Genomic DNA, 115,343 nt, shown 5'->3' with positions numbered 1-115,343 from the left:
TTCAGCCCCCCGACCGGGGGGCTGAAGCGTGGGCCGATCATGTGGAATGCTTGGCGTTTGCGTCGACGGCAGCCCGAATCGCTCCATCCGCGGCCGCCGTCACCAGCACGATCTTGCCGATATGTCGCCCCGAATCCATCAGCTCGTGCGCCGCGCGCGCGTCGCGCAGATCGAACAGCCGGTAGACCTGAGGCTTGACCGTGCCTTGCCGGATCAGCGGCCACACGGCCTCCTCGAGCTCGCGAATGATCTGCGCCTTTTCCGCGTAAGTGCGCGAGCGCAGCGTCGAGCCGATGTGCGTGAGCCGCTTCGTCAGCATCGGAAACAGGTCGAGCGCCTTCGCGGGCCCGTTGATCACGCCGATCTGCACGATGCGGCCGTTCATCGCGGCCGCCGCGAAATTGCGCGCGACGTAGTCGCCCGCGATGATGTCGACGATCACGTCGACGCCCTTGCCGCCCGTGAAGCGCGCGACCGCGTCGACGAAATCCTCGCTGCGATAGTCGATCGCGAGATCCGCGCCGAGCCGCATGCTCGCGTCGCGCTGCACATCCGACCCGACGGTCGTGATGATCGTCGACGCGCCGAACGCCTTCGCCAGCATCGTCGCCGTCGTGCCGATCCCCGACGCGCCGCCGTGGATCAGCACGCTTTCGCCGGCCGAAAACCGGCCGCGCTGGAACAGATTGAGCCAGACGGTCATGAAGGTTTCCGGCAGCGCCGCCGCCTCGGCCATGCCGAGGCCATCGGGAATCGCGAGCGTGTTGCTCTCGTTCGCGACCGCGTATTCCGCGTAGCCGCCGCCGGGAATCAGCGCGCAGACGCGATCGCCGACGGCGAACCGCGTGACGTCGTGCCCCACCGCGACGACTTCGCCGGCAATTTCGAGGCCGGGAATGTCGGACGCGCCGGGCGGCGGATCGTACAGCCCCTTGCGCTGGAACACGTCCGGTCCGTTGACGCCGGCCGCGTGAATCCGGATCAGCACGTCGCCGGCGCCCGGCACCGGTACGGCGCGCGTCGCCGGTACGAGCACGTCGGGGCCGCCGGGCCGCACGATTTCGATCGCGGTCATGTGGGTGGGAAGGGGGTTCGCGTCATCCATCACGATATGATCCTCAACGTTCGTCGATGCGCGGCCGATTCGCGGGCCATCCCCGAATCGCGGCATCGCCATGTATGTGAAGCCAGTCTATGGGCGATGCCGCGTGCGGGCACGCAGCGAATTACCGGTCGGGGAATGCAAAAATGCATCAGTCGGGACACACGATGAACTGGGACGACGCGCGCGTCTTTCTGGCGATCCATCGCGAGCGCACGCTGCGCCGCGCGGCGCAGACGCTCGGCGTCGATCAGGCGACGGTCGGGCGGCGGCTCGCGACGCTCGAGCACATGCTCGGCGCGACGCTGTTCCTGCGTTCGTCGACAGGCTATCTGCCCACGCCGGTCGGCGAACTGGCGCTACGCGCGGCCGAGGCGATGGAGCAGCACGCGCACGAGCTGGTGCGACTGACGCAGGGCGTCGACCGGCGGCTCGCCGGCGAGGTGAAGATCACGACGACCGACGCGCTCGCGATCGAGTTCGTGATGCCGTCGATCGCGCGGCTGCACGCGAAGCATCCCGACGTCTCCGTCGCGCTGAACACGTCGACCCACATCCTGAATCTCGCGAAACGCGAAGCCGATATCGCGATCCGCACCGTGCGGCCCGAGAACCCCGATCTGGTCGCGCGCCGGCTGGCATGCTGGGACATGGGCCTGTTCGCGTCGCCCGATTATCTGCATCGGCACCGCGAGCCCGAGCGCGGCCGCGCGTTCGCGGGCCACGACCTCGTCGTCTACCAGCCGTACATCGACGCCAGCCGCGAGCCGACCCTCGCCGGCGAACCGATCGACGGCGGGCGCATCGTCACGCGCACGAACTCGAACCTGATGATGCGTGCGGCGCTGCGGGCGGGCCTCGGCGTCGGCGAGATTCCCGTTCACATGGGTGAGCGCGACGGGCTCACGCGCATCTGGCCGGACCGCGTCCGGCAGTCGCCGTACGAGGTCTGGCTCGTCACGCACCGCGACCTGCGCCACACCGCGCGCATCCGCGCGGCGATCGACGAGATCGTGGCCGCGTTCGCCGCACACCACTGACGCGGGTCGGCGCCGTCCCAGCCGGTCATTCGTCGTCGCGCCGCACTCGCGACGGATCGAGCGACAGCCCGCTACGCACCGCCTGGATGCGCGACGTCACGTTGAGCTTCTCGAAGATATTCTTCAGGTGCCACTTGATCGTCTCCGGCGCGACACGCAGCGCGCGGGCGATTTCCTTGTTCGACAGGCCACGCGCGACGTAGTCGAGGATCTCGACTTCCCGCGCGCTGAGGTTGCCCGGCCCACCCTGCCGCGTGGCCGGCGTGGCGTTCGATGCCCGCTGCGCGTCGAACGCACGGGCCAGATCGCGCAGATACCATGCGCCGACTGCCGGAAAGCGGTCGGCGCGCTTTTGTACGCGCGCCAGCAGGCGCTCGGCCGCGGCCCCTTCGTCGACGAAGGTGCGGACGAGTCCGTTGCCCTGGCCGTATTCGAGCGCACGCGCGAACGCCGCGAGCGCCGCGCTGTCGTCGCCCGCCTGGTCGAGCGCGATCGCATGCAACACGGCGGCCTGCGCCGCGAACCAGTCGAACCCGCGCGCGGCCAGCACCGCGTGCACGATCGCCATGCGCTGCGCGGCTTCGTTCGCCCGCGCATCGGCGAGCAGCAGCCTTGCCTGCGCGGATTGCGCCATCTGCCACGTCTCGACGTGGCTCGACGCTTCGTCCGGCGGCACGGGCGATACCAGCGACGCGAGCGCGCGCCCCACGCGATGGGCCTGCGTCGGCTTGCCGGCGGCGAGATGCAGCCGGATACCGGTCGCCATGCACCCGACGCGCAGCCGCAGCCATTGCCGGCTGCACGCGACGCGATCGGCTTCGTCGAGCATGTCGTGCGCGCGCGCGTCGTTTCCCGACTGGAATTGCAGCAGTGCGGCGGTCTGCATGAACCTCAGCAGCGGCCCGAGCGAACAGGCCTGCATCGCGATGTCGAAACGGTCGGCCTGCGCGTCGCGCACCTTCGCCCAGTCGTTCCATTCGTAGTAGATCGCCGACAGGTAGCCGGCCGACAGCGCCGTCGCCGCCGACAGCCGCCCCGCCGATCGCTCCGCGGCACGCAACGCCGTCTCGAACGTCTTCGACGCGTCGTGCAGGCGCCCCGCGACGAACTCGGCCAGGCCCGACATGTTCCGTCGGTACACGTTCGCGTAAAGCGGCTCGTGCCCCGACGCCGCATGTTCCGCGCGCGCGCCGAGATCCCGCACGTCGCCGAGGCGACCCGCATAGCCGAGCCCGAAGATCAGCGTCGTCTGCCCGATCTGCTCGACCCACGAACCGGCCGGCGGGGCGGCCGCGAGCACGCGCTCGCCGAGCTGCAGCGATTCGATGCTGCGATCCGACAGCCCGGCGATCAGCGAGCGCACGGCCAGCAGTTCGGTCGCCGTGACGGCATCGGTATCGAGCCGCCCGGCCGCGATGTCGGCTTCCAGCGCTTCCAGCGCGCGGCGCGCCTCGACCATCTGCATCGACAGCGCGAGCGCCCACGTATGCGCGATCCTCAACCGCAGGCGGCCCGTCAGCGCCGGCGCGGGCAGGCGCGACACCCAGTCGAGCACGGTACGCACGTCGCTCGACGCGATGAGCTTCATCGCGCATGCCTCGACCCAGCCGGCCGCCGCATCGAAATCGCCCGCCGCGAGCGCGTGCCTGACGGCGTCCGGCCAATGCCGCTCGGCCGCGTACCAGGCGCTCGCGCGGCGATGCAGCGTGGCCACCGCGCCGGGCTCGCGCAGCGCCAGCTCCTCACGCAGGTATTGCAGGAACAGCGCGTGATAGCGGTAGCGCCGGCGGTCGCCGTCGATCGACCGGATGAACAGATTGTGCGCGCCCAGCCATTCGAGGCAGTCGAGCGCGTCGTCGCGGCCGGTCAGCGCATCGCACAGCGCCGGCGTCATCCGGTCGAGCACGGCCGTATGCAGCAGGAAGTGGCGGATCGCGTCCGGCACCCGCGTCATCACGTTCTCGTTCAGGTAGGTGGCGATGCCGGCGCGTGCGTGGCTGACCTGTTCGGCGACGCGTACCGCGTCGCTGTCGTCGTGCAGCGCCAGCGCCGCCAGTTGCAGGCCCGACACCCAGCCTTCCGTCGCCGCGCGCAGACGCTCGACGTTTTCCGCTTTGAGCGGCTTGCCGGCCACCCGCTCGAAGAACGCGCGCGTCTCCGCGTCGTCGAAGCGCAGGTCGTTCTCGTCCACCCGCACGAGTTCGTCGCGCGATTCGAAATAGCTGAGCGGCAACGCGGGTACCGAGCGGCACGCCAGCACGACGTGCAGGTTCGACGGCGCATAGCGCAGCAGGTCGAACATCGCGTCGTGAATGACCGGCGACGCGAGGCGATCGAAGTCGTCGAGCATCAGGAACAGGTCGACGCCCGCGCTGTCCAGTTCGTTGAGCAGTTCGTCGAATACGGTCTTCAGCGGAATCAGCGCGCGATCGCGCAGCAACTGCTGCGCGCGGGCGCCGACTCCGCCGGTGGCGTCGACGATCGCGGCGACCACGTAGGACGCGAAGATCGACGGGTTGTCGTCGTCCTGATCGAGACTCACCCACGCGACTTTCACGCCCGACGCCACCAGCGCATGGCGCCATTCCGCCAGCAGCGTGGTCTTGCCATATCCGGCCGGCGCGCACACGAGCGTCAGCCGACGGTCGAGGCCGCGCCTGAGCCGGCCGAGCCGCGCGATGCGCGCCACGATTCCGCGGGTCGACGCCGGCGCCAGCTTGGTGCGCACCAGCACTTCGATCGCATCGGTGTCCGGCGCGCGGGCCGGTTGTCTGCTGTCCGTCGGCGCCATGCTGTTCCTGTTCTCCTCGCGCTGATTGCGTGTCCGCCGGCATGGCAGGCGAAGCCGGCGCCCCGACCGGAGGGCCGGCCGGGTCTCGCCGCGCATCGAAAACAGCATAGCGATTCCGCGCCGGCCCTCAAAACTAGGTGATGTCCGTACCGGCGGAGGCGCATGCCGCGCGTACCGGTCGACGACAAAGGACCCGCATTGTTGTCGAACCGGCGCGCGATGTTCAGCCCCCCATTCGGGGGGGACGTCTGGCGGAGAAGATGTCTTATCCCGACCGACCGGCGTCGCAGGCGGTCGAAGCGCCGCTCAGTCGGGCTGGTAGCGCTCGCGCAACGCGCGCTTGTTGATCTTCCCGACGCTCGTCTTCTCGATCGCGTCGACGATCAGCAGCCGCTCCGGCACCGCATAGCGCGAGATCAGCCCGCGGTCGGCGACCTGCTTCACATGCGCTTTCAATTCCTCCGGCTCGACGCGGCCGACGTGCTCCTCGGTCAGCACGACCAGCGCGAGCGGACGCTCGCCCCAGCGCGCATCCTTCACGCCGATCACGGCCGACTCCCGCACGGCCGGATGGCGCGACAGGATGTCCTCGAGTTCGAGCGACGAAACCCATTCGCCGCCCGTCTTGATCACGTCCTTGATCCGGTCGGTGATCTGCAGCCGGCCGTCGGGATCGATCACGCCGATGTCGTTCGTATGCAGATAGCCGCCGGCCCACAGCGCCGCCGACGCCGGCGCATCGCCGAGATAGCCTTGCGTCGCCCACGGCATCCGCACGACGACCTCGCCCGCCGAGCGGCCGTCGTGCGGCACGTCGCGAAACTGCGCGTCGACGATGCGCAGGTCGACGAGCGGCAGCGGCAGCCCGGCCTTCGTCCGGCGCGCGATGTCGTCGTCGGCCGATGCACCGCCGGCCGCGCGCGGGGGGTCGATCTGCGCGATCGTCATCAGCGGGCAGGTTTCCGACATCCCGTACCCCGTGTAGACCTCGATCCCGCGCGCGAGCGCCGCCCGAGCAAGCCCGTCGGACAGCGGCGAGCCACCGACGATCACCTTCCACGCCGACAGGTCGAGCGCCGCGGACGTCGGGCTGTCGAGCATCATCGCGAGCAGCGTCGGCACGCAATGCGAGAACGTCACCGCTTCGCGCGCGATCAGCGCCACCAATCCGTCCGGCGAATAACGGCCCGGATAGACCTGCTTGAGCCCGAGCGCGGTCGCGATGTACGGCATGCCCCATGCGTGCACATGAAACATCGGCGTGATCGGCATGTAGACGTCGTCACGATGCACGCGGCCGCGATCGCGCGCGCCCGACAACGCCGCCATTCCCGCGAGCGTATGCAGCACGAGCTGCCGATGGGTGAACGCCACCGCCTTCGGCAGGCCGGTGGTGCCGGTCGTATAGAACGTCGTCGCGCGGGTCTGCTCGTCGAAATCGGGGAACACGAAATCGGGCGAACCGGCCGCGACGAGCGCCTCGTATTCGTCGGTAAAACCATCCGGCAAACCGGCTTCGTCGCCGTCGGCGATCAGCACGACATGCCGCACCGTGTCGAGCCGGTCGCGCATGCCCGCCCACAACGGCAGGAAGTCGCGGTGCACCAGCGCGATGCGCGCGCCCGAATGGTTGAGCGTATACAGCAACTGATCGGGCGACAGCCGGACATTGGCCGTCATCAGCACCGCCCCCATCATCGGAATCGCGTGATAGCACTCCAGGTAGCGATGGCTGTCCCAGTCGAGCACGGCGACGACGTCGCCCGCGCCGACGCCGATCGACGCCAGGCCGCTCGCGAGTTGCCCGATGCGATGCCGGAACGTCCAGTAATCGTGCCGAACCCGGTCGCCGTACACGATCTCCTGCTCGGGCCGCGTCGCCAGCGGCGCATGAAGCAACTGCTTGATCAGCAGCGGATACGCGTGGGCGGCCGCGGCCGATTCGTCCTGCGGATACGGGTATGACGAATTCATGACTGTCTCCATGGGCGACCGGTCGGGTCGTCGAGCGTGCGGCCACGATACCGCGCCGGCCGGCTTTCGCGCCCCCCCTGTCCGGGGGGAGCGGGTCCGCTTGTCGGCGCCGGCGGCGGGCCGCCCGGATACGTATCACGGCGATTCGCGCGCGATACCCACCCGTTCGGGGAGGCCCTCGCCGCGACACGCCGTCGTAGGATGCATCGCAGCGCGTATCCCTCCTGTGAGATACCCGTCCGCACGGCCGGGACATGACCGGAAAGCCGCGCCGCCGCTGCGGAATCCCCGCACCGGCTCGCGCCTGCATCTCACCGGCCACGCCCGCCCCGCCCGAACCCATTCCCCCGAGCAAGGAGCAGCCATGACTTCCGACACGACGCAGGTGGACCGCACGCCCGCACCCGACCCGGCGGAGAACAATGCGTATTTCCCGTCGCCGTATTCGCTGTCGCAGTACACGTCGTCGAAGACCGACTTCGACGGCGCGGATTACCCGAGTCCGTACACCGGCGGCAAGTGGAAAGTGCTGATGATCGCGACCGACGAGCGCTACATCCTGATGACGAACGGCAAGATGTTCTCGACCGGCAACCATCCGGTCGAGATGCTGCTGCCGATGCACCACATGGACAAGGCCGGCTTCGAGATCGACATCGCGACGCTGTCGGGCAATCCGGCCAAGCTCGAACTCTGGGCGATGCCGAGCGATGACGAGGCCGTGCAGAGCACCTACCGGAAGTACCTGCCGAAGCTGAAGGCGCCGCTCAAGCTGTCCGACGTGCTCGACCAGCATCCCGGCGGCGATTCGCCGTATATCGCGGTGTTCATTCCCGGCGGCCACGGCGTGCTCGCCGGCATTCCGTACAGCAAGGACGTCAAGCGCACGCTGCGCTGGGCGCTCGACCACGACCGGCACATCGTCACGCTGTGTCACGGGCCCGCATGCCTGCTGTCGGCCGCCGTCGACGAAGATCCGCAGGACTACCCGTTCAAGGACTACGAGCTCTGCGTGTTTCCGGATGCGCTCGACACGGGGCCGAACCTCGACATCGGCTACATGCCGGGCCCGCTGCCGTGGCTCGTCGCGCAGAGCCTCGAAAAGCTCGGCGCGCGCGTGCTGAACAAGGACATGACCGGCCGCTGCCATCAGGACCGCAAACTGATCACGGGCGACAGCCCGCTCGCGTCGAACGGCATCGGCAAGCTCGCGGCCGCCGCGCTGCTGAAGGAAGTCGGGCACTGAGGGGCTGCGCCGCCCGGGGCGGCGTCTCGCCGGGGCGTGGCCGCCCGTCTCCATTCGACCGCCGGAACCGTACGGTAGTATGGCGATTCGATGGAACCCCGCTGAATCCGAACGAGTGGCCATGCCCGAATTTTCTTCTTCTCCCGGCGCCGGCCAAGGCGCGCAAGCGCTCGTCCTCATCGCCGAGGACGAACCCGAGATCGCCGAGATCCTGACCGCCTATTTCGCGCGCAGCGGCCTGCGCACCGTGCACGCCGCCGACGGCCGCCGTGCGCTCGAACTCCACCTGTCGCTGAAGCCCGACCTCGTGCTGCTCGACGTGCAGATGCCGCACGTCGACGGCTGGAAGGTGCTCGCCGAGATCCGCCACCGCGGCGACACGCCCGTCATCATGCTGACCGCGCTCGACCAGGACATCGACAAGCTGACCGGGCTGCGCATCGGCGCCGACGACTACGTGGTCAAGCCGTTCAACCCTGCCGAAGTCGTCGCGCGCGCGCAAGCGGTGCTGCGCCGGTCGATGGCAGGCTCGCGCCAGGAAGAGCAGCGCGTGCTGCGCGCCGCGCCGTTCGAGATCGATCTCGAGCATCACGAAGCGACGGTCGAAGTCGACGGCGCGCGCCACACGCTCGTGCTGACGCTCACCGAATTCAAGCTGCTCGCGCAGCTCGCGCGCGCACCGCGCCGCGTGTTCAGCCGCGCCGAGCTGATGGCGACCTGCCTGCCGGAAGGCGACGCGCTGGAGCGCACCGTCGACAGCCACGTCAGCAAGCTGCGCAAGAAACTCGACGATCTCGGCGTCGCGGGCGTGCCGGCCAGCGTGCGCGGCGTCGGCTACAAACTGTGGAGCGGCGAGTGAGACTCGATGGCCTGAGCCGCCAGATCGCGCTGACGATGGGCGCGATCGCGTTCGGCATCACGGTGCTGATCGTCGTGACGGCCTATGCGTTCTACTACCTGCTGTACCAGTACTCGCCGCAGTCGTTCCAACCGCAAAGCTGGCTCCCGAGCGGGCCGGAGTGGGTGTGGATCATCTCGACCACGCTGGTCGGCCTCTTGATCGCGGTCATCGTCGCGATCAACCTGTCGCGCCGCATCCTCGTGCCGCTGAATTCGGTGACGGACAGCATCCGCCGCGTGGCTCGCGGCGATCTCGGCGCGCGCGCCGTCGCCGGCGACCGTTCGTTGAAGGAAGCGGCGCTGCTCGCCGACAACTTCAACGCGCTCGCGAGCGAACTGCAGCGCGTGACCGACGAGCAAACCTTCTGGAACGCGGCGATCGCGCACGAGCTGCGCACGCCCGTGACCGTGCTGCGCGGCCGGTTGCAGGGGCTCGCCGAAGGCGTGTTCACGCCGAGCGACACGCTGTACCGCAGCCTGCTCGCGCAGGTCGAAGGGCTGACGCGGCTGATCGAGGATCTGCGCGTGGTCAGCCTCGCCGACAGCGGCCACCTGAGCATCGAGATCCGCGACACCGATCTCGCCGCGGACGTGCGCGCGGTGGTCGACGTGTTCGCGCACGCGCTGCTGGCCGCCGGCCAGCATCCGGTGCTCGATCTCGACCCGCGGCGCATGCGCTGCGACCCGGTCCGCATCCGCCAGGCGTTGCTCGCGCTGCTGGAAAATGCACGCCGCCACGCGGTGCCCGGCGCGATCCGGATCCAGACGCACATCGAAGACGGCATGTGCCGGCTGCGCGTCGAGGACGACGGCCCGGGCATCCCGGCCGAGTTCGCGCCGCACGTGTTCCAGGCGTTCCGGCGCGTCGACGAATCGCAACCTGGCGGCACCGGCCTCGGGCTCGCCGTCGTCGCGGCGATCGCGCATGCGCATCGCGGCGAAGCGCTGTGCGTGCCGACCGGCGCGGGCGGCACGCGGTTCGAGGTGCGGTGGCCCGACGATCTCGCGCCGGCGCCCGAAGGCGAGCGCTTCCCGGCGTAACGCGCGGGCCTCGCCGCTCACGCGCGCGGTTCGCGCCCGACCTGTTCGAGCGGCGGGCTGAACCCGGCATCTCTCCCGGATACACGGCACGGTGAGAAACAGCCCACCGCCGCCCGACCACCACATTTTGTGCATCGCACGACGAACCCTGAGCAAAAAGTATCGGTCCGCGAACTCTTTTGATGTGGTGATCGCATCGCCCGCGTCACACCATTGTTCCTGCCGTCATCGGCGGCATTCGAACAAGCAGAATCAAGGAGACACGGGTGAACAAGATGCGAATCGTCGCAGCCGGCCTGCTGCTCGGCGCCTGTCTGCCGGGCGTCGCGGCCGCGCAAACCTGCAAGGTACCAACCCTCCGCGTGCTCGCGCAGAAGAGCCTCGGCCTGTCGGTGATGGAGAAATCGCTGGCCGACTACGAGAAGAAAAGCGGCACGAAGGTCGAGATCAACTATTTCGGCGAGAACGACCGCCGCGCGAAATCGCGGCTCGACGCGTCGACCGGCGCGGGTTCCTACCAGATCTACTACGTCGACGAGGCAAACGTCGCCGAATTCGCGTCGGCCAACTGGATCGTGCCGCTCCTCAAGTACTACCCGAAGGAATACGACTACGACGACTTCCTGCCCGGCCGCCGCGCGGTCGCGAGCTACAACGGCGTCGCGTACTTCGCGCCGCTGATCGGCGGCGGCGACTTCCTGTTCTATCGCCGCGACCTGCTCGACGCCGCGCACATTCCGGTGCCGAAGACGCTTGACCAGCTCGTCGCCGCGATCAAGCAGCTCAACGCACCGCCGAAGCTGTACGGCTGGGTCGCACGCGGCCAGCGCGGCTCGGGGATGAACGTGTGGCGCTGGTCGCCGTTCATGCTCGGCATGGGCGGCACATGGACCGACAAGGGTGGCCGGCCCGCGTTCAATTCGCCGGGCGCGGTGAAGGCCACGCAGCTCTACAGCGACCTGTTCAAGTACGCGCCGCCGGGCTCGGCGACCTACGACTGGAGCAACGCGCTCGAAGCGTTCCGCTCGGGCAAGGTCGCGTTCATGATCGAATCGACGCCGTTCGCGGACTGGATGGAGGATACGAGCAAGTCGAGCGTGGCCGGCAAGGTGGGCTACACGCGCCCCCCCGCACCGCTGCCGTCGGCCGCGTACGGGCACGGCTTCGCGATCTCGGCGGTCGGCGCGAAAGACGACTGCACGCGGACGGCCGCCGGCCGCTTCATCGCATGGGCGACCAGCAAGGACCAGGAACAGGCGCGGCTGCGCAACGGCGTGTTCAGCGACTACAACCGCTCGAGTACGATCGGCAGCCCGTACTTCAAGCAGCACGTCGCGCCGCAGATCCAGGCCGGGCTGAACGACACCAACCCCGTCACGCAGGTGACGATCTGGCGCACGCCGCAGTGGCCGGATATCGGCGACAACCTCGGCATCGCGCTCGAACAGGTATTCACCGGCACGCAGACGGATATCCGCGGCACGCTCGACGACGCGGACCAGTACGCGAAGGACGCGCTCGAACATGGCGCTCGCAAATGACGGCGCCGGCGGACGCGCGCTCGGCGTCCGCCCGGCCCCTTCCACACCGTCGGCGCCGCACCGCCGCGCGCGCCGCGACCGCACGAGCCTGCCGTGGGTGTTCCTCGCGCCGACGCTCGCGCTGCTCGCGGTCCTGAGCCTCGTCCCGACGATCGCCGCGATCAACCTCGCGCTGCGCAACCGCGTGCTGCGCTACCCGGACAGCGAATACGTCGGCTTGCGCAACTTCGTGCGGCTCGCGTCGGACCGGCGCTTCCTGAACGCGATCGAGGTGTCGGTGCTGTGGGAAGTCGTGACGGTCGCGGGCGCGGTGCTCGTCGGGATCGCGCTCGCGGTGTTCCTGTTCGAGCGCGTGCACGGCCCCTGGCGCCGCCTCGCGTCGCTGGTGCTGATCATGCCGGTGCTGCTGCCGCGCGTGTCGGCCGCGTTCATCTGGAAGTTCATGTATGCGCCGCTCACCGGCATCCTGAGCTGGCTGCTCGGCACGCTCGGCGTCGAGCACACCGCGTTTCTCGCCGATCCGCATCTCGCGCTGTACGCGGTCGCGCTCGTCGACGTGTGGCAGTGGGGGCTGTTCTTCGCGGTCGTGATCCTGAAGCTGCTGGAGACGCTGCCGCCCGAGCCGCTCGAGGCCGCGCGGCTCGACTACGCGACGACGTGGCAGGTGCATGCGTACATCGCGCTGCCGATGCTGAAGGCGCCGCTCGTGAGCCTCGTATTCATCAAGATGGTCGAGTCGCTGCGCTCGTTCGACCTGATCTACGTGATGACCAAGGGCGGCCCCGGCATCGCGACCGAGACGCTCGATCTCTACGCGTACCAGCAGGGCATCGGCCTCGCCGGCAAGGTGTCGTATGCGTCGGGCATGGCCGTGCTGATGATGGTCGCGACCACGCTCGTGTTCACGCTCATCTGGAAGAGGGTCAACAAATGGGACGACTGATGGCCCGCCGAATGGCTCGCCGAACGGCTCGCCGCGGCCCCACCGCCGTTTCCACCGTCGCGATCGCCGGCGCGATCCTGCTCGTCGCCGCGTTTCCGCTGTTCTGGGCCGTGCTCAATTCGCTCAAGCACCTGCTCGACATCGTCACGCCGACGCCGCGCTTCTTCTTCACGCCGACGCTCGCGAACTACGAGCAGGTGCTGTCGAGCCCCGAGGTCCTGATCGGGCTCGGCAACAGCATCGCGATCGTCGGCGCGGCCGTGCTGATCGGCGCGGTGCTCGGCGTGCCGGCCGCGTATGCGATCGCGCGCTACCCGATACGCGGCAAGCGCGACATCCAGTTCTTCCTGCTGTCGCTGCGCTTCCTGCCGCCCGTCGCGGTCGCGCTGCCGCTGATCGCGATCTGGGTCGATCTCGGGCTGTACGACACGAAGCTGTCGATGATCGTCACGTACCTGCTCGTCACGCTGTCGACCATCACGTGGCTGTCGATTCCCGTGTTCCGCCGGCTGCCGCGCGAGATCGAGGAAGCCGCCGCGCTCGACGGCTACGGCCCGTACGCGGTGTTCTGGCACATCGCGCTGCCGGTGTGCGCGAGCACGCTGCTCGGCGGCATCGTGTTCAGTTTCGTGCTGGTGTGGAACGAGCTGATGATCGCGCTCGCGCTGACTTCGTCGCGCAGCGCGACGCTGCCGGTGGTCGCGTCCGCGTTCACGTCGCTCGGCCAGGAAGTGCCGTGGGGCGTGATCAACGCGTCGACGGTGCTGCTCGCGCTGCCGCCGCTCGTCTTCGTCGGCATGCTGAGCCGGCTGCTCAATTCGATCGTCAAGGGAAAATAAGGAGAACATGTTGAAAGCACTCGTCCTCGAACGCACGCGCGAACTCGCGCTGCGCGACATCGACCTGCCGCAGGCGGTCGGCCCCGGCGACGTCCGGATCAAGGTTCATACGGTCGGCGTCTGCGGCAGCGACGTGCATTACTACGTGCACGGCGGGATCGGCCCGTTCCGCGTCGACGCGCCGATGGTGCTCGGCCACGAAGCGTCCGGCACCGTCGTCGAGACCGGCGCCGGCGTCACGCACCTGCGCGTCGGCGATCGCGTGTGCATGGAGCCGGGCGTGCCGCGCCTCGATTCGCCCGCGACGTTGCGCGGGCTCTACAACCTCGACCCCGACGTGCGCTTCTGGGCGACGCCGCCCGTCCACGGCTGCCTGACGCCGTTCGTCGTGCATCCGGCCGCGTTCACATACCGGCTGCCCGACAACGTGTCGTTCGCCGAAGGCGCGATCGTCGAGCCGCTGTCGATCGGCCTGCAGGCCGCGAAGAAGGCGGCGATGAAGCCGGGCGACCTCGCGGTCGTGATCGGCGCGGGCACGATCGGCGCGATGACGGCGCTCGCCGCGCTCGCCGGCGGCGCCGCGCGCGTGATCCTCGCCGACGTCGTGCCGGACAAGCTCGCGCTGTTCGCCGGCAACCCGGCCGTCACGACCGTCGACGTGCGTACGCGGCCGCTGGCCGACGCGGTGGCCGAAGCCTCCGGCGGCTGGGGCGCGGACGTCGTGTTCGAGGCGAGCGGCAGCGCGAACGCGTATGCGGGCCTCGTCGACCTGATGTGCCCGGGCGGCTGCGCGGTGCTGATCGGGATGCCGGTCGCACCGGTACCGCTCGACGTGGTCGCGCTGCAGGCGAAGGAAGGCCGCATCGAATCGGTGTTCCGCTACGCGAACATCTTCCCGCGCGCGCTCGCGCTGATCGCATCCGGTGCGATCGACGTGAAGCCGTTCATCTCGCGCACGTTCCCGTTTTCCGAAGGCGTGCGCGCGTTCGAGGAAGCGGCGAGCGGGCACCCGCGCGACGTCAAGATTCAGATCGAAATGGATTGAGCCATGGCCCGAATCGTCTGCCACGCTTTGTCGAAGCACTACGACGGCGGCCCCGCCGTGCTGCATCCGCTCGACCTCGAGATCGCCGACGGCGAATTCATCGTGCTGCTCGGCCCGTCCGGCTGCGGCAAGTCGACGATGCTGCGGATGATCGCGGGCCTCGAGGCGATCACCGGCGGCGAGCTCGTGATCGGCGACGCGGTCGTCAACGACCTGCCGTCGCGCGAGCGCAATGTCGCGATGGTGTTCCAGAACTACGCGCTGTACCCGCACATGACGGTGTACGACAACATCGCGTTCGGCCTGCGGCGGCTGAAGGTGCCGGCCGACGAGATCGACCGCCGCGTGCGCGACGTCGCACGCATCCTGAGCCTCGACGCGCTGCTCGACCGCCGTCCGCGCGCGATGTCGGGCGGCCAGCAGCAGCGCGCGGCGATCGCGCGCGCGATGATCAAGACGCCGGCCGTGTTCCTGTTCGACGAGCCGCTGTCGAACCTCGACGCGAAGCTGCGCACGCAGTTGCGCGGCGACATCAAGCGGCTGCATCGGCAACTGAAGACGACCACGCTGTACGTCACGCACGATCAGCTCGAAGCGATGACGCTCGCCGATCGCGTCGTGCTGATGCGCGGCGGCCACATCGAGCAGATCGGCACGCCGGCCGAGCTGTACGGCCAGCCGCACACGGTATTCGCGGCCGGGTTCGTCGGCACGCCGGCAATGAACTTCGCGGACGGCACGATCGAGCGCATCGGCACGAACGTGCTGCTCGACTGCAACGGCGCGCGCTGGCCGCTCGCGTCTGCACGCTTCGCGCGGCTGCAGCACGGCCAGCAGGTCAAGGCAGCGATCCGCCCGAACCACCTGCAACTCGTCGCCGAAGGCGATCCGACCCCGGGCACGCTCACGCTGACCGGCACGGTCGAACTCGTCGAGCTGCTCGGCGCCGAGGCGCTCGTCACGCTGGACTGGCGCGGCCAGCCGTGCGCGGCCCTCGTGCCGGCCCCGATGGCCCCGGCGCCGGGCGCCGTGGTAGCGTTCCGCTTCGACGAAGAAGCCTTGCATCTGTTCGACGCCGGCACCGAGCGCAACGTCACGCTGCCGGACGCGAACGCGATCGCGCACGCGTCGCCGCCGGCGGCCGCGACGCGCGCCACGCCGCCTGCCGCGACGGGCTGGTCGATGTCCCGTCCGTAGCACGCCGGCACGCCCCGACGGAGCATACGATGAACCCGGATCTCGAGATCGTTCCCACCCACCGCGACGAATCGTTCCGCGCGTGGGTCCACGACTATCCGCATTCGGTCGCGAAGTGGCACTTCCATCCCGAGTACGAGATTCACCTGATCCAGGCGTCGCGCGGCAAGGTGTTCGTCGGCGACCATATCGGCGATTTCGGGCCCGGCAACCTGATCGTCACCGGGCCGAACCTGCCGCACAACTGGGTCAGCGAGCTCGCCGACGGCGAACGCGTGCCGTCGCGCGACGTCGTGCTGCAGTTCTCGCGCGATGCGATCGAGAAGATGGTCGACGCATTCAGCGAGCTGCAGCCGGTGATCGAGCTGATCGACGACGCGGCGCGCGGCGTGCAGTTTCCCGACCGCATCGGCCTCGAGGTCGCGCCGCTGATGCTCGAGCTCGCCAGCGCGCACGGCTGCCGGCGCGTCGAGATCCTGATGTCGCTGTTCGACCGGCTGTCGTCGTGCCGCGAGCGGCGCGTGCTCGCGGGGCCCGGCTATCGCAGCGACGCGCAGCACTACATGTCGTCGACCATCAACCAGGTGCTGTCGTACCTGCAGCAGAACCTGCCCGGCATGCTGCGCGAAACCGACGTCGCCGCGTTCGCCGGCATGAGCGTCAGCACCTTCACGCGGTTTTTCCGGCGCCACACCGGCTCGTCGTTCGTGCGCTACCTGAACCGGCTGCGCATCAACGAGGCGTGCGAGCTGCTGATGTTTTCCGACCTGACGGTGACCGACATCTGCTACCGGGTTGGCTTCAACAACCTGTCGAACTTCAACCGTCAGTTTCTCGCGATGAAGCAGGTGCCGCCGTCGAAATTCCGCGCGCTGCACCGGCTCAACGAACCGCACGGCCGCGACGACGCGCCGCCCCTGCGACGCATGCCGCCGCGCGCCCCAGACAGGACGCTTCATACGTGACATATCTCGGCATCGATCTCGGCACGTCCGAGGTCAAGGTTCTGCTCACCGATTCCCGATCGGTCCCCCTCGCGACCGGCGCTGCCACGCTGTCGATCAGCCGGCCGCATCCGCACTGGTCCGAACAAAGCCCGCAGGCATGGTGGCACGCGATGCTCGACGCGATCGCGTCGGTGCGCGCCGCGCATCCGGCCGGCTTCGCCGCGCTGCGCGGCATCGCGCTGTCCGGGCAGATGCACGGCGCGACGCTGATCGACCGCGCGGACCAGGTGCTGCGCCCCGCGATCCTGTGGAACGACACGCGCGCCGGCACCGAATGCGTCGAGCTCGAGGCGCTGGTGCCGGAATCGCGCGCGATCACCGGCAACATGGCGATGCCCGGCTTCACCGCGCCGAAGCTGCTGTGGCTCGCGAAATACGAGCCGGCCGTGTTTCGTGCGGTGCACAAGGTGCTGCTGCCGAAGGACTATCTGATCTGGCGCCTGTCCGGCGAGTTCGTGTCCGATATGTCCGACGCGTCGGGCACGCTGTGGCTCGACTGCGCGCGCCGCGACTGGTCCGACCGGATGCTCGCCGCGACCGAGCTGTCGCGCGCGCAGATGCCGCGCCTCGTCGAAGGCAACGCGGCCGCCGCGCAGTTGCGCGACGCGCTGCGGCGCGAATGGGGGATCGCCGGGCCCGTAACGATCGCCGGCGGCGCCGGCGACAATGCGGCGTCCGCGATCGGCATGGGCGTCACGGGCGCCGGCAGCGGCTTCCTGTCGCTCGGCACGTCGGGCGTGCTGTTCGCCGGCAACGACCGCTTCGCGCCGAACCCGGACGCCGCCGTGCACGCGTTCTGCCACTGCGTGGAAGGGCGCTGGCACCAGATGAGCGTGATCCTGTCGGCAGCCGCGAGCCTCGACTGGCTCGCGCGTGCGCACGGCGAGACGCCCGGCGCGCTGGCCGCGCGCGCCGAACACGCCGATCCGGCCCGCGCGCCGCTGTTCCTGCCGTATCTCGGCGGCGAGCGCACGCCGCACAACGATGCGCATGCGCGCGGCGTGTTCTTCGGACTGTCGAACGAACACGATGCGGACGACCTCGCGTATGCGGTGATGGAAGGCGTCGCGTTCGCGATGGCCGACGGCTACGACGCACTGCGCGCGGCCGACACGACGCTCGACGCGGTGTCGTTCATCGGCGGCGGCTCGAAGAGCGCGTTCTGGGCGCGGTTGTGCGCGAACGCGACCGGGCTCGCGATGCAGCGCCATGCGGATGGCGCGGTCGGCGCGGCACTCGGCGCCGCGCGGCTCGCACGGCTGGCTGCGACGAACGACAGCCTGGAGGAAGTCTGTGTCGCGCCGCCCGTCACGGAAACGGTCGCGCCCGATCCCGCGTCGATCGATCTGCTCGCGGGGCGGATCGCGCGCTATCGACGGTTGTATCGCGCGCTGCGCGACGAATTCGCGGCCGCCGATTGAGCGTTAGCGCGATCGCGCTTGACTCGGCCCTTGGGATCGCCTTTATGCTGGCCGCAACGAATCGACAGCAAAGAGGTGACGGATGGGTACGGACACACTCCGCTTGCACGCATCGGCCGCCGCCGCCCGACTCGGCATCTCGATCAAGGCGCTGCGGCTGTACGAGCGGCACGGCCTCGTCATGCCCGAACGCACGCCGGCCGGATACCGCGCGTACGGCCCGGACGATCTCGCCCGCGCCGCCGACATCGCGGCGCTGCGCAAGCTCGGCCTCGGTCTCGCGCAGGTGGCGAACGTGCTCGACGGCGACGCGCGCCGTCTCGATGCCGCGCTGGCGGCTCACGAAACGGCGCTCGATCGCGGGATTCGGGATCTCGTTGGCAAGCTCGACAGCGTGCGCGCGATGCGTGCCGGCCTGGCACGGGGGCGGATGCCGACAGACGGCGAACTGACGCGGCTGGTCGACCCTGGCAGCGCGGGTGTTGCGTTCGACCTGCCGTGGCCGTGGGGTGGCGAACGGTTCGAGTGTCGCGATATCCGGCCGTTGAACTACATCATCGGTTCGCTGGGAAGCGGCAAGACGCGGCTCGCGCTTCGGCTGGCCGATGCGTTGCCCGGCGCCGTGTTCGTCGGCCTCGATCGGCTGGACGACGACTGTGCCGCGGCATTCGATGCATTGCGCGCCGATCCGGAACTGAAGTCGCGCGTCGACCGCACCGCGGCGTTACTCGCCGGCAACGGCGCGACGCCGTCGGCGGTGCTGACCGCCCTGCTCGTCAGCCTCGAAGCGGAAGGCCCGCGCGTGCGGATCGTCGACATGATCGAGCAGGGCCTCGATCAGGCCACGCAACGGGCGCTGATTGCGCATCTGCGCACATGCGCGGCCGCCGGCATGCGTCCGCTGTTCCTGCTGACGCGCTCGTCGGCGATCCTCGATCTCGCTGCGGTCGGCCCCGACGAAACCATCCTGTTATGCCCGGCCAACCACAGCCCGCCTGCGCGCGTGGCGCCTTACCCCGGTGCGCCGGGGTATGAGGCCGTCGCCACGTGCCTGGCGGCGCCGGCGGTTCGGGAGCGGATTGCACGGCCGCCGGAAGCGCGCGCTATGATGCTCGGTACGGAGCGCGAAATGAATTGAATGTTTCGCGACTGTCCGTCGGAGAACAGGATGGCACGCGACACGCGGGTGGAAATCGAACTCGACGATATCGAATCGACCGAACAGTTGCACGTGCGGCTGATGAAGCAGTTGAGTTTCCCGGATTGGTATGGAAGAAACTGGGATGCGTTCCGGGACGCCATTACCGCGCTGGTCGATATGCCGCTCGTTCTTCGGCTGAAAGGCTGGTCGGAATTCGAACGCCGCTTTCCCCGCGACGCGAGGCTGATGCGCGACTGCCTGCAGGACATGGCGCGGCAATATCCGGCCTTCGCATCCCGGGTCGAGTACGATTGATCGAACTCGCCGCGCGCCGCAAGATTCGGCCGCTCACGATGAACGTGCGTAACGGCACGTGATTGCTGCCCCGCCAGCAAGCGATCGGATGATTCACCGTGTTCGATCCGCGCGCACAGCGCTTCCAGCTGATTCTTGGTTGCAGCAATCTGGCATCGATTCGCATCCAGATCCCGCCACGCCTCCTCCGCGCCATCGCCGGCCTCACCGCATGCCCGGGATCGGCAAAGTTCGTTGCTTGCCTGGCGCTATCGGGACATGTCGGAAAGCCGCCTTGCCCGGATGGCCAAAATCGCGCACAAACGGTCATTCGCGTTCAACATGAAGGACATCCGAAAGTCTTCGTTTCGGGTATCGTCCCCCTCTCCTGCCAGCACTCGACATGACCGAACGCAATGGAAACCGTACCGACCCGGCCGATATCGCCCCCTTCGACGCCATGAGCCGATTTCGCATCACGTACGACGGGCCCACGCTCGAATCGTCCGAGATGGACGTGCGCGAACTCGCGCCCGCGCTGCTCGCCTTCGGCGATTTGCTCGACGCGTCGACGCGCGCACTATGCGGCGATCGGGTCCGGCCGCAGGTCAACGTGCGCGGCAGCTTCAAGACCGGCAGCTTCGGCATCGACTTCACGCTTGCGACCTCGCTGCTCGGCCGCATGCGCGACATGCTGAGCGGCAGCGAAGGCACAGCGCTCGCCAATGCGGTGACGATCCTGACCGCGCTCGGCATCGCCGCGCCCAGGGCGAGGAAGGGGCTTTTCGCCGTCCTCAAATGGTTGCGTGGGCGCGAGATCACGCACGTGCGGATGCAGGACCACACCGCGGTGCTGCACGTCGACGGCGACACACTCGAAATCGATCTGTCCGTGCTCACGCTGCTACGCGACGTCCGCGTTCGCCGCGCAACCGCGCAAGTGCTTGCGCCGCTCGCGCGCGAAGGCATCGAGATTTTCGCGGCCGGCACCGATACCGAGGTGTATGAGACGGTCGCCCGCAACGAGATCGCATGGTTTCACGCGCCGGAGCCAACCGATGCGCTCCTGCTCGACGAGCATCGCAAGATGGCGTTCTCGATCGTGTCGCTCGCATTCAAGGACGATAACAAGTGGCGCCTGTACGACGGCACGTCGACGATTCACGCGACGATCACCGATGCCGGCTTCCTGTCGCGCGTGAACAACAGCCAGATCAGTTTCAGCAGGGGCGACGTGCTGTTGTGCAATGTCCGTATGCAGCAGTGGCAAACTTCGGACGGAGCAAAAACCGAATACGAGGTCACCAATGTCCTCGAACATCGTCCGGCCGGCCTGCAGATTCCGTTGTCGGGCCTGTGATCCATGCCGTGGCCTCGCGCCCGACGCAACCGCGCACCATTCATGAAACCGGCGATCCATCTGCGTGCTGCGTCTCGGGAAGACCTCCCGTTCCTGTTAACGCTCCGTCGACTCACGATGACCGAGCACCTGCAGCGCGTCGGCGCGCCGATCGACGATGAAGCGCACGACCGGCGCATCCGCGCGAATTTCGACGATGCGATGATCGTCTGCGAAGGCGCCGCCCCCATCGGCCTGCTGAAGGTGACGCGCGACGCCGGCGAATGGCACGTCCATCAGATCCAGATCCTCCCCGCGCGCCAGGGCCACGGAATCGGCGAGGCCGTGCTGCACACATTGCTGACCGACGCGGCACGCATGCACGTGCCGGTGTCGCTCAGCGTGCTGCACGGCAATCCGGCGCGGCGGCTCTACGAGCGGCTCGGCTTCCGCGTCGCATCCGAGACCGACACCAGCGCGAACATGATCTGGCGCGCGTGACGCGCGGCGATTCGACGCCTTCGCGTTACTGCGTGATCTTCGCGTCCTTCAGCAGATTGCCGATCATCTGCGCACTCGCCTTCTCGGCCGCGATCGCCTGCAACTGCTGCTGAAGCGTCGGCTTCGCGGTTTCGAAACCCGGCACCTGCGTCGGCCGCTTCGCATCCAGCTTCACGATCACCCGCGCGCCATCGACCGCAATCGAGTCCTTCGTCGCCGCGCCGACCGGCAGTTTCTCCAGCGCCTGCGCGACCGGCAGCGGCAACCCGGCTGTCTTGCCCTCCGCCGCCGGCGTATTGAAGCTCACCCACGGCAGCTCGCCGCCGGTATCGCGGCTCGGCGCCAGGCTGTACTGGCGCGCCAGCCCGTCGAACGATTTGCCCGCCTTCAGCTCGCTCAGCACGGTCGCCGCCGCCACCGCATCCTTGACGACGATCACGCGCGGCTTGTATTCGTTCTTGCCGAGCGCCGCGACGAGTTCGTCGTAGCGCGCCTTGACCTGCTCGTCCGTCACCGGCTCCGGCTTCACGTTGTCGCGCAGGTACAGCTGAACCTCGGCCGTCACCTTCGCCTGCTGCATCGCCGCCTTGACCTCGGGCTTGTCCGCGTAGTTCGCCTTCTCGGCCGCCTGCTGAACCAGCACGCGCGTGATCAGTTGATTCTTGATCGCCTGGCGAATCTGCGGCGAATCGGGCTGCCCGGACGCGCGCAGCAGCGTATCGACGTCGGCCTGCGTGATCGGCGTGCCGTTGACGGTCGCGACGGTCGCCGCCGTCTGCGCGTAGGCGGGGCCGCTCAGTGCGCCGGCCAGCGCGGCGATCGTCAACAGGCGGTTCGGTGTCGTTTTCATTTTCATCGTTGGGTCGCTTCGAGCATAAGAAACGCGGCAGGGGGCAGCCGCGCCGGTTCATCGTGCACGCCCGCACACCGTCTGCGGGAGCCGCCGCCATTGTGCACGGAACCGCATTTCCACGTCGGGAGGTTCGGGAACGCGGCCCGACACGGCGCGGCACGCAGGATGCGTGCGATTCATTGCACGCGCATTGCGCAACAATCCAGCGAAATGCGCACGATTGCTTTCACGACTTCGCGAGTACGGCCGCTGCCCGAAACGGCCGCACGTTCAAACCGTCAGGGCGTCCACCGGTACACGGTGATGCTGTTTCCCTTCACGTTGTTCTTCATCACCACGTACTCGCCGTTCGAGCGGCGATACGCGCGGATGCTGTACATCGCATCGATCGCGCTGCTGGTATCGACGGTCGCGGGGCTCGCGTTGACCAGCGTCGTGTCGAGATTGCCGGTGCTGAGGTTGAACGCGTCGACGTTCGGCCACAGCGGCCCGCTGCTGCTGAACCAGTAGCCGACGAACAGGTGGTTGCCCGCCGCATCGATCGATTTCGCGCCGCTGTGCGGCAGCGTGATCACCGGGTCCGGCTTCGTCGTGTTGCCCGCGCGCCAGCCGTGGTACACCTCGATGCGCGTGCCGATCGACGTCCAGTCGTTGCTGCCGACCGCGCCCTGCGCGAGCACCATCGTGTCGCTGTCCGCGAGATAGACGATGCGCGTCAGCGGCTGGATGCTGGCCGGAATGCGGGTCGCGACGCCGGGCCCCCACGACGGCTTGCCGTTCGCGTCGAAGCCGGTCAGCGGGTAATGCGTGATCGCGCCGGTCTTGTCGAGCCCGGCCCATACGCCGCCCTGGCTGTCGACGCTGAAGCCGCCGGTCACGCGCTGCGTCGTGTTGAACGCGGGGCCGGGAATCGAGCCGTCCGGAATCGCGATGTAGCCGTTCGCCGCGTTGAAGTGATAGAAGTAGAAGACCGGCGGATTCTGGCCGGCCGCGACGAGGATCCGGTTCGCGCCGACCGACGTGAGCAGCCCGAAGTGCTCGTCGCGCTGCGTGTCGCTCATGTCGATGCGCGGGTCGGATGGGTACGTGAACGGATCGACGGTGTTCGCGACGAACTTGCCGCCCGCGCTGCCGCTGTAGATGTGCGTACCGCCGTAGAACAGCGCGCCGTCCGTGACCGGATCCGGCGCGGCGATGCCTTCGAAGTTCAGCGACTGCAGCGTCCAGCGCAGGTTGCCGCTGCTGCCGTACGCATGAATGTCGGTCGCGCCGTTGCGCCCGAGATCCCAGCTGCCGCCCCACGGGTTGTTGAGCACGTAGAGGTTGCCGCCGGTGTCCTTGCCGATCCCGACGATTCGCGTGAAGCGCTGCGCGCCGACCTGCCCCTTGATGCCCGTCGTCGTGTCGAGATAGCCGCCGCGCACGCCGAACGTGCCGGCCAGCGCGGGCCGGCCCGAGATCGAATAGCGCTTGATGTTCTGGTCTGGGCCTTCGTCGCCCACCAGCAGTTGCCCGGCCGCCGCATCGACATACAGCGCCGACGGCTGCGAACCGGCCGGCATCCGGATCGTGTTCAGCAACGCGCCGGCGGGGCTGAAGGCGACGATCGAGCCGGCACGCTTCTGCGCGACCCACACGTTGCCCGCGCCGTCCACCGCGAGCGCGCCCGGCGCCGACACGGCGATGTCCCGCTGCCACACACCATCGGTCGTGAACACGCGCACGCGATTGCCGTAGAAGTCGCTCGCATAGAGCAGCGAGCCGGCCGTCGCGAGCCCGGTGACGACGTCGATGCGCGGCTGGTTGGTCGCCGCGCTGATCTGGATCACGAGGTCGCGATACTTGGTCGCGCGGTTGTAGCGCCCCACCGCACCGCTGCCGTATGTCTTGCCCGGCTGCAGCGCGACGAACAGCGACGTTGCATTGCCGGTGATCGCGCTGCCCTGGAATTCCGAATGCGCGCCGATCGAGCCGATGCTCTTGCCGTTCTGGTAGATCGCGACGCCGCCTTCATCCTCGTCCCACATCGACGCCGTGTAGATCACGCCTTCGGGCGCGACCCACATCGCGCGCGCGACGTTGCCGACGTGCGCCGCGAGCGTGCCGTACGTGTTCGCGATCCAGTCGGTGGTGTTGGCTGCGTGCGCGGCCGGCGCGAGCGCGGCGATCGCCGCGGCGACGACCGCAGCCTGGATGCGTTTTCTGGCGACCATGACGGATGCTCTCCTGAATCGGGTAGTCGTTCACACGAGGGATCGGCCGGCCAGATGGCTTGTAGTCCGCGAGATGTAAATTCTTCCCCGAATCATCCGGTGCGGTCGGTATGACATACGGCATGCATTCGATCATGCGCAGGGCGAGAATAGCGTTATATAAATCGAAAAAAATTGCGAATCGCCCGCGCTTGCGACGCGCTCGACCGTGCGTCAGTGAACGGTCACTTACGCGGCGAATCAGGAATCGGGAGAATCAGGCACTCGCCTGCCGGAATATCGCCGCCCATTCGACGTCGATCAATTGAAACGGCGAATGCCATTTCGGAAGTATCGGAAAAGCTACTGCGTCCGACGCAAATCGCCGGCCTGATCCGTATCGCGTCCAGGCCGGCGAATATCATTTGCCGCGGGTCGGGCAACGCGGCGTTGCACCGCCGCATTGCCACACGTCATGCCGACGTTTCGCGCACCTTCACCTCGGCCACGCGCGCGCCGTCCGAATCGTCGTCGTCGCGCGGCGCGCCGAGCTGCCCTTCCCACTTCGCGACCACGGCCGCCGCGATCGAATTGCCGACGGCGTTGGTCGCCGAGCGCCCCATGTCGAGGAACATGTCGACGCCCATGATCAGCAGCAACCCGGCTTCAGGCAGATTGAACTGGTTGAGCGTCGCCGCGATCACGACCAGCGATGCGCGCGGCACGCCGGCCATCCCCTTCGACGTCACCATCAGCATCAGCAGCATCGTGATCTGCGTGCCGAGCGGCAGATGGATCCCGTACACCTGCGCGATGAACAGCACCGCGAACGTGCAGTACATCATCGAGCCGTCGAGGTTGAACGAATAGCCGATCGGCAGCACGAAGCTCGAGATCTTGCGGTTCACGCCGAAGCGGTCGAGCGCGTCCAGCAGCTTCGGATACGCGGCCTCGGAGCTCGCCGTCGCGAACGACAGCAGGAAGGGCTCGCGGATCAGTCGAAGCAGCGTGAACGCGCGCTTGCCGAGGAACGTCACGCCGGCGAGCGTCAGCACGGCCCACAGCAGCGCGAGTGCGAGATAGAAGCTCGCCATGAACTTCGCGAACGTGAGCAGGATGCCGAGCCCTTCGGTCGTGATCGTCGACGCGAGCGCCGCGAACACCGCGACCGGCGCGAACCACATCACCGCGCCCGTCACCTTCAGCATCACCTGCGCGAGATCGTCGATCACGCCGGTCAGGCGCTTGCCCGCTTCGCCGAGCGCGGACAGCGCGGTGCCGAAGAAGATCGAGAACACGACGATCTGCAGGATCTCGTTGTTCGCCATCGCCTCGGCGATCGACTTCGGCACCAGGTGCACGACGAAATCCTTCAGCGTGAACGCGCCCGTCTTCAGGTTCAGCGCCGCATCGGACGGCGGCAGCGGCAGGCTCAGGTGGCTGCCCGGCTGCAGGATCGTCGCGGCCAGCAGACCGAGCAGCAGCGACGTGAACGACGCGATGAAGAACCAGCCGAATGCCTTGACGCCCACGCGGCCCACCGCGCCGCCGTCACCCATCTGCGCGATGCCGACGGTCAGCGTCGCGAACACCAGCGGCGCGATGATCATCTTGATCAAGCGCAGGAACACGTCGGACAGCAGCGACACGTAGCCGGCGACTTCCTTCGCCATCTTCGGGTCGGGAAACGCGCTATGGCAGGCGTAACCCACGGCGATACCAAGAATCATCGCGACAACGATGTACCCGGTAATGTTGTGTTTCTTCTTCATTAGTCGTCCAAATTACAAAGCGTATGTTGCTAACGGCGGGCCGATCATTCGCGTCCGGCGGCGAATCGAAACCTGTGTCGCCATCCGGGCGATCCGTCCGCTGCGGGCGGTCTCCGGCGGTCACCCGGGCGGACAGGGGGGGCATTCTAACGCAAATGGCGCACCAGCTTTCAATTCTGAAAGCGGCGCGGGTTGATTTGCGTCCTGATGTCGTCGGGAAAGGACGTGTCGGCGCGCACGACGCGACACGATGCAGCGATCGCGACACATTCTCACAAAGATGCGCAGACATCGACACTACGGCACGTAACCGATCTGTAATATTTGGAAATGATTCGCGTTGACGCCGGCGCTTGACGCCAACACGCAATCTCGAGCCGGAAACGCGGCACCGCGTTCACGTCATTGCTTCCATCAGGTCGAGTCATTCATTTCATCAGCAATCCTTTGAAATGAATGACCGGGAAAAAGCCGCATCGTGATGAACATTCTGTACACCAACTTCCACGGCGATTACGGCGGCGGCCAGGACACCTACGTCCGCGATCTCGCGGTCGCGATGAGCCGCCATCACCGCGTAACCGTGGCGTCGCCGGAAGGCAGCCGCCTGTCGCGGCTCCTGCGGGACAGTCCCGACGTGGCGATCTTCGACATGGAATTCAAGCCGCGCTGGAACCGGCTGTGCCGGGAGATTCTGCGGCTGCGCCGGCGGATCGCCGCCGAGCGCTTCGACGTGATCCACGTGAACGGGTCCGCCGATCACCGGCAGGTGATGCTCGCGCTGCTCGGCTGCCGGTATCGACCCGCGGTCGTGCTGACCAAGCACAACACCTATCGCGCCGACAGCTTCGGCAATCTGCTGCGCGCGCGGCTCGCCACCGACCACACGATCGCGGTCAGCGACTACGTCGCGAGCATGCTCGCGCTGCGCTCGCCGTACGGAAACGTCACCGTGGTCAAGCACGGCGTGCGCCGGCCGGCTGCCGAACGACTGGCGGCCGACGAGATCCGCCGCCGCAAGATCGCGCTGTTCGGGGCGGCCGGCGCGGACGCGATCGTGCTGGGCAGCAGCGCCGGCACCGCGCCCGAAAAAGGCTGGATGGACCTGATCGCGGCGCTCGGCCGCCTGCCCGAAGCCGAGCGCGAGCGGTTTCGCGTGCTGCTGGTCGGCGCGGAGCCGTCCCGCGAGCAGCGCGAGCAGCTCGCGCGGCACGGCATGGCGTCGCGCACCGCGTTCACCGGGCGCCTCGACGATGTGCGGGCGCCGTTCTCGATCATCGACGTGTCGTTCGTGCTGTCGTATCACGAGAGCCTGTCGTATGCGTGCCGCGAAGCGATGTCGCTCGGCTGCCCCGCGATCGTGACGCGCGTGGGCGGGCTGCCCGAAAACGTCGAACCGGGCGTGGACGGCTGGGTCGTCCCGCCGCGCGAGCCCGCGGCGATCGAAGCGATCCTGCGCGCGATCGTGCAGGCGCCCGGTTGCATCCGGGCGATGGGGCGCAGCGCGCGGCTGAAAGGCCGGCGCGAATTCTCGTTCGACGCGTTCATCGACGCGACCTTGTCCGTCTATCAGAAATCGGTTCGACGCAACCCGTCGCGCTGGGTGACCTCGTTGAGAAACACGAAATGGCAATGAATATCTGGAAGAAATACTGGGACCTGCGCACGCAGGAGTGCGACTTCAAGACCCTGCGGATTTTCCGCAAGGCCGCGTAATCCCGCTTTCCTGCGATCCACCCATGCTTGCGCGCATCTCCCGCTATCCGATCCTGATGTATCACCAGATCCGCCCGCTGCCGCCGCCGACCGACCGGCTGCGCGGCCTGAGCGTCGCGCCCGACGCGTTCCGCCGCCAGATGATGCTGTTCAGGCGGCTCGGCTATCGCGGCCTGAGCGTGCGCGAACTGCAGCCGTACCTGCGCGGGGAGCGGCAGGGCAAGGTCTTCGGCATTTCGTTCGACGACGGCTTTCTCAACGTGCTCACGCACGCGATGCCCGTGCTCGACGCACTCGGATTCACCGCGACGTGCTACTTCGTCGCCGGCCGGTTCGGGGGCGCGAACGACTGGGACGCGGGCGCGCCGACCGCGCGCTCGCCGCTGATGACGTGCGAGGACATGCTCGCGTGGCGCGATCACGGTCATGAAATCGGCTCGCATACGCTCGATCACGTCGCGCTGTCGTATGTGCCATCGACTGTCTCGGACTTTCAGCTGACCGAATCGAAGCGGAAACTCGAAAAGCTGAGCGGTCAATGCGTCGAATCGTTCTGCTACCCGTACGGCGATCTGGATGCGCGCGTGCGCGATCAGGTCATCGCTGCCGGTTACGGCAATGCGACGACGACCCGGCGCGGATGTGCCGGTGCGAACGACGATCCGTTTCTGTTGCCGCGAATTCCGGTCGCGGGCGGCGTCGGAGCCGTGAGGCTGGGGTTCAAGTGTCTGAAGGCACGGACGGCGGCGGGCTGGTAGCGCGCATCGTCGCCGGTGCATGCGCCGGAGCACGGCACATCCGCCGACATCTCGATACCCGTCCATGCCGTGCATGAGCACGAGCGGGCCCCGCGGTCGCGCCAGGCCGGCGAGCGGGAACGCGCCGACGGGTCGCGCATCGTCCCGCCGGCCGCGTGTTCGCCGCACGCATCGGTCCGACCGACCGTTACCGGTCGTACTCGAAGGACTCGGTGAAGACCGTGTCGATCGAATCGGACCAGTTCAGGCTCACGAACGAGAAGTCCGTGCTGCCGCCCCAGCCGGCCACCGACGGGAACGCGACGCCCTGATCGCCCGGCACGTTGAGCGTCACCGCCGCACCCGGCTGAACCGCCAGCGCCGATGCAATCCCGTTGACGAACGTCGCCACTGTCTGCCCGGTCGCGGTTGCGCGGATCTGCACGTTGCCGCGCTTGACGAACGGCAGCCCTGCTTTCGACTTCCAGCCCAGCGGGAAAGTCGCGCCGCCCGCGAACGTGGCGGCGGAGCCCGGCGTCAGCTTGTCGCGCGTGGACTGCGCGAGGTCGTGCCACGCGTACTGACGCAGCGCGTCGGGCGACGGTGACGGCGTACGCAAGCGCACCGTGTAGTGCCTGGCCGGCGTCGACGTATTGCCGTTCTGGTAGACGTCGATCGTATAGGCGCTGAACGGCTTGATGTCGGCCAGCTCGGCGGTGCTCAGTTGCGGCTTCGCCCACGCGGTATTGTTGCGCGGCGCGTCGCCCGGCCACGTGAACAGGCCCTGGTCCGCCGGATCCTGCGCGACGCCGGCCAGGCGGAAGTTGTTGCGGCACTGCGCACTCTTCGCCAGTACGGCGAGCTGCGCCGGCGTCTGCCCGCTGGCGATCTGCGCGCGGATGTTCAGCGTGTCGCAGGTGCCGCTCGACGGCTGGAGAAACACGCCGTTGCGCAAGCCGGGGCCGTTGACGATCGCGAAGTCCACCGCCGTGCCGGCCGCGTCGACGGCGCCCACCTGCAGGTTGAGCGAATCGACGAACGCGTTGGTCCCCGTCGACGGATTGGCCGGGTTCAACCAGTCCCACTTCTGCGCGTTCGCGTTGACCTTGCTCAATACCGCGCGCTGGTTGCCGATCACGCGCCAGCCGGTATCGCCATTCGCGAGACTGCCCGGCCGCACCGCGAGCTGCACATGTTGCTGCATGCCGTCGCGAATGCCGTCGCTGCGTGTCCACGCGAGCTTGATCCACATCGTGTCGCCGGCGACGACGCGGATGACTTCCGGCAGGCTGAAGCTGGCGTTGTTCATCGCATCGTCGGCCACGATGCCCGGCGCGCCGCCGGCCGGCGCACCGAACTCCTGGTCGACCGACATCCCGTTGTTCAGATATGCGGCGGGCACGCCTGCATTGAGCGCGCCGGACGCGACATCGTCGACGAAGATCTGGCCGCACGCCGATACGCTGCCGCCCGTGCGCGCAGCGCCGGTCGACCCGGCGAAACACTGGTTGAGCGCGCGCTGCAATGCCGCCAGATCGCTGGCGCTCGGCAGGTTCGACACCACCGCGCCATTGATCGTCGCGGCAGCCGGCAGGCTGGCCTTGTCACTCGCCTGCGGCGCGACGCCGGGCGCGAGCTGAAGCTGCACCGGCGTATCGCTGGACGCGCCCGCCACCGAGCTGATCTGGACACCGCCATCCGGCAGCACGTTGATCTTCAGCTGGTCGAGCAACCGGTCGAGCCCCGGCGCACCCGCGGTCAACGGGCCGGAAATCAGGTCGACGCCCGTATTGCCGGTGGCGGCCAGCAGGTCGGCCAGCGCCGTCGAATAAGCCTGCACCGTGCCGGCAACGGCCTGGGCCGTGACCTTGCTTTGCAGCAAACCGGTGTCGGCCAGCAGCTTCGTCGGGTCGCCGCCGACGATCGTGGCGGCGATCGCGTTCGTGATCGGCGTGATGTTGATCGTCTGCGTGCCCGCCGTGGCGCTGAGCGCGATCAGCGTGGCCTGCGAATCGGCGACGTTGCCGTATGCGGACAACGCAAAAGGCGCGGTCAAGCCGGTCACCGCGCAATGAAACGCGCCGGTTGACGCATCGGCCGGGCAGTCGACCGTCCTGCCGGTCGCATCGACCAGCTTCACGGTGGCGGCCTGCATCGCCGCGCCGGCCGCCGCGACGCCGCTGACTGTCTGAGCCGTCGGCTGCCCGGGCGGTGGCGAAGAACTATCGCTACCACCGCAAGCCGACAGGACGAGCGCTGCAATACCGGATACGACAGGCGTGAGTTTCATTGCGTTTCCCCCGACATCCTTCTGGTTGATGCGTGTCATATGCACCGCTCATGCACGCTGGATGGCGAGGATTCTCGCAAAGCCGATTTTGACGATCATCATTCACGTGGATGAAAATCGGGAAATAACATCGCATGAAACGCAAACAACCTGTGTTAGCCTGAAAACAGATCCTGAAAATTCGGTATTCGAAGCAATATCGTCAGACAAAAACCACATACGAAGATCGCGAAGCGACGGGGGAAGCATGCAACGGGACCAACTCATCGGGGACCTCTATGAGGCCGCGCTGCAGCCGGACGGTTTTCTCGAAGTTTTTCATCGGGTATCCGAATCGCTCGGCGCAAACGTTTTTCACATGTTCAGTTGGGACGCCGCGCGCAATGCCCCGCAATTCTCGATCTATTCGCCGCGCGCGGAATTCGACGAGATCATCGCCCTCTACGACCAGTATTACGGCGCGCTCGATCCACGCCGCGGCTTCGTCGAGAATGCACCGCTCGGCGAATTCGTTTGCTGTCAGGATCACCTCACCGACCGCGACGTCGAACGCAGCGAGTTCTTCCAGGACTTTCAGATTCCGTCCGGATTTCGCTACCTGATGGGGATTCGCTTCGCGCGCCCCGGCAGCGACAACATTCTGCTCGGGCTACTGCGAGCGCACGGCCGCACGCCGTATTCGCCGGAGGAACGCGCGACGCTGACCGGTATGGCCAAGCATCTGCAACGCTCGATCAACCTGTGGCGAGACGCGCGCGTGCTGCATCGCGACGCCACGCTCGGCGCCGAACTGATGGAGGAGCTGGGCCTCTCCGTCTTTGCGCTGGACAGGCACGCGCATGTCGTCTTCGTCAACCGGGCGGCAGAGTCGATGCTGCGCGCCACCACCTGCCTCAAGCTCGAGAACGGATACCTGAGCGCGACGAGCGCGCCGCAGAACGATGCACTCAAGGCGGCGTTGGCGCGTGTCGCGAAGACCCGCAAGAGCGAGAGCCTTGCACTTTCGGGCACGCTGGTGGCCGCGCATGAAGTTTTTCTCAGCATCGCGGCGCTGTCCGGACAGGCGCTCCATGCGACGTTCGGCGATGCGACGATGCTGGTCACGGTCAGGCGACGCGGCGCGGCCCCGCTCGTCGTCGCACAACAGTTGCGGCAGTCATTCGGTTTGTCGAGCGCCGAAGCCGCGGTGGCCGAGGCGCTGATCAACGGCAAGACGCCTGATGAATGTGCGGCGGGCGCGGGTGTGTCGCTGGCGACGGTGCGTACTCAATTGCGGGCGATCTATGAAAAGACCCATTCGCGGAATCAGGCCGAGGCGGTCGGACGGATGCTTTGGGTGCTGCCGCAGCATAAGTGCAAGGATTGAGGTGGCGAAGGGGCGAGTGGTCGTATTTTGTTCGTGATCAGTGGCGGCCCCTCTCAACGCATCAGTATGCGACGTAAGGCGCAGACCCGCCTTCCGCCGAACGATCCAGGCCAAAATAGATTGTCCGACCGTAAAAGTAGGGCAAGCCGAGATCGAGCCAGGAGGACGATCCGAAGTGACCAGCGACGTCATTGAATGCATATGTCGAACTTTTTGAGAACAACGTATCTGCATTTGCGACGGAGATGGAAACCATGCTCGCCGTGCCATCGAGACCAACCAGAGTCGCGGCATAAGTAGTAGTCGTCGACGGGCAATAAAATTGCGTGTTCCTGGTACACGTAATCTGCGACGAGTCATCGAAGAAATTCGCATTGGATCCCGTATCAAAGAACGCGGTGACCTTTCTGGAAAGAAACGCTCCCGGCACATCACCCGTCGTCGTCGACATCAGCTTCGTGGTGGCACGAAATGCATTGTTGCTTCGAGTGCCGATACCAAAAATCAACGAGCCCGTCGCGCTTTCCTGACCGTCTGCCGAAATCTGCGGCATTTGTACGATCACGCCATTGTTGTCTGCGGCAAACTGACTGACGGGGTTGCTGACCTGTTGCGCGAGCGGCACGGTGACTTGTGCGCAACTCGCGTTTCCGTCCATGCACGCGTAGTAGTTGCTCAACGACGCGACCTTCACACAGGTTGCGCCGCAATCATAGGGCGCCGGACCAATTCCAAGAATGCCGTTCGCACCAAGGTCGGTGGCCGAGTTCACAGCCTTGTTCCCGTTCGTACAGGAACTTGGCACGTTGTCCGCTCCGAGATCGCCGATGATCTGCACCGGCAAGGAACTCGCACGTTCCTCGCCAATCGACAGGTCAATCGTCCGAACCGTGCCCCACGTATAACTCGACACGAACATGCCGCATTCGGAAAGCGTCGATCCGTCGCTTGTGGTCGTTTTAGGCAGGCTGTCGATGACGCCTGGAATTGCATCGCGTACGATCCGCAAGCCATACGATGCCGTGTCGACGAGCACATTGGACACCACCTGGCAGCGTGACGTTCCGGGCGCACAAATCTTGATGTTGACGGTCGGAATGTTGACGACGCGTGCAACGCCTCGCGCGACCGTAACGATTGCGGTATTTCCGGTGTTGCCGTCCGACGCGCCTGAACTACTGACGCCCGTTTCGCCGGAACCTGAATCGCCGCCGCCGCACGCAACGAGGAAGGCTGTCGAGACGGTCATCAAGCTGAATAGGCTCGACCACCGAACGACAGCACGAAAAATGCTCATGATCATTCTCATCGGGGTTACAGGATATCGTTGCCGGTCAGGCCGGATGGAAGCGCAGGCGGCAACCAGGCTTGCCCGGAAAATGCCCCCATGTGCCCTCCTGTTTTAATCACGACATTGCTCGTCGATACAGATACCGGCGTACGCCAGCCACGAAGCGCATGCGCGGCTTCCACGCCTGCGCTGTAATCGCGAAGATAACCGCCGAACACCGACGCGAGATCGGGAACCGTCGGCCCTTGCCACGCTATGCCGAAGACGATTCCGTCGCCCGATGTGTATTCGCGAATCACGGTTCCCGATCCGAGCGTAGATTCACGGATGATGTAAGCGGCCGGGTTCGCCGTCAGGCCATCGGCCGCTCGATTCGCAGGCCGTATCACCCGCACTTTCGCGGCATGATCGGCGGCGGACAACGACATCGGTGCGCCACCCAATTCGGCATGCGCACATGGCATCGCCAATCCCGCGATGAGTGCAATGGCATAAGCACAGCTAATCGACTTCACATTTCCCTCCCGGGGGTAACACCAGTGCAAGAGATTCGAGACGCCTCTGCTGCAAGTGGGCTCCATTGGAATCAAGCAACCCTCGACGCCGAGACCGGTTATCACGAGCCCTCACGAAGGCCGGCCGCGGCATCATGTGACATTAAACTCAATACTGATATTTTCGTCACTTAGATTGATCGAGCGCATTCTCGAATATTTCTTAACGTCGATGTCACATTCGTCGTCCGTACGACCGCACACGGGCGCGGGTTGAAACACGCAAGCGCCGTATCCACGTCAATGCGGCTCAGAAGCGGTAGCCGACCGAAAGGAACGTCACGATCGGATTGACCCGGAATTTGCTGGTGCTCGTGACCGTGCCGACGGAGGACCGCGTAGTCAGCGTGGCGCGCGTCGATACCCACGAATACGCCACCGACGCGTTGATCGACCAGCGAGAATCGATGTTGTAGGTCAGGCCGCCGTTGACGACTGGCGCGAAGGATTTGCTGAGTGACACGGATGTCGGCCCCTCGAGCGCTGTCCCGACGGTCGGCGAGAAATAGATCTGGCCAGTGGAAACAGGGTTGCTGAGCTTGACGTTGCTGAACCACGTGTAGGTGACGCCGGCGCCCAGATAAGGCCTGAACCGCGCATTCGGTTGGCCGAAGTAGTAGTTGAAGATGATCGCCGGACTCCAGGCCCGCGCGGTCCCCAGCTCGCCGAAGCCGCTGAGCGTACCTGCGCCATTCAAGTGCCATGTCGGCGGAAAACCCATGACCGTCGTCGCCGCGATATGGTCGGTCACGAAGTACGTTGCGGTCAGTCCGAACGTATCGCCGCTTGCGATCTCGCCACCGCTGCCGGTCATCACTTGAGACCGACCGAGCGCATTGACGGTCAGCGGATCCGCCGACCCTTGCGGGGCAAAGTGGGACCAGCCGGCATTGACTACCCACTGACCGGCTGATTGCGCATGCGCGCCGGAGATGGCCGCGAGCAGTACGACGGTTCCTGCGCTGACTCGTTTCATGAATGTCTCCCTATTTTGGTGTTGGTGTTCAAGAATCGTGAAACCTGCCTTCATCCCCGAGCACCAGACGTGACTCGAGGGCTGTTCCTGCGCTGATGAAGCGCGACGCCAAAGGCATCGGATGCTTCGCCGTTAATCCAAGCCCCCTCTCAACAACTTCGCATTCCGAAGTTATTTACTTGCTTCAACGTCAAACGTTCCGATAATCGACGATCAGTGATGTTCGGGTTCGACCGAAGTTGAAAAGGCAAACGGGAAGCGGCCCATCACCGTATTGGTGTTTGCCAGCTGCGCACGGTCGCTCAGCGCCACGTGCAAGGCGAGCCCGCGCGACGGGTCGTCCACCATGCTGACTCGAGCGCCCTCGACGCCGGCATCCTTGAGCGCGGAGATCAGCGCGTCGAGCGTCTCCCGTCGTTTGAGTTCGGGCTTGAAGATCTTGCCGACCGCCGTGAGCGGCATCGCATCGACGATATGAATCCGCTTCGGTATCGCGGCACGCTCGCCGATCGAGCCGCGTATGAATGTGTCGAGTTCCGCCTCGGTTGCTGTCGCGCCGGCTTTCAACTGCACGTAGGCAACTGGCAGCTCGCCTGCATGCGCGTCGGGACGTCCGATTGCCGCCGCGATTTGCACTGCCGGGTGGCGGTGCAGCGGTTCTTCGATCGTCGCCGGATCGATGTTGTGACCGCCCCGGATGATGAGTTCCTTGCGGCGGCCCGTGAGCCAGAAGTAGCCCTGCGCATCGCGTCGCGCGAGGTCCCCTGTGTTGAGCCACTGCCGGCCGTCGCCGAGATCGAGCCACAGGCTCTTGTTCTGGTCTTCCTGAAGATAACCCGCGAAAACGTTCGGCCCGGAAATCGTCAGCACACCGACTTCGTCCTCGACGCAATCGCGCACGTAGCGGCCGGCGTCGTCGAGTATCACCGCCTTCATCATTTGGCCGGGGATGCGCAAACCGATCGAACCGAGACGCCGTTCGCCGCCCGGGGGATTGACGCTGCTTACGCATGCACCCTCGGTGAGCCCGTAACCTTCGAGGATCCGCACCCCGGTGCGATCCTGGAACGTGCGGAATACTTCCACGGGCATCGGCGCGGCACCGCAAAGCCCGTACTCGAGCGAGTCGATATTCCGGCCGCCGACGGGCACGTCGAGCAACGCCGAATACAAGGTCGGCACCGCGCTGAAAAAATTGATCCTGTGCTCTTCGACGATTTCCCAGAATCGTTTGACGACTCCGTCGCCGCGATAGCCCTGTGGCGTACCCAGCACCACATGTGCGCCGCGCGAGAACGGCACCAGGCCCGTTGCCAGCACGGCATTGACATGGAACAGCGGCAGTCCGCAGAAAACGGTCTTCCCCGGGCCCATCCCGGCACCGACGACCTGCCCGACGCTCCAGGCATTGGCTACCTCGTTGCCGTGCCGGCGAATCGCGATTTTCGGCAATCCCGTCGTGCCACCCGTGCAGAAGTAGGACGATATGTCGTCGGCTTCGAAACGCCGGCGAATCAGCAGCGAATCACCGGATTCACGCGACATCGCACAGTCGAAATCGTGGATCGCGACGTGGCGCGGAACGGCGCCGCGCACGCCCGCGCGCCCGTGCAGCCGTTTGCATTCGCGACGCTGCATCATGCGTGCCGCGATTCGGCGCCACCCCTGCACGCGCTCGGCCAGGTCGATCAGGACGAGGCTTTGCAGCGACGGCACCTGGCTCAGGATCGGTTGGATCTTCGACCAGATATCCGTTCCCGGAAAGGGCGCCAGCGTCACCAGTACTTTTGCGTTCGCGGCCTTGAGCAGCGACGCGATTGCCGGCCCCTCCAGCAACGGATTGATCGCGCATACGATCCCGGCCGCTTCGCCTCCCCAGATGACGAAATGCGTCTGCGGCAAGTTCGGCAGCACGTAGGCGACCACCGAGCGGCGATCGATGCCGAGGCGCGAAAACATGTTCGCGGTCCGGGTGATATCCCGCAGAAGCTCCGCATACGTCCAGCGCAATGGCTTGCGATGATCGTCGGTACGCAGGAAAAATGACAAGGCTGGCGCGGTCGGGTCGATCGCCGCACCACGGCCGATCATTTCGTAGGTGCTGGCCGGGAGGTCGGCGGGCGGCCCCTGATTTTCGATCCGAAGCACGTCCTCTTCGGTTGCGATGGCGTTCATGCGAGCTCGTCCACGATTCGGTTGCGCTGCACACCGAGGTCGATCGCCCCGTCCCTGCTCCGGATGCGCGACTCGACCAGATCCCCAGCCTTCAGGTACTGCGGGCGCGCGGCCTGAACCTTCGTGAACATCCGCCACTTCATGTGCTCGGGCAGTAACGCGGCAATCCGTTGCTTCGCCGGCGACGGAATGCTGAGCGCACATCCGGACGGCGTGCCCGTTGCCAGCAAGTCGCCGGCGTTCAGGTCCTGAACGCCCGAAAGCTCCGTGAGCGTTTCGGCTGGACCGTACACGAGGTTCCCGGTCGAATCGCTCTGCCGTACTTCCCCGTTCACGGTCAGTGTCAGGGTCAGCGCGCGCAGCCGCGCGATATCGCTTGTCTCCAGCAGGCACAGATAAGGCCCCACCGGTCCGAACGTTCGATAGCTTTTCCCCTTGTAAAACTGCATCTGGGGGATCTGGATATCGCGTGCGGAATAGTCGTTGACGATCACGAGGCCGGCCACGTACTCGTGCAGGTTCTTGTCCGTGATGGCTTGCCGGGACGTGATATCGCGGCGAAGCACGAGCCCCAGTTCGATCTCGTAGTCCAGGAACCGCACATGTTGCGGCCGGATGACGTCGGAATCGGCGGCGACGATGCAGCTGGTCGCCTTCGTGAAGATCATGTTGAACGACTTCGCGTCCGGATTCATGCCGGACTCGATCATGTGTTGGCGATAGTTGGCGCCCTGGCAAACGAACCGTTGATTGCGCGTGACCGGCGACAGCCACTCGACGTCCGACTCGGGAATCGTTTCTCCGCCGAGCGAGGCGAGTTCATCGATCCGATGTGCTCGCACGAATTCGCCGGTCGTCGGGTAGTCGCCCGGTATCGGTGTGATCCGGTGATTGCTCACCACGCCCCATTGGGCGCGCCCCTGATGCCGATAGTGCAAGACGTGCAATGCCATGAAGATGCCTCGAACAGGTCTGAGTGAAGATGAAGGTCACGCAAACAGTTTCGCGAGCGTGCGCAGCTTCGCGAACGTGACGTCCGGACTGCTCCGGAGGTTTCGGATCAGCGATGCGATGCTCGCGGCGGTGATCTTCGGTTTGGTGAAGCTGCGCGGCATCCGCGGGCCCCACTGCGACATCGCTTCACGGCTGACTTCGTGGATGCCCGTCGCCACGTCCGCGGTAAACATGTCCCCATCGCAATAGTGTTCGTGCTTGTCGCCCCAAGGGTCCTGCCAATAGTCGAAGACCTGGCTGCCGAGAATGTGCCGCCCCATCCCCCACGCGTGCGTCCATCCTTTTTCGCTCAGCACACGCTGCCCGACGCCTACCGCGTCCGCGTCGACCAACTCGAATGCCGAGTGGCTGTAGAGCGCTGCGAACCCCTGCGCCAACGCCAGGGTATGGTGATCCGTGGGCGTCGCCCCGCGATCGAGTCGCAGGAACGCGACGGCGGGCGATCCATCCGGCAGCACCTGAACGTCGCTCGGGATGAAGCCGAAGTGAGACGTGTACCACGCGCAGGTCGCCTGGAAATCGGCGAGTTCGAGCACGACATGACCGAGGCGAATCACTTCCGGCGCCTCCAGCGGCGGACGCTGGGTATCGTTCACGCGAACGACGGAATCGGGCGAGTTGAACGGTAACGCCGACCGGTGCGGCAGGGCGCCGGCCCGCGCTTGTCCCGCGACTGCGTCGACACGAAAACCCGACGGATCGACGAGCGTGACGCGATGCCCGCCGCCGGGCCACGGCGACGGCTCCACGTTCGACGCGCCCGGCACGTCGGCAAGCTTGCGCAGTGCGTCGATATCGTCAACTTCGAGCCCGAAGCCGACGAAGCGGCTTTTTTCCGCCCGCCGGACGACGTAGCAGAACGGTGTGGCGGCCGTGCCTCGGAGGAACAGATGTTCGCCGTCACGGGATACCGTCCGCAGGCCGAAATCGTTGAGAAATCGTTCGGCCCGTTCGAGATCGGGACGCTCGAACATCAAATAGGAAAGCGCCCGAGCCTTCGTCGTCGGCCGGGGACTCCGCGCGGGTTGTGCAGTAGTGAGCTTCATGGGGGCCTCAGGAAGTCGGCTGAACAATGTGGCCGGATAGCGACGGCAAGGAGGTACGCGCGCCAAGCAATTGCAGGGATTCGAGGACGAGGCGGGTCGACTCGGCCACCGGGCCTTCGTGCAGGACGGTTTTGTCCGGCCGAATCACGGCCGCCCAGCCAAACCGCACGACACCCGGCATGAACGTGCCGTCCAGGTCCTCCCATCCGTCGCTGTCGGTGCGGTGAAGGCGCTGTCCGCGGTGCACGACCTGCACCACGACACCACCCGCCGCAATCAATGCGGCTCGCGCGCCAGCGTCGAGTTCGACGCCCGGATCCCGTCCGAATCCGATCAACGCGAGACCGCTGCCGAACACGTCGTCGCTCAGGCGGATCGCCCCATCGTGCTTGCGCAGCCATCCCTGCGGAAGGACGGCTCCGCGCACGAGCCGCGTGGACGAATAGCCGGGGACGAACAGGCCTCTCCGGAACGCATTCTTCGGCTTGATCCCGAGCTCGTCGAAGTGATTCCGCAGCACTGGAACGAGCCGCGTCAATCGCATCAGACCGTGCGTAAACAACGCGACCCCGGCATTTCGCGGCATCACGAGCTTCCCCATGAATTTCGCGACGCCGATCATCGCCTTGGCGTGAGGTCGGCGTTCCTGATCGTAGGAGTCGAGAATTTGCGGGGTTGCGTGGCCTTTGACGACCCACGTGAGTTTCCAGCCGAGATTCGCGGCATCACGCAGGCCGGCGACGAGCCCCTGGCCGACGAAGGGCGGAGTGATATGGGCGGCGTCACCTGCAAGAAAAACGCGTCCTTTGCTGAATGTCGTGACGGTTCGGGCATGAAAACGGTACACGGCCTTGCGTTCGATCACCATGTCCTCGATGTCGCCCCACGGCGCGAGCAGCTCGCGGATGCGTTCGTCGGATTCCATCTCCTCTCGCGTCTCGCCGGGATGGAGCATGAACTCCCAACGCTCGCGGCCACCGGGCGCGGTCATATGAGGTGTCGGCCGCCGGTGGTCACAGATGAACTCGACATGGTCGATGGGCCGACGCACGTTTCGCGCGTCGACGATCAACCAGTCTTCCGCGAACGTCTTGCCCTTGAAATCCTGTCCGATCAACTGGCGCACAATCGAACTGGCACCGTCGGCACCGACGACGTAGCGAGCGCGCACGACGTGCCGCGCGCCCTGACCGCCGTCGAGCGTGGCGGCGACGTGATCGGCGTGCTCGTCGAGCGAGACGAGCGTCACACCGAGCGCCATTCGGGCGGTGCGATGCGCGGTCAGTCGGGCACGCAAGCATCGCTCCAGGTCCGGTTGATAGAACGTCACGAGCTTCGGATGGCCATCGATGCTCCCGAGCGTGTTGATGCGCCCGAACTCGCCGAACCAGGGAGAGCGCATCCGGACGTACGGGATCGCCACCGTATCGAGGTCGGCTTCGTTCACCCCGATGTACTGCAGGATGCGAAGCGCGTCGTTGTCGAGCGCGATCGCACGCGGCGCCATGAAGATCTGCGCCGCCCGGTCGACGACAAGCACACGCACGCCGTCCCGGCCAAGAAGCGCGCCGATCGCCGCGCCGACGGGACCGCAACCCACAACAAGCACGTCTACATCCGATGGCAAGTCGCGGCCGCCGGAAGAGCTCGCGTCGTCGTTGCCTTCACGGACGCCAGATTCGCGCGTCAGGTTTGTCTCCACCACCGTTCTGCCTCCAATTCTTCAGACTGGCCGCTGCGGGCCGCCTTGATGACATTAAAATCATAGCTGATGATTTTGTCAATTTTGATGTTCGAACGTATACTCAAACATCCAACCCATGTGCACGCCGATGCCCAACACTTCCTCCCGCCGCACCAGAACACCGTCGCCGGCCGCCTCGAACGGGCAAGCGCCGTCGAGCCCCGAGGTTCGCGAGCCGCGAGGCGCGCGCCGAAAGCGCGAGACGCGGGCACGCTTGCTGGATGCCGCCTTTGTACTCATGGCGCAAAAGGGGATGGAAGGCGTCGCGATCAATGAAATTACGGAAGCCGCGGACGTGGGGTTCGGATCGTTCTATAACCACTTCGAATCGAAAGAAGCGATTCATGCCGCGGTTCTGGAAATCGTGTTCGAGGAGTTCGCGGATACCCTGGACCGCATCGCAGGCAACCTCACCGACCCCGCCGAGATCATTTCCGTGTCGTTGCGCCATACTTTGCTGCGAGCCAGAAGTGAGCCGGTCTGGGGACAATTTCTCCTCCGCGAAGGGCTGTCCATGCGAGCACTCAGCCGCGGCCTCGGACCGCGGTTGTTGAGGGATATTCAGAAAGGCATCCTCGCCGGGAGATTCTCGGCAGGTGACCCGCTGATGAGCGTCATCACGGTCGGGGGCGCGGTACTGACCGCCATTGCAATCGAACTACGATTCGATGCGGACGAGAAGCCGGTTACCGACATGTTGGACATGATCGGGTACAGTCGGAACGGCTTTGCCGAGCGTGCAGCGTCATCCCTTTTGCAGACGCTGGGTTTGCCGCGGAGTGAAGCGATAGAGATTGCGAATCGCCCGTTGCCGCCAGCCGTGACGTCAGCGCCCAACGAATCGCCGGAAGATTAGCGATCTACCGTCCGCCGGTGATCGGAAGCCTCTTTCATCATTCAACGCTCATCGGCCCGTTGCGGGCTCTCGGAGAAGATGTCCTTGCCCGCCTGGACGGATCAGGGAAAACACCCGGAATCAGCCGATCTGCCGGACCGCTACCCCCCGCGCCAGCCGTCTTTTGACGCCCACGAACGCCAGGCCGGCCAGCGCGATGGATCCACCATAGAACAGCAGCGCCGTCACATCCGTTCCCAGCCGGGAGAACACGAACCCGACCGCCAGCATGCCCAATCCAAGGCCAGCGCGCTCCGCGACGTACGAGATACCGATCACGCGATCGCGTGAAGCGGCCGGTGTCGATTGCAGGAGCGAATAGTAGATTGTCTCCGTGGCGGCGTCGAAAACGCCTGCCAGCAAGACGAAGCCCAACATGCCCGGCATGCCGCGCACCTCGAACACGCCGAGGAAGCACGCGAAGGTCAGGATCAGCAACACGATGAAATACGGCTCGAGCGGCCGGTGACGCGATTCGAGACGCTCCAGCAAGCGCGGCGTCACAGCCGCGGAAGCGAGCCGTCCGACGCCCCACACCGCCATCAGCCAGCCGTACAGAAACGCGGGCTGATTCGCGTCGAACAGCTGCGACTTGATCGGGAAGCCGACATTGTGCGTACCGGAGCCGAACGCCTCGACGAAGCGCGCGCCGATCACCAGCATCACGACGGCCGACAGATAAGGCGCCGTGCCTGGCAGTGCGCCGGCCTCGGCGGCAACGTGTGCCGCCTCGGCTGGTCGATGTCGACGCGGCATGTTGCCCACCAGCATCAGAAATGCAATGGCGGAAACCGCAAACGTGATCGAATCGATCAGGAATACGCGCTTGTAGGCCAGGTCCCGGAACGCGAGTTCGTCCGGGTTGGCTTGCTGAACGGCATTGGCACTGTGGTACAGCATGGCGTCGCTTACGACCACGGTAGCGAGGAAATCCGTCGGCGGCCATGTAAACAGCGGAACGATGCCCTCACGTTTTTTACAATTACCAATCAGCGTCAATTCGATGATTAAAGATCACGAACCTCGCAGAAATGGCAGGTTTAATACATCCATCGAAGTTAGAACACCCAACCCTTCCCAAATTATTAAAACGCGCCTCGCCAAGATGGCTTTGGATTAACCCCAATATCGAATACGTCAGGGCATCACCCCTTACAACTTGATAGCAAAATCGTGCGCGCAGCCAGGCAATCCACAAAAATATGTAGATAAACTACATTGCGTCTATCCAGCTCGCCTCCAATACCTGGCGGGCAGAATTACATAACCACCGGAAATTCTCCTATATCCCGCCCTTGACCAGCCACGCCATCAACGGTTAATGTTGAAAAACTACATGATTTAGCCGGCCATTCCGTGACGGCACTGGCTTGTTTTTTCGTGGCTTCGCTTCCGCCGAGAGCAGGACAATAATTTCTTACACAAAAGAAAGGAGTGCGAACATGTTCGTCAGGAACCTGAGAGATGTCGAAAAAGATGGACTGCTTGTCGAATGGGGCCCCGGCACAAGCCATCGCTTGTTGACGGAAAAGGACGGCATGGGCTACGGCGTGTGCCATACGGTGGTGCGCGCGGGTACGGAATCGCTCCTGCAATACCGCAACCATCTCGAAGCCTGTTATTGCATTGCAGGCGAAGGCGAGGTCGAGGACATGAACGGTAACGTCTTTCCGATCCGCCCGGGCACCATCTACGTACTCGATCGACACGACCAGCATTACCTGCGCGGCGGCAAAGACGGGGATCTGGTGCTTGTCAGCGTCTTCAATCCTCCGCTCAAGGGACACGAACGGCATAACCTCGAGTCTGCGGAAGCGTCCGCTTACTGAGGCTCGATACGCTCATTCAGGGAGGCCCCGCGGTACCAGCCCTCCCGGCAACGTCGGCCGGAGCGCGCATGCATCGCGTGCTCCGCGCAAAAGAAAGGTGACTGTTCGTGCGTGCCCAGCATCAAGCCTTTTTTCATTCGCTTTTCCTCGCTCGCCTCGCCGACCAGATTCTGTTGTTCCTCGTGCCGCTGGTCATCTTTCAGATGACAGGGCGCGTGTCCTGGTCGGGCATCGCGTTTTCGCTCGAAACTCTGCCGAGATACCTGTGCTTCCCGTTTCTCGGCGCGCTTTGCGACCGGTATTCGCCCACGAAACTGATGCGCGTCAGTCAGGTTCTCCGCGCGGCAGTATGCGTCGCCGGCGTCGTCGCCTACGACCTCGTCGGCGGCATCGGATGGCTGATCGCGCTGTCCGCGTTGTGCGGCATGCTGACGAGTCAGGGCATCGTTGCGCGCGAGGTGATGCTGCCGCAGATATTCAGCAGCCATCGCTTCGAAAAAGTGCTGTCGTATTCGCAATTGGCCGACCAGCTTGGCCTGGTGCTCGGCCCCATGCTCGCGGCGATCCTGCTGTCCTGGTGGCGCTGGGAATTCGTCGTGGCGGCCGCCGCCGCGCTGTTCGTCACGGCCGACGTCGCGCTCGCCTATTGGCAAAAGGCCAGCGCGTTCGAATTCGCGATGCCGGAAGGCACGCACGGCACCTGGTTCAATCCGATCCGGACGGCCTTGTCTCATGTCGTCCACCTACCGGGCCTCAAGTCCATCATCATGCTGGCCGCCGCGGAGAACCTCGTGATCGGCGTCACGCTCGCGACGTCCGCCGCGATGGTCACCGGCTTTCATCACGAAAGCGGACGCTATTACGCAGGACTGCAAACGGCGGGTGCGTGCGTGACGATCGCGATTCTGCTGATGACGGCGAGGTTGCATGTCCCGACGCGCATCCTCGGCCTCGTCGGCTTCGGTTCGATCTGCGTCGGCGGCGTTATCGCGGCAGCCAGCCCAGGAATTGCGGGGTACGTGTTCGCCTTCCTGCTGATCGTGGGGTTCGACAAGATGTTCAACGTGTACATCCGGAGCACGCGGCAGAAGATCATCCCCGCGCGCGACTACGGCAAGACGACGGGCGTCGTCATCCTCCTCAACAACGTGACACAGCCGCTCGCGGGCATCGCGGTAGGCGTGTTCTCGACGCGTTTCGGACCCGACGCGGTGATCATGGTGCTGTCCGTGTGCATGGGTTGCCTCGGGTTGCTGGCGTTCCTGTCATTCTAGATTCGACACTACGCGACGAACCGGATGGCGCTGTTCTCGATGGCAGCCTGCTGGCCGTATTGCCAAGTGATGTTGCGGTGTTCATGTCCGATCGGCAGACCCGAGTAGATCGGCAGGCCTAAGCCGCCCAGCACGTCGACAAGCATCTGCTCGAGCGTGAAATCCGCGCCGTCCGGGACCGGGCAGCGCGTGAATTGCCCGAGCATCAACGCGCGGGCCCCGTCGAACGCGCCGCTCAGACGCAGCTGCGTCAGGCTGCGGTCGAGCCGGTAGCCGAATTCCGTCACGTCCTCCAGCAGTACGATCGCGTCGCGTGAGCGAAGCGGCCAGCGTGTACCCGCGACGCTCGCGAGCACCGTCACGTTGCCGCCGCACAGACGTCCCCGCACCGCACCAGGGGCGCCGGACAAATGCCGCAGGCTCAGCGGGGCGCGTTTGCCACCGGTCAGTACGGCGCGCATGTCGGCACGCGTCGCGTCGTCGACCTTGCTCGCCAGGCTGTGGAATGTCGGACCATGCAACAAGCGCACGCCGGGCCGGTCGGCGAGCGCGCAGAACAGCGACGTCGCATCGGAAAAACCGACGATCGTCTTCGGCGTCGCGATCTCGTCGGGCAGGTGCTCGAGCAGATGCGCGCAACCGAATCCCCCTCGCGCGAGCCAGACGATATCGACTGACGGATCCATCAACGCGCACCGCAGATCGTCCGCGCGCTCCTCGGCGGTACCGGCGAAATAGCGGTACCGGCTGCCGAGATGTGTGCTCGTCGTGACCTTGAAGCCCCAGCTTTCGACGAGCGCGATGCCGCGCTCGATTCCTTGCGGATCGGGCACACCTGCGGGCGCGACAACGCGCACTGTCTTGCGTCGTGATTCCATTGAACGGATACCGTGAGCCTGTTAGGGGCTGATTTTGGTTGTCAATAGCGCCCGTCGCGCAGCATGGCGAACAGGACGTCGCAGCGTCGACGTGCCAGTGTGATGACGGCTTGGTTATGACGCTTTATTGTAAAGAAAGCCGTGCTACTCGCGACATCATGGGCTCGAATATAGGCAAACGGAAATTCACCCGAAACCCGTGCCATGCACGATCTACCGTGGCTAGATCGTAACTCGCAGGCGTTTGGCCCGCTCCTTGAAAGCTCGCTCTCTACCTTCCAAGATGTCGCAGACATACTTCCGGATCCGCGGATTCTCCAAACTGTGAGCCAGTTGTATCCGATGACATAGCCGGATAACGGTACTTGGAAAACTTCTTGAATTCTTCCGAGTCGGCCGTGATGATGTCCGCCGCTGGTCCAAAGGCAATCGCCTGTACAACAAGTCGCTACCCAACGACGAGGTCAAGCTGCGAGCCCTCATCTCCGAGCTCAAGACTCACGGTCGACTGCTGTTCGTCGTCGATCAACGTCCACCATCGGTGCGCTTCCTGTAGCCGTCGCCCGCACTGAAGGTGTACTCGTCGTCTACCAGAGGTTAACAGCTCGCCGTGAAAGTTAGCTACCCAAAACAGTCTTTTTGAAACCCGTTTCTTAGTAGCGCTTTCGTCTCCCGTCCTGTCTCGCTGCGCAAAAGACAGGCAATACCAATTGTTGGCGTTCTCACATAACTGGGTAACGATCCAGCACCTACCGATAGCACGCCAACTGGACGGCGCTTCAGCGCGAAGGGTTCGAAAGCGCGCGACGTACGTCGACCGGCATCAGCACGCGGGCCAGATGCGTCACAATTGCTGCGACAGAGCGGTGGGTCGTGTCAACCGTGAGATCAGCACAGGCTTCGTAGAGCGGATGCCGCTGCTGTATCAAACTTTGAAGCGTAGCAACCGGATCGTCGGTCTGCAGCAGCGGGCGGGATTGGTCGTGCCGCGTTCTGGCGTGGATTTCGTCGACGGTGGCGGTCAGATGCACGACCGTGAAGCGGCGCTTCAGCGTCGAGCGGGTGCGTGCGCAGAGCACGGCGCCGCCGCCGGTCGAAAGCACGACATCGGGCCTGCCGGCGATTTCCTCGATCACCTCCGACTCCCGGGCGCGGAAGACCTGTTCACCGTCGCGCGCGAAGCATTCCCGGATCGGGTAGCCCAGCCGCGCTTCGAGCAGGGCGTCGGCGTCGACGAAGTCGATCGACAGGCGCTCTGCCAAATGCCGTCCCACCGTCGTCTTGCCGGTGCCCATCAGGCCGACGAGACAGAACCGGCGGCCGCTTTCGCGGTCCGTCCCGGGCACACCAGGGTGATTCAGCGCCACCGCGTTCGCGGCGGCTAGGCCGTCGTGCGGCCGGGAAGCGTGAGCCATGTTCAGGCCTTGTCGGTAAGGCGGCCCGATTCCGAAACGCTGCGTCAGCGATCGGGATCGAGCCGGCGTGGCACGGCGGCCGACCGTCTGGCGGACGCACACCGGCGTACCGCCAGTCAGGTCGGCCGAATCGACGGCTGCGATTACAGGCTGCCCTGATAGGCGAGCACGCCCGCCTTCAGGTCGCCCGGCAGCGGAATCGATACGTTGTTTGCGTAATCGAACGTGACGTGGGTCGACAGGCCGCGTGCGACCACATGCTCGTCGTTGTCCCGGCGCGCTAGCAGATACTCGATGTCGAAACTCCGCGTGCCGAACCGGACGACGCTTGCGCGCAGATTCAGCACCTCGCCGAGCCGCACCTGATCGACGTACTCGCATACCGTCTTCACGGTGATTTGCGAGATGCGTTCGCTGAACGGTGCGTCGAGCAACCCGTACATGAACTTCACGTACGCGTCCTGCAGGTACTGGTAATAGACTGCGTTGCTGACGTGCCCCATGTAATCGATGTCCGAATAGCGGACGACGATCTGCTGAGTGAAATAGCGTTTCGTCATGATGCTCGACCTGCTCCTCGTAAAAATGAAATGGCGTGTGCGTCACGCATGCCGGAACACGGGCGCTCGCTTCGCGAGAAACGCGGCCATGCCTTCTCGCCTGTCCTCGAACGCGAAGGTCGAGTAGAACAGGCGTTTTTCGAAATCGAGGCCGGCCGACAAGGGCATCTCGGCCGTGCGGTTGATCGCCTCCTTCAGCAGGATCAGTGCCGGAAGCGAATGGGCCGCCACCTCCTGGGCGTACGCGATCGCGTGCGGGACGACGTTCTCGTCCGCAACCACCTGCGTGACGAGGCCGGCGTCGTGCGCTTCCCGTGCCGTGACGATGCGGGCGCGCAGGCACCAATCCAGCGCGCGCATTCTGCCGATCCAGCGCGGCAGGCGTTGCGTGCCGCCGAGCCCGGGAATCGTGCCGAGAGCCAGTTCCGGCTGTCCGAAGCGCGCCGACTCGCCCGCGATGACGGCGTCGCAGGCCTGGACGAGTTCGCACCCGCCTCCGGTCGCATAGCCCGTCACCGCGGCGACGACCGGTTTGCGTACGCGCCCGACGCATTCCCACGCGCCGGTGAGAAAGCGTTCGCGCACCACGTCCGCGGCGTCGAGCTCGACCATCGCGGCAACATCCGCGCCGGCGGCGAAGAACTTCGGATGCCCCGAGATGACGATCACGCTGACTTCATCATCGCCATCGAGGTGCGTCAGGTGAGCAGACAGGGCCGCCATCAATTCCGTGTTGAGTACGTTCGCCTTCGTCGGCCGGTTGAGTTGCAGATGGGCAACCCGACCGATCCGTTCGGCGACGACGAGCAGCGCTTGCATGGGGTGCATGTTGATCTCCAGTCGGGATGGATCGAGACGCTCAGTTCGCGAATGCGCTCAGGCCGGTGATCGCCTTGCCCAGCACGAGCGCGTGGATGTCATGCGTGCCCTCGTACGTATTCACGACTTCGAGATTGAGCAAGTGACGGATCACGCAGTACTCGTCGGATATGCCGTTGCCGCCGAGCATGTCGCGCGCGACGCGGGCGATGTCCAGCGCCTTGCCGCACGAGTTGCGCTTCAGGATCGACGTCAGTTCGACGCTCGCGATGCCGTCGTCGGTCATTCGGCCGAAACGAAGGCAGCCGAGCATCCCGAGCGAGATTTCGGTCAACATGTCGGCGAACTTCTTCTGGATCAGTTGGTTGGCGGCGAGCGGCCTGCCGAACTGGCTGCGGGCGAGCGTGTAATCGCGCGCGGTCTCGTAGCAGGCAGCTGCGGCGCCAAGTGCGCCCCAGGAGATCCCATAGCGTGCGGAATTCAAGCAGCTGAAGAGATCGGACAAGCGCTTCACTCCGGGCAGCACCTGTGCATCGGGGATCATAACGTCGTCCAGCACGATCTTGCCTGTCGTCGACGCGCGCAGTGCCATCTTGCCTTCGATGACGGGCGTCGACAGCCCAACGGCATTTCGTTCGACGATAAATCCGAGCACGCTGCCGTCCTCCGCCTTCGCCCAGACGATCAGCACATCCGCGATCGGTGCGTTCGTAATCCAGTTCTTCTCGCCGCTCAGGCGATAGCCACCCGGCACCTTGACCGCGCGCGTCTGCATCGCACCGGGATCGGAACCGAGGTTCGCCTCGGTCATCCCGAAGCAGCCGACCCATTCGCCGGATACGAGTTTCGGCAGATACCGCTCCCGCTGGGCGTCGGAACCAAAATGCAGGATCGGGAAGATGACGAGCGATGCCTGGATCGTCAGCAGCGACCGGTAGCCCGAATCCACGCGTTCGATTTCGTGCGAGGCAATGCCGTAGCAGACGGCATTGCGCGCTTCGCCGCCGTACTGCTCGGGCACCATGCAGCCAAACAGGCCGTGCGCGCCCATTTCGCGGAAGATCGCGCGGTCCTCATGCTCATGCCGGAACGCGTTGCGCACGCGCGGCATCAGTACGTCGGTCGCGAACGCACGCACCCGCGTGCGATACGTGTTTTCGTCGTCCGACAGTTCGCGGGCAAGCAGCAGCGGATCGAGCGAATCGAATTTCACCCTTGCCTTGGTCGTCGTCATGTTGTCGAATCCTTGATAGAGACGTGAATCGAGAGGTGAAAGGGAGCGGCAGCGGGATCATCTGTGTCCGCCTGTCCGCCTCCGGGGACTACAAGCGCCGCCATAGCGATCGGCCTGCGCGTGTGTAGGTCGCGATGCGGCAGTGCGTAACGACGTTCGCCAGTTCGTCGAGCAGCGCCTTCGTAGTATCGAGATGGATGCACGCGTCGCGCGATGAGGGCGGGGCCGGCATGCGCAGGTCGACCAATTCGCGCAGATCGAGCACCGCGCCGCCCAGCAGGTCGCGATGCGAGCCGATCGTTTCGGCCGCCAGCCGGGTATGCCGGAGCATGCCGACGCCGCTCGCACCGTGTGCGCGCAGGTCGACCAGCACGCGCCGGCCGCCGGCCGGCAGCGCGCCGTCGTCGAGCGCGGCCAGGCGTTCCGTCAGGCAATCGCCTTCGGCGAGCGGCAGTGCCCAGCCGAGTTCCGGCAGGGGGGCAGGCGGACACAGCGTCGCGACGAGCGGCGCATCGGACGGGATTCGCAGCGGCGCGCGGCCGTCCCACAGCCACCACGCGGTCGGCAAGCCGGACCCGCTCATGGCGTCGTGCTCGACGGCCAGCGAGAAGCCGGTGCGGCGCACCCGGCGGCCGAGCGTTCGTTCGACGGCCTCCGGCAACGTGCGCCGGCAACTCGCCGCGAGAAACGGTACGATTTCCAGGTCGTCCTCGTAAGCGGTGCGCAGCGTGTGCAGGCACTTCACCGTGTCGCGACGCGCGAGCACGTGTGGCGTGCAGCGAAGCAGCACGATCAGGCGGTCGTCCAGCGATGCAAAGATCCGCTTGATGCGATGCATTGCATGGTCAGCGGGCCAGTTCATTGCGCGCGCTCCCTGGCAGGGTCGGTGGGGAGCGGTGCGGCGGGTGCCGCGCACGCGGTCGAGCGCCCATACGAGCCGAGCACCGCAACCGCCGACGCCTGTCGCGTCATCTCCGCCAGCGCTGCCGCGACCGGCGCCTCGTGTGGAAAGCCCGCAAGCTCGAGATAGAAGCAATACGTCCATGCATCGTTGCCGAGCGGGCGCGTTTCAAGGAAATCGATCGAGACGCCGTGGGCTTGCAGCGGGGCGAGCAAGCGGGCGAGGCTGCCGGCGTGATGCTCGATCTCGGCCCGTATCAGCGTTTTGCCGTTGCTCGCCGCGACGCGCGGCGCGTCGCCGATGATCAGGAACCGTGTGCGATTCGACGGCTGGTCCTGAACGGCGCGCTGCAGCACCGCAACGCCGTATAGCTGCCCGGCGCGCTCGCCGGCGAGTGCTGCGTACGTGGCGTTTTCGCTGGCCGCCTTCGCCGCCGCGGCGTTGCTCGAGACAGCGCGTCGCTCGACGCCGGGCAAGTGGCGATCGAGCCAGTTCCTGGATTGCGCGAGCGCCTGTGCATGCCCGAGCACGCAGTCCACCGCGCTCAGATCCCGCGCATGCGACAGAAGACAGTGCACGATCGGCAGGACGACTTCCCCGCTGGCGGGCACGCCGGTGCGGGCGAGCAGGTCGAGCGTGTCCGCGATGCAGCCGTGTGCGGAATTCTCGAACGGCACGACTGCGCTGGGTGCCGCACCCGACGCAACCGCGTCGAATGCGTCACCGAGCGTCGCGCAGCCGATGCGCAAGGCCGTGTCGCCGAAAAACCGGATCACCGCGTCTTCACTATACGTCCCGCTGGGCCCGAGGAAGGCAATCGGTGCGGCCTGCTGCAGGCTCCTCGATGCGGAGAATATCTCTCCCCAGATCCGTTCGATCTGCGCAGGCCGCAGCGGCCCCGGGTTGAGCTGCTTGAGTTCGTCGAGAATCCGTTGCTCTCGCAACGGCTGCAGAATCGCGAGCCCCGCGCGCCGCTTCGACAAGCCGATCTGTTGCGCATGCTCGCTGCGGCGATTGAGCAACCGGAGCAATTCCTGGTCGATCGCGTTGATCGACCGGCGATGCCGGTCGACCTCGCGTTCATGGGGTGCGTGCGTGAGGTTGTCCATGGAGCGAAAAGAGAGTGTGTCGGGTTGTGCCGCACCGCGGGCGCGTACCCGGCCCGGCGGCCGAGCGACGCGACGGACGGTGACCATCGATCATGCGGTCGAAGAGAGGGGCGCCAGATCGGCGCACTCGCCGTCGGACGGACGCCGGCGAGCACGGGTCGCGGCAGCGAGCCGCTCGAGCGTCGTGACCGTGTCGTCCCAGCCGATGCAGGCATCGGTCACACTCTGGCCGTAGACGAGCCCGGCGCTGTCGCCGAGCGACTGGTTGCCGGCGACGAGGTTCGACTCGATCATCACGCCGGCGACACCGGTGTCGCCGGCCGCGACGCGCGCGGCAATCGATGCGCACACGGGCAACTGGTTCTCGTGCTGCTTGCCGCTGTTGCCGTGGCTCGCGTCTATGACGACGCGGGGCGCGAGCCCGTGCGCCACCAGCAGCTCGCAGGCAGCAGCCACGCTCTGCGCGTCGGAGTTGGGGACCTTGCCGCCGCGCAGGACCAGATGGCCGTGGCCATTTCCGTCCGTCGACTGCCTGACGAAGCGGCCATCGCCATCGACGCCGAGAAAACGATGGCGGCTGCGTGCCGAACGGATCGCGTCGATCGCAACCTTCAGGCCGCCGTCGGTGCCGTTCTTGAATCCGATCGGGCAGGCCAGCCCGGACGCCATTTCACGGTGGATCTGCGATTCGGTCGTGCGGGCGCCGATCGCGCCCCACGATACGAGGTCCGCAAGATAGTGCTGGCTCAGGACGTCGAGGAACTCGGTGGCAACCGGCAAACGCAGCGACGTGACGTCCAGCATCAGCTGGCGCGCGATCCGCAGCCCTGCATCAATGTCGTGCGATTCGTCCAGATGCGGATCGTTGATCAGGCCTTTCCAGCCGAGACAGGTTCTCGGCTTCTCGAAATAGACGCGCATCACGATTTCCAGGTCGCGATGCAGCGTGCGCCGAACCTCGGACAGGCGCGCCGCATAGTCCAGCGCAGCGGTGCGCTCGTGCACCGAGCAGGGGCCAACGATCACGAGAAGCCGGTCGTCGTCTCCATCCAGAATGCGGCGGATCGCATCCCGCGATTCGGCGACGAAGCACATCTCGTCGCGATCGGCCGGCAGTTCACACCGCAGGCGTGCCGGAGGGGAGACGAACACGGTGGGATCGTATTGCTCGTTCATGGCTTCCTCGCTAATCATTGGTATTGCAAATTGATCAATAGGCTATCGAACCGAAGTAGTCGGATCGCGTTACGTCGCATTCTCAAAAATCCGTCAATACATTCCGGCTAGCTTATTGATCGATTAAATCCATCCGATGCGTAATTTGGCGAAATTCTGGCCACACCAATCCACCCCCATGAATATTCGATGGAGTGGCAAGTGCAATTCGAAAGCTTTTTGAATGCAATTCGTCAAAAACGAATGTAATCAAAAAGCGCGCCCCGCCGTCCTGGCAAAGTGCCGGAACAGTGTGAATCACGCGATCTCGATTGCTGGACCCCGGAAGGAAGATCGGTCTGCGCCCTGTCGCCGGACCAGCTTCGCCATGGCTGCCGGCGTGCGCATGGCATGCCCGGCGCAAACCCGCGCCGGCGGCTTACCCGCTGCGAAAGAGGCCCGGTTGCGATAAAACCGGTCGGATGCCGGCGCAGATGGAGTTATTCATGTGGCCCTCTCAATAATATCCGTTCTGAATCGCTATTCACGTGTGGCGAGTTGACAGAATTATGGAGTTCCCCGAGTATGTGTTGAATATCGAAATGATTATTTCAATCACAACAATTCTGGATGATTGGCCATGGCTACACTCGACGTCGATGCTGTTCGTGCATTTCTGCTGGTTGCCGAATTGGAAAGCTTTACAAAGGCGGCAGATTTTCTCGATACGACACAGGGCGTGGTCAGCGTGAAATTGAAACGCCTCGAGGAACGCCTGGGATACCGGTTGCTCGATCGCACGCCGCGCAGCGTGAGACTGTCGCGGGAAGGGAATGCATTCGTCGAATCCGCGCGCGAATTCGTCGCCGCGCATGACCGCGCGCTGCGTGGGCTGGCGCTGCCGCCCGCGCGTCTGATGCTCGGCGTGAGCCACAATCTCGTGGGCACGGAATTGACGGCATTGCTGTCGATGCTTCATGTGTTCGATCCCGGACTCACGATCGAAGTGCGCGTCGACAATTCCCGCCGGCTGCTCGCCGAGCTCGATGGCCGCAATCTCGACGCCGCGATCGTCCGGCGCGTCGAGGGACGCGACGACGGCTGCGTGATCGCCAACGAACAGATCGGCTGGTACGCCGCGCCGAGCTTGCATTACGAGCCGGGAACGCCGCTGCGTGTTGCGTCGTTGCCCGCCACGTGCAGGGTGCGTGCGATGGCGTCGCGGGCGCTCGACGACGCGGACATTCCCTGGCTGGAGGTCTTCGTAGGTGGGGGCGTGAATACGGTCGCGGCCGCCGTGTCCGCGGGCCTGGCCGTCGCAGCGCTGGCCCGGCCCGCGGCGCCGGCCGGATCCGTCGAGGTCGGCGCCCGGTTCGGATTGCCGCCGCTGCCGAGTTCCGACGTCATGTTGCACAGCGGCTCGCTGGACGAGCGCGCGAAACAGGCGCTGCGCGTCATCGCCGCTTCGTATGGCAGCAAGGATCGCGTCGCGGACACGATGTGAGCGCCCCGTGCCGCACGCGGGCAAATGCGCCCCGCGCCCCCGCGCGCCGGATCAAATGCCGCGCACGGCGCTCGTCGTCCGATCGCGACGCTGCACCATCCAGACGCTGACCAGGAACCCCGCGACGAGCGGCACGAGCATCCATTCGAGGCCGATGCGCATCGCGTGCGCATGCGCTGCCGCGCCGCTACCCTCGCCGAGCGCGCCGAAGAACGCACCGCCGATGCAGGCGGCCGCGAAAGCGGCGCCGATATAGAGCATCGCGACGATCGCGCCGGCGGTCATGCCGGCATGGCGCGCATCTACGTCCGCCAGCACGATCCGCTGCAGCGACGGCAGCGCCAACCCTTGTCCAGTCCCGGCAATCAGGATACCGATATAAAACGGCAGTTCCGGCGCGCCGTGGCCCAGTTGCAGTGCGCAGAGCCCGAAGCCGCCGGCGAGGCAACCGAACCCGAGCGGCATCAGGCCCTCGCCGATGCGGCGGGCGAGCCATGGCGTCGCGAGCGGCCCGAGCAGATAGCCGGCACCGTAGGGAGCGAGGCCGAGGCCCGATTGCAGCGGGGTCCAGCCGAGCCCCTCCTGCAGGTAGATGCCATAGGTGAGAAAGAACGCCGCGATGCTGTAGAAGAGGAACGCGAGCAGCAAGCCGATTGCCACGACCGGCTGGCTCAACACTGCCACATCGACGAGCGGATCGCGCGCCTGCCGCGCAACCCGACGCTCGATCCCGATGAACGCAACGAACGCCGGTATGCACAGGCCGAGACTCCAGAACGTCCATGCGGGCCAGTGCAGTTCGCGGCCGACGGTCAGCGGATAGATCAGCAGCATCAGCGCAACGGTCAGCGCGACCATGCCCGGGACGTCGATGCGCGCGCCGCGCTCCGCGCGGCTCTCGGGCAGATATCGCCAGGTTCCCGCCAGCGCGAGCATGCCGATCGGCACGTTCACGAGAAATACCACGCGCCAGTCGAGTCCCCAGGGATGCAGATCGATCAGCGCGCCGCCGCCGACCTGCCCTGCCACCGACGCGAGCCCGAACACGAACCCGTAGAGGCCCATCAGGCGCGGCTGCATCTGCACCGGAAAGACGGTGCGGATCGACGCGAGGACCTGCGGCGTGATCAGCGCCGCGCTGATGCCCTGCACGACGCGGCTCGCGACCAGCACCTCGCCGCTCGTCGCCATGCCGCACAGCGCCGATGCCACGACGAAGGCTGCCATGCCGATCATGAAGATTCGCCGGCGTCCGTACAGATCGCCGAGGCGCCCGCCGGTGATCAGGACGACGGCATAGGCGAGCGCGTAGGCGGAGACCGTGAACTGGATCTGCGCGTCGCTGGCTTTCAGGCCGACGTGAATCGCAGGCAGCGCCAGATTGACGATGAAGTAATCCAGCGGCGGCAGGAATACGCCTGTATAGAGCGACGCGAGCGCAAGGCCGCGGCGCAGGGAAGACGCTTCGAGAGTCATGCGCGTAATCGGTAAAGGAATGACATGGTTTGCACGATAGCAACAGGTGGCACTATTATCTAAGCCCACTTTCGGAAACCGGATCACTCCACTTTCAGGCCATGAGCAAACGCGCCACCCCACCCGTCTGGGGCGCTTTCGCTGTCGATCCCGCCGCGGCGCTGCCGTTTCAGGAGCAGATCGCCCGGCACCTGCGCGAGGCGGTGCTGCGCGGTCACCTGCGTCCGGGCGCGCGCCTGCCGTCGACGCGATCGTTCGCGGCCGAACTGGGCGTGTCGAGGCAGACCGTCGTGCTGGCGTACGACAGGCTCATCGCGGAGGGCTATGCGCGCGGGCAGCGCGGCTCCGGCATCTACGTGCCGGACGTGTTGCCGGAAGATCTGGCGCCGCCCGCCGCCACGGCGCCGCTGTCCGTGACCTCCGCGGGCGGCGATGCGTACCCGGTGCTGTCCGAGCGAGGCCGCCGCCTGGCCGGGCTGCCGGTCACGCCGGTGCCGCGCGGGCCGGGCCTGCTCGCGCCGGGCACCCCCGCGTTCGATGCGTTCCCGTACGACACGTGGACTCGCCTGTCCGCCCGTTTCTGGCGCAGCCGGCCGACCGCCGACCAGCTCGGCTACGCCGATCCGGCCGGATACCGCCCGCTGCGCGAGGCGATCGCCGAACATCTGGGCGTGACGCGCGGCCTGCCGTGCGATGCCGACGACGTGGTGATCACGTCCGGCTCGCAGCACGCGATCGCGCTGGCCGCGCGCCTGCTGATCGACGCGGGCGACACGGTGTGGATCGAGAACCCGGGATTCGTCGCGGGACACAGTGCGGTCGAAAGCGCGGGCGCACGTGCGGTGCCGGTGCCGGTCGACGCGGAGGGCCTCGACGTCGAGGCCGGTGCACGGCTGGCCGCGGACGCGCGCCTCGCGGTAGTGACGCCGTCGCATCAGTACCCGCTCGGCGTGACGATGAGCCTGCGGCGCCGGCTCGCGCTGCTGGACTGGGCCGAGCGTACGGACGCCTGGATCGTCGAGGACGATTGCGACGGCGACTACCGCTACGCCGGGCGGCCGCTGCACCCGCTGCGCGCGCTCGGCCGACAATCGGCCGCGAATCGCGTGATCTACGTCGGCACGTTCGCGAAGGTCCTGGCGCCCGGCTTGAGGATCGGCTTCCTGATCGCCCCGCCGGGGCTCGCCGGGGCTTTTGCGCATGCCCGCGCACTGGTTGACCGGCAATCGCCGACGCCGTTGCAGGTCACGCTCGCGGAATTCATCGGCGAAGGGCATTTCGCGACGCACCTGCGCCGCATGCGGATGCTTTATGCGGAGCGTCGGGACGCGCTGCTGGCCGCGCTCGAATGCCATTGCGCGGACGTGCTCGATTGGGGAGACGCGCCCGATGCCGGCCTGCATCTCGTCGCGAAGCTGCGTGGCGCGGCCGCACCGGACGCGGATCTCGCGGTATGGAAAGCTGCGGCGGCGCTCGGACTGCAGACGCCGCCGCTGTCTGCGCACTACCGCGGCGGCGGCGAGGCCGGGCTCGTGATCGGTTTTGGCGCGACGCTGCCGGGCAACATGCAGGATGCCGTGCTGCGGCTGCGGCGCGCCATCGTCGCCTGACCTGCGTGTCGGCGGCCCGGCGCGCCGCCCGCGGTCAGGCTATCGGCATCGCGCCGCCCCGATTCGCGGCGCGAGCGCGCGTGCAGACCGCTTCGATGCCGCGCCCGACGATCCGCGCGGTGGCGTCGCCCATCTTGCGCGGCGCCGCATGAAATGCGCACAGACGCGCGTGCCCCACCAGCAATGCCTGGAGAAAATAGGCGTCGGTTTCGGTTTCGCCCACCGATACTGTCGCGCCGTTTTCGTCGGCGTCGCCGGGTTTGTTCAGGATCGCGACGAGCGTCTCATGCATCTCCTGAAACAGCTCGATCGCGAGATGCGCCGTCAACGGCTCGGCAAGGAAAATCTCGTCGTGCGGGAGCAGCTTGCCGCCGGGTCGGCGGATCGCCTTCGCTTCGGCGCAGCGCGCGCCGCCCGACAACAACAGGCGGCAGAACGCCTGGATGCTCCCGCGCCGGCTGCCGCGCCGCGCAAGTGCCGCCAACTGGTCGCGAAACGACTCCCGCACCCGGACAAAGAGCGCCAGCAGCAAATCGCTCTTGTCCCTGAAGTGCCAATACACCGCGCCGCGCGTGACTCCGGCCGCCTCGGCAATGTCCTCGAGCGACACGGCGCCATAGCCGCATGCATCGAAAAGGCGCTCGCTCGCGTCGAGAATGGCTTCCCGGGTCAAGCGCGCCGCTTCCTTGGTCTTGCGAACCATTTTCGTCATGCTCGCGGTCAGTTCGCGCGCGCCGCCGTGGCCGATGCGAACGGTACGGCCGCCTTGCCGTCGTCGATCGGCTGGTCGGCCGGGCGCGGCGCTTCGCCGGCGCGCTGGATCCACCCGCCGCCGAGCGCGCGGTACAGATCGACCAGGTTCGTCCAGCGCGCCAGGCGTGCGCTGATCAGCGACGTCTGCGCCGTGTACAGGTCCGTCTGCGCGGTCAGCACCGTCAGGTAGCTGTCCACACCGTTCTTGTAACGCAGGTCCGACAAGTCAAAGCGACGCTGTTGCGCGTGCTCGTTGCGCTCCAGCGCCGCGATCTGCTGATCGTACGTGCCGCGTGCGGCAAGCCCGTCCGACACTTCGCGGAACGCCGACTGGATCGCCTTCTCGTAGTTGGCGATCTCGATGCGCTTCTGCACGTGCGCAAGATCGAGATTCGCAAGGTTCGCGCCGCCCTCGAAGATCGGCAGCGCGATGTTCGGCGCGAACGACCACGCCGCCGTGCCTGCCTTGAACAGGCCGCCCAGCGTCGGGCTCGCGGTGCCGAACGCGGCCGTCAGCGAGATGCGCGGGAAGAACGCCGCGCGCGCCGCGCCGATGTTCGCGTTGGCTGCGCGCAGGTTCTGCTCCGCTTCCATGATGTCCGGACGGCGCGTCAGCAGGTCCGACGGCAACCCGGCCGGGATGTCGGTCATGAAGTCTTGCGCATCGAGCGGCATGCCGGCCGGCAGATCGCCCGGCAGCGGCTCGCCGATCAGCAGCACCAGCGCGTTCACCGCCTGCGCGCGGGCGCGCGCCTGCGCCTGCCGGTTCGCAAGCGCCGTCTCGACGATCGTCTGCGCCTGGCGCAGGTCGAGCTCGGAGCCCGTGCCGTTGTCGAACTTCAGCTTCGTCAGGTCGTACGACGCCTGTGCGGTCCTCAGCGTATCGTCCGTCACCTTCAGCAGGTCGTCGGTCGACAGCACCGTCAGGTACTGCTCCGCCACCTGCGACACCAGCGCGATCTCCGATGCCTTGCGGGCCTGCGCGGTCGCGAGGTATTGCGCGAGCGCCTGCTCCTTCAGGCTCTGGATCCGGCCGAACAGGTCGAGCTCCCATGACGCCTGCGGCCCGACGTTGTAGGTCGTCGTGATGTTGCGTCCCGGGACAGCCGTCAGCGCGTTCGGCAGCCGCTGGCGATTGCCGGTGCCCACCGCGTCGAGCGTCGGAAACAAGTCCGCGCGCGTGATCTGGTACTGCGCGCGCGCCGCCTCGATGTTCAGCACCGATACGCGCAGGTCGCGATTGTTTTTCAGCGCGATCTCGATCAGCCGCTGCAGGCGCGGATCGACGAAGAACTCGCGCCAGCCGATGGCAGTCGCCGCCTGGCCGTTCGCGCTGCGCGCGCCGGCCTTCGCGGTCGGCTGCGTCGCGTATGCGCCGCCGGACGGAAACGCCTGTGCAACAGGCGCAGCCGGCCGCTGGTAATGCGGCGCCATCGTGCAGCCCGTGGCGAAGAGCGCGGTGGCAAATGCGATCGCACTTGCACTCAAAGTGTGTTTTTGCATCATCACTGTCCGTTGTTGCCGGCGTCTTCGTCGTCGTGCGGTCGCTCTTCGTGACGCGAATGCGCCTGTGCGAGCCGCAGGGCGAGATCGGCATCTTCCTGCTCACCGCTGAAGATCTGGCGTACCTTCACGAAGAACATCGGGATCATGAAAATCGCGAGGAACGTCGCGGTGATCATCCCGCCGATCACACCCGTGCCGATCGCGTGCTGGCTGGCCGAACCCGCGCCGTTGCTGATCGCGAGCGGCAGCACGCCGAGAATGAACGCGAGCGACGTCATCATGATCGGACGCAGCCGCAGGCGCGCCGCTTCCAGCGCGGCCTCGATCGGCCCCATCTTCTCCGCGACCTGTAGCTCGCGCGCGAACTCGACGATCAGGATCGCGTTCTTCGCGGACAAGCCCACGGTGGTCAGCAGGCCAACCTGGAAGAACACGTCGTTCTCGAGGCCGCGCAGCGTCGTCGCGAGCAACGCGCCGACCACGCCGAGCGGCACGACCATGATCACCGAGAACGGAATCGACCAGCTTTCATACAGCGCCGCGAGACACAGGAACACGACGAGGATCGAGATCGCGTACAGGATCGGCGCCTGCGAGCCCGACTGGATTTCCTGGAACGACAGACCCGTCCACGCATAGCCGACGCCTTCCGGCAGCTTCTTCGCGAGCGTTTCCATCGCGGCCATCGCCTGGCCGGTCGACTTGCCTTCCGCGGCCTGCCCCTGGATCTCGAACGACGAGACGCCGTTGTAGCGCTCCAGCTTCGGCGAACCGTAGGTCCAGCGGCCGGTCGCGAACGCACTGAACGGCACCATCCCGCCCGACCCGTTGCGCACGTACCAGACGTTCAGGTCGTCCGGCGTCATCCGGAACGGCGCGTCGGCCTGCACGTACACCTTCTTGATCCGGCTGTCGGTGTCGAGGAAGTTGTTCACGTACTTCGACGCCCACGCGATCGAGAACGTCTGGTCGATTGCATCCGGCGTCACGCCGAGCGCATCCGCCTTCTCGCGGTCGATGTCCACCTTGTACTGTGGCGTGTCGTTCAGGCCATTCGGGCGCACCAGCGCGAGCAGGGGGTCCCTCGACGCCATCCCGAGCAGCTGGTTGCGTGCCGCCATCAGCGCGTCGTGGCCAAGACCGGCGTTGTCCGTCAGCTCGAAGTCGAAGCCGGACGCGTTGCCGAGTTCCCGAATCGACGGCGGGTTGAACGGAATCACCATCGCATCCTTGTACTTCGCATAATGCGCGGCGGTCCTTCGCAGCAGCGCCTGCACCTTCTGGTCCGAACGCCGGCGCGCCGAGAAGTCCTTCAGCTTCACGAACACGAGACCCGAGTTCTGGCCGCGACCCGCGAAGCTGAAGCCGTTGATCGTGAACACCGAGTCGACCACGTCCTTCTCCGCGGTGGTCAGGTACGCGTTGATGTTGTCGAGCGTCTTGCCGGTCGTTTCCTGCGTCGAGCCGGACGGCGTCTGCACGATCACGAACATGTAGCCCTGGTCTTCATCGGGCAGGAACGACTTCGGCAGACGCAGGAACAGCAGGCCGACCGCGACGAGCACGGCGAGATAGATCACGAGCCAGCGGCCCGAGCGCTTGATCACGTGTTGCACGCCGACGTGGTACCGATCGCGGCTCTTGTCGAAGGTCCGGTTGAACCAGCCGAAGAAGCCCTTCTTCTCTTCGTGGTGGCCCTTCGGGATCGGCTTCAGGATCGTCGCGCACAGTGCCGGCGTCAGGATCAGCGCGACCAGCACCGACAGCACCATCGCCGACACGACCGTCAGCGAGAACTGACGATAGATCGCGCCGACCGAGCCGCCGGAGAACGCCACCGGCACGAACACCGCCGACAGCACGAGCGCCACGCCGACGAGTGCGCCGGTGATCTGGCCCATCGCCTTCCTGGTCGCCTCCTTCGGCGACAGGCCTTCCTCGACCATCACGCGCTCGACGTTCTCCACCACCACGATCGCGTCGTCGACCAGCAGGCCGATCGCGAGCACGAGGCCGAACATCGACAGCGTGTTGATCGAGAAGCCGACGGCTGCCATGATCGCGAACGTGCCGAGCAGCACGACCGGCACCGCGATCGTCGGGATGATCGTCGCCCGCAGATTCTGCAGGAACAGATACATCACGAGGAACACCAGCACGATGCCTTCGAGCAGCGTCTTGACCACCTCCTCGATCGACAGGCGCACGAACGGCGTCGTATCGAACGGATAGTGGACGACCAGCCCGCGCGGGAAGTATCGCGACAGCTCGGCCACCTTCGCCTGGATCGCACTCACGGTCGCCAGCGCGTTGGCGCCGGTCGCGAGCTGGATGCCGAGCCCGGCCGTGGGTTGCCCCATGTACTTCGTGTCGAAGTTATAGTTTTCCGTCCCCAGGGATACCCTGGCGACATCCTTGACGCGCACTTGCGAACCGTCCTGGTTGACCTTCAGCAGGATGTTGCCGAACTGCTCGGGGGTGCGCAGCAGCGTCGCCTCGGTGATGGTCGCCTGCAGCACGGTGCCCGGTTTCGCCGGCGTGCCGCCGATCTGGCCGCCCGCGACCTGCACGTTCTGCGCGCTGATCGCGGCCGTCACGTCGGACGGCGTGAGGCCGTAGTTCGTCAGCTTCGTCGCATCGAGCCACACGCGCATCGCATATTGCGAACCGAGCAGCAGTGTCTGGCCGACGCCGTTGATGCGGCTGATCGAATCGAGGACGTGCGACGCGACGTAGTTCGTCAGGTCGTCCTTCGACATGCTGCCGTCTTCGGAGTTGAACGCAATCCACAGCAGGAAGCTGCTGCTCGACTTCGTCACCGACATGCCGAGCTGCTGCACGACCTGCGGCAGGTTCGGCGTCGCGAGCGACAGCTTGTTCTGCACCTGCACCTGCGCGATGTCCGGGTTCGTGCCCGGCGCGAAGGTCAACGTGATCGTCGCATTGCCCGAGTCGTCGCTCGTCGACGACATGTACAGGAAGTGGTCGAGACCGCTCATCTGCTGCTCGATCACCTGCGTCACCGTGTCTTCCACCGTCTTCGCGGAAGCGCCCGGATAGTTCGCGGTGATCTGCACGGCCGGCGGCGCGATCGTCGGATACTGCGCGATCGGCAGCGTGAAGATCGACGCGACGCCGGCCAGCATCAGCACGATCGCGATCACCCACGCGAAGATCGGGCGATCGATAAAAAACTTTGCCATGAAGCAGGCCCCCTGTTAACGAGCACTCGATGCGACGGCGCCCTGCGCCTGCGCAAGCTGGGCCGCAACGGTCTTCACGGTCGCGCCCGGGCGCACCTTGTCGACGCCTTGCACGATCACTTGATCGCCCGCCTGCAGACCGCCTTCGACGATCCAGTTCTGGCCTTGCATGCCGGTGGTCTTCAGCGGACGCGGCTCGACCTTGTTGCTGGCGTTCACCACCATCGCGATCGCCTGCCCCTTCTGGTCGTGCGTGACGCCGATCTGCGGCACCAGGAACGCGTTCTCGTTCACGCCTTCCTCGATCCGCGCACGCACGAACATCCCCGGCAGCAGCACCTTGCCCGGGTTCGGGAACACCGCGCGGATCGTCACCGAGCCGGTGGTCTGGTCGACCGTCACGTCCGAGAACTGCAGCTTGCCGGCTTCCGAATAGGTCTTGCCGTCTTCCAGGATCAGCGACACCTTCGCCGCGCCCGGGCCGCTCGTCTTCAGACGGCCGCTCTGCACGTCCTGACGCAGCTTCAGCCCTTCGAGGCTCGACTGCGTGAGGTCGACGTACACCGGATCGAGCTGCTGCACCGTCGACATCAGCGTCGCCTGGCTCGCCTGCACGTATGCGCCCGGCGTCACTTGCGAGATGCCGACGCGGCCGCTGATCGGCGACACGACGTCCGTATAGCCGAGGTTGATCTGCGCGGTGTCGACCGCCGCCTTGCCGGCCGCGACGTCCGCCGCGGCCTGGCCCTGCGTGGCGACCGCGTTGTCGTAGTCCTGCTTGCTGACCGCGTTCGCGGCGACCAGCACCTTGTAGCGCGCGACCAGCGCGTTCTGCGTGACCAGGTTCGCCTGCGCCTTCGCGAGCGTCGCCTTCGCGCTGTTCAGCGCGGCGATGTACGGCGCCGGATCGATCTTGTAGAGGCGCTGACCGGCCTTGACGTCGGTACCTTCGGTGAATTCGCGGCGCAGCACGATGCCGTCGACCCGTGCGCGAACCTGCGCGACGAGGAATGCACTGGTGCGGCCCGGCAGGTCGGTGAAGACCGGTACGGCTTGCGGCTGGACGGTGACGACGCCGACTTCCGGCGTTTGCGGCGGCGGTGCCGATTCTTTCTTCCCGCACGCGGCCAGGAAAACGGCGGCCGTCGCGACAGTGATTAAGCGGTATGGAACCCGTTCGACGCGCATGGAGCGACCTCTCACAATCAATGAATAACAACCAATCGGTTCTGGTTTTTCTTCAACAACGCCTGTGCCTGCCGGTTCCATCCGGAACCCTGCATGCGAATTTCCCTCCGGCACATCCTTTCCGGAACGCATTGCTCACGCGACTCGATCAATTTCTTTGCGGAATCGGGCAATCGATGCGCAGGCCCGCAACTGGTTCTCGTGCAACCTTCCGCTGTTGCCATGACCCACGTCGATCGCGATCTGCGAGATGGCTGCGACTACTGATAGTGGGAGAATCGGTTGCAATGAAAAGCGCGAGCGACGTCACATCCGGCAGCAGCTTTCGGGCGATTTGCAGGCCAACGTCAATATCGTCGGCCTCCGCCGTAATTTTCACGAGATTGCTTCCATCAAAGATTTCATTCAACGAAGCGCTCTCACGAATCGCTTTTAAATAATCCGTCGCGAGCGGCCGGCCTCATGTTTCCCCATCGGAATACGCGTGCATGACTGACGTCCGCATGCCATCGGCATCGCAGTGCGAGCCGATATTCAGGGGCTGGGCTGGGCGGATATTTGATTCAGGCACGACCTACACCGAGGTGCAATGCTTGACGGGTTGGCGCCCACTGCATATCCGATGGATGGCGAGGATTTTCTTTGCGAGACTCTTATCCTGGCTCCGCAAAGATTGCGGGCAGACTTCCGCCCACTACCGCACACGCTGCCGAAAGCAAGCCTCGCGCAAGCAAGACATGTTTGACTCCGTCGAATTCCCGCTCGAATCGCATAAATCCCGGTGCGTCACCCGTAGTATCGAGCGGATCTGCGTATCCACGTATATCCGCCATGAATATCGTGTCACGAGATATTTGCCGCATCCGGAGGTCATCGAGACAGAGCGGGATGACGGGCGTGAGCAATGGATGGCTCCACGAATACATATCCGCCAAATAGACCTCATCTGTTAGCGATCGATCGAATTATGAGGCTCCGCGAAATTTTTTAAAATGTCGAAAATGCTATTTCAAACACAACAAATTCGGATTATCGGCAAATATTGCGCCTGACGTAGATGCCGCGCTTACCTTTCCATTGATTATGTAATTTGGAAGCTTTACGAAAGCGACTGGGAGAACGACTGGGATTCCGATTACCTGGTCGCAACCCGAGAAACGCCAGGCTGTCGAGAGAGAGCGCCTTCATCGATGCGGGGAGAGAATTCATCGAGGCGCGCTGACCGTGCGTTAGTGCGTTACGCAGGCCAGCTTGCAATGATTGGCTTCGCGCCACCCTTCGCTGCTAACGTTACCCAACACCCGCGATTTCCATTGGCATTCGTTCCATTTGAGACCCGCTTTGGAGTCGAGTACCATGCCACCACCGACTCCATATACCCCAGAACCGTTTTTTCCCAGCGTGAGTGTCCGAATTGCAATGTTTAGCGAAAATCCCCATTGGGATGACCTCTTTACAGAGGGCGCGTATTCGTCGCAAATGGAATGATTGACGAGTACGACATTGGGAAAAGCAGCCGATGCACCGTCCAATCCCGATACTAGCGAGACGATTGCTCGATAGATCATCTTGATCGGAAGCTTATCGGAGGGAGTACTTTCAACCGTACTTGCGCCATTGGCAGTGAGGACTGGAACAACAACGACCTTTTGCTCTAGTGGTTGCTGCGGCACATGTAAGTCGTCACGAACGACCAGTGAGGCCGTCGCCGTGCCGTGATAGCGGGCATTCACCGGCACCTGCACGCCCGTTAGATCGACCTCATGTACGATAATTTTCCCATCAAGAGCAGCATGGGATGCGATCGGATACCCGTCTGATGACAGTTTCGACTTCACGAACGCGCGAGCATTTCGCTTCCGCGACAGCTCTCAGGTAGACGAGTCTCGCGCGCATCACAACGAGATCTTTCTCTTCGAATGTTGAAACATCGCGCCGAGCAACGACGATCGGCGACCTGGCCGAGTTACGCCGTGCGTAGCTTAGCGTTAGCCGTTCGCGCTCCCCGCTCCTCACTCCCCGCTCCTCTCTCTGCCGATAAGCGCTCGAAGTGAAGTGGCGGTTGAGTGTCCTCAGTGCGGCAACAACGACGCGATGGTGTCGATCTAACATTGCGTCAAAATCCCACACTGAAAAATATTGACCTGCCGATTCTCGCAGAGCAAGTCAGACCTTATCCCGAACGCGGGGGACGCCGCCTTTTATTCAAAGACAACATATTGAGACGACGGACATCTTTTCTGAGAGCCCACAATAACTTTGGGCTCTCAGAAAAGGTGTCGTTGGTCCCCTAGACAGATCAAGGGCTTGGACATCTTTTTTGAGAAATTTACATGCCTCTCTTCTCAGAAAAGATGTCCGTGGCCCTGGGAATTCTCAGAAAAGTCGTCCTTGGGAATGTCGCGGCCCTGCCTAGGTGTCTCGACGGAACTGGGCAACCAGCAGCGCAATGAATGAGCGTTTCAGCGGCAAGCGCAGTCAGCACTCCTCGCGCTATATGCTCGGATGAATCGTCTTACGTGCAAGCCGCCGAATTGTATGTCGATAGCGGCGTAACTGGCGCGATGATGGGGGCGCCAGCATATCGCCGGAATTGAGCACAAGTTCCGTGTATCGTGACATCAGCGAATTTCCCTCTGCCCCACCACGCGGCGCCGTTCCCCTTACGACGCCGGCCGCTGAACACGCGCGACGCATCACCCATCAACTCTTGTGGGTCTCTCCCGTGACCCAGAAAGCAACATGATCTCGCTCAACCATCATGGCTTGGGTCTGCCGGAAACGCCATTCGCGGGGGGAAAGGAGTCGAGGTACGGATCGGAGGGGGGCCGGAAGCGATGGTGGGGGCACGAAAAGCGTCTACGGCCTCACAAAATTCGCCGCCCGTCCATGTGCGCGCCGCGCGCCGGTCAAAGCAGCCGCGGCGTGCCCACCCAGACCAGCACGGCCTCGTCGTCGCGCGTGTTGGTCCAGATAGGCGGAATCGTCGATTCATAGTGCGCGCTGTCGCCCACACCGAGCACGAACGTTTTGCCTTCCAGCGTGATCGTCACTTCACCGCTGAGCACATGCACGAATTCCTCGCGCGCGTGCATGGTTCCTCTGCCTGGGCGCTCGCCGGGCGACATACGCACGAGAATCGCTTCGAGTTGGCGGTCGCCCGGCCGAATCGACAGGCGCGCGAGCAGATCGGCGGAATCGGCGAAGGCGAAGTACCGCAGATCCTCACGGCGTCGCACGCAACTTTCCTCGGTCGGCGTATCGATGAAATAGCTGGCTGACACGCCCAGCGCTTTCGCGATGCTCGCGAGCGAAGTGATCGACGGGCTGGCGTGATCTCGCTCGACCTGCGAAAGAAAGGGCTTGGAAAGCTGCGAGACGGTCGCAACGTCGTCCAACGTGCGACCCTGGCGCTGGCGCAGCAAGCGAATCTTGCTGCCGACGGAGACGGAGCGCTGGGTTTCGACCGTTTTCGATGCCATTGACCTGCCTCATTTCTTCGGTGCGCGTACCGCCTCTTAACGCGCCGGCCTCCAGATTCCGACCCACCTCATCAGTCGGGCCTAGTGCGACGATGCATCCGTTTGCTCGCCCGGCAACAACCTGCGCGCCAGGGCCAGCGCCTCGTCTTTCGTCGCAACCGTGAGCATGGGATAGCCCCAAAATTTTTCGTACACCAGAGCGAACGCCTTGGTCGCCAGTCGCTTGGCGGTATTCGGTTCGATGTAGATCCCTGCCTTGACGAAGGTCTGCAATTCGCTCTTGTGGCGTTTCATCCAAAGCGAGGTTTGCTTCCTTTCTTCCGGCGAATGTTCGTGTTCGCCTTTATCAAGCCCCTCGTCGTTGAGTAGAACGAAAACCTCCTTCCGTGCGAGCAATCCCTCGAACTCGGCAAAAGGCGAGGCTGTGGGCTCAGTGCCTGGCGCGTTTAGTCGCATCCAGACCAGGGGGAACTTCGAGGCGTCAATCAACATGCCAATACTCCTTCGGCGCATCACGGGAAATAGCTGGCAGCCCCACTTCGTCAGGAAAACGAGATACCCCTCCGGACCGGAAGCACAATAGCCGTGGCGAGCAGAACGACCAGCATGGTCAATCACACGATACCGACGGAATGACTGGACGTCATTGCACAAGTTGGCCATAATATTTTTCAATTAGGCCAGCGCCTCATCTTGGATCCCAAGCCCGATACGCATCATGTCAAGCATTGCCATCACCGATCCGACCGTGGCCAAGGACGTGGATAACCTGCCCCGGCCCGTTGTCGCCCTGAGTGCCATGTCGGTAGCAAAGGGCTGGGAACATGCGAGGCATCGGCACCGTAGAGCGCAACTGCTTTACTCCGTCCGTGGCATCCTCAACTGCGAAATCGAAAACGGTGTCTGGATCGTGCCGCCGCAATGCGCGGTATGGATACCGGGAGACTTGCCCCACTCGGCACGGGGATCCGGTGAAACCGAATGTCATTGCCTGTTCGTGGAGCCTGATGCCGCACCGGATCTTCCGAAAACCTGCTGCACGATCTCCGTCTCGCCATTGCTGCGCGAGTTGCTTCTGAAGGTGGCCGGCTTCCCCGCGTCATACCCGTCGGGCGGCCGGGAAGACCGACTGATTGCCGCGTTGCTTGATGAGTTGGCGGCGGCTCCGGTAGAAGACCTGCATTTGCCGATGCCGCATGATCCGCGATTGCGCCGACTCGCGGAAATGCTGTTGGCCGATCCTACCGACAAAACCTCAAAGGGCGATTGGGCTACCCGCATTGGCATGAGCGAGCGAAGCATGAGCCGGCTTCTGCTGCACGAAATCGGCATGAGCTTCGGACGCTGGCGCCGGCAACTGCATGTGATCCTTGCGCTTCAACGCCTGACCATCGGCGAAAGCGTACAAACGGTGGCGCTGGAACTGGGCTACGAAAATGCCAGCGGGTTCATCACCATGTTCCGCAAGGCGGTAGGCAAGCCGCCAGCACGATACCTTTCCGATCGAACGACAAACGCGCAGTCTGATGCCGTACGCGGCATCGTGCTTCCCGATTAAGTCTCACCTTGAGTGGAGCGTGCCGTCGTCCACCGAGCATGGAGGCCAGGCAGCAAACAGCGGCGAGGCGCTGTCAGATCGGGCGACCTCGGTTTAAGGTCACCTATTCTCTTCTCCCGCGTAACGGCCGACATTCCGCACACGTCACGGTGATGGTAAAAGCTGGCTCGTTGTCGAGATCGAAGCCTTCCTTGGTCGCCAGTGATCGGAGATGCTCGTGCAATGCCCGATCCTCAATAAAAACCAACCGCGCGCCACAGTGGCAGCGCACGGTGTCGTTCTGAAGGTTCTTCCTGTCCGGCTTGAGCGCGTAGAGTGCGCGGCCTTGTGCGCCCTCCGTACGGACCAGCAAGCCGGAGGTCCATAAATCATTCAGAGCACGGTAAATCGAGGCCGGTTTGAGGCTGTCGAGTTGCGTGCAGAGGATGCGATACATTTGACTGGCATCGAGACAGCGCGGCGCCGCCTGTTCCAGTACGGACAGGACACGGGTACGAGCGATCGTCGGTCGCAGTCGGCTGGCCGCCAATCGTTGTTCCTGAGACGACATCGGCGGTGTGGTCGCCGGACAGGCTGATGTGGTGTGCTTCATCGTGTGTTTGCCAGACGGCAGGCTCTTGCTACCGAATGATGTAATCAGGTCAATGATCCGAGGCGGGTCGTCGTGCGGGTCCATATCTGTATTCCTTCGCTATGCCGAACTTCCGGTTGTTCGCGACAACGCGGAGCCGCGTGGCTAATGGTTGGCATCAGACATCGGCGCGACGGTGAGATCGCCCACGCGCCGATGCCATCAAGCATTACTGCGTACTGGCCTGTTCCCAGCCACCACCAAGCGCCTTGAATACGCTGACTCGCGCAGAACCGACTCGCTGGTCAGCAGCGGCCACCTGGGCTTTCGCGTCGATCAGACTGGTCTGTGCCACGATCACGTCGAGGTAGCTGATGGAGCCGGCGCGGTAACGCTGGTCGGCCAGCCGGAAGGCATTCTCGGCACGGTCACGCGCCTCTACCAGCGCATCGCGCTGCTGCATCGCCGCGCCATAGGCGCTCAACGATTGCTCCGACTCCTTCAGTGCATTCAGCACGGCGCCGTCGAAGCTGGCCAGCGACGCCGCGCTTTGCGCCTTCGCCTGCACAATGCGACTGCGAGCCACCATCATGTTGGGGAACGTCCACGAGATGAGTGGCCCAAAAGAGAAGGACAAGGTGCGATTGCCTTTCAGGTAGTCGTTGCGCAGGTAGTTACCCGAGGCGCCCAGCGTGACACGCGGATAGAGATCCGCCACGGCCACGCCGATGCGGGCGGTATCCGCCGCCAGTTGGCGCTCGGCCTGACGCACGTCGGGGCGACGACGCAGCAGCGCAGTGCCATCGCCAACCGGCAACGCACCGGAAATCTCGGGAGCCTTGGTGCAGGCACGCGCCGGTTCCGGCACTTGCGAGGGCGTGCGCCCCGTCAACGCGGCCAGCTCGAACAGTGCGGCTTCGCGCTGGCCTTGCAAGGGCGGCAATGCCGCCTGGGCCTGAGCCAGCGTGACGCCAGCCCGTTCGACATCCAGATGCGACGCCGAGCCAGCGTGCGCCTGGCTGTCGATGAGATCCAGGCTGCGCTGTGCCAGCTCGACGGACGAGCGCGCTACGCCGACGGACTCACCGTAGCTGCAGGCGTCCACATAGGCCCGCGTCGTCTCCGCAACAACCACTACCCTGGCGGCATCGTAGGCGGCGGCGACTGCATCGGTGTCGTCGCGAGCAGCCTCGATGTCGCGCCTGACCCGACCGAACAGGTCGAGTTCATAGGAGACGTCGAGGCCTGCGCTGTAGCTCCATTGCGCGGGGGCCTGGCCGGTGCCGGACCACGTGGTCTGATCGCGCCCGTCTCCCACGCCGCCTGACATACTGGTCGAAGGGAATTGCCCGCTGCGCGCTTCCGTGTAGATGGCCCGCGCGCGATCGAGGTTGGCCATCGCCACGCGCAGGTTGGTATTGGCCGACAAGGCTTCCTGCACCAGATTGTCGAGCGCGGGGTCGTCATACAGCTTCCACCAGTTCGCGGGCAGCGCTTCGGCGACATCCGTATTGGACGGGTGACTGACGAAGGGGCCTGCAGCGGTTTCCGGTAAGGCTGGCGCGTGGTAATCGGGGCCGCTGGCGCAACCTGCGGTGATAATGGCAACGGCCATCGCCATGAAGGCAGCGCGCGGAGAGGGAAGCGTCGCCGGACGCGACACAATACGCATCGCAGGAACCGGTTTAAAGGGCGACATCGGGAGCCTCCGCAGTAGCGAGTTCGCGGGCGCGAGAACTTTCCGCTGTTACCCGGTGATCCTTGGCGATGAAGCTGTAGATGGTCGGTAGTACGAACAGTGTGAAGAAGGTACCGACCATCATGCCCATCACCACCACGATGCCGATGGAGAACCGGCTGGCCGAGCCTGCGCCGTCTGCGAACAACAGCGGCACAAGGCCGGCAACCATTGCCGCCGTGGTCATCAAGACAGGACGCATCCGCACCGCCGCCGCCTTCTCGATCGCCTCGATGCGGTTCAGGTTTTCATGGTGCTGGATATGGTTGGCGAAAGTGACCATCAGGATGCCGTGCTTGGAGATCAGGCCGATCAAGGTGACCAATCCGATCTGGGTATAGATATTGAGCGTGGCAAAGCCCAGCCACAGCGGCACCAGCGCGCCACAGACCGCCAGCGGCACGGTCACCAGGATCACCAGTGGATCGCGCAGGCTCTCGAATTGCGCGGCCAGCACCAGGAAGATCACCACCAGCGCGAAGCAGAATGAGACAAGCAGACGGTTGCCTTCCTGCACGAACTGGCGGCTCTCGCTGAGCCAGTCCACACTGGTGCCGGGCGGCAGCGGCTGCGATTGCAGGAACTTCACGGCCTCGCCCATGCTCACGCCCGGCGCCGGCAGCATTTCGAGCGTGGTCGAATTCATCTGGCCGAACTGGGTGAGCTGGTTCGCTTGCGGGCGCATCTCGACATGCGTCACGGTTGACAATGGCACCAGCGCGCCGGAGGTCGTTTTGACATAGAAACGCCCGAGGTCTTCCGGTGTCATACGCTCGGCGCCGCGCACTTGCGGGATCACGTCGTAGGAGCGGTCGTGGAAGTTGAAGCGATTGACGTAGTTTTCGCCGACCAGCACGGCAAGGGTATCGGCGACAGACTGCATGGTTACCCCCATTTCGCTGGCCTTCGCATTGTCGATCGTGATGTGCGCCTGCGGGCTGTCGTAGGACAGGTCGTTCTGCACGTAGAGGAACAGACCGCTGGCATATGCCGCTGCCTTGATCTTTTCGCCGGTCTCGTACAGCGTCCTGAAGTCGTCGGGCGAGCGCAGCACCATCTGCACCGGCAGGCCGCCGCTGGAACCCGGTAGCGGGGGCAACTGCACGGCGGTCAACGTCTCGCCATCGATGGCGCCGCCGGCGGCTTGAATCTGCCCCTGGATCTCGGTGGCCGACCGCTTGCGTTTCGACCAGTCCTTGAGGATCGCGCCACCGAGCATCATGTTCTGGCCACCGGCGGAGTCGCCGATATTCATGAAACTGCTGTCGAACTCGGGAATCTGCTCGAACAGCTTTTCGATCTGCTGAGCATAGCGGGCGGTGTAGCCGACGCCCGCATATTGCGGGGCCTTGGTGACGACGATGACGGCGCCTTGATCCTCGGTCGGCGCCAGTTCGCGGCGAGTGCCGGTGAACAGCACCGCGATGGCGGCCAGCACGGCCACACCGACCAGCAGCACCGCACCGCGAGCGGCTAGCGTGCGGGCCAGCAGGCGCCCATAGAATGCCGTCAGCCCTTCCATGTAGTGCTCGACCCGCTTCGCCAGCCGTCCCTCGCCCTGCCTGGAACTGAGCAGCATCGAGCTCATCACCGGCGAGAGCGTCAGCGCGACCACTCCCGAGACGATGACCGAGCCCGCCAATGTGAAGGCGAACTCCTTGAACAGCGCGCCGGTCAGTCCACCCATCATGCCGATTGGCGCATAGACCGCCGCCAACGTGATAGTCATGGCGATCACCGGCCCGACGATTTCGCGTGCGCCGAGCAGGGCCGCGCGCACAGGTGTCAGCCCCTCCTCAATGTGTCGATGGATGTTCTCCACCACGACGATGGCATCGTCCACCACCAGACCGATCGCCAGCACCATCGCCAGCAGTGTCAACAGGTTGATCGAAAAACCGCAGACCAGCATCAACGCAGCGGTACCGACCAGCGACAACGGAATGGTGACGACCGGAATGATCACCGCGCGGAACGTGCCGAGGAACAGGAAGATCACCGCGATCACGATCACGATGGCTTCCACCAGCGTGTGTTTTACTTCCTCGATCGAAGCATTGACGAAGCGCGCTACGTTGTAGTTAGGCGCTACCGTCAGTCCTGGGGGCGCCATTGCACGAATCCTGGTCAGCAGTTCGTTGGCCTGCTTGACGATCTCCAGTGGGTTCCCGGCCGGCGTGGGCTGGATAGCGACGAAGATCGCGGGTATGCCGGTGGCGAACGAGAGGCTATTGTAGTTTTGGCCGCCTATTTCCACGGTGGCGACATCCGACAACCGCACTACGCCTCCGCCGGGGCTCGACTTCACGACCATCCGGCGGAAGTCCTCGACGCTGCGCAAATCGGTAGCCGCGCTGATGTTGGTGACGGTCAGCGCGCTCTTGAGCTGGCCCGGCGCGGCCTGCACGTTGTTGGCGCGCAGCGCGGCCGATATCTCGCCGGCCGACAGCCCGCGCGCGGCCAACCTCACCGGGTCGATCCAGATGCGCATGGCCAGCGTCTGGCCGCCATAGACGTCCGCCGAGGCCACCCCCGGGATGCTGGTGAGCAGAGGCTGTGCAACCCGCGATGCGAAATCCGTCACTTGCGGGATCGACAGCGTCTTGCTGTAGAAGGCGATGTATTGCACCGCTGTACCGCCTTCGGTGGACTTGCTGATGACCGGATCGGTGATGCCCGCCGGCAACTGGTACTTGACCTGCTGCACCTTGGCAAGGATTTCGGTCATCGCACGATCGGCGTTGGCGTTGAGCACCAATCGCGCCTTGATCTCGCTCTTGCCTTGCGTGGTGGTCGAACTCAGGTATTCAATCCCGCTGGCCGTGGCGATGGACTGCGCGATCGGCGTGGTCACGAAACCCTGCATCACGTCCTGGGTTGCCCCCGGAAGCGTGGTACTGACCGTGATGGTGGCGTTTTCGAGATAGGGGTATTGCCGCACCGGCAACAGGAAAATCGACGTGGCACCCATCAGCAGAATGAGCAGGCTGACGACCAGTGCCAGAATGGGTCGACGGATGAAGATGTCTGTAAAGCGCATGGCGTGGTTTCCTTTACCGCGCGCTGGCGCTGGAGGACGCAACGGCTGGGGCATCAGGAGTCGCCGTTGCCGAAGGGGGCGTGCTGTTGATTTTTACGGTCGCACCGGGCGGAAGACGGTTCTGGCCAGCCATCACCACGACGTCGCCAGGCTTGACGCCTTGGGTGACAAGCACCTCCTCCCCGAGCCGGCGGCCGGTGACGACCGGCACGGCAACCGCCTTGCCGATTCCCTGCGCGTCGGCCCCTTTCACGACCACCACGCTGTCACCGGAGGCCGAAGTCTGGATCGCCGTCAGCGGCAATACGATATTGTCGGTCGTGGCGGGCAATTCCAGCCGCGCCGTCACGTACATGCCGGGTTTCAGCAACCGGTCGGTATTGGGCAACAGCGCCTGAACGGCCACATTGCGGGTTTCTCCATCGATACGCGGTTCGATGGCGCTGATCCTGGCGGTGAATACCCTCCCCGGCACGGCATCCACCGTTACCTGAACCGGTGCGCCCGACGTCAGCCTGGGCATGTCCTGCTGCGGCAACGTGAAGTTGACATAGAGCGGATCGAGCTGGGTCAGCGTGGCGATCGCGTCACCGGCATTGAGATACTGACCCAGGTTGATCCGTCGGATACCTAACTGACCGGAGAACGGCGCGCGAATCGACTTTTGCTGAATGCGTGCGTCCAGTTGCCGGACTGCCGCGGCAGTCTGGGCAGCGTCCGCCTGATGTTGTTCGAGCAATTCGCGCGGTTCCGCGCCGGTAGGCGCCAACGCTTGCGAACGCCTGAGTTGCAACTGGGCGAAATCGGCTTTGGCCACGGCAGCGGCACGATCTGCTTGTTCGGGGGCATCGTAGAGCTGAATCAGCACCGCCCCTTCCTTCACGGACTGGCCTGCGTCGAAATTGACGGCGGTCACTCGCCCCGAGGTATCGGGAGCCAGCAGCACTTCATGCACGGCTTGCAGGCTGCCAACGGCCTGCCACTCGTCGGCCACACTGCGAGGCTCTGCGCGGATCGTCGAGACAGGCATCGGCGGCATGGCCTGTTGTTCTGCGCCGCCGCTTCGAACAGCGCGCCAGGCATACAGCAGGCCGAAGACAACGACCAGCCCAACAACGCTTATGACAATGGGTTTGGTACGGGAGAGAGCGGCGGTGCTCATGCGCGCCCCGCTCGAGCAAAGGGAATCGAGATGGCGCTTGAACGGCCGCGCATGGCCGATCTGCCGATGATATGTGAGTGCACGGGTATTCCTCGGGAAGGACGAAGTACTCGGCCGGCCAGAGAACAGACATGGCAGGCCACGATGAGGCGCAGCCTACCCGTGCAACCACACTTCTACACTGCGAAATCTAGTCAATTTATTTCGCAATACGGCCATCTCGATGGAAAGACATACACTTGGCCTGATTGAACAAGGAATTGGCCAAATCTCGCTACGGAGGTGTGTCGCCGAATCGGTAAATTGACGATCCCGATAATGCAAATGAGTCTCGTTTAATGTCTAACACGCCTCATATTGAAGGGCAATGTGCGGTCCATCGCTCTCCCTTTCATCCATCCCTTGGCAGAAGTTCAGGCTCGATCGACGCGATGCGCGAAGGGCTCCCGGCGTGTGGCTTGCGTGTCGTCCGTACCGTCCGACATACATTGCTCAACGCAACGATTGCCGCAGCCGTCGCCGTCGCTGCTCCGGACGTGTTCGCTGCCGAAGGAAAGCAAGCGCAATCAACCACTGAGTCGCCGGATAGCGGCACGTCGGCATCGAGCGCAGAGAGCACGGTCCTTGAGCCCGTCACGGTCACCGCCCGGAAAACGACCGAACGCCTTCAGGATGTGCCTGAAAGCATCACGGTTCTGCAGGCGAAGACCTTGAAGGAATCGCCCTTCGATCCAGGTGTGGCTATCGCCGGCCATGCGCCCAATGTGCAATGGGTCAGCCGCGCCACAGGCTCCCAGTGGTTCTCGATTCGCGGTGTCAGTTCACTTGGGACGCCTGCCAACTACGCCGATGGCACGATCGCATTCAATGTCGATGGTGTGCCGAACAGCATGATGAGCGCGTCGAACATGTTGCTCGACGTCGACCATATCGAAGTGTTGCGCGGCCCTCAAGGCACGCTATGGGGAACCAATGCGCTGGGCGGCGCCATCAACGTTGTCACGAAGCAGCCTGACGGAACTCGGGATGTTCACGTGACAACCGAGGTCGGCGAACACGGCTATCGCATGGGCGAGGCGGTTCTTGGCGGCAATATCGTGCCCGGACAACTCGACGGACGCATGGCGATCCGTTATGGCCATGAGAATGGCGATATACGCAGCCTTTACACCGACAAGCTGGGCAAGCGCGACATCGGTGCATTCCGTGGAGGACTACGCTTCACGGGGCTGGACGACACGCTCATCACAGTGACGGGTAACTATCTGCATGATCAGGCTAACTCCCCGCTCTATGTCCTGCGTAGCGCCAGTCAGTTTCCGACCAGTGGCATCCTGACCGAGCCGGACTTGAAGACGACGCAAGCGGGCGCCACCGTGACCGTCGAGCACTTCTTCAAGAATTTCCAGCTCACTTCCATCAGTTCCTACCAGCACAACAAGCTGGAAAGCGAACTCGATCTCGTGGACAAACTTGTCTATGACGCGATCGGGTTTCCCGCATCCAGTAACGTGGGCCATTCGACGGATCAGGAGAACATCTTCAGCCAGGAGATTCGGCTGAATTCACTCGAAGGTGCCCCGGTTCGCTGGGTCGTCGGCGCCAGTGCCATGCGAACCAACGGCATACGCTGGTGCAGCAGTACGCAGTGCGCGCCGCCTCCGTATTCCGGCTCAGTCGCGATGAAAAGCAATCTCGACACGACCAATCTAGGACTGTTCGGGGACGTTTCGATCCCCTTTGCGAACCGCTGGGAGTTTTCGATCGGCGGTCGGGTAAGCCATGACAATATCGAGATGAAGCAGGACAACTCCCTGGGCCTCGCTTCGCTGACCGGCTCCAACTCAACGTCGCAAACCTATCCGACAGGTCGGGTAGCACTCTCCTTCAAGTGGACGAACGACATTCAAAGCTACGTGTCGGTTGCTCGTGGTCACGCGTCACGGGTGTACCCGCTCTTTAGCTATCCGGTCGATGGCATCGTGGGCAACCCCTATCCGGCCGCTTTGGGGTGGACTTACGAAGCGGGCGTCAAGGCCGATCTTCTTGACCATCGTCTTCAGATCGATGCCAGCGTCTATCACAACGACATCAAGAACGGTGTCATGTCCTATCTCGATCCTTCGCTTGGCGCTTTCCGGACAACATACCAGGACTACAAGACCAGTGGTTTCGAATTGCAGGCGCGCGCGCTCATCGCTGAAGGCTTGAGCTTCTCCGGAGGCGTCGGCTACATCCATAGCGAACTCGGAGCCAACGGCGCCGCGGTCAATACGGTCACTGGCAATCCTGTTCCGAACACACCGAAATGGACGGCGACGGCCGGGCTGCAATACGAAACCTCAGCCAAGGCGATTCATTTGCCCGGCAAGCTCTCTGCCGACCTTCAATACCAATACACAGGCAAGCGCACCGCGGATATCGACAAATCTTATTACCTTGATGCCTATAGCCTTGTGAATGCCCAGATTGGATGGAAAAACAAGGATCTCGAAGTTTATCTGTTCGGCCGCAATCTTTTCGACAAGCGCTATGAAACCTTCGGCAGCCTGTACTCGGGCATGCAGCTGGTTTCGGTCGGTCGCGGCCGTACTTTGGGGGTAGGTCTGACCAAAAGCTTTTGATTGCCGTCAGTATGGGCATCTTGTCATCTACCTTCGCTTCTCCACAAGATTCACACGATTGCGGGAGCCGATGCCCCCCCGTGATGCCGAGAGAAACACTCGAAGGACAATTGCATGCTACATCCGGCTCAACGTGCCGGAGCATCGATTTCTCCGTAAGTTTGCGCGGACGAACTTCAAACGTTAAACGGGCAGGTAAGCGCCTCCAATACGACAACAACAACAGGGCGAGTTCGGCCAAACATGCATGAAAAATCCGATATTGGCAAATTTTCCACGATCATTCCCACATAGGGAGGTAGGTTACACCCTTAATGTGCAGAAGGCGGCCAATTATTCGAAGACAACCTATTGAGACCACGGACATCTTTTCTGAGAAACAACATTGCTCATCTCTTAGACGTCCGACAAGTCTCGCCCGTACCGGCATCCGCCAGGCAAACTGTGCCGGTACTGTACAGAAAACCGTCGCTACACTGGATCCATCCCAGCCTTGAACACAAATGGAGAATCCGCGATGGAATTCCTCACCCTCAGCGCGCTGCCAGCCGGCATGCTGTTCGCGCTCGTCACGTCGATCACGCCCGGCCCGAACAACACGATGCTGCTCGCGTCCGGCGTCAACTTCGGTTTCCGCCGCACGATGCCGCACCTGTTCGGCATCAGCATCGGCGTCGCGATCCTGATGCTCTGCGTCGGCTTCGGCCTCGGCGAAGCGTTCAAGCGCCTGCCGCTGCTGTACACGATCCTCGAAGCCGCGAGCGTCGCCTATCTGCTATACCTCGCATGGCGCATCGGCACGTCGGGCGAAGTGAAAGCGCACGGCGCCAAGCCGCGGCCGATGACGTTCATCGAAGCCGCCGCGTTCCAGTGGGTCAACCCGAAAGCGTGGATGATGGTGCTAACCGCCGCGACGACGGTCCAGCTGTCCGCCGACTACGGGATGAACGCCGCATGGATGTCCGTCGTGTTCATCCTGATCGGCTTCCCGTGCATCTGCCTGTGGGCCGCGTTCGGCCTCGGCCTGCGGCGCTTCCTGTCGAATCCCCGCGCGCTGCGCATCTTCAACGTGACGATGGCCGTGCTGCTGATCCTGTCGCTGTACCCGCTCGTCGCCCATCTGCTGCCGCAGTGAGCGCTCACAAGCGCGCCCGTTGAGCTTCGCGTGATGCAGGCGTACCCTTTCGGTACGGGCGCGTGCAACCGCTTCGGCGGTTGCACCGCTGCTCTGCATGGAGATTGCTGATGAAGCCAATGCTGAGAGCGGGCGAGCACATCGAAGGCATGCACTGGATCGCCGAGTATCACCCGCTCACGCACGATATCCGCGTGCTGCGCGAGAACATCGAAGTCGGCACTTACTGCGCGCCGCCAACGCTGTTCGGTGACGAGGAGGAAATGGGCGCCGCGAACCACGACGATCATCGCAGCCGGGAAGCCGCGTTGCGCGCGTATTTGCGAAATTTCGTCAAGGAGCACGACGCGGAGGAGTAACGACGCGGCCGCCGGAATGTCGACGGGCCGCGAAGGCGGCCCGGTCTGCTGTCCTGCGTCGGTCGATCTGCTTGCAACCGACCCGAATCCATCATGCACTGGGCCGGCGCGTCGCACCGGCCCGCCGGTCGCTCAATGCCCGAGCGACTCGATCTTGCCTGCCGGCTGCGCGACGCCATGCGGCCGCGCCATCTGCTTGATCAGCAGCGCGGCGCAGGCCAGCACGCCCGCGACGGCGATCGTCGCGAACACGCCCGCGAACGAGAAGTGCCGGCGCGTCAGTTCGGCGACGAGGAACGACCCCGCGATCCCGCCGAAACGACCGACGCCGAGCATCCACGCGACACCCGTGCCGCGCCCTTCGGTCGGATAGAACGCGGCGGCGAGCGCCGGCATCGACGATTGCGCGGTGTTCATCAGCACGCCGGCCACGAACACGACCAGCACCAGCAACCCGACGTTGCCGGCCGCCTGCCCGATCGCATACACGCTCACAGCCGTCAGCGCATAGCACACGGCGATCACGCGGTTCGCGTTGAAGCGGTCCATCAGCACGCCGCACAGCACCGCGCCCACGCCGCCGAGCGGGAACAGCGCGGAGATCAGCGTCGCGCTCTTCGGCGTCAGGCCCGCATCCTTCAGCAGGATCGGCATCCAGTTGATCGACGCGTAGAAGATCACGAGGCCCATGAAGTACGCGAGCCACAGCATCACCGAGCCGACGATGTACGAGCGCGACAGCACGACGCCGAGGCCCTTGCCGCCGGTCTGCGGCGCGGCTTCGGTCAGCGCGAACGAGCCGGCGTTCAGTGCGTCGCGCGAGATGCGTGCGAGCGTGGCGCGGATCTTGTCGATGGACTGGCCGCTCGCGACCATGAAGCGTACCGATTCCGGCATCTTCAGCAGCAACAGCATGCCGAGCAGCAGCGGCGTCACGCCGCCGAGCATCAGTACGCTGCGCCAGCCGAAATGCGGAATCATCCATGCGGCCAGAAAACCGCCAAACGCGGCGCCGAGCGGAAAGCCGCAGAACATCAGGTTGATCACGGTCGCGCGGCGCTTGTCCGGGCAGAATTCGCCCATCATCGTGACCGCGTTCGGCATCGCCGCGCCGAGCCCGACGCCGGTGATGAAGCGCAGGATGGTCAGGTGCCCGATCGTGTTCGAGAACGCGGACATCAGGCACGCGACCCCGAACAGGAACACCGAACCGAGCAACAGCGAGCGGCGGCCGAGCCGGTCGGACAGCGGGCCCGACACGAGCGCACCGCACGCGAGGCCGAACAGCGCGGCGCTGAGCACCGGCGCGAGATCGGGCTTCGTGAGGTTCCACTCGCCGAGCAGCGATGGCGCGATGAAACCGATCGCAGCCGTATCGAAGCCGTCGAGCAGCACGATCACGAAACACATGAGGAATACGAGCCATTGAAAGCCGCCGAACGGCTGCTCGTTGATGAAGGTCTGGACATCGACCACGGGTGTGCGATTCATCGCCTGTCTCCTTGTCGGCCGGAGTTGGCGCTTCAGCGCTTGCTCCGGTCCCATGCAACGCCAATATATGTATGAGCAATACGGCATGGCAGCCGCGCCCTTCCTTTGTTCGCGCACCAGCCAACCGGTGCGCCGCACGCCGATGCTCTGCCGGCGTGTTCATCGATCCCGTCGTCGACGGCCCGCTCGAGAAAGCAGGCCACGCGATCGGTTGCGGCCGCCCTCAGCCGGCCGTGCCTGACCGGCCGTCTTATGCGGCCCCGTCCTGTTCCTTGAAGATCTTGTCCGCGAGATGGAACGCGGAATTCGCGGCCGGCACGCCGCAATAGATCGCCGTCTGCAGCAGCACTTCCTTGATCTCGTCGCGCGTCACGCCGTTGTTGCGCGCGGCGCGCAGGTGCAGCGCCAACTCCTCGCCGCGGTTCAACGCGACCATCATCGCGATGGTCAGCAGGCTGCGCGTATGGCGCGGCAGGCCATCGCGCGTCCAGATCTCGCCCCATGCGTAGCGCGTGATCAGGTTCTGGAATTCCTCCGTCACCTCGGTGCGGTTCTCGATCGAGCGATCGACGTGCGCGTCGCCGAGCACCGCGCGACGCACCTTCATCCCTGCTTCATAACGTTCCTGGTCGTCCATCGCCGGTGCCTCATGCAGTCAGGAAATCGAGCAGCGCGCGGTTGAAACCGTCGGTGCATTCGATGTTCGAAATGTGCGCGGCGTCGAATTCGACGTGCAGCGCACCGGGAATCGCGGCGGCGAGCGCGCAGCCCTGGTCGGGCGGCGTCGACATGTCCTTCGCGCCGGTCACGACGAGCACCGGCAATGCGATGCCCTTTACTTCCTCGCGCAGGTCGGCCGCGTTCAGCGCGTCGCAGTTCGCCGCATAGCCATCCTTGTCGGTATGCACGAAGGTGTCGCGGATCGCATCGAACAGGCGCGGCTCGCGGTCGACGAATGCGTCGGTGAACCAGCGCGGCAGCACGGCGTCGGCGAGCGCGGCCATCCCTTCGGCGCGCGCCTTCTGCGCACGCGGCGCCCACACTTCCGGCGAGCCGATCTTCGCGGCGGTGTTCGACAGCACCGCGCGCACGATGCGCGACGGGTAGCGCGCGGCGAGCGCGGCACCCGTCAATCCCCCCATCGAGATGCCGCAGAAATGCGCGCAGTCGATGCCGACGTGGTCGAGCAGGCCGATTACGTCGCCCGCGAGCTGCTCGATCGTGTACGACCCGGCCGGCGCGTCGGAATGGCCGTGGCCGCGCGTGTCGTAGCGCAGGATATTGAAGTGCTGCGTGAGCGGGCGAATCTGCGGCGCCCACATCTGCAGATCGGCGCCGAGCGAATTCGAGAAAACGAGCCACGGCGCGTCGTCGCGTGCGGCACGGTCGATCCGGTAATGCAGTTTCACGCCGTTGACAGTGGCGAAAGGCATCTCAAGGTTCTCCTGGTTATTTCGCGCCCGCGTGCAGCGCGAGCACGGCGTCGACATAGGCCCGCCCCTCGCCGACGTAATGGGCGGGATCGAGCAACTGCGCGAGCGCGTCGCGCGACAGGTGGGCCGACACGGTCGCATCGGCCGCGAGCACGTCGAACAGCGTCGCGCCGGTGCGCACGGCTTCCTTCGACGCATGCTCGACGACGTGATGCGCATCGAGCCGGCCGATCCGGTCGCCGAGCGCGAGCATCACCGCTTCGCCGAGGATCAGCCCGTGCGTCAGGTCGAGGTTCGCGGCGAGGCGTTCGGTGTTCACGTCGAGGCCCGCGACGATCTGCGCGATCTGCGAGAGCGCGCCGCCCGTCAGGCGGGCGAGATCGGGCAACGCATCCCATTCGGCCTGCCAGCCGCCGAGTGCGCGCTCGTGCTCCTGCACCATTCCCGCGAACACGGTCGCGACGAGATTCGGTGCACGTACGGCGGCCGTCAGCACGGCCGCGCAGCCGACCGGGTTGCGCTTGTGCGGCATCGTCGACGAGCCGCCCTTGCCGGCGGCCGCCGGTTCGCCAAGCTCGCCGACTTCGGTCTGCATCTGCAGCGACACGTCACGTGCGATCTTGCCGAGCGTGCCGGTCAGCATCCCGAAGCACGCCGCGGCTTCCGCGATGCGGTCGCGCTGCGTATGCCACGGCACGGCCGGCAACGCGAGCTTCAGGTCGGCCGCGAGCGCGGCGCTCACGCCGGCCGCGTGCTCGCGCAGGCTCGCGAGCGTGCCGGCCGCGCCGCCGAACTGCAGCACGAGCGCCCGCTCGCGCAACTCGGCGAAGCGCGCGCGATGGCGCAGCAGCGCATCGAGCCATTGGGCGAATTTGAGGCCGAGCGTGATCGGCAGCGCCTGCTGCAGCCACGTGCGGCCGATCATCGGCGTCGCGCGGTGCGTGCGCGCGAGCACCGCGAGCGACGCACAGGCTTCGTCGAGCAGCGGTTCGAGCACGTCGAGCGTGTCGCGCAACTGCAGCACGGTCGCGGTGTCGATGATGTCCTGGCTCGTCGCGCCCCAGTGCACGAACTTCGCGGCCTCGGGGTCGTCGGCCTTCACTTGCGCGGTGAGCTGCTTCACGAGCGGAATCGCGAGATTGCCGCCGAGCGCGGCACCATGCGCGAGCGCGTCGGCGTCGAGCCGGCCGGCGTCGCACGCGCGTTCGATCGGCGCGACCGCGGTGGCGGGAATCACTTGCCGCGCGGCGAGCGCGCGCGCAAGCGCGGCCTCGACGTCGAGCATCCGCTGGATCGTCGCGCGGGGCGACCAGATCCGGTTGAGCGGCTCGGTGCCGCAGATCAGGGAGGTCAGGCGGGCGCTGTCTTCGAGCATGGCATCGGAATGGGGAAACGGCGTGCGCCTATTGTCTACCCAAGCGTGCCGGCGTGCGCTCGAATGCGCGCACCGGCACGCTTGCCGTTCAGGCGGCGGCCTTTTGCGTTGCGTCGATCAGCGGTACGCCGGTCAGCTTCTGCAGTTCGTCGAACGACAGGTCGGTGAAGATCTCGCTCACCGCGAGGCCGTCGGCCGTCACGTCGAGTACGGCCAGATCGGTATAGATACGGCTCACGCATTGCACGCCGGTGACCGGATACGAGCATTGCGCGACGATCTTGCTCTCGCCCTGCTTCGTCAGGTGCTCCATCATCACGAACACCTGCTTCGCGCCGATCGCGAGGTCCATCGCGCCGCCGACGGCCGGAATCGCATCGGGCGCGCCCGTATGCCAGTTCGCGAGATCGCCGCTCGCCGACACCTGGAACGCGCCGAGCACGCAGTAGTCGAGATGGCCGCCGCGCATCATCGCGAACGAGTCCGAGTGGTGGAAATACGCGCCGCCGGTGAGCAGCGTCACGTGCTGCTTGCCGGCGTTGATCAGTTCGTCGTCTTCCTCACCGGGTGCGGGCGCCGGGCCCATGCCGAGCAGGCCGTTCTCGCTGTGCAGGAAAATCTCCTTGCTCGGGTCGAGGTGGTTCGCCACCAGCGTCGGCACGCCGATGCCGAGGTTCACGTACGCGCCTTCGGGGATGTCCTGGGCGACGCGCTTGGCCATTTCATCGCGGGTCAGTCGTTTCATGTCGGTTTCCTGTCGACCGGAGTGGGCGCTTCAGCGCTTACTCCGGTCCCATACAAAGTTCCAGGCGGGTCAGGCGGCTTGCGATGCAGCGTGTTCGGCGGCCAGCTCGGCCGCGTGCGCGGCCTGCGGCACCTCGACGACGCGCTGCACGAAAATGCCCGGCGTCACGATGTGTTCCGGATTCAGCGCACCGAGCGGCACGACTTCCGACACCTGCACGATCGCGATCTTCGCCGCGCTGGCCATGATCGGCCCGAAGTTGCGCGCGGTCTTGCGATACACGAGGTTGCCCCAGCGATCGCCCTTGTAAGCCTTCACGAGCGCGAAATCGGCGTGGATCGGCGTCTCGAACACGTACGGCTTGCCGTCGATCACGCGCGTTTCCTTGCCTTCCGCGAGCTTGGTGCCGTAGCCCGTCGGCGTGAAGAAACCGCCGATGCCGGCGCCCGCCGCACGGATGCGCTCCGCGAGGTTGCCCTGCGGCACGAGCTCCAGCTCGATCTCGCCCGCGCGGTACAGCGCGTCGAACACCTGCGAGTCGCTCTGGCGCGGGAACGAACAGATGATCTTGCGCACCTTCTTCGCCTTCAGCAGCGCCGCGAGGCCCGTCTCGCCGTTGCCTGCGTTGTTGTTGACGATCGTCAGGTCGCGCGCGCCCTGTTCGATCAGCGCGTCGATCAGCTCGGACGGCATGCCGGCCGTGCCGAAGCCGCCGATCATGATTGTCGCGCCATCGTGGACGTCGGCAACCGCCGACTGAAGCGATTCGAAAATCTTGTTGACCATGTCTCTTCCTGATGCGAACCCGCGGCTCGTGCGCGGCCTGTCGAGAGGACACGCGTGCCGCGTGCCGCGCCGGAGGCCGTCGTGCGACCCTCGGCTTTTGTTCGCTAATCGAACTTAGATTCGATTAGCGAACGATGGGCCGATCATAGAGTCGCGCACAGCGCCTTGTCAAGGCGGGTTGCCTCGGGGGGCGTCGCGTCGTCGAACGGCAAGCCGACGTAGTTTTCGGCGAGCGATTGCGCGGCGGCCCGCGAACGCGTCACGTATTTCAACTCGGCAAACTTCAGGCGATTGACGAACGGCGAGTCGTCCGGCGACGCATGCAGCATGTTCGTCATGAAGTAAGAGAAGTGCTCGGCGCGCCACACGCGCTCGAGGCAGGTCGCCGAATAGCGCTCGAGCGGCGTCGCGTCGCCCGTCCGGTAGCGCGCGCCGAGCGCCCGGGACAGCGCGCGGACGTCGGCCACCGCGAGGTTCATCCCCTTCGCGCCGGTCGGCGGCACGATGTGCGCGGCGTCGCCGGCGAGGAACAGGCGGCCGTGCTGCATCGTCTCGGATACGAAACTGCGCATCGGCGTCACGCTCTTCTGCGTGATCCGGCCCTCGGTCGGCGTCCAGCCGGTGTCGTTCGAGAAACGCGTGTGCAGTTCGTCCCAGATCCGTGCATCGGACCATTCGGCGAGGTCTTCATCCGGCTTGCACTGCAGGTACAGGCGCGTGACCGTCGGCGAGCGCATCGAGAACAGCGCGAAACCGTTGTCGTGATGCGCGTACACGAGTTCGTCGAGCGACGGCGCCGCATCGGCGAGGATACCGAGCCACGCGAACGGGTAGACGCGCTCGAACGTGTTCAGCCGCTCGGCGGGAATCGTCTGGCGCGCGATGCCGTGGAAGCCGTCGCAGCCGGCGATGTAATCGCAGTCGATGCGGTCCGCGCGGCCGTCCGCGTGCTTGAACGTGACGAACGGGTGCTCGCTTTCGACGCCGTGCAGCGCGACGTCGCTCACTTCGAAGTGCATCTGATGGCCGTGCTCGACACCGGCCGCAATCAGGTCGCGCACCACTTCATGCTGGCTGTAGACGGTGATCGCGCGCCCGCCGGTCAGTCCGGACAGGTCGATGCGGTGGCGCTGGCCATCGAACAGCAGTTCGATGCCGTGATGTTCGAGCCCTTCGCGGCGCATCCGCTCGCCGAGGCCGGCTTCGTTCAGCGTGTCGACCGTGCCCTGCTCCAGCACGCCGGCACGGATGCGGTTCTCGCAGTATTCGCGCGAACGCGCTTCGACGAGGATGGAATCGACGCCTTGCAGGCGCAGCAGATGGGACAGCAGAAGGCCGGACGGACCGGCGCCGATGATCGCGACTTGGGTGCGCATTGTTCGTCTCCTGAACATTAATTCGAATCGTCGAACACATTTGAGCGCTTTCCCGACTATGCGGCAACGCGATTCAGGAGATATGTTGTATACGTTTTGAAGATACCGGCCCCGGCGATGGACCCGCTCGACCTGAACCTGATTCCCTATCTCGTCGCGCTCGACGACACGCGCAACGTGAGCCGCGCGGGCGACCTGCTCGGCGTGAGCCAGCCGCGCGTGAGCACGGCGCTCGGCCGGCTGCGCGAGTACTTCGGCGATCCGCTGTTCGTGCGCACGTCGCGCGGGATGGAGCCGACGCCGCGCGCGCTCGCGCTGCTGCCGGCCGCCCGCGATGCGCTCGCGCAGATCGAGCGCGGCCTCGTCGCGCCGCACGACTTCGACCCGGTCGCGAGCACGCATACGTTCTCGATCGCGCTGTCGGACGTCGGCGAGATCGTGTTCCTGCCGAAGCTGCTGCAGGCGTTCGCGACGCTTGCGCCGCACGCGAACCTGCGTTCGGTCTCGCTCGCGCACGACGAAGTCGGACGCGGCCTCGAAGCCGGGTCGATCGATCTCGCGGTCGGCTACTTCCCCGATCTCGACGGCAACAACTTCTTCCAGCAGCGGCTGTTCACGCACCGGTTCGTCTGCCTGATGCGGCGCGGCCATCCGTTCGAGCAGACGCCGCCGTTCACGGTAGAGCAGTTCCTCACATGTGGCCACGCGGTGGTGCGCGCGGAAGGTCGCAGCCAGGAAGTGCTCGAGAAATATCTGGCGAAGCAGCGCATGCAGCGCCGCGCGGTGCTCGAAACGCCGCACTTCATGAGCCTGCCGTTCATCCTGAGCCGCACCGACCTGATCGCGACGGTGCCGCACGCGATCGGCTATGCGTACGCGGCCGAGCACGCGTTCATCGTGCCCGTCGAGCCGCCGCTCGCGCTGCCGCGCTTCGACCTGAAACAGCACTGGCATCGCAAGTACCACAACGACCCGCGCACCGCATGGCTGCGCGGCGTCGTCGCGTCGCTGTTCAACGACGAGCAGGACGAATGGCCGAAGTGATAAACGGCGAGCGGCGGCCCGTACGCACGACCGCCGAAAGCATGAAACAATGGCCGGATATCGGCCGCCGCAGGCGGCCTTCGATGGAGCCACTACATGGGTAAGGGAAAGAAAACCACACCGCCTGAGCCGGTCGTCTCGCGGCCGAGCCGCGAAGAAGCAGAAGACGCCGTCCGCGTGCTGTTGCGCTGGGCCGGCGACGATCCCGCACGCGAAGGCCTGCTCGATACGCCCGCACGCGTCGTGCGCGCATACGAACAGTTCTTCGCCGGCTATGCGCTGGAGCCGCGCGACATCCTCGCGCGCACGTTCAGCGAAGTCGACGGCTACGACGAAATGATCGTGCTGAAGGACATCCGCTTCGAGAGCTACTGCGAGCACCACATGGTGCCGATCATCGGCCGCGCGCACGTCGCGTATCTGCCGAACCATCGCGTGGTCGGCATCTCGAAGCTCGCGCGCCTCGTCGACGCATTCGCGAAGCGCTTGCAGATCCAGGAAAAGATGACCGTGCAGATCGCCGACACGCTGTTCGACGTGTTGCAGCCGAAGGGCGTCGGCGTGATCCTCGAAGCCGCGCACCAGTGCATCTCGACGCGCGGCGTGCACAAGCCGGGCGTCGAGATGGTCACGTCGCGCATGCTCGGCACGTTCCGCACCGATCCGTCGACGCGTCGCGAATTCCTGTCGATCGTCGCGAATCCTTCCTCGGTCAACCTGACGAATACCTGATGGAGCAGACGAAGCAGACGGCGCACGCGCCCGTCGTGCTCGTGACCGGCGCCGCGCGCCGGGCCGGGCGCGCGTTCGCCGAGTATTTCGCCGCGCACGGCTATCGCACCGCGGTGCACTACGACCGTTCGGCCGATGCCGCGCAGGCCGCCGCGCGAACGATCGCCGAACGCGGGCACGATTCGGTCGCGCTGCAGGCCGACCTGTCCGACGCCGCGCAGATCACCGCGCTGATCGACCAGGTGTATGCGCGCTTCGGGCGCCTCGACGTGCTGGTCAACAACGCGTCGGTGTTCTGGCAGGACCATTTCCCGAGCTTCGATCTCGCGGCGTTCGACCACGCGTGGGCCGTCAACTGCCGCGCGCCGATCCTGCTCACGCGCGCGTTCTACGAACGGGCCCGCGCGGCCGGCACGCAGGGCGTCGTCGTGAACGTGGTCGACCAGAAGATCAAGGAAAACTTTCACCGCGACCATTTCAGCTACACGGTCGCGAAGGCCGCGCTCGGCAACCTCACGCAGATGCTCGCGCTGTCGTCCGCGCCGGTGCTGCGCGTGAACGCGGTGTTCCCGGGGCTGATGCTGCCGAGCGACGACCAGACGCAGGCCGACTTCGAACACGCGAGCCGCGCGTCGACGCCGCTCGCGCGCATCGCGGGCCCCGACGACGTCGCGAGCGCGATCCTGCTGCTGACGGGCAATGCGTACAACGGGGTGGATTTCGTCGTCGATGCGGGCCAGAACCTGATCCGCGTCGATCAGGACGTGCTGTACAAGCACCGCTCGCCGGACGGCAAGCACTGACGCTTCGATGAACGAAGGCGGCTGCACGCCGCCTTCGCGCGCCGGAGCGGGCGGGCTTCGCGCCGCTCCCGCCCGATCGCGCCCGACGGTGGGCCGGCCGCCAATCCATTGCGCGTCATGCCGCCGCGTTGCACAGAACGACGCCCGCGCATTCGCCCGCCGCCTCGTTACGGCTTCTCGGCGCTGCCGCCCTCGCGAATCTTGCCCTGCGCGACGCTCGTGCCGGGCGGCACGCTGTGCGTGAGCCACACGTTGCCACCGATCACCGAGCCGCGCCCGATCGTCACGCGGCCGAGAATCGTCGCGCCCGCATAGATCACCACGTCGTCCTCGACGATCGGGTGTCGTGCATTGCCCTTCACCAGCGCGCCTTCGCCATCCGCCGGAAAACTCTTCGCGCCGAGCGTGACGGCCTGGTACACGCGCACGCGCTCGCCGATGATCGCGGTTTCGCCGATCACGACACCGGTGCCGTGGTCGATGAAGAAGCTCGGGCCGATCCGCGCGCCCGGGTGAATGTCGATGCCGGTGGCCGAGTGCGCGATTTCATTGATGAACCGCGCGAGCAGCGGCACACCAAGCTGGTGCAGCGCGTGCGCGAGCCGATGGTGCATCATCGCGAACACGCCGGGATAGCACAGCAGGATCTCGGTGATGTGCTGCGCGGCCGGATCGCCCGCGTAGGCGGCCTGGATGTCGCTGACGAGCAGCGCACGGATCGCCGGCAACTGCCGGCCGAATTCACGCGCGATCTCGAACGCGCGTTCGTCGAGCTCGGCGAACGGCGTATCGACATGCTCGGGCAGAAACGGCAGCGCGCGGCGAATCTGCTCGGACAGGACGCGCAGCGTGCTTTCGAGCGTGTGGCCGACGTAGTAGTCGACGCTTTCGTCGGTCAGGTCGGGCGCGCCGTAGTGCGTCGGAAACATCGACGCGCGCAGGCCGGTCACAATCTTGCAGATTGCATCGCGCGACGGCAGTTCGCGGATGCCGCGCGGATGGCGCGTGCGATGGAGTTCCTCGCGCGATTCGCGCAAGCCGGCGACGATTTCTTCGAGGCCCCACTGACGGGCGGGTGATGTCGACATAGACCAATGCGGGCAGCCGCGCGCGGTTGCACGGCCGCTAATAAAGTGACGGGTTCCGCAAGATTACCGCGTTTTTTGTCCGGGAGCGGCACCCCGCGGATCGCGCCGGACCGCCGACGCCGCACGAGCGTGACGGCGTCACATCGAGATGCTGCTCGCGTCGATCCAGCGAACGGCCCAGTCGCGCGCGTGCGCGATCGCGTCGCCTTCGTCGTTGAACTGGAGGTCGATCGGAAAAAACCGGTTCGCCACGAGCTCTCCGTCGCTCGATCGGGAGATCACGACGTAGGGCTTGAACGAACCGTCACTGGCGCGTGCGGGCGCGCAATTCAACAGATAACCGCGGTGCGTGAAGGCAGTAGTCGCTTGCATGAGTCCGCCACCTCTAGTCCCTTGCTTTGTTGTTCGCTACCCGTCTTTAAGGGTGCTGCGGCGCCCCGGCGCGGGCAGAGGCGGCGAGACTTCATCCCCTGTCGCCGCTTCGCAGGAAAAGAATCATACTCTGTAGAAAACGCGTCTTCTAGCTGAAATAAATCATGACAAATCAGTGCGCGTCGCGCGACCGCGGCGATCGCCCGCGCGCCTTTTCCCGTCGTGCCCGGAACGGGATTTGCTTCGATCCGGAGCGTGTCGCCGCCAGGAGAGCCGCGATGGAACCATCCGCTCAAACACGCCGTGCGCATCCGCGCAGCATCGAACTCGACAACGACGACACGCATGACAGCACGGTCGACACCGACGGCAAGCACCGCGAAGCGGCGCGGCTTGCCGGGGTCGGGCCGATTTCGCCCGACCAGGTCACGCGCAGCAACGCGTCGCTCGTCAATGCGATGCCGGAAGCCGGTGACGGTTTCGCCGGTTTCGACAGCCGCCCCGACGGCAACCATCCGGCGTTCGCGCTGCGCGCCGGCTATGTGGTGATCGAGAAAGGCTTCGACGCGCCGTCTGCAGGCGACACGCCGTTCGGTCCCGTTCACCGGATGTACGGCAGCGCGTACTGGCCCGGCCACGGCCGACGGCCGGAGCGCGTCATCGAGTTGACCGTCGTGCCGGGATAGCCGGCGCGCCGTTTGAATCGATCGTTCGTGTGGGAACCGCCACCGGTCGACGACGATGATCGATGACGGTGCATTCTCGCGCGCGACCGGACCGCGCGCCGACACGCGCTCGCACGATGCCGCGATGAACGATTCCGCGTATTGGCATCGGGAGTTGCAATCATGCATGCCGCGCATCGTGTCGACGCACATGCGTTGACCGAAGTCATGGCATCACGGCGCGATTGCGATTGAATGGCGATACGTACGGCGCATCGGCATGACTGACGGGCCGGGTCGATGCGCGCGCATGCGTTTTCGCCGACGACGCAGCCGACCCACACGACGCGCATCACGCGATGCGGCATGCGCCGCGTGCATGGCCACGCACGGCCGGCGCAGACAGCACGGCCGCGCCGCACGGCGCGCGCCTCGCTGCACGATCGCGGCCGTTGGTTTACCCTGCCTCGCAGCGTTGCGCATTGCCCGGCCCGCTCGGCCATCCGGCCGACTTCGTTTCAACCCGCCATTCGGAGACACTATGTACAAGCGTATTCTGGTTGCCGTCGACGGCAGCGACACGTCCCGCCATGCGTTCGACGCCGCGCTGGCGCTCGCGAAAGCGCACGGCGCGGAGCTGCAGCCTTTCTACGTCGTCGAGAACGCCGCGATCTACTACAACGTGCCCGGTTACGATCCGTCCGTGCTGCGCGATCAGCTCGTCGCGCAGGGCAACGCGCTCGCGCAGGATTTCGCGAAGCTGATGCAGGCCGCCGGCGTGAAAGGCGAAACGCGGCTGAACGAAGCGACGTCGCTCAATGACGTATCGTCGCTGATCCTCGACGGCGCGAAAGCGTTCGGCGCCGATCTGCTCGTGCTCGGCACGCACGGCCGCCGCGGCTTCCGCCGCCTCGTCCTCGGCAGCATCGCCGAACAATGCGTGCGTCACGCGACGCTGCCGGTGCTGCTGATCCCGGCGGCCGCCAACGCGGACGAGCCGGCTGCCTGAGCGGCGTTCGGCACGCGCGGCCGGTCGCGACGTTTTGTCACCCGACAGCGGCAACTTGCGGTGGGACAATGATTTCGTCGATCCAACGCTGGAGTAAACGATCATGCTGACGCCCGTCGCCACCCGCCCCGCCGCCGTGCCCCATACCGGTAGCTGGGCTCCCCGCCAGGCCGCACACTGCTCGTCGTGCGCGATGCGGCACCTGTGCATGCCGCAGGGTCTGGCGCCCGAAGCGCTCAGCCGCCTCGAGTCGGTCATCTGCGCGGCACGCCCGGTCAAGCGCGGCGAAGCGCTGTTCCGCGAAGGCGACGCATTCGACAACCTGTACGCAGTGCGCTCGGGTTCGCTGAAAACCGTCGCGACGCGCCATGACGGCCGCGAACAGGTCACGGGCCTGCATCTCGCCGGCGAAGCGCTCGGCCTCGACGGCATCTGCGACGATACGCACCCGCGCACCGCGGTCGCGCTGGAAGACAGCTCGGTCTGCGTGATTCCGTACAGCGCGCTCAAGGCGCTGTGTTCGGAAGCCGGCTCGATGCAATTGCGCATGCACAAGCTGATGAGCGAACAGATCGTGCGCGAAACATCGCAAACGATGCTGCTCGGTTCGCTGAATGCAGAAGAGCGCGTCGCCGCTTTCCTGCTCGACGTGTCGTCGCGCTACCTGAAGCGCGGCTACTCGCCGTCGGAATTCAACCTGCGAATGACGCGCGAGGACATCGGCAGCTATCTCGGCATGACGCTCGAAACGGTCAGCCGCACGCTGTCGAAATTCCAGAAGCGCGGCCTGATCGAAATGCAGGGCCGTCACGTGCAGATCGTCGACTTCGACGGCCTGCAGCACGTCTGACACCGCACGGCGCGCACGTCGCGCGCGCCGCCTGCATCACGTCGCCGGTCAATCGAGAAACAGCGCGGCGCGCGCCTTCAGCGCGGCGCTGAAATCGTCGAGCCAGCCGATCGACAAACGCCAGCTCTGCCAGTACAGATCGATGTCGATGGTTCGTCCGCGCGACATGTCGATCAATTCACCCGCCGCCAGCTGGCGGTCGACCATCCGGTCCGGGCACATCCCCCATCCCAATCCCGTTTCGCATGCGCGTAGATAGCCTGCGACGTGCGGTATCCAGTGCTGCGGCGGATCGAGATCCGCACGCGTCACGCGCCGGATGAAACGCGCCTGCAACCCATCCTTCGGATTGAACATCACGCACGGCGCGCGGCGCAGCGCATCACGCGTGATCCCGGCGTCGAAATAGCGTGCATAAAACGCCGGCGAGCACACCGCGCGATAGCGGATCCTCCCGAGCCGCTCCGACCGGCATCCCTGGATCGGCTCGGCCTGCGCGGTCACCGCGCCCTGCACGCTGCCGTCGCGGATGCGCGAGGCCGTGTAATCCTGATCGTCGATCACGAGATCGAGCAGCGTCTCGCGCGCGGTGCAGAACGGCCCGACCGCGTCGATGAACCACGTCGCGACGCTGTCGTCGTTGACGGCCACGCGCAACGTCGGCCACGCGCTCGCGATCTGGCCCGGCAATGCGGGCATCCGGCCGCCCAGTTCGGCTTCCAGCAGCTGCACGCGTTCGGTATGCCGGCACAGCAACGCGCCCGACGTGGTCGCGACACACGGCTGCCCACGCTTGACGAGCACGCTGCCGACCCGTTCCTCCAGCAGCTTCACGCGCTGCGACACAGCCGACGGCGTGACGTTCAGCTCCTTGGCCGCCCGCTCGAACGAACCGTGCCGGATCACGGCCGCGAGGGCATCGAGCAACGCGTAGTCGAGCATTAGATTTCCTTAATCTGCATTAGGTGATTTAGCTTCTCTTATTCCTGTGCTGACCGCAGACTAGCGCTACCCGATTCATTCGTCTACTGCTTCCACGGCTGTCCCCCTCATGAACTGGCTCGCTTTTTCCCACGGCGCCGCACTGTGCGCGTCGCTCATCGTCACCATCGGCGCGCAGAACGCGTTCGTGCTGCGCCAGGGCATCATGCGCTCGCACGTCGGCAAGATCGTGCTGCTGTGCGCGGTGTCCGACATGATCCTGATCGGCGCGGGGGTCGGTGGCGCTTCGGTGCTTGTCGAGCGCTATCCGACTTTCGTCCATGCGGTGCTGTACGTCGGCCTCGCGTATCTCGCGTGGTTCGGCATCAACGCGCTGCGCCGTGCGTTCAAGCCGAGCCACGACACGCTCGACGTGCGCGGCGACGCGGTCGCGCCGCCGCCGCAGGGCGCGCTCGCGATCGTGCTGATGACGCTCGCGTTCACGTGGCTCAATCCGCACGTGTATCTCGACACGTTCCTGCTGATCGGCACGGCTGGCGCGCGCGAGCCGGAAGGCGCGCGGCTCGCGTTCGCGATCGGCGCGATGACGGTCAGCATCGTGTGGTTCCTCGGGCTCGGCTATGGCGCGCGATTGCTGGCGCCGTGGTTCCGCAAGGCGGTCGCGTGGCGCGTGCTGGATGGCGCGATCGGCGGCATGGTGCTGTTCCTCGCGGCGGTGCAGTTACGCTGACCGAAAACCCGTCTGCGCACGGGCGGCCGCCTGCCGCCCGGCTTTCCCTCCGCGTCGGCGCCACGCCGGCGCAACCTGCGTGATTCCCGTCGCGCACGTCGCCGCAAAAATTCGCTCCCGATCCAACGCAGCCGCACGGAGTACGCACGCAGCGGACACGGTCTCCGCCATCTGCCGCAAGCCGTCCATCATCACGGCGTTACTGCGCCTGCACGAATCGAAACGATCGGCGAGAATGTCCAGTGTCCCGCGACCACGGCGGAACCGCACCACGCATCCTGCCATCCCGCCGCGATCGCCTCGACCCATCCCGCAGTTCAATCCCGTTACCCGCAGTTATCGGAGAGGAACATGGCACATCGCACCCTCGGTACATCCAGCATCCAGGTTTCGCCGCTCGCGTTCGGCGGCAACGTCTTCGGCTGGACCGTCGACGAGAACGCATCGTTCGCGTTGCTCGACGCGCTCGCCGACACCGGCATCAACTTCATCGACACGGCCGACGTCTATTCCGCCTGGGCGCCCGGCAACCACGGCGGCGAATCGGAAACGATCATCGGCAAGTGGCTGAAGCGCTCCGGCAAGCGCGAGCAGGTCGTGATCGCGACCAAGGTCGGCCTGCTCGGCACGCGCGCGGGGCTGTCGAAAGACAATATCCTGAAGGCCGTCGACGATTCGCTGCGCCGCCTGCAGACCGACTACATCGATCTGTATTTCTCGCACCGCGACCTGGCCGACACGGCCCCGCTCGAAGAAACGCTCGGCGCCTATCAAACGCTGATCGACGCGGGCAAGGTGCGCATCATCGGCGCATCGAACTACAGCGGCGCACGCCTGCGCGAAGCCGCCGCCATCAGCGCGCGCGACGGGCTGCCCGCCTATCAGGTCATTCAGCCCGAGTACAACCTGCTCAACCGCGCCGACTACGAACGCGATCTCGAACCGGTCGTGCGCGACCTGAAGCTCGGCGTCGTCAACTACTACGCGCTCGCGAGCGGGTTCCTGTCGGGCAAATACCGCAGCGAGGCCGACCTGAAGAAGAGCGTGCGCGGCGATCGCGTCGCCGGCTATCTGAACGAACGCGGCCTGCGCATCCTCGCGGCGCTCGACGCCGTGTCCGCGAAGCACGGCACGCAGCCGGCCGCGATCGCGCTCGCATGGCAGATCGCGCGGCCGACGATCACCGCGCCGATCGCGAGCGCGACGTCGCTCGCGCAGCTCGCGCTGCTCGGCGAAGCGATCCGCGTCACGCTCGATCAGGACGACATCCGCCGGATCGACGAAGCCAGCGCGCCGTGAAGGTTCATTGACCACGAGTCTATTCCTGCTCAGATGCCGCCTTTCTCCGTTGCTCAAGGCGAACTGCTCTGGCTGCCTGATAGCGGGGAAGTAGCACCGCAATTTGTTGGGCTAAGTAACAGCATGCGTCGATGATCAGCATTATCAAACCTTCGAGCGTCGCTATTGCTTTCTTGTCGACGTACTTGATGAGGGACTGCGCGGGGCCGCTGCGCCCCGCGTGAGCATCGTCTGCGCATCATCGAATGTTGAAAATGCGAGCATGGAAACGGCGGCGTTGAAGTAGGCGTTCCAGTCAGTCGTTCTTAGCGAGATCGCGCGCACCAGATGTATGTGCGCTTGTGAGTGCAAATGCAGGTCGCACAGTACGGCAGCGGCCAGGAACGGCAAACGGCGTGCTGTTCATGACGCTCGAGGATGAGACGGGCCAGGTCAACGTGATCCTCTGGCCGGGCTTGCTGGAGATGTTTGAAGGAAGCGCTCGGCGCCGCGCTGCTCGCGGTCTGCGGCGTGTGGCAGGCTGAAGGGAAAGTGCGACACGTGATCGCGAGCAAGCTCGTCGACAGGACCGAGTTGCTCGGCGCCCTACCGACCCCGTCGCGGGAGTTTTGCTGAATCTTCGTTCTGCCCCGTCGCTTCATTCAAACAGAATGTGATTTTGAGAAGACTTGGCTGTTTCAATTACTGAACCGCGCCGGATCGAACTTGAGGGGAAAACTTGGTTGCCTTCTTGTTCATCATGGCTCGATTCTCTCAAGAATCCGAGCCTTCACAAAACCCGGGCGGTTCAGCGTGAGCGATGCGCGCGGCAGTGGTCGCTCGCTAATTACTGCGGAAGTGCGACGCCCGACAGTTCCTCGCACATGCGTAGGAGCTGGTCCTGTAAAACAGCATCTCGTGCCTGAGGATTCGCTGCCATGCGCTTCATGTGATAGAAGTACTCGCCTGTCACGTCGGCTCGGGGATCGTCGCCGGCGGCAAGCCAGACCTGGGTTCGATGAGCCTGGTCCATGTCGTCAGGTGCACCTGGTCCGCCCATCTTGGTTGGAACCCAACCGGGTTCCAAACTGTTGACTCGCACGTCCGTCCATCGACGCGCAACCGAAAAAGCCAGCATGGCGTCATGCAGCTTGCTCTCGGCATAGGCTTCTGAGCCGTTCCAACGGCGCTTGCGCCAAAGGACATCGTCCAGGTTGGCCTGCGCATGGTGATGCATGCCGGAACTCAGATAGACGAGACGCCGCGGACGTTGGATCAGTGCGGTGAGTATGTAGGCCGACAGCGTGTTGATCGCGAAGACGTGCGGCAGGCCGTCGCTCGTGACGCGATGCCCTTCACGGTAACCGACCGCGGCGTTATGGATTACGGCGTCGAAGTGACCCAGGGCGTTGACCTGCTCCGCGACGTTTTTGGCGCCAGCAATCGTTTCCACATCACCGACGACAACCGCCTCCGCTTGGGGCAATGCGCGCCGTGTGTCTTCTGCGCGGTCGGCATTGCGCGCGTGCAGCACAACCTTGTGCCCTTGTTGTACCAGCAGTTCGGCAGCCATCAGGCCGAGGCCAGTGGACGAACCGGAAATGAAGATGCGAGACATGTTGTTTCTCCTGAGATGAGCCGCTGGGCGCTGCCCATGCGGCGCTGATTCAAGTTTGCCGGCTGCGAGAAGCGGCCACGAGCAGGACACCTAGCAGCGCGCAGGCAGCGCCGAACAAATAGACGGCGGCATAACCGAATTGCCCGGCAATCAGGCCGGCGGCTGGCCCTGAAATGCCGTAGGCGATGTCGAGAAAGGCCACGAAGGCGCCCATCGCGCTGCCGCGATTGGCCGGCGGTACGCGCTTGAGTGCTTCGACACCCAAGGCCGGGAAAACCAGCGCGCAACCGAGGCCCGTCACCAGTGCGCCGGCAAGTGCGGTCCACTCGTTCGGCCCAAGCCACAACATCGCCTGTCCGATGGCTTCGCCCGCCAGCGACCACGCCGCGACACGATAGCCGCCCAAGCGATCAGGCAGATGCCCCAGCACGACTCGAACAAAGATGAAGCCGATGCCGAATGCCGTCATCACCAGCCCTGCATTGCCCCAGTGGCGCGCCGCGAAGTACAACGAAGCGAACGCCGTGAGGCCGGACAGTCCTACGCCCTGCAGCATCAGTCCAAGCCCTTCCCGCCAGATCCGATTGACCACGCGATAGAACGGCAGTCGCACACCGCCGGGGGACAAATACGCGGTTGAGCGTAATGTGATCAGCGCGGCAAGAACCGGCGCCACGATGCAGGCGATCATCGCGGCCGCCAAGCCATGCCTTTGATACAGCGCCATGCCGACGGGTGCACCGATGGACAGGGCGGCGAACATCGCGATGCCGGTCCAGGACATCGACATGCCGGCGCGCTGAGGCCCAACCGACGCAATCGCCCAGGACACGCAACCCGTGACGAACTGGCTTTCACCGAAGCCGGCCATGAGACGACCGGCCACCACGATGCCCAGGCTCGTGGTGGGCGACAAGCCGGGCACGGACGCCACCAGATACAGGAACCCCGCCAACGCGGAAATGACAGCGCCTTGTAGCGCGGAACGCTTGCCGCCTTGATGGTCGACCACCCGTCCGGAGTAGCCGCGAGTGAGCACGGTCGCGACGAACTGAACGCCGATCACCAGGCCCACGACCAGGTTGCTGAAGCCAAGATGGCCGTGAACGAACAGCGGAATGACCGGCAATGGCAGGCTAACTGCCAGATAGCCGCAGAACAGCGCGGCAATGATGCCCGTTGCCGGGCGCGACAGGAGTACAGGCGCCGTGTCGGCCTGCACTGCCCGCTTGTTGACGAAAGCCTGCATGGAAGCCTCCAGTGAGATGAGCATGAAAACGAGGCGGAAGGCCCGGCGCGCCGGGTGGCCCCCTGTCGTCAGGCTGCGGCGAAGAGATCCGTGCGATAGCCGCTGGCTTCGATCAGGTAGTCACGCGAGGCCGTGACATCTGCGTTGAGCTTGGCCAGGTCGACGCCGATCAGTTGGCCTGCACGCTTGCGCAGTTGGCCGGCCACCATCACGGTGTCCACGTCAGCCCGCTCGACAGCCTGCACAATCGTCCCGACTGCGTTGGTCACCGGGAAAACGGCCACCCCGTTGGTACGGACCATGATGATGTCGGCCTGCTTGCCCGGCGTCAGGGTGCCGATCTGGTCTTCCAGCCCGGCCGCGCGAGCGCCATTGACCGTTGCAGCCTTCAGCACCGCTTCGACGGAAATCGGCGTAGGCGCGGCGGCTTCGCCACGGAAACGCCGGTAGCGCATGGCCGAACGCTGTTGTCCGAACAGCGCGTGCATCTCTCCGAACATGTCGCTGCCGAATGCCGTATCGAGGTCGATTCCCAGCGCCGGGGTCAGGCCGTGGTCCACGGCCTGCTGATAGGCGAAGGTTTCGTCGTCGAAGCCGAACAGTGCGTCCGAACGCGGGTTGACCGTGACGTTCACGCCTGCATCGGCCAGCAGCTTCCATGTCTCCTGCGGAACGCGCGTGCAGTGATTGAAGATGTTGTGCGTGCCCAGCACGCCCGGCTTCGCGAATTCCGGGCCAAGCTTCGCCAGATCACCGATGAACTCGGTCAGGATGCGCATATCCAGTTCGCGTGCGACCTTCCACCAGTCCAGATTGAGCTGGCCGAACAGGCCCACGCGCACGAGGCTGCCTGCGTTGTTCCAATTGTGCGCGAGCCGTTGCAGGTCGCCCGGCAAGTGCGCGGCGGAGGCTTTTTTGTCCATCGCCGCGCCGACCATGTGCAATGCACGGATGCCGGTCGTTGCGAGGGCATCGAGCGCGGCATCCGTGTGCTCCGGGCTGCGCGAATTGTGGCTGGCATCGATGATCGTGGTAATGCCGGCATCCAGCGAGGCGGCGGCCGTGAGCTGCGTGCTCAGATACATGTCCAGCGGGCGGTAGTGCGCGCCCAGCTGCTCGGCAACCACATCGATGTAGGCGAACAGATCGTCCACGTTCGGCATCATGCGGCGCATCACGCCGAGCCACATGTGATGATGGGCATCGACCAGGCCCGGCATGACGATATGGCCCGCGGCGTCAATGACTTGGGCATCATCCGCTTGCAAGGCAGCGCCGACCGCGGCGATGCGACCGTCCTGGACCAGGACGTCGCCCACGGCGAGATTGGGAACCTTGGCATCCAGCGTCAGGATGGTGCCGCCTTTGAAAAGAGTGCGCTGCGCAGTCATGGAATGCTCCTTGGAAGTTGCGGTGGACCAGTCGCCACGAGGTCCGCTCGGTGGGTGTTGTCCCAAGGAAAACCGCGGTTCGTAACGTCACGGTTCACACGATAGGTTGCGCGCCATCTTTGATAAAGGTAGATTCATTCACATTATCTTTGCTAAAACTCAAAGATGGAGGTGTGATGAATTTCGACGGACGATTGCTGTCCGGAATGAGTGTGCTGGCCGCGGTAGTCGAGGCCGGCAGCTTCAGCCGCGCAGGCGCAGTGTTGGGACTGTCGGCCTCTGGCGTGAGCAGATCGATAGACCGGTTGGAGGAAAGGCTCGGCGTGCGTTTGCTGAATCGCACGACGCGCACCCTGCACCTCACGAGCGAGGGCAAGAGCCTATATGAACGCGCTGTACCGCACCTCGAGGGCATCGAGGAGGCGGCCAGCTATGTTTCGGGTGCCGCCGTCTCAGTGCGCGGAGCATTGCGGGTCAGCTTGAACCCGATCTTTGCCCGCTATGTCCTGGCGCCGAAACTCCCCCTCCTGCGCGAACGCCATCCGAGTCTTGAGCTGACGATCGTGCAGCAACCGGACGTTGGCGATTTGGTGACCGAGGGCATCGATGTTGCGGTGCGCTTCGGGCCGCAGCCGCCGTCAACCATGACATCACGACTGCTGCTCCAGACGCGCGTACTGACCGTGGCGTCCCCGGAATATCTGGCGCGGCGTGGCCGGCCCAAGCGACCGGAAAAGCTCCTCGATCACGAGTGCATCCAATACATCGATCCGCGTCGTGGCAGGCCGTTCTCATGGGAATTCCATCGCGGACGGGAAGTACTGCCGGTCGATACCCGCGGCCATTTGACTACGACCGATGTAGATTTCATGGTTCAAGCCTGTGTGAACGGCGCCGGCATTGCTCAGGTGCTTGCCCTCAATGTCGCGCATCTGATCGCCGACGGGTCGTTGATCGAGTTATTCCCGGAGTGGCCAGGCGAAACTTACCCGTTGTATGTCACCCGTCCATCGCGCCGGCTGGCGCCTGCAGCGGTCGAAGCTTTCCTGGATTTCTGCTCAGAGATCTGTGCGAACGTGGCAGGGGCCTAAGCCGGTTCTGGCAAATATTTCTACAGCCATTGGTATCACTAAGAAGGCTTCGATCGTCGCCTGCCAATCTGCCGTGACACCCCACCGCTACGCACTCTTGTGGCGAGCTGCTGCCCCAGCCGCTGCTCGATAACGGTAACGGGCTGGGCGCCTTGACCTTTCGGGCTGAAATCAAGGATGCGCCCCAGCGCACGGACTTCCTTGTCCGAACATGGGTGGCCGAGCGTCGCGGGCAACGGGTCTGCCTCACACGCAGCCTGCTTGCGACGCTGAACGTGCGCAAACTGAGGCAGGTCGTGAAGGTGGGGTGGGAAAAACGATAGCTTGGCCGCAGTTCGCCCCTGAGCTCGCCCAATTGCTTGATCTCCGCGATAAGCTGGATTCGGCAATGAGGAACCAAGCTAGAAAGGCACGCCTCGGCCTGTTACGTGGTCCTAGCAGAAGACATCCCAGCCATTTTTACGACTTCCTTCAACAGCTGTCGCAGCGGCACACGACTTCGTACCAAGATGACTTCTGGCGCAGGCAATCTTGCAGGGGGCTGATTCCGGCATGACATTCCGTCTGCCGAATCGAGCGAACGACATTCGCACCGAATTCGTCCGGCATGCAGCCACGCGGGTCGACTCGTCTCGAGCGCCGAGTCACACGATCTCATTCCACAGGAGAAATTGCATCGAGACGAAAGCTGCTCTTTACGAATGGCGACGCAATGACCACGTGGCTGACATATTTTTCGATGCCGATATCACGTTTCAACAGCCCCTCCATCACGTCACGGAAGTGGTCGACGTCGCGCGTAACGACCTTGAGCAGATAATCGTAGCCCCCCGTAGCGTGATGGCACTCCATGATCTCGTCGATATCGGCGATGGCGTCAATAAAACGCACGAAGTCGTCACGACGATGGTCGGTGAGCGTGATCTTGGCAAACACGATTTGAAACCCGCCGATCTTCTCGATCCGCACTGTTGCGCCGTAGCCCGTAATGAATCCCGCGTTCTCGAGCCGCTTGACGCGCGTCAGGCACGGGCTGGCCGAAAGCCCGACGGCGTCGGCCAGCTCCACGTTGGTCATGCGACCGTCACTCTGCAACTCGGCCAGAATGCGCAAGTCCAGCCGGTCAAGTGTGCAATCCGCTTTCATTTCCGCCCTGCCGTCGTTCCGTACGGTTAACTCTGAACGCGTGTCTTCAAGCTGCCGCCAAGACGAATAGTATCCCAACCGTTCGAACGAAAATACCGTCATCTTGCGGTCTGTCCCCGCTGTTTGGCATCGCACGTCCCACACCGCAGAAGCTGCCGCTGGCCCACTCGAAAACGCGTCAAATCTTGTTTTTTGCGCCGAGAAATTCGGCTGAATAGCACAGTCGCTCCTGCTTAAATTTCACGTACCGACGTTGCCATCGACGCCTGTCCGAACGGGCGCGCGGCACCGTCTCCGTTCAAGGGTCCCTCAGAGGGATTCGCTACTCATCGAGACTGACGACATGATCGACTTCGAGCCGAAGTTCATAACTTTCGATTGCTACGGCACCCTCGTCCACTTCCGAATGGCCGAGACGGCTCGGGAAATCTACGGCAATCGTCTTCACGGCGACGCGATGGAAAACTTCGTGAAGCTCTTCGCCGCCTATCGTCGCGACGAAGTGCTTGGTGCATGGAAACCCTTTCACGACGTCGTCGTCAATTCGGTGCGCCGCACGTGCGAACGCACCGGCGTGACCTTCGTCGAACGCGAGGCCGAACAGTTCTATCTGGCTGTGCCGTCGTGGGGACCGCATCCGGACGTGCCGGAAGGGCTCGCGCGCCTTGCGAAGAAATACAGGCTGGTCGGTCTGAGCAACGCGGACAACTCGCAGATCATGAGCAACATCGAGAAGCTCGGCGCGCCGTTTCATGCGGTCATCACCGCGGAAGACGCCGGCGCTTACAAGCCGCGGATGCAAGGATTCGAATACATGTTCAGGAAGCTCAATGTGCAGCCGCACGAAATCCTGCACGTCTCGTCCAGCCCGCGTTACGACCTGATGACCGCACACGACCTCGGTATCGTCCATAAGGCCCATGTGCTGCGCGGCCATGAGCCGGAAGCGCCGGAATACGGCTACACGCCCGTCAGGAGCATCATCGAATTGGCCGAGCATCTCGGCTTGTGAGCCGATCACGCCACCCCGGCTCCGACGATTGCCGTGGGCCCGCATCGCGCTGCTCCAATGATGCCGTTCTGCAGGCTGATCGCTCGACAACCATGTTCCGCACTACTGTCGTCCACTTCTCAAACTCGGAGTTGCTGTTGTCCACGTCCCCTGTTGCCGGCGGCACGAACCGTGCAGCCCCGGCTGCCGCCGATACACTGCCGGGTAGCGGCCTGTCGGTGGGCTTCACGCGTCTGGACGAATCGGACGCGATCGCTATCACACACCGCATGTACGGCATTGACGGATCAGCAACGAGATTCTCGACCGAGAAGGACGACACCTTTCGCATCGATGCTCGTGATGGCGCGCGGTACGTACTCAAAGTCTCCAACCCCGGTGAGACGGCTGAAGAGCTTGACCTGCAGGTCGCCGCGATGCGGCACGTCGGCGCGGTCGCCCCGCAGTTGCCGGTGCCGCGCGTGATACCTGGTACAGAGGGGCAGTTTGTCTTACCGCTCGCGTTACCGGCCCATCCGCATCGGACGGCGAGGCTCTACAGCTTTCTCGACGGTATGCCGCTCGACAAGCTGCATTCCGCCATGGTCAATTATTACGAGATCGGCGAAGTTCTGGCGCAGTTGCAACTGGCCCTCGCCAGCTTTCGTCATCCAAACGAGCGCCGGGTACTCGCGTGGGACGTCAAGCACTTGTCGAGCCTAGCAGGATTGCAGGCCCATATCGCCGACCCGTTGCATCGCTCGCTGATCGAGCAGGCATTCACCCGCTTTGCGACGATCGAGCCCGCATTGCGGGGCTGTCGCACGCAGGTCGTACATAACGACTTCAACCGCTCGAACATCGTCGCAAATCCTGGCGGCCCGCGGTTCGTCAACGGGATCATCGACTTCGGGGACACCGTGCACACCGCGGTCGCCATCGACGTCGCCACCGCGGTAATGAACCAGTTTCCGCTCGACTTCGACGCCGACGCGCCGCACGATCTGTTCACTCAGGCGCGTGAGCTCCTGCATGGCTATCTCGCGCACGCTCAATTGAGCGTCGACGAACTGGTCCTGATTCCGCATCTGGCCATGGCGCGCGTCGCGGCGCGCGCGTTGCTGACCTCATGGCGTGCGACGCTGTTTCCGGAAAACGAAGCCTACATCCTGCGTTTCACTCGCCCCGGATGGGAGCATCTGCGCTGGTTCATGCAGCGCGACCACGAAACCGTTTCGCGTGCCTTGCTCTGATTTCCCTTCGCCCGCTCACCTCACCTGCCCCGATTGACCTATGAACACGACATCGAAACCGACGGCGCCGGCCAACGCCGCTGATACGAGCAAAACCCCCGACGCACTGCGCGGCGACATGCCGAACGGCTTCAATCCGTCGGCGATCTCTCATCTCGACGCCGCCACGCAGACGCACATCGCTCGCCGGCTGCGGCTGCTCAGCCCGTCTTATCGACTGTTCTATGCCGAGCCAGTGAAGATTGTGCGTGGCGAGAAGGTCTATCTGTACGACGATCAAGGCAACGACTATCTCGATGCTTACAACAATGTCGTCTGCGTCGGGCATGCCAATCCGCGCATCGTCGACGCCATTGCGCGTCAGCTCTCGACGCTCTGTACGCACACCCGCTACATGCAGGAGCCGATCCTCGACTATGCCGATGCGCTGCGCGCGACGTTCAACACGTCGATTCGCGACGGTCAGATGATGTTTACCTGCACGGGATCCGAAGCGAACGATCTGGCCATGCGCATCGCAATGCACTACACCGGTAAGGCCGGCGTCATTGTGACCAGCGAGGCGTATCACGGCAACTCGCATCTCACCTCGGGATTTTCCCCGTCGCTCGGCCGCAAGGCCCTGCTCGGCCCCTATGTGCGAACGGTGCCTGCTCCGGATTCCTACCGTGTGCCTCTGTCCGAGATCGGCCAGCGCATGGCCGAGCAGGTCGCGTTGCAGATCGAGGACATCCGCCGCCACGGCGGCGGCCTGGCGGCGTTCATCGCCGACTCGTTCTTCTCGTCGGATGGCGTGTTCGCCTACCCGACCGACGTGCTCGCACCGGTAGCCGAAGTCGTACGCCGCGCCGGCGGCCTGTTTATCGCGGATGAGGTGCAGTCGGGGTTCGGGCGCAGTGGTACGCATATGTGGGGGCACGAGCGTCACTCGGTCGAGCCCGACATCGTCACGCTCGGCAAACCGATGGGCAACGGCTATCCGGTGGCCGGCCTGGTCGTGCGCCCCGAGATCGTCGCCGGATTCGGCCAGGACATGCGCTACTTCAACACGTTCGGCGGCAATTCGGTGGCCATCGCCGCCGCGCAGGCCACGCTCGACGTGTTGCGCGACGAACACGTGCTGGACAACGTGCAACGGGTCGGCGCGATCATGCTGGAGGGATTGAACATGCTGGCAAGAAAATACGAATGCATTGGCGACGTGCGCGGCACCGGCCTGTATTTCGGCGTCGAAATCGTACGCGACCGCGCTAAAAAGGACACAGACATCGCGACCGCACTCAAGATCGTCAATGGCTTGCGCCAGCGTCGCGTACTGATTTCGGCAACCGGACCGGACGCGAGCGTGCTGAAAATCCGGCCGCCGCTGGTGTTTGGAGCAAACGACGCCGACCGACTGCTGACGGAGCTGGATGCAGTACTTTCCACGCGCTAGCCAGCTGTATTCGGCATCCAGGGCAGAGTGCCGAATACGGCAGCGTATGAAATCGCTCAGACGCCCGCCTGCAGGCGGGCACGCCAAGGTCGATGTTCACGTGTTAGGTGTCCCACGTGGGCATGTTTAGCGAACGTCGCGAGATTATCGTCGGCGCCATTCCTCATGGTTACACGTCGAATATCGCTCGTGTGAACCACGTCGTCGGTCGTACATGCTTGTACTCCAAGCCTCAGTCACCGATGTCTTCCACCGGCGCGGCATACCGTGTATAAATCGCCAGGCCCCACGTCAACAATGCGGCCAACGCGAGCGACACCGACATCGCGAGCATGCCCGGCGCATACGAATGCGTCGCGTCCTTCAGCGCGCCGACCATCCACGGGCCGACGTAGCCGCCGAGGCTGCCCATCGAATTGATGAACGCCATGCCGCCCGCGGCCGCGACGCCCGTCAGATACCGTGACGGCAGGCTGTAGAACGCCGGCCGGGCCGCGCTCAGCCCGATCACCGCGAACACCATGCCGACGAGCGCGGGCAGCAGCGACGCAAACGCGACCGCGAATATCAAGCCCGCCGCCGATACCACGCATGCGAGCGCGAGATGCAGCAGGTGCCGCCCGTGACGCTCCATCAGCCGCGCCCACGCGATCATGACGACCGCCGCGACGAGATACGGCACACCCGACAGCAGCCCGACCGCAAACGCCGACAGTCCGTGCCCCTTGAGCATCAGCGGCAGCCAGATCGCGATCCCGTTGATGCCGATCCAGTAGCAGAACAGAATGCCGACCATGATCCAGACGCGCACGTCGCGGAGCACGGCGCCGAAATGCCGTTTCGGCAACGCCGCCGATTCGCGCGCCAGGACATCGGCGAGCGCTGCGGATTCTTCGCGCGTCAGCCATTCCGCCTGCTCGGGTCGGTCACGCAGAAACCACAGGGTCAGCAGGCCGAGCACGCACGCCGGCAACCCTTCGATAACGAACAGCCATTGCCAGCCCTTGAGCCCGCCGGTTCCGTCCAGCTGCATGATGAACGCCGCCAGCACGCCGCCGACCACCGACGACAGCGGGATCGCCACCAGAAACCACGCGAGCACTCGCACGCGCCACGCTTTCGGGAACCAGCACGACAGATAGAACAGCACGCCGGGAAAGAAACCGGCTTCGGCCGCCCCGGTCAGCACGCGCAGCACGTAGAAGCTGGTCGGCCCTTGGATGAACGCGCACGCGGCCGACAGCAGCCCCCAGCTGATCATGATCCGGGCCAGCCAGCGCCGCGCGCCGAACCGGTAGAGCGCGAGATTGCTCGGCACCTCGAGCACGCAGTACCCGACGAAGAACAGCCCGGCCGCCATGCCGAACTGGCTGCCGGTCAGGCCGAGATCGCGGTTCATCGTCAGCGCCGCGAAGCCGATGTTGGTCCGGTCGATGTAATTGAAGAAGTAGCCGATCGCCAGCAGCGGGACAAGGCGAACCAGGTTCTTGCGCAACGCGCGCTGAAGCGCGGCGTCGTTCGTCACATCCGGCTGGTCGTGCGCAATGGAGAGCGTCGATGCCATGGGTTCACCTGAATCCGAAGAAGTGGGCGGGATTGTCGACCAGCATCTGGATGCGGCGTGCGTCGTCCGGCACGATTCGCGCGATCAGATCGACGAGGTCGCCGTCGTCCGGCATCGGATGGCCGAGGTTCACGTGCGGCCAGTCGCTGCCCCACAGCACGCGTTCGGGCGCATGCTCGGCGAAGCGGCGTGCGACGACCAGCGTGTCGTCGAACGGCGCGCCGGTTTTCGACATCCGGTCAGCGCCCGACAGCTTGACCCATACGTTTCCCGTATCGAGCAACGCACACAACGCGCGCACCGACAGGCTGTCCGCCCCTTCGTCGATGTCGACCCGCGCCATGTGGTCGATGACCACCGGCAAGTCGAGCGAACGGATGAACGGCGAAAATTCGATGATGTCCCGCCCGGCCACGTGAATCGCCAAGTGCCAGCCGAGCGGCCGGATACGGGCGGCGACGGTCCTGACCGCCTCCAGATCCGGGCGGCCGCCAAGATGCGCGAGGAAGTTGAACCGGGCGCCGCACACCCCGTTCGCTGCGTACTCCGTAAGGAGCGCGTCCGGATCGCCCGGCCGAACGAGTGCGACGCCCTTGTACCGCCCCGCTGCGGCGCGCAACGCGTCGAGCATCGCGCGATGATCGAACCCGTGCCCCTGGCTCTGTACGATCACGGCGCGCGAGAAGCCGAGGCGCTCGTGCAGGTGCCGCAACGCCGTTTCCGGCGCGGCGGACGGATCGAAGCTGCGGTCGTCGGGCAACGGATAGCGGTCGAACGGCCCGAACACATGGCAATGCGCGTCGCAGCTGTTTGCCGGCAGACGCAAGAGCGGCCGGCGTGGTTCGGCCAGCGGCGGTGGGGAAAATCGGCGCGTGGACCCGGAGATCGCCGGGGAAGTCATGGTCATGTCGATGGATTCCTTGAGCGTATGCGAGGTACTTCCGGTAAACGACATCGAAACGGCAGCTCGATCGAACCGCCGTCGACGTACGCTCATTGCGGGCTCGCGAGCTTCCGGGCAAACGCGGCGATGGCGTCGGCCATGGCGACCGGCTGTTCAGGTGCGAGCGCGTGGCCGGCATCCGGAATCCGCACGATCGTCACGCGGTCGCCGAGCATCGATTTCAATACGTTCGAAAACCGGCGCGGTGCGACGGCGTCGTGTTCGGCCTGCAGGTCGAGGATCGGCGCGGTGCCGGCCGCGAAATATGCATCGACCGGCGTGGTCTCGCGCGCATGCGATTCGGCGTCGTGCGTGGCGGCATGCCAGCCGTCCAGCCAGACCCGCGGATCGTTGCCCGGTGCGAAGAACGCCTTCTTCAGGTATTCGATCCGCTTCGCTTCCGGCAGCGACAGGTCGCCGGCGCCGTCGATCGCCTGCCGGATCTCGGCGCTGATCGGCTTCTCCGTCGAGCCGGGCGGCACCTTGCCGGCGGACGCAGCCGCGAGCACGACGCCGCGCACGAGATCGGGTCGGTCGACGGCCAGCATGCGCGCGGGAAAATTCCCCCACGCGTGGCCGACGACGATCGCCGGGCCGCGATGTTCGTTCTCGATCACCGTCGCGACGTCCGCCGCGAAATCGTGGACCGACAGGTTGTCCATCGGCCCCTTGCTCTGCCCGATGCCGCGCGGCTCCGGGCGCAGCACGCGAAAACCGTCGGCCACGAGCCGGGCGGCGACGGCGTCGTAGTCCCTGCCCGAGCGGCCGAGCGACGGCAGAATCACGATCAACGGGCCCTGCCCCTCGCGCAGTACCTCGATCTGCACATCGCCATGCCGGACGATTTCCCGGTCGACCGTGGCCGAGGCCGGGGTCGCCGATGCAAAGGCGGACGCCGCCCACCACAACAGACATGCGGCGACGATGCCGCGCTTCGATGTTTTCATGTTTTGATATCCTGATTGATTGAAGAATCCATTCGCTTGTTCCGACGCCTGCCGATGATGATCAATTCGTGCGGTAGACCTTGCGTGCAAACGCTGCGATCGCATCGCTCATCGCGCGCGGCTGCTCGGGCGCCATCGCGTGCCCCGCATCGGCGAGGACCTGCGCGGTCACGCGATCGCCCAGCCACGGCTTGAACACGTTCGGCACGACGACCGCGTCGTACTGCGCCTGCAGATCGAGCATCGGCACCGTCCCCCCGCCGAAATACGCGTCGATCGGCGTGACGTTGCGCGCATGCGCCTGCGCCGCGTGCACCGCCGGATACCATCCGGTCAGCCATGCGCTCGGATCGTGCCCCGGCGCGAAGAACGCCTGGCGGAGGTAGGTCAGCCGCTGCGCGTCCGGCACCCGGGGGTCGCCCGCGCCATCGATCGCGTCACGCAAGCGGCCATATGGCTTCTCGGTCGACCCCGGCGGTAGCTTGCCGGCCGAAGCCGCGGCCATCACGAGGCCGCGCACGAGATCGGGGCGGTCGACCGCGAGCATGCGCGCGGGCTGGCTGCCCCATGCATGCCCGACGATCACGACGGACCCCGTGTGCTCGCGATCGAGCACGAGCGCAATGTCCGCTGCGAACGCATGCAGGTCGAGACCGGTCAGCGGCCCCGTACTGCGGCCGATGCCTCTCGGTTGCGGTCGCAATACGCGGAATCCGTCGTGCGCGAGCAGGCGCGCGACTTCGTCGTAATCTTCCGCGCCGCGCGCCAGCGACGGCAGGATCACGATCACCGGCCCGCGTCCTTGCGCGAGCGTTTCGATCTGCACATCGCCTTTCGATACGAGCGTGCGTTGAACCGCATTCGCATCGACAGGTTGCGTGGTACAGGCGGCACCCGATGCCGCCAACGCGGCGGCCAGTGCAAGCCGCGTCAGGATCTTGTTCGTTTTCATCGTCTCCTCATGGGTCGATACGGCTCGGTGCGTCAGAGCGGGTCGAGGCCCGTCTCGTTGAGCACCGCCACAGCGGGCGCCGTCTTCAGGAACGCTGCGAATGCGCGCGACGCGTCGGCGGCCCGCGCATGCACGGCAATCGCCGATGAAATCACGCTGGTCTTCTGCACGTCGGCGGGCAGCGGCCCCGCGAAGTCGATGCCCGGCGTCACCTTCAGTTCGCTGATCTGCTGCAGCCCCAGCTCGGCATCGCCGCGCGCGAGTGCGGCGCCAACGAGTTCCTTGCCGCGAATCAGCACGCTCTTCGATTTCATCTGTTCGGCGATGCCGAGCCGCTCGAACAGCGTGCCGACGATGTAGGTGCCGCTCGCCCCTTCGGAGAACGCGACCGATCGGGCGGACAGCAACGCGCGACGCAGCGCATCGTCGGACCCGACGTCGGGCACGGCGAGCCCCTTGCGCACCGCGACGCCGATTCCGCTGGCGGCGATGTCCGACAGCGAGGTCCGCTCGAACCGGCCGGCGTCGACTTCCTGCTGAAGGGCCGGCTTGATCATGAAACAGATATCGACCGGCTCGCCGCTGCGCAAACGCATCGGCAATGCCTCGGGCGACGTGCCGTATGACGGCCCCCACGCGATCTCGAGACGATGCCCCGACGATTTTTCGAACAACGGCACCAGTTGCTCGAACACGCCGTGCAGCGCACCGGTCGCCAGCACGTGAATGTCGTCGGCATGTGCACCGGGCGACGCCGCGCACAGCGTTATCCATGCCGCGACGGCCGGCCAGGCCCGCCTGCTCGTTTTTTCCTTCATGTCTCCTCCTCGAGGTTCACTGCAAGTCTTCGTATTTCCGTCGGGCAGCGATCGTCGTCTGCTTCGGCTCAGCCGTAGAGCCGCAGCGGATTGCCGGCCAGCACCGCATCCGCAAGCGCGTCGTCGCGGCACAGGCCGCGAACGAACGCCAGCAGCGCGACGTCGTCCGGCGGTGCGCCTTCGATGTTCGGATGCGGCCAGTCCGTTCCCCAGATCGACCGGTCCGGCGCGGCATCGAGCAGCCGGCACGCGAGCGGCCGCGCATCGGGCCATGCGCGCGCGTCGCCGCCGGCGAATCGATCCACGCCGGACAACTTGATCCAGCGGTACGGATCGCGGAGACGCGCGAGCAACGCGTTGCGTTCGTCGTCGCTCCATGGTGTGTGCAGCGACGGGCGCGCCATGTGGTCGATCACCATCGGAATGTCGACCCCGGCCCACGTATCGAGCACCGGCAGCAGTTCCGCCAGCCGGCCGTGCAGCAGCACGTGCCAGCCGAGCGCCGCTACGCGTTCCGCCGTGCGCAGCAGCGTGTCCGTGTCGCGCTCGCCCGGCAGATGCCCCATGAAGTTGAATCGGATGCCGCGTACACCGCCTTCATGCAGCGTGTGCAACGTGCCGTCGTCCATCGTGTCGTCGACCAGCGCGACGCCGCGATAAACACCGCCGGTCGCGGCGATCGCCGCCAGCAACGCGGTGTGATCGTGCCGATAGCACGCGGCCTGGACGATCACGCCGTGCGTGACGCCGAGCCGCTCGTGCAGCGCGAGTAGGCGCGTCATCGGCGCCTCGGCGGGCTGGTACGCCGCGTCGGCCGGCACCGGAAACTGGTCCCACGGCCCGTAGACGTGCGTGTGGCAATCCCATACGCTGCGTGCCGCGCGGCCCTGTCGAACGTCCGCCATCAGTCGCACCGTGCGGTCATGCCACCGTCCACGACGATTTCCGTACCGGTGATGAAGCGGGCTTCGTCGGAGGCCAGGAACAGCGCGGCGTTCGCCGTGTCGCGGCCGTCGCCCATGAAGCCGAGCGGAATGCGCGCGAGCCGGCTTTCGAGCAGCTTGTCGATATCGCCGCCGGAACGTTGCCCGGCGAGACGCGCCTCGACCATCGGCGTATGCAGTTGCCCCGGCACGACCGTGTTCACGCGGATGCCTTTCTTCGCATACTCGACGGCCACCACCTTCGACAGCTGGATCACGCCGGCCTTGCACGCGGCGTACGCGACCTGCGCGGAGCCGGTCCAGCGGATGCCGGAGGTCGACGCGGTGTTGACGATCGCGCCGGCGCCCTGCTGCTCCATGACGGGCAGCACGTGCTTGCAGGTCAGGTAGACGCTCTTCAGGTTGAACGCGACCTGCTTGTCCCATGCGTCCTCGGACAGCGCGACCGGCCCGCCCGCGGCCGACCCACCGACGTTGTTGACGAGGATGTCCACGCGCCCGTAGGTTTCTCGGCAGGCGTCGACCATCGCCGCGACGGCCGCGCTGTTCGTGACGTCGCACGTGTGCGCGGTGATGTCGCCGCCGAGCTCGGTGACGCGACGGACCGTCTCGGCCATCGCGTCCATGTTGATGTCCACCGCAAAGATCTTCGCGCCCGCGGCGGCGAACAATGCGGCCACGGCGCGGCCGTTGCCCCAGCCGGGCCCGACGCAGCCCGCGCCGGTGACGATCGCGATCTTGCCTTGCAGGCGGCCCGCGCCTGCTTCATGGAGGGAGGTGTCGTTCATGATGGGTGTGTTCAACCGTGTGTTACGGGAAGTTCGGGTGCGATGCCGGCCGGCGGCGGCACGTTGAAAACCTTGATCGTCATCGAGATCAGCGTGTAGTAACCGGCAATGCCGACGAGATCCACGACTGCGCCTTCGCCGAGCGTGTCGACGAGCGCCGCATACAGTGCGTCGTCGATCGCGTGCCGTTCGTGCAGTTGCGTCACGAACGCGTGGACGAGCTTCTCGTCGTCGCACACGAACGGCGGCTCGACGCCGTCGCGAATCGCATCGATCACGTCGATCGACAGCCCGGCCTCCAGCGCGAACGGCTTGTGCGCGGCCCATTCGTATTCGGCGAGCCAGTGGCGCCCCATCGACAGGATGACCAGCTCGGAGAGCCGCGGCGGCACGCTGCTGTCATACCGGCAGTACTGGCCGAGGGCCTGCGCGCAACTGGCAAGCCTGGGGCGATGCAGCCAGACGGCCAGCGGGCCGCGCACGCCCTTGCGGGGCCCGCTGGCGATGGCGTCGTACACGTGGCGCTGTTCGTCGGACAGGTGCTCGGGGGCGAGCGGTGCAATACGGTCCATGAATGAAATCACCTCGACGGAATTCAGTTGGCTTCGGCGGCCGCGCCGGACCGTTCGGTCCGCGCCTCGGCAGCGGCGGCCACGGTGCGCGAGCGCAGCATCGAACGGCGCGCGGTGCGCCCGGTTTCGCGGTTGAACGCGGCGGCATCGAAGAGCCCTTCCCAGCGGGCGATCGCGAATACCGCCATCGTGTTGCCGACCACGTTCACGAGCGCGGTCGCGGTCGCCATGATCCGGTCGATGCCGAACAGCAGGCCGAGCCCGGCGAGCGGCAGCGAGCGGACCGACTGCAGCGTCGCGGCAAGCTTGACGAACGCGCCGCCGGCCACCGTCGTGCCGCCCTTGGACGTCAGGCTCAGAATCGCAAGCAGGCCGAGCTGCTGCCAGAGCGAGAACGGCGTATCGGTCGCCTGGGCGATGAAGCCGATCGCGATCGCCATATAGATCGCGGTGCCGTCGAGATTGAAGCTGTAGCCGGCCGGCAGCACGAACCCGACCACGACCTCGTCGCAGCCGGCACGCTTCATCTTTTCGACGAGGCGGGGAAACACCACTTCGCTCGACGCCGTCCCGAGCGTCAGCAGCAGTTCGTCGCGAATCAGCCGCATGACGCCGGCGAATGGCAGACCGATCGACCAGCTGATCGCGCCGAGCACGCCGAACACGAAGATCGCGGACGTCGCGTAGTAGAGAACGATGACCTTGAGCAGGTACAGCAGCGTCACGCCGCCGTAACTGCCGACCGCGGCCGCCATCGCGCCGAATGCGCCGAGCGGCGCGAGCCGCATGATGAACGCGAGCATCCGGAACAGCACCTTTTGCGTCTCGTCGATGCCGCGCAGCAGCACCGAATCGG

At 65.0% G+C, this 115,343-nt stretch carries 96 protein-coding genes and 4 pseudogenes (1 of these 100 cut by a window edge); 41 read left to right on the top strand and 59 right to left on the bottom strand.

Translation table 11 applies throughout. From position 1 onward, the window contains the following. Nucleotides 1-37: 37 nt before the first annotated feature. Nucleotides 38-1,075 carry an NAD(P)H-quinone oxidoreductase gene (locus CFB49_RS29200; RefSeq protein ID WP_089493054.1) on the bottom strand — a complete coding sequence of 346 codons (1,038 nt, stop codon included), beginning with the start codon at nt 1,073-1,075 and terminating at the stop codon, nt 38-40. Nucleotides 1,076-1,269: 194 nt separating this feature from the next. On the opposite strand from CFB49_RS29200, the gene CFB49_RS29195 reads away from it, so the two are divergent. Further along, nucleotides 1,270-2,142: a LysR family transcriptional regulator gene (locus CFB49_RS29195; RefSeq protein ID WP_089493149.1), complete on the top strand. Its 873-nt coding sequence runs from the start codon at nt 1,270-1,272 to the stop codon at nt 2,140-2,142. 25 nt (nt 2,143-2,167) lie between these two features. Here CFB49_RS29195 and CFB49_RS29190 read toward each other — a convergent pair whose 3' ends face one another. After that, complete coding sequence (locus tag CFB49_RS29190; RefSeq protein ID WP_089493053.1) at nt 2,168-4,933, bottom strand: LuxR C-terminal-related transcriptional regulator; 2,766 nt, start codon at nt 4,931-4,933, stop codon at nt 2,168-2,170. A 306-nt stretch (nt 4,934-5,239) separates the two neighbouring features. Then, nucleotides 5,240-6,907 carry a fatty acid--CoA ligase gene (locus tag CFB49_RS29180; protein WP_179234960.1) on the bottom strand — a complete coding sequence of 556 codons (1,668 nt, stop codon included), beginning with the start codon at nt 6,905-6,907 and terminating at the stop codon, nt 5,240-5,242. Nucleotides 6,908-7,271: 364 nt separating this feature from the next. Between CFB49_RS29180 and hchA the strand changes: the two genes are divergently transcribed. From hchA to CFB49_RS29110, 14 genes are all read left to right on the top strand, one after another. Further along, nucleotides 7,272-8,153, top strand: a complete 882-nt coding sequence (gene hchA, locus CFB49_RS29175; protein WP_089493051.1) for a glyoxalase III HchA — start codon at nt 7,272-7,274, stop codon at nt 8,151-8,153. A gap of 121 nt (nt 8,154-8,274) precedes the next feature. After that, nucleotides 8,275-9,012: a response regulator gene (locus CFB49_RS29170; RefSeq protein WP_089493050.1), complete on the top strand. Its 738-nt coding sequence runs from the start codon at nt 8,275-8,277 to the stop codon at nt 9,010-9,012. Then, nucleotides 9,009-10,094, top strand: coding sequence for an ATP-binding protein (locus CFB49_RS29165; protein WP_089493049.1), 1,086 nt, complete (start codon nt 9,009-9,011; stop codon nt 10,092-10,094). The genes CFB49_RS29170 and CFB49_RS29165 overlap by 4 nt, the downstream gene beginning before the upstream one ends. A gap of 275 nt (nt 10,095-10,369) precedes the next feature. Beyond that, nucleotides 10,370-11,635, top strand: coding sequence for an ABC transporter substrate-binding protein (locus tag CFB49_RS29160; protein WP_249190378.1), 1,266 nt, complete (start codon nt 10,370-10,372; stop codon nt 11,633-11,635). Continuing rightward, nucleotides 11,619-12,578, top strand: a complete 960-nt coding sequence (locus CFB49_RS29155) for a carbohydrate ABC transporter permease (protein ID WP_249190361.1) — start codon at nt 11,619-11,621, stop codon at nt 12,576-12,578. Before CFB49_RS29160 ends, CFB49_RS29155 begins: the two co-directional genes overlap by 17 nt. A gap of 11 nt (nt 12,579-12,589) precedes the next feature. Beyond that, nucleotides 12,590-13,417, top strand: coding sequence for a carbohydrate ABC transporter permease (locus CFB49_RS29150; RefSeq protein WP_089493047.1), 828 nt, complete (start codon nt 12,590-12,592; stop codon nt 13,415-13,417). Between the two features lie 10 nt (nt 13,418-13,427). After that, nucleotides 13,428-14,462: an NAD(P)-dependent alcohol dehydrogenase gene (locus CFB49_RS29145; protein WP_089493148.1), complete on the top strand. Its 1,035-nt coding sequence runs from the start codon at nt 13,428-13,430 to the stop codon at nt 14,460-14,462. A gap of 3 nt (nt 14,463-14,465) precedes the next feature. Beyond that, a complete protein-coding gene (locus CFB49_RS29140) occupies nt 14,466-15,659 on the top strand; it encodes an ABC transporter ATP-binding protein (RefSeq protein WP_089493046.1) in 1,194 nt (397 codons plus the stop codon). A 29-nt stretch (nt 15,660-15,688) separates the two neighbouring features. Continuing rightward, nucleotides 15,689-16,624, top strand: coding sequence for an AraC family transcriptional regulator (locus CFB49_RS29135; RefSeq protein ID WP_089493045.1), 936 nt, complete (start codon nt 15,689-15,691; stop codon nt 16,622-16,624). Next, nucleotides 16,621-18,087 (top strand): xylulokinase, encoded by a 1,467-nt coding sequence (gene xylB, locus CFB49_RS29130; protein WP_089493044.1) that lies wholly within the window; start codon nt 16,621-16,623, stop codon nt 18,085-18,087. The genes CFB49_RS29135 and xylB overlap by 4 nt, the downstream gene beginning before the upstream one ends. Before the next feature lie 82 nt (nt 18,088-18,169). Next, nucleotides 18,170-19,225 carry a MerR family transcriptional regulator gene (locus CFB49_RS29125; RefSeq protein ID WP_089493043.1) on the top strand — a complete coding sequence of 352 codons (1,056 nt, stop codon included), beginning with the start codon at nt 18,170-18,172 and terminating at the stop codon, nt 19,223-19,225. Nucleotides 19,226-19,255: 30 nt separating this feature from the next. Next, nucleotides 19,256-19,543: a barstar family protein gene (locus tag CFB49_RS29120; protein WP_089437530.1), complete on the top strand. Its 288-nt coding sequence runs from the start codon at nt 19,256-19,258 to the stop codon at nt 19,541-19,543. Between the two features lie 382 nt (nt 19,544-19,925). Further along, nucleotides 19,926-20,882: a hypothetical protein gene (locus CFB49_RS29115; protein ID WP_089493042.1), complete on the top strand. Its 957-nt coding sequence runs from the start codon at nt 19,926-19,928 to the stop codon at nt 20,880-20,882. Nucleotides 20,883-20,924: 42 nt separating this feature from the next. Further along, nucleotides 20,925-21,362 (top strand): GNAT family N-acetyltransferase, encoded by a 438-nt coding sequence (locus CFB49_RS29110; protein ID WP_089493041.1) that lies wholly within the window; start codon nt 20,925-20,927, stop codon nt 21,360-21,362. 25 nt (nt 21,363-21,387) lie between these two features. Here CFB49_RS29110 and CFB49_RS29105 read toward each other — a convergent pair whose 3' ends face one another. The 3 genes from CFB49_RS29105 to CFB49_RS29095 form a co-directional block, all read right to left on the bottom strand. After that, the gene (locus CFB49_RS29105; RefSeq protein WP_089493040.1) at nt 21,388-22,218 is read right to left on the bottom strand and encodes a peptidylprolyl isomerase; all 831 of its coding nucleotides are present in this window, start codon (nt 22,216-22,218) and stop codon (nt 21,388-21,390) included. A 275-nt stretch (nt 22,219-22,493) separates the two neighbouring features. Beyond that, nucleotides 22,494-24,428 carry an SMP-30/gluconolactonase/LRE family protein gene (locus CFB49_RS29100; RefSeq protein ID WP_089493039.1) on the bottom strand — a complete coding sequence of 645 codons (1,935 nt, stop codon included), beginning with the start codon at nt 24,426-24,428 and terminating at the stop codon, nt 22,494-22,496. A gap of 452 nt (nt 24,429-24,880) precedes the next feature. After that, nucleotides 24,881-26,179 carry a dicarboxylate/amino acid:cation symporter gene (locus tag CFB49_RS29095; protein WP_069617519.1) on the bottom strand — a complete coding sequence of 433 codons (1,299 nt, stop codon included), beginning with the start codon at nt 26,177-26,179 and terminating at the stop codon, nt 24,881-24,883. Between the two features lie 481 nt (nt 26,180-26,660). On the opposite strand from CFB49_RS29095, the gene CFB49_RS29090 reads away from it, so the two are divergent. Next, nucleotides 26,661-27,815, top strand: coding sequence for a glycosyltransferase (locus CFB49_RS29090; protein WP_089493038.1), 1,155 nt, complete (start codon nt 26,661-26,663; stop codon nt 27,813-27,815). Between the two features lie 103 nt (nt 27,816-27,918). After that, the gene (locus CFB49_RS29085; RefSeq protein ID WP_089493037.1) at nt 27,919-28,653 is read left to right on the top strand and encodes a polysaccharide deacetylase family protein; all 735 of its coding nucleotides are present in this window, start codon (nt 27,919-27,921) and stop codon (nt 28,651-28,653) included. A gap of 187 nt (nt 28,654-28,840) precedes the next feature. Here CFB49_RS29085 and CFB49_RS29080 read toward each other — a convergent pair whose 3' ends face one another. Next, the gene (locus CFB49_RS29080; protein ID WP_089493036.1) at nt 28,841-30,922 is read right to left on the bottom strand and encodes a hypothetical protein; all 2,082 of its coding nucleotides are present in this window, start codon (nt 30,920-30,922) and stop codon (nt 28,841-28,843) included. 247 nt (nt 30,923-31,169) lie between these two features. Here CFB49_RS29080 and CFB49_RS29075 point away from each other — a divergent pair, with 247 nt between their 5' ends. Continuing rightward, complete coding sequence (locus CFB49_RS29075; protein ID WP_089493035.1) at nt 31,170-32,288, top strand: helix-turn-helix transcriptional regulator; 1,119 nt, start codon at nt 31,170-31,172, stop codon at nt 32,286-32,288. Between the two features lie 61 nt (nt 32,289-32,349). On the opposite strand, the gene CFB49_RS29070 is transcribed toward CFB49_RS29075, so the two are convergent. The 7 genes from CFB49_RS29070 to CFB49_RS29040 all read right to left on the bottom strand — a co-directional run bounded on the left by CFB49_RS29070 (nt 32,350) and on the right by CFB49_RS29040 (nt 41,046). Continuing rightward, a complete protein-coding gene (locus CFB49_RS29070) occupies nt 32,350-33,585 on the bottom strand; it encodes a DUF3443 domain-containing protein (protein WP_373453194.1) in 1,236 nt (411 codons plus the stop codon). 17 nt (nt 33,586-33,602) lie between these two features. Next, on the bottom strand, nt 33,603-34,043 hold the full coding sequence (locus tag CFB49_RS29065; RefSeq protein WP_089493033.1) for a DUF2844 domain-containing protein: 441 nt from the start codon (nt 34,041-34,043) through the stop codon (nt 33,603-33,605). 340 nt (nt 34,044-34,383) lie between these two features. Beyond that, the gene (locus tag CFB49_RS29060; protein ID WP_069617514.1) at nt 34,384-35,109 is read right to left on the bottom strand and encodes an OmpW/AlkL family protein; all 726 of its coding nucleotides are present in this window, start codon (nt 35,107-35,109) and stop codon (nt 34,384-34,386) included. A gap of 213 nt (nt 35,110-35,322) precedes the next feature. Beyond that, nucleotides 35,323-37,284, bottom strand: a complete 1,962-nt coding sequence (locus CFB49_RS29055) for an acyl-CoA synthetase (protein WP_089493032.1) — start codon at nt 37,282-37,284, stop codon at nt 35,323-35,325. Continuing rightward, on the bottom strand, nt 37,281-38,237 hold the full coding sequence (locus CFB49_RS29050) for a fumarylacetoacetate hydrolase family protein (RefSeq protein ID WP_069617512.1): 957 nt from the start codon (nt 38,235-38,237) through the stop codon (nt 37,281-37,283). Before CFB49_RS29050 ends, CFB49_RS29055 begins: the two co-directional genes overlap by 4 nt. A gap of 36 nt (nt 38,238-38,273) precedes the next feature. After that, nucleotides 38,274-39,344 (bottom strand): VOC family protein, encoded by a 1,071-nt coding sequence (locus CFB49_RS29045; RefSeq protein ID WP_089493031.1) that lies wholly within the window; start codon nt 39,342-39,344, stop codon nt 38,274-38,276. A 7-nt stretch (nt 39,345-39,351) separates the two neighbouring features. After that, nucleotides 39,352-41,046, bottom strand: coding sequence for a bifunctional 3-(3-hydroxy-phenyl)propionate/3-hydroxycinnamic acid hydroxylase (locus CFB49_RS29040; protein WP_256979926.1), 1,695 nt, complete (start codon nt 41,044-41,046; stop codon nt 39,352-39,354). Nucleotides 41,047-41,164: 118 nt separating this feature from the next. Here CFB49_RS29040 and CFB49_RS29035 point away from each other — a divergent pair, with 118 nt between their 5' ends. Continuing rightward, on the top strand, nt 41,165-41,944 hold the full coding sequence (locus CFB49_RS29035) for a TetR/AcrR family transcriptional regulator (protein ID WP_089493029.1): 780 nt from the start codon (nt 41,165-41,167) through the stop codon (nt 41,942-41,944). A 120-nt stretch (nt 41,945-42,064) separates the two neighbouring features. Here CFB49_RS29035 and CFB49_RS29030 read toward each other — a convergent pair whose 3' ends face one another. Next, the gene (locus CFB49_RS29030; protein WP_249190363.1) at nt 42,065-42,982 is read right to left on the bottom strand and encodes a hypothetical protein; all 918 of its coding nucleotides are present in this window, start codon (nt 42,980-42,982) and stop codon (nt 42,065-42,067) included. Between the two features lie 443 nt (nt 42,983-43,425). Between CFB49_RS29030 and CFB49_RS29025 the strand changes: the two genes are divergently transcribed. Continuing rightward, the gene (locus CFB49_RS29025) at nt 43,426-43,812 is read left to right on the top strand and encodes an ectoine synthase (RefSeq protein WP_089493028.1); all 387 of its coding nucleotides are present in this window, start codon (nt 43,426-43,428) and stop codon (nt 43,810-43,812) included. A 107-nt stretch (nt 43,813-43,919) separates the two neighbouring features. Continuing rightward, a complete protein-coding gene (locus CFB49_RS29020) occupies nt 43,920-45,086 on the top strand; it encodes an MFS transporter (protein ID WP_089493027.1) in 1,167 nt (388 codons plus the stop codon). An 8-nt stretch (nt 45,087-45,094) separates the two neighbouring features. Here CFB49_RS29020 and CFB49_RS29015 read toward each other — a convergent pair whose 3' ends face one another. Further along, the gene (locus CFB49_RS29015) at nt 45,095-45,964 is read right to left on the bottom strand and encodes a S66 peptidase family protein (protein ID WP_089493026.1); all 870 of its coding nucleotides are present in this window, start codon (nt 45,962-45,964) and stop codon (nt 45,095-45,097) included. 424 nt (nt 45,965-46,388) lie between these two features. Between CFB49_RS29015 and CFB49_RS36040 the strand changes: the two are divergent. Beyond that, a pseudogene (locus CFB49_RS36040) lies at nt 46,389-46,555 on the top strand (IS110 family transposase); the annotation flags it as partial. Nucleotides 46,556-46,743: 188 nt separating this feature from the next. Here CFB49_RS36040 and CFB49_RS29010 read toward each other — a convergent pair. From CFB49_RS29010 to CFB49_RS28980, 7 genes are all read right to left on the bottom strand, one after another. After that, nucleotides 46,744-47,379 (bottom strand): shikimate kinase, encoded by a 636-nt coding sequence (locus CFB49_RS29010; RefSeq protein ID WP_089493025.1) that lies wholly within the window; start codon nt 47,377-47,379, stop codon nt 46,744-46,746. Between the two features lie 143 nt (nt 47,380-47,522). Beyond that, nucleotides 47,523-47,939 (bottom strand): acyl-CoA thioesterase, encoded by a 417-nt coding sequence (locus tag CFB49_RS29005; RefSeq protein ID WP_069617506.1) that lies wholly within the window; start codon nt 47,937-47,939, stop codon nt 47,523-47,525. A gap of 42 nt (nt 47,940-47,981) precedes the next feature. Then, entirely contained in the window at nt 47,982-48,758 is a 777-nt protein-coding gene (locus CFB49_RS29000) for an enoyl-CoA hydratase-related protein (protein ID WP_089437391.1), read from the bottom strand. 40 nt (nt 48,759-48,798) lie between these two features. Then, nucleotides 48,799-49,992, bottom strand: coding sequence for an acyl-CoA dehydrogenase family protein (locus CFB49_RS28995; protein ID WP_069617504.1), 1,194 nt, complete (start codon nt 49,990-49,992; stop codon nt 48,799-48,801). Between the two features lie 88 nt (nt 49,993-50,080). Further along, a complete protein-coding gene (locus tag CFB49_RS28990) occupies nt 50,081-50,854 on the bottom strand; it encodes a hypothetical protein (protein ID WP_124504656.1) in 774 nt (257 codons plus the stop codon). Then, complete coding sequence (locus tag CFB49_RS28985; protein ID WP_089493024.1) at nt 50,851-52,089, bottom strand: bifunctional chorismate mutase/prephenate dehydratase; 1,239 nt, start codon at nt 52,087-52,089, stop codon at nt 50,851-50,853. Before CFB49_RS28985 ends, CFB49_RS28990 begins: the two co-directional genes overlap by 4 nt. A gap of 3 nt (nt 52,090-52,092) precedes the next feature. After that, nucleotides 52,093-53,178: a 3-deoxy-7-phosphoheptulonate synthase gene (locus tag CFB49_RS28980; protein WP_089493023.1), complete on the bottom strand. Its 1,086-nt coding sequence runs from the start codon at nt 53,176-53,178 to the stop codon at nt 52,093-52,095. 619 nt (nt 53,179-53,797) lie between these two features. Between CFB49_RS28980 and CFB49_RS28975 the strand changes: the two genes are divergently transcribed. Next, entirely contained in the window at nt 53,798-54,661 is an 864-nt protein-coding gene (locus CFB49_RS28975; RefSeq protein WP_069617500.1) for a LysR family transcriptional regulator, read from the top strand. A gap of 51 nt (nt 54,662-54,712) precedes the next feature. On the opposite strand, the gene CFB49_RS28970 is transcribed toward CFB49_RS28975, so the two are convergent. Then, nucleotides 54,713-56,224 carry an MFS transporter gene (locus tag CFB49_RS28970; protein ID WP_143329333.1) on the bottom strand — a complete coding sequence of 504 codons (1,512 nt, stop codon included), beginning with the start codon at nt 56,222-56,224 and terminating at the stop codon, nt 54,713-54,715. A gap of 14 nt (nt 56,225-56,238) precedes the next feature. On the opposite strand from CFB49_RS28970, the gene pdxR reads away from it, so the two are divergent. Next, a complete protein-coding gene (gene pdxR / locus CFB49_RS28965; RefSeq protein WP_069617498.1) occupies nt 56,239-57,747 on the top strand; it encodes a MocR-like pyridoxine biosynthesis transcription factor PdxR in 1,509 nt (502 codons plus the stop codon). 34 nt (nt 57,748-57,781) lie between these two features. Here pdxR and CFB49_RS37110 read toward each other — a convergent pair whose 3' ends face one another. The 8 genes and pseudogenes from CFB49_RS37110 to CFB49_RS28925 form a co-directional block, all read right to left on the bottom strand. Beyond that, nucleotides 57,782-58,450, bottom strand: coding sequence for a TetR family transcriptional regulator (locus CFB49_RS37110; protein ID WP_089493147.1), 669 nt, complete (start codon nt 58,448-58,450; stop codon nt 57,782-57,784). A gap of 17 nt (nt 58,451-58,467) precedes the next feature. Next, a complete protein-coding gene (locus CFB49_RS28955) occupies nt 58,468-60,006 on the bottom strand; it encodes an efflux transporter outer membrane subunit (RefSeq protein ID WP_089493021.1) in 1,539 nt (512 codons plus the stop codon). After that, on the bottom strand, nt 60,006-63,209 hold the full coding sequence (locus CFB49_RS28950) for an efflux RND transporter permease subunit (protein ID WP_089493020.1): 3,204 nt from the start codon (nt 63,207-63,209) through the stop codon (nt 60,006-60,008). Before CFB49_RS28950 ends, CFB49_RS28955 begins: the two co-directional genes overlap by 1 nt. A 21-nt stretch (nt 63,210-63,230) precedes the next feature. Then, a pseudogene (locus tag CFB49_RS28945) lies at nt 63,231-64,397 on the bottom strand (efflux RND transporter periplasmic adaptor subunit); the annotation flags it as partial. A gap of 148 nt (nt 64,398-64,545) precedes the next feature. Next, on the bottom strand, nt 64,546-64,806 hold the full coding sequence (locus CFB49_RS36035) for a hypothetical protein (protein ID WP_143329331.1): 261 nt from the start codon (nt 64,804-64,806) through the stop codon (nt 64,546-64,548). A gap of 820 nt (nt 64,807-65,626) precedes the next feature. Beyond that, nucleotides 65,627-65,830: pseudogene (locus CFB49_RS36935) on the bottom strand (hypothetical protein); the annotation flags it as partial. 1,476 nt (nt 65,831-67,306) lie between these two features. Beyond that, nucleotides 67,307-67,879, bottom strand: a complete 573-nt coding sequence (locus CFB49_RS28930; RefSeq protein ID WP_069620874.1) for a cupin domain-containing protein — start codon at nt 67,877-67,879, stop codon at nt 67,307-67,309. Between the two features lie 81 nt (nt 67,880-67,960). Continuing rightward, nucleotides 67,961-68,371, bottom strand: a complete 411-nt coding sequence (locus CFB49_RS28925) for a hypothetical protein (RefSeq protein WP_059496349.1) — start codon at nt 68,369-68,371, stop codon at nt 67,961-67,963. A gap of 226 nt (nt 68,372-68,597) precedes the next feature. Here CFB49_RS28925 and CFB49_RS28920 point away from each other — a divergent pair, with 226 nt between their 5' ends. Then, nucleotides 68,598-69,437 carry an AraC family transcriptional regulator gene (locus CFB49_RS28920; protein ID WP_089493019.1) on the top strand — a complete coding sequence of 280 codons (840 nt, stop codon included), beginning with the start codon at nt 68,598-68,600 and terminating at the stop codon, nt 69,435-69,437. Nucleotides 69,438-69,540: 103 nt separating this feature from the next. On the opposite strand, the gene CFB49_RS28915 is transcribed toward CFB49_RS28920, so the two are convergent. From CFB49_RS28915 to CFB49_RS28900, 4 genes are all read right to left on the bottom strand, one after another. Beyond that, a complete protein-coding gene (locus tag CFB49_RS28915; RefSeq protein WP_084044471.1) occupies nt 69,541-70,113 on the bottom strand; it encodes a Fur family transcriptional regulator in 573 nt (190 codons plus the stop codon). Nucleotides 70,114-70,237: 124 nt separating this feature from the next. Next, nucleotides 70,238-71,707 (bottom strand): efflux transporter outer membrane subunit, encoded by a 1,470-nt coding sequence (locus CFB49_RS28910; protein ID WP_249190364.1) that lies wholly within the window; start codon nt 71,705-71,707, stop codon nt 70,238-70,240. Further along, entirely contained in the window at nt 71,694-74,828 is a 3,135-nt protein-coding gene (locus CFB49_RS28905; protein WP_371090924.1) for an efflux RND transporter permease subunit, read from the bottom strand. The genes CFB49_RS28910 and CFB49_RS28905 overlap by 14 nt, the downstream gene beginning before the upstream one ends. After that, the gene (locus CFB49_RS28900) at nt 74,800-75,948 is read right to left on the bottom strand and encodes an efflux RND transporter periplasmic adaptor subunit (protein WP_089493018.1); all 1,149 of its coding nucleotides are present in this window, start codon (nt 75,946-75,948) and stop codon (nt 74,800-74,802) included. Before CFB49_RS28900 ends, CFB49_RS28905 begins: the two co-directional genes overlap by 29 nt. A gap of 431 nt (nt 75,949-76,379) precedes the next feature. Here CFB49_RS28900 and CFB49_RS28895 point away from each other — a divergent pair, with 431 nt between their 5' ends. From CFB49_RS28895 to CFB49_RS28885, 3 genes are all read left to right on the top strand, one after another. Next, complete coding sequence (locus CFB49_RS28895; RefSeq protein ID WP_069620869.1) at nt 76,380-78,572, top strand: TonB-dependent receptor; 2,193 nt, start codon at nt 76,380-76,382, stop codon at nt 78,570-78,572. A gap of 517 nt (nt 78,573-79,089) precedes the next feature. Then, entirely contained in the window at nt 79,090-79,707 is a 618-nt protein-coding gene (locus tag CFB49_RS28890) for a LysE family translocator (protein WP_089493017.1), read from the top strand. 110 nt (nt 79,708-79,817) lie between these two features. Then, a complete protein-coding gene (locus tag CFB49_RS28885; protein WP_050017178.1) occupies nt 79,818-80,066 on the top strand; it encodes a hypothetical protein in 249 nt (82 codons plus the stop codon). A 132-nt stretch (nt 80,067-80,198) separates the two neighbouring features. Here the strand turns inward: CFB49_RS28885 and CFB49_RS28880 are convergent, their stop codons facing one another. The 7 genes from CFB49_RS28880 to pobA form a co-directional block, all read right to left on the bottom strand. After that, nucleotides 80,199-81,557, bottom strand: a complete 1,359-nt coding sequence (locus tag CFB49_RS28880; RefSeq protein WP_089437374.1) for an MFS transporter — start codon at nt 81,555-81,557, stop codon at nt 80,199-80,201. A 250-nt stretch (nt 81,558-81,807) separates the two neighbouring features. Then, nucleotides 81,808-82,194 carry a 4-carboxymuconolactone decarboxylase gene (gene pcaC, locus CFB49_RS28875; protein ID WP_089437373.1) on the bottom strand — a complete coding sequence of 129 codons (387 nt, stop codon included), beginning with the start codon at nt 82,192-82,194 and terminating at the stop codon, nt 81,808-81,810. Nucleotides 82,195-82,204: 10 nt separating this feature from the next. Continuing rightward, nucleotides 82,205-82,990, bottom strand: a complete 786-nt coding sequence (gene pcaD, locus CFB49_RS28870) for a 3-oxoadipate enol-lactonase (RefSeq protein ID WP_089493016.1) — start codon at nt 82,988-82,990, stop codon at nt 82,205-82,207. Between the two features lie 16 nt (nt 82,991-83,006). Then, nucleotides 83,007-84,365 carry a 3-carboxy-cis,cis-muconate cycloisomerase gene (locus tag CFB49_RS28865; RefSeq protein ID WP_089493015.1) on the bottom strand — a complete coding sequence of 453 codons (1,359 nt, stop codon included), beginning with the start codon at nt 84,363-84,365 and terminating at the stop codon, nt 83,007-83,009. Nucleotides 84,366-84,453: 88 nt separating this feature from the next. Continuing rightward, complete coding sequence (locus CFB49_RS28860) at nt 84,454-85,110, bottom strand: CoA transferase subunit B (protein WP_059581289.1); 657 nt, start codon at nt 85,108-85,110, stop codon at nt 84,454-84,456. Between the two features lie 69 nt (nt 85,111-85,179). Then, on the bottom strand, nt 85,180-85,896 hold the full coding sequence (locus tag CFB49_RS28855; RefSeq protein ID WP_089437370.1) for a 3-oxoacid CoA-transferase subunit A: 717 nt from the start codon (nt 85,894-85,896) through the stop codon (nt 85,180-85,182). 143 nt (nt 85,897-86,039) lie between these two features. Then, the gene (pobA, locus tag CFB49_RS28850) at nt 86,040-87,272 is read right to left on the bottom strand and encodes a 4-hydroxybenzoate 3-monooxygenase (RefSeq protein ID WP_089493014.1); all 1,233 of its coding nucleotides are present in this window, start codon (nt 87,270-87,272) and stop codon (nt 86,040-86,042) included. 117 nt (nt 87,273-87,389) lie between these two features. On the opposite strand from pobA, the gene CFB49_RS28845 reads away from it, so the two are divergent. The 3 genes from CFB49_RS28845 to CFB49_RS28835 all read left to right on the top strand — a co-directional run bounded on the left by CFB49_RS28845 (nt 87,390) and on the right by CFB49_RS28835 (nt 89,851). Continuing rightward, nucleotides 87,390-88,316, top strand: a complete 927-nt coding sequence (locus tag CFB49_RS28845) for a LysR family transcriptional regulator (RefSeq protein WP_089493013.1) — start codon at nt 87,390-87,392, stop codon at nt 88,314-88,316. 96 nt (nt 88,317-88,412) lie between these two features. Then, complete coding sequence (gene folE / locus CFB49_RS28840; RefSeq protein WP_089437368.1) at nt 88,413-89,048, top strand: GTP cyclohydrolase I FolE; 636 nt, start codon at nt 88,413-88,415, stop codon at nt 89,046-89,048. Continuing rightward, a complete protein-coding gene (locus CFB49_RS28835) occupies nt 89,048-89,851 on the top strand; it encodes an SDR family oxidoreductase (RefSeq protein WP_050017186.1) in 804 nt (267 codons plus the stop codon). The genes folE and CFB49_RS28835 overlap by 1 nt, the downstream gene beginning before the upstream one ends. A 167-nt stretch (nt 89,852-90,018) precedes the next feature. On the opposite strand, the gene epsC is transcribed toward CFB49_RS28835, so the two are convergent. Further along, a complete protein-coding gene (gene epsC, locus CFB49_RS28830) occupies nt 90,019-90,939 on the bottom strand; it encodes a serine O-acetyltransferase EpsC (RefSeq protein ID WP_089437367.1) in 921 nt (306 codons plus the stop codon). A 138-nt stretch (nt 90,940-91,077) separates the two neighbouring features. Then, the gene (locus tag CFB49_RS28825; protein WP_089437366.1) at nt 91,078-91,311 is read right to left on the bottom strand and encodes a hypothetical protein; all 234 of its coding nucleotides are present in this window, start codon (nt 91,309-91,311) and stop codon (nt 91,078-91,080) included. A gap of 278 nt (nt 91,312-91,589) precedes the next feature. Between CFB49_RS28825 and CFB49_RS28820 the strand changes: the two genes are divergently transcribed. The 3 genes from CFB49_RS28820 (at nt 91,590) to fnr (ending at nt 93,835) form a co-directional block, all read left to right on the top strand. Continuing rightward, nucleotides 91,590-91,997, top strand: a complete 408-nt coding sequence (locus tag CFB49_RS28820; RefSeq protein WP_089437365.1) for a DUF3005 domain-containing protein — start codon at nt 91,590-91,592, stop codon at nt 91,995-91,997. 520 nt (nt 91,998-92,517) lie between these two features. Beyond that, nucleotides 92,518-92,985 (top strand): universal stress protein, encoded by a 468-nt coding sequence (locus tag CFB49_RS28810; protein WP_059793221.1) that lies wholly within the window; start codon nt 92,518-92,520, stop codon nt 92,983-92,985. Between the two features lie 103 nt (nt 92,986-93,088). Beyond that, nucleotides 93,089-93,835, top strand: coding sequence for a fumarate/nitrate reduction transcriptional regulator Fnr (gene fnr, locus CFB49_RS28805; RefSeq protein ID WP_069621242.1), 747 nt, complete (start codon nt 93,089-93,091; stop codon nt 93,833-93,835). 48 nt (nt 93,836-93,883) lie between these two features. Here fnr and CFB49_RS28800 read toward each other — a convergent pair whose 3' ends face one another. Further along, nucleotides 93,884-94,777 carry a LysR family transcriptional regulator ArgP gene (locus tag CFB49_RS28800; RefSeq protein WP_059581311.1) on the bottom strand — a complete coding sequence of 298 codons (894 nt, stop codon included), beginning with the start codon at nt 94,775-94,777 and terminating at the stop codon, nt 93,884-93,886. A gap of 109 nt (nt 94,778-94,886) precedes the next feature. Between CFB49_RS28800 and CFB49_RS28795 the strand changes: the two genes are divergently transcribed. The 3 genes and pseudogenes from CFB49_RS28795 to CFB49_RS36930 form a co-directional block, all read left to right on the top strand. Beyond that, the gene (locus CFB49_RS28795; RefSeq protein WP_089493012.1) at nt 94,887-95,507 is read left to right on the top strand and encodes a LysE/ArgO family amino acid transporter; all 621 of its coding nucleotides are present in this window, start codon (nt 94,887-94,889) and stop codon (nt 95,505-95,507) included. 351 nt (nt 95,508-95,858) lie between these two features. Then, nucleotides 95,859-96,806: an aldo/keto reductase gene (locus tag CFB49_RS28785; protein ID WP_089437362.1), complete on the top strand. Its 948-nt coding sequence runs from the start codon at nt 95,859-95,861 to the stop codon at nt 96,804-96,806. A gap of 362 nt (nt 96,807-97,168) precedes the next feature. Next, nucleotides 97,169-97,421, top strand: a pseudogene (locus CFB49_RS36930) (hypothetical protein); the annotation flags it as partial. Between the two features lie 211 nt (nt 97,422-97,632). On the opposite strand, the gene CFB49_RS28775 reads toward CFB49_RS36930, so the two are convergent. The 3 genes from CFB49_RS28775 to CFB49_RS28765 form a co-directional block, all read right to left on the bottom strand. Continuing rightward, nucleotides 97,633-98,403 carry an SDR family NAD(P)-dependent oxidoreductase gene (locus CFB49_RS28775; protein ID WP_089493009.1) on the bottom strand — a complete coding sequence of 257 codons (771 nt, stop codon included), beginning with the start codon at nt 98,401-98,403 and terminating at the stop codon, nt 97,633-97,635. A gap of 49 nt (nt 98,404-98,452) precedes the next feature. Continuing rightward, nucleotides 98,453-99,652: an arabinose transporter gene (locus tag CFB49_RS28770; protein ID WP_089493146.1), complete on the bottom strand. Its 1,200-nt coding sequence runs from the start codon at nt 99,650-99,652 to the stop codon at nt 98,453-98,455. Between the two features lie 68 nt (nt 99,653-99,720). Next, nucleotides 99,721-101,043: an amidohydrolase family protein gene (locus CFB49_RS28765; protein ID WP_089493008.1), complete on the bottom strand. Its 1,323-nt coding sequence runs from the start codon at nt 101,041-101,043 to the stop codon at nt 99,721-99,723. 176 nt (nt 101,044-101,219) lie between these two features. Between CFB49_RS28765 and CFB49_RS28760 the strand changes: the two genes are divergently transcribed. Further along, complete coding sequence (locus CFB49_RS28760) at nt 101,220-102,134, top strand: LysR family transcriptional regulator (protein WP_069621761.1); 915 nt, start codon at nt 101,220-101,222, stop codon at nt 102,132-102,134. Nucleotides 102,135-102,788: 654 nt separating this feature from the next. Here the strand turns inward: CFB49_RS28760 and CFB49_RS28755 are convergent. Continuing rightward, the gene (locus CFB49_RS28755; RefSeq protein WP_069621762.1) at nt 102,789-103,280 is read right to left on the bottom strand and encodes an Lrp/AsnC family transcriptional regulator; all 492 of its coding nucleotides are present in this window, start codon (nt 103,278-103,280) and stop codon (nt 102,789-102,791) included. A 343-nt stretch (nt 103,281-103,623) separates the two neighbouring features. Here CFB49_RS28755 and CFB49_RS28750 point away from each other — a divergent pair, with 343 nt between their 5' ends. From CFB49_RS28750 to CFB49_RS28740, 3 genes are all read left to right on the top strand, one after another. Beyond that, nucleotides 103,624-104,292 (top strand): haloacid dehalogenase type II, encoded by a 669-nt coding sequence (locus CFB49_RS28750; RefSeq protein WP_069621763.1) that lies wholly within the window; start codon nt 103,624-103,626, stop codon nt 104,290-104,292. Nucleotides 104,293-104,429: 137 nt separating this feature from the next. After that, nucleotides 104,430-105,524 (top strand): phosphotransferase, encoded by a 1,095-nt coding sequence (locus CFB49_RS28745; protein ID WP_179234958.1) that lies wholly within the window; start codon nt 104,430-104,432, stop codon nt 105,522-105,524. Between the two features lie 118 nt (nt 105,525-105,642). Continuing rightward, on the top strand, nt 105,643-106,959 hold the full coding sequence (locus CFB49_RS28740) for an aminotransferase class III-fold pyridoxal phosphate-dependent enzyme (RefSeq protein WP_179234969.1): 1,317 nt from the start codon (nt 105,643-105,645) through the stop codon (nt 106,957-106,959). A 232-nt stretch (nt 106,960-107,191) separates the two neighbouring features. On the opposite strand, the gene CFB49_RS28735 is transcribed toward CFB49_RS28740, so the two are convergent. The 9 genes from CFB49_RS28735 to CFB49_RS28695 form a co-directional block, all read right to left on the bottom strand. Further along, nucleotides 107,192-108,523 (bottom strand): MFS transporter, encoded by a 1,332-nt coding sequence (locus CFB49_RS28735; protein ID WP_089493005.1) that lies wholly within the window; start codon nt 108,521-108,523, stop codon nt 107,192-107,194. A 4-nt stretch (nt 108,524-108,527) separates the two neighbouring features. After that, the gene (locus tag CFB49_RS28730; RefSeq protein WP_249190365.1) at nt 108,528-109,430 is read right to left on the bottom strand and encodes an amidohydrolase family protein; all 903 of its coding nucleotides are present in this window, start codon (nt 109,428-109,430) and stop codon (nt 108,528-108,530) included. Between the two features lie 86 nt (nt 109,431-109,516). Beyond that, nucleotides 109,517-110,413 carry an alpha/beta fold hydrolase gene (locus tag CFB49_RS28725; protein ID WP_069621789.1) on the bottom strand — a complete coding sequence of 299 codons (897 nt, stop codon included), beginning with the start codon at nt 110,411-110,413 and terminating at the stop codon, nt 109,517-109,519. Nucleotides 110,414-110,474: 61 nt separating this feature from the next. Further along, complete coding sequence (locus CFB49_RS28720; protein WP_089493004.1) at nt 110,475-111,365, bottom strand: alpha/beta fold hydrolase; 891 nt, start codon at nt 111,363-111,365, stop codon at nt 110,475-110,477. 32 nt (nt 111,366-111,397) lie between these two features. Then, on the bottom strand, nt 111,398-112,183 hold the full coding sequence (locus CFB49_RS28715; RefSeq protein WP_089493003.1) for a substrate-binding domain-containing protein: 786 nt from the start codon (nt 112,181-112,183) through the stop codon (nt 111,398-111,400). A 68-nt stretch (nt 112,184-112,251) separates the two neighbouring features. Then, a complete protein-coding gene (locus CFB49_RS28710) occupies nt 112,252-113,088 on the bottom strand; it encodes an amidohydrolase family protein (protein WP_089493002.1) in 837 nt (278 codons plus the stop codon). After that, on the bottom strand, nt 113,088-113,915 hold the full coding sequence (locus CFB49_RS28705) for an SDR family NAD(P)-dependent oxidoreductase (protein WP_069616887.1): 828 nt from the start codon (nt 113,913-113,915) through the stop codon (nt 113,088-113,090). Before CFB49_RS28705 ends, CFB49_RS28710 begins: the two co-directional genes overlap by 1 nt. A gap of 11 nt (nt 113,916-113,926) precedes the next feature. Then, nucleotides 113,927-114,487 carry a carboxymuconolactone decarboxylase family protein gene (locus tag CFB49_RS28700; RefSeq protein WP_089493001.1) on the bottom strand — a complete coding sequence of 187 codons (561 nt, stop codon included), beginning with the start codon at nt 114,485-114,487 and terminating at the stop codon, nt 113,927-113,929. 23 nt (nt 114,488-114,510) lie between these two features. After that, nucleotides 114,511-115,343, bottom strand: the 3' portion of a protein-coding gene (locus tag CFB49_RS28695; RefSeq protein ID WP_089493000.1) for a cation:dicarboxylate symporter family transporter. The gene runs 499 nt beyond the window's last position; only the last 833 of its 1,332 coding nucleotides appear in the window; the start codon falls outside the window, past its right edge — the gene reads right to left on this strand; its stop codon occupies nt 114,511-114,513.

Origin of the sequence: Burkholderia sp. AU17457 (assembly GCF_002223255.1) — a bacterium.
GTDB classification, from domain to species: Bacteria; Pseudomonadota; Gammaproteobacteria; order Burkholderiales; family Burkholderiaceae; genus Burkholderia; species Burkholderia sola.
This window is presented reverse-complemented; position numbering and strand designations above follow the sequence as displayed.

Coding starts and splice junctions, on each gene's coding strand:
- CFB49_RS28925 (WP_059496349.1), bottom strand. CDS start 68,371: ATGTTGATTGACGCCTCGAAGTTCCCCCTGGTCTGGATGCGACTAAAC.
- CFB49_RS28845 (WP_089493013.1), top strand. CDS start 87,390: ATGGACCCGCTCGACCTGAACCTGATTCCCTATCTCGTCGCGCTCGAC.
- CFB49_RS37110 (WP_089493147.1), bottom strand. CDS start 58,450: ATGGTTCGCAAGACCAAGGAAGCGGCGCGCTTGACCCGGGAAGCCATT.
- CFB49_RS29080 (WP_089493036.1), bottom strand. CDS start 30,922: ATGAAACTCACGCCTGTCGTATCCGGTATTGCAGCGCTCGTCCTGTCG.
- CFB49_RS28785 (WP_089437362.1), top strand. CDS start 95,859: ATGGCACATCGCACCCTCGGTACATCCAGCATCCAGGTTTCGCCGCTC.
- CFB49_RS29105 (WP_089493040.1), bottom strand. CDS start 22,218: ATGAAAATGAAAACGACACCGAACCGCCTGTTGACGATCGCCGCGCTG.
- CFB49_RS28705 (WP_069616887.1), bottom strand. CDS start 113,915: ATGAACGACACCTCCCTCCATGAAGCAGGCGCGGGCCGCCTGCAAGGC.
- CFB49_RS29055 (WP_089493032.1), bottom strand. CDS start 37,284: ATGAACGCCATCGCAACCGAAGAGGACGTGCTTCGGATCGAAAATCAG.
- CFB49_RS29010 (WP_089493025.1), bottom strand. CDS start 47,379: ATGGCTCACGCTTCCCGGCCGCACGACGGCCTAGCCGCCGCGAACGCG.
- CFB49_RS28800 (WP_059581311.1), bottom strand. CDS start 94,777: ATGCTCGACTACGCGTTGCTCGATGCCCTCGCGGCCGTGATCCGGCAC.
- CFB49_RS29120 (WP_089437530.1), top strand. CDS start 19,256: ATGGCACGCGACACGCGGGTGGAAATCGAACTCGACGATATCGAATCG.
- CFB49_RS29025 (WP_089493028.1), top strand. CDS start 43,426: ATGTTCGTCAGGAACCTGAGAGATGTCGAAAAAGATGGACTGCTTGTC.
- CFB49_RS29180 (WP_179234960.1), bottom strand. CDS start 6,907: ATGAATTCGTCATACCCGTATCCGCAGGACGAATCGGCCGCGGCCGCC.
- CFB49_RS29015 (WP_089493026.1), bottom strand. CDS start 45,964: ATGGAATCACGACGCAAGACAGTGCGCGTTGTCGCGCCCGCAGGTGTG.
- CFB49_RS28880 (WP_089437374.1), bottom strand. CDS start 81,557: ATGAATCGCACACCCGTGGTCGATGTCCAGACCTTCATCAACGAGCAG.
- CFB49_RS28975 (WP_069617500.1), top strand. CDS start 53,798: ATGGCTACACTCGACGTCGATGCTGTTCGTGCATTTCTGCTGGTTGCC.
- CFB49_RS28895 (WP_069620869.1), top strand. CDS start 76,380: ATGCGCGAAGGGCTCCCGGCGTGTGGCTTGCGTGTCGTCCGTACCGTC.
- CFB49_RS28865 (WP_089493015.1), bottom strand. CDS start 84,365: ATGCTCGAAGACAGCGCCCGCCTGACCTCCCTGATCTGCGGCACCGAG.
- CFB49_RS29090 (WP_089493038.1), top strand. CDS start 26,661: ATGAACATTCTGTACACCAACTTCCACGGCGATTACGGCGGCGGCCAG.
- CFB49_RS29075 (WP_089493035.1), top strand. CDS start 31,170: ATGCAACGGGACCAACTCATCGGGGACCTCTATGAGGCCGCGCTGCAG.
- CFB49_RS29035 (WP_089493029.1), top strand. CDS start 41,165: ATGTGCACGCCGATGCCCAACACTTCCTCCCGCCGCACCAGAACACCG.
- CFB49_RS28995 (WP_069617504.1), bottom strand. CDS start 49,992: ATGACGACGACCAAGGCAAGGGTGAAATTCGATTCGCTCGATCCGCTG.
- pdxR (WP_069617498.1), top strand. CDS start 56,239: ATGAGCAAACGCGCCACCCCACCCGTCTGGGGCGCTTTCGCTGTCGAT.
- CFB49_RS28915 (WP_084044471.1), bottom strand. CDS start 70,113: ATGGACCCGCACGACGACCCGCCTCGGATCATTGACCTGATTACATCA.
- CFB49_RS29140 (WP_089493046.1), top strand. CDS start 14,466: ATGGCCCGAATCGTCTGCCACGCTTTGTCGAAGCACTACGACGGCGGC.
- CFB49_RS28885 (WP_050017178.1), top strand. CDS start 79,818: ATGAAGCCAATGCTGAGAGCGGGCGAGCACATCGAAGGCATGCACTGG.
- CFB49_RS28740 (WP_179234969.1), top strand. CDS start 105,643: ATGCCGAACGGCTTCAATCCGTCGGCGATCTCTCATCTCGACGCCGCC.
- CFB49_RS28860 (WP_059581289.1), bottom strand. CDS start 85,110: ATGAAACGACTGACCCGCGATGAAATGGCCAAGCGCGTCGCCCAGGAC.
- CFB49_RS29155 (WP_249190361.1), top strand. CDS start 11,619: ATGGCGCTCGCAAATGACGGCGCCGGCGGACGCGCGCTCGGCGTCCGC.
- CFB49_RS29085 (WP_089493037.1), top strand. CDS start 27,919: ATGCTTGCGCGCATCTCCCGCTATCCGATCCTGATGTATCACCAGATC.
- CFB49_RS28725 (WP_069621789.1), bottom strand. CDS start 110,413: ATGAAAACATCGAAGCGCGGCATCGTCGCCGCATGTCTGTTGTGGTGG.
- CFB49_RS28980 (WP_089493023.1), bottom strand. CDS start 53,178: ATGAACGAGCAATACGATCCCACCGTGTTCGTCTCCCCTCCGGCACGC.
- CFB49_RS28900 (WP_089493018.1), bottom strand. CDS start 75,948: ATGAGCACCGCCGCTCTCTCCCGTACCAAACCCATTGTCATAAGCGTT.
- CFB49_RS29160 (WP_249190378.1), top strand. CDS start 10,370: ATGCGAATCGTCGCAGCCGGCCTGCTGCTCGGCGCCTGTCTGCCGGGC.
- CFB49_RS28920 (WP_089493019.1), top strand. CDS start 68,598: ATGTCAAGCATTGCCATCACCGATCCGACCGTGGCCAAGGACGTGGAT.
- pobA (WP_089493014.1), bottom strand. CDS start 87,272: ATGCGCACCCAAGTCGCGATCATCGGCGCCGGTCCGTCCGGCCTTCTG.
- CFB49_RS28760 (WP_069621761.1), top strand. CDS start 101,220: ATGAATTTCGACGGACGATTGCTGTCCGGAATGAGTGTGCTGGCCGCG.
- CFB49_RS29005 (WP_069617506.1), bottom strand. CDS start 47,939: ATGACGAAACGCTATTTCACTCAGCAGATCGTCGTCCGCTATTCGGAC.
- pcaC (WP_089437373.1), bottom strand. CDS start 82,194: ATGGACGACCAGGAACGTTATGAAGCAGGGATGAAGGTGCGTCGCGCG.
- CFB49_RS29135 (WP_089493045.1), top strand. CDS start 15,689: ATGAACCCGGATCTCGAGATCGTTCCCACCCACCGCGACGAATCGTTC.
- CFB49_RS28910 (WP_249190364.1), bottom strand. CDS start 71,707: ATGTCGCCCTTTAAACCGGTTCCTGCGATGCGTATTGTGTCGCGTCCG.
- CFB49_RS29110 (WP_089493041.1), top strand. CDS start 20,925: ATGAAACCGGCGATCCATCTGCGTGCTGCGTCTCGGGAAGACCTCCCG.
- CFB49_RS28775 (WP_089493009.1), bottom strand. CDS start 98,403: ATGTCTCGCATCTTCATTTCCGGTTCGTCCACTGGCCTCGGCCTGATG.
- CFB49_RS28750 (WP_069621763.1), top strand. CDS start 103,624: ATGATCGACTTCGAGCCGAAGTTCATAACTTTCGATTGCTACGGCACC.
- CFB49_RS28985 (WP_089493024.1), bottom strand. CDS start 52,089: ATGGTCACCGTCCGTCGCGTCGCTCGGCCGCCGGGCCGGGTACGCGCC.
- epsC (WP_089437367.1), bottom strand. CDS start 90,939: ATGTCGACATCACCCGCCCGTCAGTGGGGCCTCGAAGAAATCGTCGCC.
- CFB49_RS29125 (WP_089493043.1), top strand. CDS start 18,170: ATGGGTACGGACACACTCCGCTTGCACGCATCGGCCGCCGCCGCCCGA.
- CFB49_RS28700 (WP_089493001.1), bottom strand. CDS start 114,487: ATGGACCGTATTGCACCGCTCGCCCCCGAGCACCTGTCCGACGAACAG.
- CFB49_RS28710 (WP_089493002.1), bottom strand. CDS start 113,088: ATGGCGGACGTTCGACAGGGCCGCGCGGCACGCAGCGTATGGGATTGC.
- pcaD (WP_089493016.1), bottom strand. CDS start 82,990: ATGCCTTTCGCCACTGTCAACGGCGTGAAACTGCATTACCGGATCGAC.
- CFB49_RS29095 (WP_069617519.1), bottom strand. CDS start 26,179: ATGAAGAAGAAACACAACATTACCGGGTACATCGTTGTCGCGATGATT.
- CFB49_RS29170 (WP_089493050.1), top strand. CDS start 8,275: ATGCCCGAATTTTCTTCTTCTCCCGGCGCCGGCCAAGGCGCGCAAGCG.
- CFB49_RS28835 (WP_050017186.1), top strand. CDS start 89,048: ATGGAGCAGACGAAGCAGACGGCGCACGCGCCCGTCGTGCTCGTGACC.
- fnr (WP_069621242.1), top strand. CDS start 93,089: ATGCTGACGCCCGTCGCCACCCGCCCCGCCGCCGTGCCCCATACCGGT.
- CFB49_RS28950 (WP_089493020.1), bottom strand. CDS start 63,209: ATGGCAAAGTTTTTTATCGATCGCCCGATCTTCGCGTGGGTGATCGCG.
- CFB49_RS29200 (WP_089493054.1), bottom strand. CDS start 1,075: ATGACCGCGATCGAAATCGTGCGGCCCGGCGGCCCCGACGTGCTCGTA.
- CFB49_RS29070 (WP_373453194.1), bottom strand. CDS start 33,585: ATGAGCATTTTTCGTGCTGTCGTTCGGTGGTCGAGCCTATTCAGCTTG.
- CFB49_RS29195 (WP_089493149.1), top strand. CDS start 1,270: ATGAACTGGGACGACGCGCGCGTCTTTCTGGCGATCCATCGCGAGCGC.
- CFB49_RS28730 (WP_249190365.1), bottom strand. CDS start 109,430: ATGACCATGACTTCCCCGGCGATCTCCGGGTCCACGCGCCGATTTTCC.
- CFB49_RS28755 (WP_069621762.1), bottom strand. CDS start 103,280: ATGAAAGCGGATTGCACACTTGACCGGCTGGACTTGCGCATTCTGGCC.
- CFB49_RS29150 (WP_089493047.1), top strand. CDS start 12,590: ATGGCTCGCCGAACGGCTCGCCGCGGCCCCACCGCCGTTTCCACCGTC.
- CFB49_RS28930 (WP_069620874.1), bottom strand. CDS start 67,879: ATGGCATCGAAAACGGTCGAAACCCAGCGCTCCGTCTCCGTCGGCAGC.
- CFB49_RS29115 (WP_089493042.1), top strand. CDS start 19,926: ATGACCGAACGCAATGGAAACCGTACCGACCCGGCCGATATCGCCCCC.
- CFB49_RS29060 (WP_069617514.1), bottom strand. CDS start 35,109: ATGAAACGAGTCAGCGCAGGAACCGTCGTACTGCTCGCGGCCATCTCC.
- hchA (WP_089493051.1), top strand. CDS start 7,272: ATGACTTCCGACACGACGCAGGTGGACCGCACGCCCGCACCCGACCCG.
- CFB49_RS28720 (WP_089493004.1), bottom strand. CDS start 111,365: ATGAAAACGAACAAGATCCTGACGCGGCTTGCACTGGCCGCCGCGTTG.
- CFB49_RS28890 (WP_089493017.1), top strand. CDS start 79,090: ATGGAATTCCTCACCCTCAGCGCGCTGCCAGCCGGCATGCTGTTCGCG.
- CFB49_RS29065 (WP_089493033.1), bottom strand. CDS start 34,043: ATGCCATGTGCGCATGCCGAATTGGGTGGCGCACCGATGTCGTTGTCC.
- CFB49_RS28820 (WP_089437365.1), top strand. CDS start 91,590: ATGGAACCATCCGCTCAAACACGCCGTGCGCATCCGCGCAGCATCGAA.
- CFB49_RS28955 (WP_089493021.1), bottom strand. CDS start 60,006: ATGATGCAAAAACACACTTTGAGTGCAAGTGCGATCGCATTTGCCACC.
- CFB49_RS28855 (WP_089437370.1), bottom strand. CDS start 85,896: ATGGTCAACAAGATTTTCGAATCGCTTCAGTCGGCGGTTGCCGACGTC.
- CFB49_RS28735 (WP_089493005.1), bottom strand. CDS start 108,523: ATGGCATCGACGCTCTCCATTGCGCACGACCAGCCGGATGTGACGAAC.
- CFB49_RS28825 (WP_089437366.1), bottom strand. CDS start 91,311: ATGCAAGCGACTACTGCCTTCACGCACCGCGGTTATCTGTTGAATTGC.
- CFB49_RS28990 (WP_124504656.1), bottom strand. CDS start 50,854: ATGAACTGGCCCGCTGACCATGCAATGCATCGCATCAAGCGGATCTTT.
- CFB49_RS29190 (WP_089493053.1), bottom strand. CDS start 4,933: ATGGCGCCGACGGACAGCAGACAACCGGCCCGCGCGCCGGACACCGAT.
- CFB49_RS29000 (WP_089437391.1), bottom strand. CDS start 48,758: ATGCAAGCGCTGCTCGTCGTCGCCGAACGGATCGGTCGGGTTGCCCAT.
- CFB49_RS28765 (WP_089493008.1), bottom strand. CDS start 101,043: ATGACTGCGCAGCGCACTCTTTTCAAAGGCGGCACCATCCTGACGCTG.
- CFB49_RS28810 (WP_059793221.1), top strand. CDS start 92,518: ATGTACAAGCGTATTCTGGTTGCCGTCGACGGCAGCGACACGTCCCGC.
- CFB49_RS29045 (WP_089493031.1), bottom strand. CDS start 39,344: ATGAAGCTCACTACTGCACAACCCGCGCGGAGTCCCCGGCCGACGACG.
- CFB49_RS29100 (WP_089493039.1), bottom strand. CDS start 24,428: ATGGTCGCCAGAAAACGCATCCAGGCTGCGGTCGTCGCCGCGGCGATC.
- CFB49_RS28770 (WP_089493146.1), bottom strand. CDS start 99,652: ATGCAGGCTTTCGTCAACAAGCGGGCAGTGCAGGCCGACACGGCGCCT.
- folE (WP_089437368.1), top strand. CDS start 88,413: ATGGGTAAGGGAAAGAAAACCACACCGCCTGAGCCGGTCGTCTCGCGG.
- CFB49_RS29050 (WP_069617512.1), bottom strand. CDS start 38,237: ATGGCATTGCACGTCTTGCACTATCGGCATCAGGGGCGCGCCCAATGG.
- CFB49_RS28715 (WP_089493003.1), bottom strand. CDS start 112,183: ATGAAGGAAAAAACGAGCAGGCGGGCCTGGCCGGCCGTCGCGGCATGG.
- CFB49_RS28795 (WP_089493012.1), top strand. CDS start 94,887: ATGAACTGGCTCGCTTTTTCCCACGGCGCCGCACTGTGCGCGTCGCTC.